We start from the raw sequence: 111,990 nt of genomic DNA on the forward strand, positions 1-111,990 counted from the left end.
GATGCTGCTGATCCGGCCGCTGATCCGCGCCAATGACAACCGCAAGCACAATGTGCATGTCATTGTGTTCTTCATCATCCTGGTCGCCAATGTCGGCGGCGCGCTGACGCCGCTTGGCGATCCGCCGCTCTTCCTTGGCTTCCTGCTCGGCATCAGCTTCTTCTGGACGACGCAAGCCATGCTGCTGCCGATGCTGCTGATCAGCGTGATGATGCTGGCCGTATTCTATTTCATCGACCGCCATTACTACCGCAGCGAAGGCGTGGTCCGGCGCGACCCGACGCCGGATAATCCGGTGAGCATCGAGGGCGGCATCAACATCGTGCTGCTTGGCGGCGTGGTGGCGGCGGTGCTGATGTCGGGCAGTTGGAAGCCGACGGCTTCGCTGAGCCTGTTCGGCATCAACGTGGCGCTGCAGAACCTGGCGCGTGACATCCTGCTGCTGGCGCTGGCCGGGATGTCGCTGTGGCTGACACGGTCCGAAACCCGCCGGGGCAACGGCTTCGACTGGGAACCGATCCGCGAGGTGGCGAAGCTGTTTGCCGGCATCTTCCTCACCATCGTGCCGGTGATCGCGATCCTGCGCGCCGGCGAGGCGGGCGCCTTGAAGGCAGTGATCGAACTCGCCAGCAATCCCGATGGCACGCCGCATAACGCGATGTATTTCTGGCTCACCGGCCTGCTTTCCGCCTTCCTCGACAACGCCCCGACCTACCTGGTGTTCTTCAACATGGCTGGCGGCGATGCCCAGGCGCTGATGGGGCCGATGGCCGGCACGCTGCTGGCGATCTCGGCCGGCGCGGTGTTCTTTGGCGCCGTCACCTATATCGGCAATGCGCCGAATTTCATGGTCAAGGCCATCGCCGAACAGGCCGGCATCCGCATGCCGAGCTTCTTCGGCTACATGGCCTGGTCGCTGCCGCTGTTGCTGCTGCCCTTCCTGTTGGTCACCTGGTTCTGGTTTCTCTGACCTGTCATTGTTCAAACACCCGAGTCGGGGTATTCTGTGCCCGATTCGGAGCGGCGCCGAATCGGCGCCGCACTGGGTCGGAATTGCACCCGGGCAGCCTCGCCCGGCCAGGAGGAGGGCCGCGCCATAGCCACAGCATCGAAGCCGAAAAGCACCCGTAAACCGGCAGCAACCGCTGCCAAGGGCAAGATTGCCGTCCCGAAGAAGGCCGCCGCCCCCAAGGCGAAGGCTGCGGCGAAACCGAAGGCCGCTGCAAAGCCCAAAGCCCCCGCGAAGCCGAAAGCAGCCAAGCCCGCCGCCAAGGCGGTGAAGGCCGCCGACCCGAACAAGCCTACCGCGGCGGTGGAAAAGCTGCACAAGCTGATCCTGAAATCGCTGGACGACGACAAGGCCGAGGAGATCGTTTCGATCCCGCTGGCCGGCAAATCGTCGGTGGCAGATTACATCGTGGTCGCCTCGGGCCGTTCCTCGCGCCAGGTCGGTGCCATTGCCGAGCATCTGGCGCAGCGCATCCATGAGGCCACCGGGCACAAGGCACGGGTGGAGGGCAAAGGCGTTGGCGACTGGGTGCTGATCGATGCCGGCGACATCGTGGTGCATATCTTCCGGCCCGAGGTGCGCGGCTTCTACCGGCTGGAAAAGATGTGGGGCGTGGATATCCCTGAGCCGGCGGCCGAAACCGCCGCGGCGTGAGTGCGCATCACCATAGCCTGCGTCGGCCGAGCCGGCCGCGCCAAGCATGACGCCGCCCAGGCGCTGATCGGCAGCTACCGCGAGCGGCTGCCCTGGGCGGTGGAGATCCGCGAAGTCGAGGACAAGAAAACCGCCGGCACGGTGCTGGAGCGCAAGCAGCGCGAGGCGGACTTGCTGCGGGCCGCCTGCCCCAAGGGCGCCGTGCTGGTGGCGCTGGACGAGCATGGCAGGAACCTGACCAGCCGCGATTTCGCCGCCCAGATCGGGCAATGGCGCGACAACGGCGAGGCTGAGCTGGCCTTCCTGATCGGCGGCGCGGATGGCCTGGATGCCGCCCTGCTGGCCCAGGCGAGGCTGAAAATCGCTTTTGGCGCCATGACTTGGCCGCATTTGCTGGCAAGAGTGCTGCTGCTGGAACAGCTTTACCGGGCCTGGAGCCTGCTGAACAATCACCCCTATCACCGAGATTGATCCGGGGATTGAGCCAGCAATCCGTGACTAAGTTTCCCGACTGCGCTAAGTAATTGCCGATTCTGCCGGATTTTCCTGAAACTGCGACCATGACCAACCCGAGCTCCCAGACCGTCCCGAAGCCCGTCGTCCTCTGCATCCTGGATGGCTGGGGGCTGCGCGACGACCCGACCGACAACGCCATTGCCCAGGCCAGCCTGCCGACCTGGCGCCGGCTGGTTTCGACCCGGCCCTTTGCCCGCGTCGGCACCTCGGGCCGCGATGTCGGCCTGCCGGATGGCCAGATGGGCAATTCGGAAGTCGGCCACATGAATATCGGCGCTGGCCGCATCGCCGTGCCGGACCTGGGACGCATCGACAATGCGGTGGCCGATGGCACGCTGGCCAATGTGCCGGCGATTGCGGAAACCATCGCCAAGCTGAAGCAGAGCGGCGGCGCGCTGCATCTGCTCGGCCTGCTCTCGCCGGGCGGCGTGCATTCGCACCAGGACCACATCGCCGCCGTGGCCAGGATCGCCGATGCCGCCGGCGTGAAGGTGTGGCTGCACGCCTTCAGCGATGGCCGCGACACACCGCCGCGCTCCGTACTGGAATTCCTCGCCGACTTCCGCAAACTTCTCGGTGATGTGAAACAGGTGCGTTTCGCTTCCCTCTCGGGCCGCTTCTACGCCATGGACCGCGACAAGCGCTGGGATCGCGTGGCGCAGGCCTATGCCGCGATTGCGCTGGCCAAAGGCAAGCATGCGGCGAGCGCGGAAGCTGCCGTCAACGATGCCTATGCCGCCGATTTAAGCGATGAATTCATCCTGCCGACGGTGATCGACGGCTATGCCGGCATGCGCGATGGCGATGGCCTGATGATGGCCAATTTCCGCGCCGACCGGGCGCGCGAAATCCTGCAAAGCCTGCTGGAGCCGCATTTCGATGCCTTCCCGCGCCCGCTGCGCCCGGCTTTTGCCGCCGCCACCGGCATGGCGGAGTATTCGACGCAGTTGAACGAATTCCTTGCCACCGCGTTCCCGCCGGTGCGCTATCCCAACACGCTTGGCGAATGGCTGGCGAAGTCGCAGCGTAAGCAGTTGCGCATTGCCGAGACCGAGAAATATGCCCACGTCACCTTCTTCATGAATGGTGGCGAGGAGCAGCCTTATGAGGGCGAGGACCGCATCCTGGTGCCGTCGCCGAAAGTGGCAACCTACGATCTGCAGCCGGAAATGTCGGCAGCCGAAGTCACCGACAAGCTGGTCGCCGCCATCGAGAGCGGGCAATACGACCAGATCACGGTGAACTACGCCAACCCGGACATGGTGGGCCATACCGGTTCGCTGCCGGCAGCGGTGAAGGCGGCGGAAACCATCGACACCTGCCTGGCGCGGCTGGAACAGGCGGTGCTGCAGGCCGGTGGCGTGCTGCTGATCACCGCCGACCATGGCAATCTGGAAGAGATGCGCGACCCGGCTTCGGGCCAGGCCCATACCCAGCACACCACCAATCTGGTGCCGCTGGTACTGGTCGGCCGCGACGGCTACAGCTTGAGCGATGGCCGCCTCTGCGACCTGGCGCCGACCCTGCTGCATTTCCTGCAGCTGGCGCCGCCGGCCGAAATGACCGGTCAGAACCTGGCCCTTCCCAAAGCCGCCACCGCCGCGGAGCCGCAGCAACGCCGTGCATAAACCGCTCCGCCCCGCGCTTGCCGCCGCGCTGATCGGAACGTTGGTCGGCACTGCTCCCGCGCTGGCGGAAAGCAATGCCGCCCGGCAGCAGCAGCAACAGCTTGAGGATGTGCAGCGACAGCTTAAAGAGAGCCGCGACCGCCAGCGCGAACTCGACCGCGAGGCCGGCAAACTGGCGCAGAAGGCGCAGGAGCTGCGCCGCCGCCTGGTGCAGGCCGCGCGCAAGCTGCAGGCCCAGGAAGACGCCGTTTCGCGCAGCGAGGAACAGCTTACCCGCCTGCTGGCCGATGAAACCAAGGCCCAGGCCGCCTTCGAGGGCCGCCGCGAGGAACTGGCGGCAACGCTTTCCAGCCTCGCCCGCCTCAGCCGCCAGCCGCCGGAAGCCATGGTGCTGGCGCCGGGTTCGGCGCTCGACATGGTGCGCGCCAGCCAGCTTATCGCCGCCCTGGTGCCGGAGATCGAAAGCCGCGCCGCCGCGCTGCGGGCCGAATTGGACCGCCTGGCCGCTTTGCGTGCCGGTATCGCCGCCGAGCAGAAGGCACTGGGCCAGGCCATCGCCAAGCTGGATAGCGAACGCCGCGACCTGGAGCAGTTGCAGACGGAAACCGCCGCGGAAGTAGCGCAGACCCAGGAAGAACGTGGCGCGGAGCGCGAGCGCAGCGTGCGCCTGGCCGAGCAGGCCAAGGACCTGCGCGCCCTGGTGGACCGCCTGCTGGAGCAGGAAAGGCGCGAGGCCGAAGCCCGCGCCCGGGCGGCGAAAGAGGCGGAAAACCGGGGTAAGCGGGCACCCGGCGGCAGTCAGCCGGCGGAGAATTACGCCGCCCTTGAAGGCAGCGCCGCGCTGCCGGCACGCGGCCGCATCGTCGGCCGCTACGGCGACACCGAGGCCAGCGGCGCGGTTTCGCGCGGTTTGCGCATTGAAACCCGGGGCGGCGGCCAGGTGGTGGCGCCTGCTGACGGCAAAGTGATGTTCGCCGGCCCCTTCCGTGGCTACGGACAGCTATTGATCATCGCACATGGCGGTGGATATCATTCGTTATTGGCCGGTTTTGGCCGGATTGACCGCGCGGTTGGCCAATTCGTCCTGGCTGGCGAACCTGTAGGTCGCATGGGCGGCGATGGCTCCGGAAACGCAGCCGGGGCTGGGCATGACGACAAGCCGGTTCTATATCTTGAACTGCGTCGCAAAGGCGAGCCGGTAAATCCCCTACCATGGCTGGCGGCGGGCGACAGAAAGGTGAGCGGCTGACATGCGCAATTTCCTCCTGGGTGGCGTCTGCGCCTTTGCCCTGATGGGCTCGGTGGGACTGTTCGCGGCCCCGAACAAGGTGGGCGCGCTGCAGAACAGCGACACCTACAAGCAGCTCAATCTCTTCGGTGAGATTTTCGAGCGCGTGCGCAACGACTACTACAAGGAAACCAAGGACGAGCAGCTGATGGAGACCGCCATCAACGGCATGCTCTCCTCGCTCGATCCCTACTCCATCTACATGCCGCCGCGCAGCTTCCAGGAAGCGCGGGTGCAGACCCGTGGCGAATTCGGCGGCCTCGGCCTCGAAGTCACCATGGAGAATGGCCTGGTGAAAGTGGTGTCGCCGATCGACGACACGCCGGCACAGCGTGCCGGCCTGCTGCCGGGCGACATGATCACCCATCTCGACGGCGACCCGGTGCTGGGCAAGACCCTGCAGGAAGCCATCGAGAAGATGCGCGGTGCGCCGAACAGCAAGATCGTGCTGACCATCCGGCGCGGCACCGATGCCACCACCAAGCCGATGGACGTGCCAGTGGTGCGCGCGGTGATCAAGACCCGCGTGGTGCGCAGCCGCCGCGAGGGCGATATCGCCTATCTGCGCGTCTCGTCGTTCAACGAGCACACCACGCAGGACATGAGCGCCGCGATCGAGAAGCTTAAGGTCGAGATCGGGCCGGAGCTGAAGGGCTATGTGATCGACCTGCGCGACAATCCGGGCGGCCTGCTGGATCAGGCGATCTCGGTGGCCGATGCCTTCCTGAACCAGGGCGAGATCGTTTCGACGCGCTCGCTGCGCTCGAATGCCGATGAAGGCCAGCGCTTCAACGCCAAGCGCGGCGACGTCACCGATGGCAAGCCGATTGCCGTGCTGATCAATGGCGGCTCGGCATCGGCATCGGAAATTGTTGCCGGCGCGCTGCAGGATCATCGCCGCGCCGTGCTGGTGGGCAACACCACGTTCGGCAAGGGCCTGGTGCAGACCATGATTCCGCTCGGCGAATTCGGCGGCATGAAGCTGACCACGGCGGGCTACTTCACGCCGTCGGGCCGCTCCATCGACAAGACCGGCATCACGCCCGATGTGGAAGTGTGGAGCGACCGCGACCGCCAGATCGCGGCGGCGCTGAAGGCGCGGCGCGAGCTGAACGGCCAGCGCGAGGCCGACGAGGAGCCGGCAGCGAAGCCGGGCGAGACTCCGACGTCAACACCAGCCCCGGCGCCGAATACCAGCGCCAAGCCGGGCGATGGTCCTGACGTGGTGCTGCAATCGGCGCTCGAGCTGCTGCGCAGCCCGCCGAAACCGACCGCGAAGAAGTGACGCTTCAGGCCGATCCCGACGATCGCGCCCTGCCGGCGGAGCCGAAGAAAGCCGGCCTGATGGGCCGGTTGCTGGCGCCTTTCGCCAGGCTGCGCAAGAAGCCAAAGCAACACGAAGACGAGCTGGATATCACCATGGCGGTGTCGCAACCGCCTGGTGAAGACGGCATGGCCCATGGCGACATGGAGATGATGGCAGAGGCGCCGATGATGGCGCCGCCGCCGCGCGAAGGCTTCAAGCATAAGCTGCTGCGCGTGCTCCACATCATCGGCCTGGTGCTGTGGCCGGGCTTCCTGCGTGGCGATGCCCGCACCGTCAGCCGCCGCCTGCTGGTGCTGAGCTGGGCGCTGTTCCTCGGCGGCTTCATCACCCTGATTGGCTGGCTCTCCGTCATCAACCAGAGCCTGGTGCAATTGCCCGGCTCGGAAGTGGTGATCGGCGTGGCACGCCTCACCCTGCCGCCGGAGGCCAAGCTTGCACCCGACCAGAAAGCTGGCGAGCAGAAGCCGAAGCAGATGGATACGGCGAACTACCTGCCGAGCGGCCTGCTGGTGGCGCCCGATCCGGCCCTGGTGGACAACACCAATGTCGGCCCTATGCCGAAAATCGGCAGCGATGGCCGCCAGCCCTGGCGTGCCTATGCCCGGCCCTATAACGAACCCGCCGACCGCCCGCGCATCGCCATCGTGCTGGCCAATGTGGGTTTGAGCGAAACCCTGACCACCAAGGCGGCTGACCTGCTGCCACCGGCCATCACCTTCGCCTTCAATCCCTATGCGCCGAATCTCGCGGTGCAGATCGAGTATGCGCGGCGCCAGGGCCACGAAGTGCTGCTGCAATTGCCGATGGAGCCGTTCGAGTATCCCTCCAGCGATCCAGGGCCGTATACGTTGCTCACGTCGCTGACCGAGCCGGAGAATCTGCGCCGGCTGGATTGGTCGCTGACCCGCGTGCCGGGCTATATCGGCTTCACCAATTTCATGGGCGCGAAATACACCTCCAGCCCTGAGCATATGCGCATCGTCGCCGAGACATTGAAGACGCGCGGCCTGATGTTTGTCGATGCGCGCACCGCGCCGCGTTCGGTGGCCGCCCGCGCCATGCGCGATGCCGGCGGCGTGTTCGCCATCTCGAACCGCCAGATCGACCAGCAGCCGACCGGGCCGGTGATCGAATCGCGGCTTGAGGAACTGGAGCGCCTGGCGCGCGGCACCGGTGTTGCCGTCGGCTTCGCGCAGCCCTATCCGGTCACGCTCGACCGCCTGCTGGCCTGGAGCAAGACCCTGGCCGGCAAGAGCTATGCCCTGGCGCCGGTTTCTGCCGTGGTGAATCGTCAAACCCCTGAATAATAGCGCTGGAGTTCGCAGCCATGTCCGATGAAGCCCGCCCCTACCGTCTTGGCGTCGGTGTCGCGTTGCTGAACGAGGCCGACATGGTGTTCGTCGGCCGCCGCATCGACCAGACCGCCGAAGCCTGGCAGATGCCGCAGGGCGGCATTGATCCTGGCGAGGATCCGCGCCAGACCGCCCTGCGCGAACTGGAGGAAGAGATCGGCGTGCCGCCGGCGCGCACCGCCATCATCGCCGAAAGCCGCGACTGGCTGAGTTATGACCTGCCGCCCGACATCGCCGATAAGGTTTGGAAGGGAAAATATCGCGGCCAGAAACAGAAATGGTATCTCTGCCGCCTGATCGGCGAGGAGGACGTGATCAACATCGCCACCGCGCATCCTGAATTCGATGCCTGGAAATGGGCCCGCTTCTCCGATTTGCCGGACCTGATCGTGCCGTTCAAGCGGCCGATCTACGAAACCATCGTGGCCGAATTCCGCGGCTACGTGAAAACCTGACATGGCGCATCGCGGCGAAATCCTGCTGCTGCACGGCGCCTTTGTCGGCGGCTGGGTGTTCGAGCGTTTCCGCAGTTTCCTCAGCCATCGCGGCTGGCGCACCCATGCGCCGGACCTGCCGCTGCATGGCCCGGAACAGGCCGGCCAGCGGCCCGATAGCGACCTGGCGCGGCTTGGCCTGGCCGATTACCGCGCCGCCATGGAAGCGGAAATCGCCCGCCTGCCGTCCAAGCCGGTGCTGATCGGCCATTCGCTCGGCGGCCTGCTGGCGCAGCAATTGGCAGCCCGCGATCTCTGCCGCGGTGCCATCCTGCTGGCGCCGGTGGCACCCTGGGGCATCATGCCGCGCAGTCTGGAGGAAGTCGGCGGCGCGCTGCATCTGCTGTGGCAGGGCGGTTCGATCTGGCAGAAGCCGCTGCCGCCGGATCCGGCCATGGCGGAGCAGTTCTCGCTCGACAAGCTGCCGCCCGCGCTGCAACGCGACACGCTGGCGCGCCTGGTGCCGGAATCCGGTCGCGCGATCTTTGAATCATTGCTGTGGTGGCTGGACTGGCATGCCGCCAGCCGCGTCAGCTTCCACCGCGTGCGCTGCCCGCTGCTGGTGCTGGCTGGCAGCGACGACAAGGTGACGCCGGCGGCTTCCTGCCGCGCCGTGGCCTCGCATTATCCCGGCCGCGCGGTGTTCCGCGAGATGCCGGAGATGAGCCACTTTCTGTTCGGCGAGCCGCGGGAGGAGGAGTTGTTCCAGCTTTGCGCCGACTGGCTGGCCGACTTACCGCCGGAGCATTAGCGCCAATCAGGCCGTTGCCTGGGTCGCCAGTTGCCGGCGGCGCCATTGCAGCAGGCGCCAGCCGACTTGCGCGAAAAGCCGGCTGAACCAGCCTTGAGGCTGGAAATCGCAGGCCTTCAGCGCCATGCCGAGGCCGCGCTGGACATGGCCGAAACGATAGAGGCCGGTGGCGCGCAGGGCATAGGCAGCGCTTTCGCGGCCACGGTCATAGACCGTCTGGCGTCCATTGCCGCACCAATAGGCCATGGCGAGTTCATCATCCGAGGTTTCGTTGATGCGGCCGAGCGCAATGCGCAGCCGCGCCAGCCGGCTCATCGGTGCGCTGGCCTGGTAGCGTTGCAGGTGATCGAGGAACAGCTTGTAATGGCGGAACTCGTCGCCGGCGATCTTGGCCGCCACCATCTTCAACACCGGCTCGTCGGTGGCATCGCGGATGGCGCTGTAGAAACTCGATGTGCCGCATTCCACCACGCAGCGTGCCACCAGCTCGCCATTGCGGCTGCCGCGCACCGAATCTGTCGCGTCCAGCGGCAGGCGGTAATGCGCCTGGAAGTCGGCCATGGCTTGGGCCGGATCGAAGCTGGGATCGGCAAGCTGGCACCAGCGCGCGAGCGCGCGGCCATGCTGTTCCTCCTCCACACCCCATTGCCGCGCCGCCGCCTGGAAGGCCGGGTCATCGGCAAAGACGTTGCAGAGATAGGTGACATAATCCTCGGCATTATGTTCCACCAGCGTCGCGGCCTTCACCGCGCGCAGCAGATCGGCATCGACCTTGCTGGGGTCGAAGCTGTGCCAGGGTATGTCATCAAGCGTCCAATGGCGCGTCATGGCTTGCTATTTAAACCGAGGTCATGAAAATGCAATCTTTCTGATCCGGCGATTTTTCGGGGGCAGGCAGCCATGCCGTCGCAATTCTACCATAATCCGCGTTGTTCCAAGTCACGCCAGGCCCTGGCGCTCTTGCACGGCCAGGGTGTAAAGCCCCAGGTAATCGAGTATCTCAAGACCCCGCCCTCGGCCAGCGAACTGGCGGGCATCGTGAAGAAACTGGGCCGCCCGGCACGCAGCATCCTGCGCACCAAGGAAGCCAGGGAAGCCGGCATCGACCCCGAGGCGTTGAGCGATGCCGCGCTGCTGAATGCGTTGGCCAAGCATCCGGAAGCGATCGAGCGGCCGCTTTTCGTGCATGGCGCCAAGGCAGCTTTGGGCCGCCCGCCCGAGGCGGTACTCGCCATCCTGTGAGTTTGGGATTAGGCTGGCGGCCAACTAGAAAAGACGAAACGCCGCTCGCCAGGATTTTTTTCAGAATGACCGATACTGCCGCCGCGCCGTTGCGGCCGACCCTGTCTGCTTTTTCGCTGCTGCTGCTGGCCCTGCTCACCCTGTTCTGGGGCGTGAACTGGCCGATCATGAAGCTGGCGCTGCTGGAAATGCCGGTTTTCACCTTCCGCGCCTTCTGCCTTGGCGGGGGCGCGCTGGGGCTGTTCGCGATTGCTGCCGCCTGGCGTATGCCGCTCGGTATTCCGCCCGGCTACCTGATCAAGCTGACCCTGATCTCGCTGTTCAACATCACCTTCTGGAACCTTCTGGTGCTGTATGGCCTGTCCATGCTGCCGGCCGGGCGCACCACCATCCTGGCTTTCACCATGCCGCTATGGCTAGTGATGATGTCGGCCCTGATGCTGCAGGAGCGCCTGACCGGCTGGAAACTGGCCGGCCTCGGCCTCGGGCTCAGCGGCCTGGCGGTGCTGGTTGGTGGCGAATGGCAGGCCATGGCAGCCTCGCCACTCGGCGTCCTGCTGGTGCTGGCCGCTGCGATGAGCTGGGCCTTTGGCACGGTACTGATCAAGCGTTACGCCGTGCCAATGCCCAGCGTCCCCTTCGTCGGCTGGCAGATGATCCTCGGTGGCCTGCCCATCGTGGTGATGGCGCCGCTGCTGGAAATGGATCGCTGGCACAGCTACAGCGCCGTGGCCTGGGGTGCCGCGCTCTACAACGCGGTGATCTGCTTCGTGTTCTGCTACTGGGCCTGGAACCGTCTGGTGCAGGTGCTGCCGGCGCAGGTGAGCGGGCTCTCCACCCTGATGATTCCGGTGGTCGGCGTGTTTTCCAGCATGGCGATGCTGGGCGAGCAGCCGGGCTGGCCGGAATTCGCGGCCCTCGGCCTGATCAGCGCCGCACTGGCGGCGGTGCTGAAACCTTCTCGCTGATTCAGGCTTTCGCGAAGAAACGCAGCGCCGCGCCCTCGGCGCCGGCTTCAAGGCCGAGCGCATAGCCGGCGGTGGCGGCGAGATCGGCGGCATGGCGGGCCAGCGCGCCGGCCGGTTCCTCCACCGCGCCATCGCCAAGCAGGCTCATCGCCACATCGTCGGGCAGCTTGCTCGGGCTGCCTTCGGCCTGCACCCGCCATTCGCCGTTCTGCATTTCCAGCCGCAGCGCACCGCCGCGCGGCAATGCCATCGCCATCACCGCCAAGCCCAGCATCAGCGCCTTGGCCAGCGGCTTGGGCAGGCTGTTGGGCAGCCCGACCAGTGGCAGCAGCCGCACCCGGCCGCCATTGAAATACTCCGCCGTGACGCGGCTGACATCGGCCATCGCCATCGGCTCTGACATGCCGCCGGAGGCACCCAGCGCCAGACGGAAAAAAGCCAGCCGCTTGGCGGCATCGCCGGCACTCTGGGCGATCAGGCGGATCGCCTCCTCGCGCATCGCCGCATCGGTTTCCTCGGCAAGCAATTCCGCGCCATTGCTCACCGCGCCGATACTGCCGGCAAGGTCGTGGCAGAGCTTGGAACAGATCAGGGCGACAAGGTCGATATCGCTGCGGGCGGCGGCCATGGCGTCTCCGGATCGTGGCATTGCGGCTGGAATCTCTTTAGAATGATTGCCGGTTCTGATCAATCGGGAGCGCCCGATGCCCGCCCCCTTCTCCCACAATCCGTCACATGCTTCCGGCAGCGTTGCGCCTTCGCCCTTCGCGCCGGGTGACTGGGTGGAGAATCCGGCGGCTCCGGATTGGGGCCCGGGCCAGGTGCAGTCGGCGGTGGGCCCGCGCGTGACGGTGAATTTCGAGCATGCCGGCAAGCAGATGGTGAATATCAACGAAGTGGCGCTGTCGCTGCTGCGCCAGCCGAAGGACTAGGCAATGGCCCCGAGTATGGTGCTGGGCGGTGATGCGGCACTGGCGCTGGGATTGCGCCGGCTGGCGGAGGATGCAGCGCGCGCCATCATGGCGGTCTATGCCACCCCGTTTGAGGCCCGCGCCAAGGATGATGCCAGCCCGGTAACCGATGCCGACGAGGCCGCCGAGGCGGTGATCCTGAAAGGTCTGGCCCACCTCACCCCCGGCCTGCCGGTGGTGGCCGAGGAATGTGCGGCGCGCGGCGAGATTCCGGCGGTGGGCGATGACCCTTTCTGGCTGGTCGATCCGCTGGACGGCACCCGCGAATTCATCAAGCGCAACGGCGAATTCACCGTCAACATCGCGCTGATCGAACACCGCCTGCCGACGCTTGGCATTGTGCTGACGCCGGTGGATGGCATCGCCTATCTCGGTACGCCGCAAGGCGCGCTGCGTTTCCACGGCCCAGCCGACATGACGGGCAGCGCAATCCGCGCCCGCAAGCAGCCGGCCGATGGCGCCGATGTGATGCTGAGCCGCAGCCATCCCGATCCGGAGATGGAGGATTGGCTCAGCCGTCAGCCGATCCGCGCCCGGCTGGAAGCCGGATCGTCGCTGAAATTCTGCCGCATCGCTGAAGGTGTGGCCGATCTCTATCCGCGTTTCGCCCGCATCAGCGAATGGGATACGGCGGCGGGCCAGGCGGTGCTGGCGGCGGCCGGCGGCAGCGTGCGCGACTGGCAGGGCCGCACACTCACCTATGGCAAGCCGGATTTCCGCAATCCCGGCTATCTGGCGCGCGGGCTCGATTGAGCATGGATGCGGCCACGCTGATCCATGATTTCGGCTATGCCGCGATTCTGCTTGGCACCTTCATCGAAGGCGAGACGATCCTGATCCTGGCCGGCTTCGCCGCGCATCAGGGCCTGCTGCGTCTCGATCTGGCGATCCTCGCCGCCTTCCTCGGCTCCGCGGCCGGCGACCAGGTATGGTTCGCGCTGGCGCGCTGGCGCGGCCGGCCCTATGTCGAGGCCCGGCCCAAGCTGGCTGAGAAGCTGGCGCCGGCGACGCGCTGGCTGGAACGCTATCCGACGCTGTTCATCCTCGGCTTCCGCTTCGTCTACGGCATCCGCAACGTGGCACCCGTCGCCATCGGCCTGAGCGCGATTCCGGCACGGAAATTCGTGCTGCTGAACCTGCTGGCGGCGGCGATCTGGGCCACCAGCTTCGGCCTTGCCGGCTACAGCTTCGGCCAGGCTGTCGAGCATTTCCTGGGTGATCTGCAGGATATGCAGCTCAAGATCCTCGGCGGCCTCGTCGCTTTGCTGCTTGCCTGGTTCCTGTTCCGCACATTTACCAAGCGCAATTAGGCAGCAAGCGTGGCTCGATTTTCTTAACGCTCGTCAAACAGCGGATCGGCCTCAAGCATCGAAGCCTGCGGCATGTCGCCGTCGTTGCGGTGCAGGCTGCCGAGCTGGGCAAGCTGTTCGGGCAGCAACAGCGCACGGGTATCCAGCCGCGCCATCAACCGCGTGGCCCGCAGCCGGCCCTCAAGCTGGCCAATACGGGTGGTGAGACCATCAATACGCACCGGGTCGATATGGTTCTCGGTGAAGCCGCGCTCCAGCCGCGCTTCCAGATTGGCAATCTCCTGCCGCAAAGCCTGCGCTTCCGCCTGCACGCGAGCGGACAGCGCACGCAATTGCTGGCGCTGGAAATCGCTCAAATGCAGGTCGTCGGCGCGGTCCAGCACCTTGGTGATGCTGGGATGCGGCGGCTCCGGCGCTATCCTGGGCGCATGGGCTGTGGCGGTTTCTGTCGCGACAATTGTGGCCGGCGGCTTCGGCTGAATGATGGTGGCGATGGCGGCACCGGCGGCGAATACCGCGCCCGCGGCCAGCAGGGCCAGGGTTTTGCGCATCATCTTGAGGTCTCCCTACTCGGTATCGGCGGGCCAGCAACGAATCGTTGCGGCCACGCACGCGAATCACGTGCCGGAGGAATGTCCGGGGTCGGGCGTTATACGCCCCACGCTGGGCAGGGAAACATCTTGCGCCGCCAATTAAGGCGTCACGGTGACGACCGTCACGCTTCCGTCATTCGACGGCGATCACATCGGCGTGCTGCGGTTCCGCGTAGAGCCGTTCCACCAGGGCATGGCGGCGTTCGAGAACCGCGCGCTGGTTGATATAGCCCTTGTCGGTAATCTCGTTGGCATCGATGGAGGCGGGATCATCCAGCAGCAACACACGGCGGATGCGCATGGACGAACCCGCGCCGTTATGAGCCGCGAGCTTGGCGGCAATCGCCTGGCGCAACTCAGCCAACGGCATCGCCTTGGCGGCGGGCGTAGGCCAGGCCAACAGGCCGACAAAGCCACGGTCATGGCCGGTGACCACCGCATCCTGCAGCAGCGGCGAGCAGGCCGCGAGCGCACCGACGCGCAGGCCGCCGACATGTACCCAGGTGCCGGTCATCAGCTTGAAATCCTCCGCCGTGCGGCCATCGAACACGATGCCGCCATTGGGATCATCGTCATCAGCCAGCCGGCCGGCATCGCCAATGCGGTAATAGCCTTCCGTATCGAAGGCCGCCGCCTGCTGCGCCACATCGCCAAGATAGCCCGGCGTCACGTTGGGTCCGGCGACACGCATCTCATGCTTAGCCCCCGACGGCACGAATTTGATCCGCGTGCCCGGAATCGGCACACCGATGACACCGGCGCGCTCGATCAGGAAATGTGCGGCGGTGGCCAGCGGCGCGGTTTCGGTCGAGCCCCAGCTCGACGTCATCACCACACGCTGGCCCAATGTGCGCACACTCAATGCTTCGAGCCTGGCCCAGAGATCGGGCGGCAGCGCGGCGCCGGCATAGAAAATCAGTTTCAGGTTGGCGAAAAAGCGGCGGCACAATGCCTCATCCTGTTCCAGAAAGGGAATCAGCATGGCGTAGCCGGCCGGCACGTTGAAATATATCGTTGGCGAGACGTCGCCGAGATTCGTTACCGTTTTGTCGATCAGGCCCGGCGCCGGCTTGCCGTCGTCGATATGCAGGCTGCCGCCCTGGCGCAGCACCAGATTGAAATTGTGGTTGCCGCCGAAGGTGTGGTTCCACGGCAGCCAATCCAGCAGATGCGGCGGTGTGTCATGCAGGAACGGCCAGATCTGCGCGATGGATTGCTGGTTCGACGACAGCATGCGATGCGTGTTGATGACGCCCTTGGGCAAGCCGGTGGAACCAGACGTGAAAAGATACTTCGCCACCCAGTCGGGCCGGATCGCCTTGAAGCGCGCTTCGGCGGCTGCATCGGGCTCAGCCTGCAACAAGGCCGAGAACGGCGTGGCGGCAATGCCTTCCGGCGGCGCCGCGCTGCACACCACTTCCACGCCCTGCAGGCCCAAGCCCTTCAGCACGGCGGCGAACATCGCGCCCTTCTCGGCGAAAACCAGTTTCGGCTTCACCAGGCCGAAGATGTGATGCACCTTGGCGTGATCCTGGCTCATCAGCGAATAGGCAACGCTGACCGGCGCCACCGGCGCACCTGCCAGCCAAGCGCCCAGCATCATCTGCGCATGGTCGATGCTGTTGCCGGAGAGAATCAGCACCGGTGTATCCTGGCCAAAGCCGCGCTGGAGCAGACTGGCGGCAATGCGCCGCGCATTGTTCCAGGCTTCCGCGTAGCTCAGCCGCCGCCAGCCGCCTTGCGGATTGCGCTCGGCGAGAAAGGTCGCATCAGGCTGCTGCCTGGCCTGGCGTTCGAGATCGAGGCCGAGATGATCGGGATAGGCCGCCAGCGGCTCGGCGCTTTCCAGCACAAAGCCGCCATCCGGATGCGCGATGCGGCGGATGCGTGGCTCAGCCAGTGCAAGCGGCAAGAAGGGCGGTTTGCTGCCCATCGTGGTTCCCTCCCGGTATTTTTATGAATTGTAGTATAGCATTACAATATTGGTAAAGGGAAAAGCGGCGTCTGCTGTCATGGCCCGCTTCAGGCGGGCCATCCACGAGTGGATATTTGCTGAAAACAAACGCGTGGATGCCCTGCCTACGCAGGGCATGACGGTTTTTAAGGGGTCAGGCGTTGACGTCGATAACCGTGCGGCCGCGGATCTTGCCGGCGAGAATCTGCGGCGCCAGCTCGAAAATGCTGGATAGCGGCCTGATCTCGGTCATGGCATCCAGCTTGTCCAGCGGCAGGCCCTTGGCGAGCTGCCACCAGGCGCGGCGGCGGCGATGGGCCGGCGCCATCACGCTGTCGATGCCGAGCAGGCTGACATTGCGCAGGATGAACGGAAAGACGCTGGACGGCACATCGTTGCCGCCGGCCATGCCGCAAGCGGCGACCCAGCCGCCATACTGAGTCTGGCTGATGGCGGTGGCGAGCGTCTGGCCGCCGACGCTGTCGATCACGGCGGCCCAGCGTTCCTTGGCCATCGGCGGGCCCTTGGCGGCGAGTTCGGCGCGGTCGATGAAATCGCTGGCACCGAGCGAGCGCAGATAATCATGGGTATCCGGCCGGCCGGTGGCGGCCACCACCTTGAAGCCGCGCGAAGCCAGCAGCGCGATGGCCACCGAACCGACGCCGCCGGCCGCGCCCGTCACCAGCACCGGCAAAGCCTCGGGCCGCGTATCCTTCACCAAGCCAGCATCTTCCAGCGCCATGACGCAGAGCATCGCGGTATAGCCCGCCGTGCCCACCGCCATAGCTTGCGACAGCGAGAAATTGTCCGGCACCTGCACCAGCCACTCGGATTTCAGCCGCTGGAAACGCGTATAGCCGCCAGACTGGGTTTCCGAGAGGCCATAGCCGTTGACCAGCACGCGGTCGCCCGGCTTCCAGTCCGGGCTTTGCGATTCCACCACCGTGCCGGCGAGATCGATGCCGGCCACCAGCGGCAGCTTGCGCGCGATGCGGCCACCGGTCAGCGCCAGGCCATCCTTGTAGTTCACCGTCGAATAGGCCACCTCCACCAGCACGTCATGCTGGGGCAGATCGGCGAGCGTCAATTGCTTGAAGCCCGCCTTCGGCTTGCCATCGACTTCCTCTATCAGGACGGCACGGAAGCTTTCCGGCATGGGTACCTCAGCGGATCGGTTCGAGGATCGAGACGTAATTGGCGACGGCGACGCCGCCCATGTTGAATACGCCGCCGATCTTGGCATCCTTTACCTGCAGCGCGCCAGCGGTACCGGAAAGCTGCATCGCCGCCATCACATGCATCGACACGCCGGTGGCGCCGATCGGATGGCCCTTGGCCTTGAGGCCGCCCGAAGGGTTGATCGGCAGCTTGCCGTCCTTCTGGGTCCAGCCTTCCATGATCGCCTTGGCGCCCTGGCCCGGGGCGGTGAGGCCCATGGCTTCGTATTCGATCAGCTCGGCGATGGTGAAGCAGTCATGGCTCTCGGCGAAGGAAAGATCCCACACATTGAGGCCGGCTTCGGCCAGCGCATCGGCCCAGGCCTTGGCCGGACCCTCGAAGGCGATCACGTCGCGCTTCGACATGGGCAGGAAATCCTGCACATGCTTGGCGGCGCGGAAGGCAATGGCCTTCTGCATGCCCAGCGCGGTCTGCACATCGGTGAGTATCAGGGCGGCGGCACCATCGGACACCATCGAGCAGTCGGTGCGCTTCAGGCCGCCGACGACATAGGGGTTCTTGTCGGAAACATTGCGGCAGAAGTCATAGCCGAAATCGCGCTGCATATGCGCCAGCGGATTGACCGAGCCGTTCTTGTGGTTTTTCGCCGCGATCATCGCGGTGGCATCCGACTGGTCGCCGTATTTCTGGAAATACTTGCTCTGGATGCTGTCGAACACAGCAGCGAAACCGCCCTGGCCGAAGCTCTCTTCCTTGCGGTAGCTGGCCTTGAGCAGGATGTTGCCGACGACATCATTCGGCGCCGAGGTCATCTTCTCCACGCCGACGCAGAGCACGAAGCGCGCCTTGCGCGCGGCAATCGCCTGCAGGCCCTGGAACACCGCGGCGGTGCCGGTGGCGCAGGCATTCTCAAGCCTTGTGGCCGGCTTGAAGCGCAGGCCGGGATCGGCCTGCAGCACCAGGGAGGCCGGGAAATCCTGGTCCACCAGGCCGCCGTTGAAGGTACCGAGATAGATCGCATCGACATCCTTCGGCTCGATGCCGGCATCCTTGATCGCCTGGGTCGCGACCTCGACGATGAGGTCTTCCTGGGTCTTGTCATCCAGCTTGCCGAACTTGGTATGGCTCCAGCCGACGATGCAGGCGGTCATGGCGAACTCCTCTCCGTAGATTTTTCCGATAACGCTGTCTGGTTGAGGCAAAAAGTGAGCGCCCGGAGAGGGGAAGTCAACAGACCCTGAGTGGAAATTCAAACGATTGTTAGGAAATTACTCGTCGTCGCTTTCCGATGCCCCGCCGACCGGCCCTAGCTGGGCCAGGCGCTGTTCCAGCCGCTTGGTCAGGGCAAACAGGCTGGCCGGGCTGCGGGCGGCGGAAACCGGCCCCAGCAGGGCCACCGGCACCTGGCCCTGGGCATAGGGGATTTCCGCCCGTGCCAGGTCGAGCGCGCGCTTGAGCGCCGCCGCTTCCGCCGGCTTGTCGTCGAGGCCCCGGGCGGCCAGGCCGATATCCTCGGCCAGATCCAGGTTGCTCGCCTTCCAGGCCGGTAGCCGCATGGCGGCGCGCAGGCGGGCCAGCGCGGTGCGGCCATCCTTCTGCTGCGCCAGGCGGAAGGCCTCGGCGCGCAAGGCCCATTGCGGCCACAGCACATTGGCCTGGGCCGGCGGCACCGGCTGCACCGTCACGCCTTGCGGCAGCAGCCGGGCGACCCAGGGGCGCGGATCGACCCGCCGGCCATCGAGATAGACTTCCAGGGTGATGTGGTTGGCGACGCCGGGCCAGAGCTGTGCGCCGTCCGCCACCAGGCCGATGGCCTGGTTGGCCGCCACGGTATCGCCGGGCCGCGCCTTGGCAGCCACGCCGACGAGACGAATGGTCAGCGGTTTTCCGCTATTTTCTACCGTCGCCACCAGGCTCGGCCAGCCCATCAGGCGCTGCGCCGGCAGGTCGGCGCGCTGGATCGTGGCTGGCCGGGTCAGCGCCAGCGGCAGGCCGGCGACGAAGCCCAGGTCCACCCCGGTGGGATAGGGAAGCGGGTCTGGCTTGGCCATGCGGGTATCAAAAGCCGGCCAGGAGCCGCGCAGTTCGGCGGCAGACTGGGCATGCAGCGGCGCGGCTAAAAGCAGCAAAAACAGGGCAAGGACGATTCGGCGCATGGCGCCAGACTCGCCCAAGCCGCCCATCACGGCAAGCTGGAACCCCGCTGGGTCCTGGCTTTAAGGCGTGCGCGAGGCCGCCGTGACCACGCCGGCCCCGACCAGCAGGGCGCCGCCGGTGCGGTTGACGGCGCGGATCACGCGCGGATTGCCCACCGCCTGGCGGGCCTTGCCCGCCACCAGGGCATAGCCGGCGGCATTGGCGGTGGCCAGCACCAGGAAGGTGGCCTCGAAAACCAGCATCTGCAGCCAGAAATCCGCCGCCGGATCGAGGAATTGCGGCAGGAAGGCAACGAAGAAGGTGATGCTCTTGGGGTTCAGCGCCGTCACCAGCCAGGCATGGCCCAGCATCTTCACCGCCGAGGCGGCATCGCGGCGCGGCTCTGCCTGCAGGGCATCGCCGGCCCGCCACAGCTTGATACCGAGATAGATCAGGTAGGCGGCACCGACCCATTTCAGGATGGTGAACACCGTCGCCGAGGCCGCCAGCAGGGCGCCAAGGCCGAGCATCGAAAGCGTCATCGCTGTGAAATCGCCGAGCGCCACGCCGGCCGCCATCGGCAAAGCCGCACGCCAGCCCTGGCCCAGGGCGTAAGAGACCACCAGCAGCACGGTTGGGCCTGGAATCAGCAGCATCACGGTGGAGGCGGCGGCAAAGGCCAGCCAAAGTTCAAAGCTCATCGCGGCAATCCTTCAGAATCGATTCGCCTCGTATTAAAGCGACGACCTCGGCAGGAAAACAAGCCGTTTCCCGGCCACGTAACCATCGGCGTCACCCTCGCGAAAGCCCTTCGGGCCCGTGCGCCCACAAACGCCTTCAGCGTTTGCGCGCTTACAGAGGGTCCCATTCAGTTGAAAATGGGATACCGGCTTTCGCCGGTATGACAAGGATAGCTGTTAGCAGCCGCACACCGCCTAAAGCCGGCCGCCTTCATGGGCGAGGGCGCGGAATTTGCGCGGTGACAGACCGAACCGCTGGTGAAACAGCCGGCTGAAATGCGACGAGCTGTTGAAGCCCCAGTCGAAGGCGATATCGGTGATGGTGCGGTGGCGCAGGCCGGCATCGCCCAGCGCACCGCGCACATGCTCCAGCCGGCGCTGCCAGATCAGTTCGCTGAGCGTGGTCGGCTCATTCTCGAACAGCTTGTGCAGATAGCGTTTGGAATAGCCGAAATCCGCCGCGATGGCCTCGATGGACAAACCGGGATCGCGCAGGTTTTCCGCCACGAATTGCAGCACCCGCTGCTTCAGCCGGCTGCCCTCCTCGGCATCCCCCTCCAGCACATGCGCCATGCGGGCGACGCCATCGGCCAGCCGCTCGCCGTAATCCGCGCCCGGCGCCTTCGTCCCCTGGCGCAGGCCGGCATAGGCTTGCACCAGCAGGTCATAGACCATGCGACCGGCTGGGCTGGAACGATCGAAACGACGCACCGCGACACGCTCGACCTCGAGGCCGAGCCGGGTAAGTTCATCGCGCGGCAGCAGGATCGCCGCCTGCAGGATGCGGTCTGAATTCGATACCACATAGGTCTGCGTGGTGTCGTAGATGCCCCATTCGCCGGGCGTGATCACCACCTGGCGGCCGCCCTGCTCGAACCGCGCCGCGCCCTCGATCTGCGCCACGATCTTGACGTAGCCGCGATCATCGCGACGGATCAGGCGCGGTGTGCGCACCACGCGGTGACGGCTGGCGGCGATACCGCAAATCTTGAGATTGCGGTGCTCGCCGAGATCAAGCCGACCATCGAATTGCGGATCGCCGAACGTATCCGCCTCCAGCCAGCCGATATGCTCGCGCACGAAGCCGCCCCATAGCTCCAGGCGGTCGGCAATGCCGGTGCCGGCTTCGAAGGCGATGCTATGGGCGCGCAGGGCCATGGCGGCTGGCGGCTCCTCCCGAGGTTCTTTTCTGTGTCGATCCTACCAGGGCAGGCTCTCGAATAATAGTTGGAGATCAAACTGAAGCAGCGGATTTTGCGCCGCAGCATGTATCGTCCGCGCCCGATTAGTTCGCCTACACACGAATTGAACAAGCGTAACGCTTGTTCACTCTCGGGCAAGAACGCGGGCTTGGCGATCTCTAACATCACCCGCGGCAGAACCGTTGGCACGCAACCGACCGACGGGCTTCAAGGAGGAAACATCATGCGATCCATGTTGAGGGGTGTGGCCGCGCTGGCATTGAGCGTGGCCCTGGGCCTCGCCGCACAGGCGGCTTTGGCACAGGACAAGATCAAGGTCGGCTGGGCGATTTCCAAAACCGGCCCCAATGCCGGCGGCGCCAACATCACCCAGATTCCGAATTACCTGCTCTGGGTGAAGGAAGTGAACGACAAGGGCGGCCTGCTGGTAGGCGGCAAGCGCATTCCGCTGGAGGTCATCGAATACGACGACCGCTCGAATTCGGAAGAAGCGGTGCGCGCGGTCGAGCGCCTGATCACCCAGGACAAGGTCGACCTGCTGTTCCCGCCCTGGGGCACCGGCCTGAACCTGGCGGTCGGCCCGGTCTTCAACAAATACGGCTATCCGCAGCTTGCCTTCTCCGCCGTGACCGACCGCGCGCCGGAACTGGTGAAGCGTTGGCCAAACAGCTTCTGGCTGCTCGGCACCAGCAAGCAGTATGTCGATGCCCTGGTCGAGTTGCTGACCAAGATGCGCGGCGAAGGCAAGATCAACGCCAACGTGGCGATGCTCTCGATTGCCGATGGTTTCGGCATCGACCTGTCGAAGGCGGCGCGCGAGGGCTTCGAGAAGGCCGGCTTCAAGCTGATCTACGACAAGAGCTATCCCATCGGCACCCAGGACATGGCGCCGCTGGTCGGCGAGGCGCAGCGTTCCGGCGCCGATACCTTCGTCGCCTTCTCCTATCCGCCGGATACCGTGGCGCTGAGCGACCAGTCGAAGATCGCCAATTACGCGCCCAAGGTGATGTTCCTCGGCGTCGGTGTCGGCTTCCCGCTCTATCCGCAGAAATACGGCACCAATACCGAAGGCATCCTGTCGCTCGGTGGCTGGTCGGCGGACAATGCCGCCACGGCGGAATACCGCAAGAAGCATGTGGCGATGCATGGCCGCGACCCGGATTACTGGGGCAGCCAGGTCGGCTATTCCTCGCTACAGATGCTGGAACAGTCTATCGAGCGCGTTGGCAAGATCGACCGCGCCGCGATCATCAAGGAACTGCAGACCGGCACGTTCGATACCGTGCTGGGCAAGATGAAGCTGGTGGATAACATGCCGAAGGATGCCTACTGGTTCATCGGCCAGTGGCAGAACGGCTTCTTCACTGGCGTCGCGCCGCAGCGGCCGGGCGTTGCTGCCGTGAAGCTGCCGAAGGCGCCCTGGCAGTAACCCCCAATCCCCGGGGCGGCGCCATGGCGTGGCCCCGGGGATTTTCTTTCAGTAGGTAGCCTTATCCATGCTTTTCGATGCGCTGATCACCGGCGTGACGCTGGGCGGCATGTATGCGCTGGTCGCACTCGGGCTGACGCTGCAATACGGCGTCGCGCGCATCATGAATCTTTCCTACGGCGAAACCCTGGTGGCGGCTTCCTTCGCCGCCATGGCGCTCTATACCGGCGCCGCCGTCAATCCACTGCTCGGCTTGGCTGTCGTTGTACCCGCCGCCGCCGGGATAAGCTGGCTGATCTATCGCTTCCTGCTCACCCCGCTGGTGCGGCGCGCCAAGAGCCGCGACGCGCTGGAAGTGGATAGCATCCTAGCCACCTTCGGCCTGCTATTCGTGATCCAGGGCGTGATGCTGGCGATCTTCGGCGGCGCCTATTTCTCCTATGCCTTCCTCGCCGTGCCGGTGCAGGTCTTCGGCACCGTAATCGCCGCCAACCGCCTGCTGGCACTCGGCTTCGCCCTGGTGATCGGCCTCGGCCTGTGGCTTGGCCTCACCCGCACCCGCACCGGCACCGCCTTGCGCGCCGTCGCCGTCGATCCCAACGCGGCACAGCTTGTCGCCATCGACGTGCGCGCCATGGCGGCGGCGGCCTTCGCACTCGGCGGCGGCCTGGTGGCGTCCGGCGGCGTGCTGACCTCGATGTTCCTCACCTTCAACGCCAATATCGGCGTGGTCTTCACCATGAAGGCGCTGATCGTGGTGATCATGGGCGGGGTAGGCAACCTGCTTGGCTGCCTGGTCGCCGGCCTGATCCTCGGCCTCACCGAAACCCTGGTCGCCACCCTGATCGATCCCGGCCTGACGCTGGCCGCCACCTACACGCTGTTCCTCGCCATCCTGCTGCTCAGGCCGCAGGGGCTGTTCGGCGGAGCGCGGCGATGACCATGCGTCTCGCGCTTGGCGGCCTCGCCGCGCTCATTGCCATCGCCGGCCTCGCCCTGCTGCCGCAATATTTGAGCGGCTACGGCCTGTCACTCGCCATCGGCATCTTGAACTACACCGTGCTGGCCACCGCCTGGGCGCTGTTCTCCGGCCCGACGCGCTATGTCTCGCTCGCCACTGTCGCCTTCTTCGGCATCGGCGCCTATACCGTGGCAGTGCTGGGCGAGGTGCTGGCCTGGCCGCTGGTGCTGCTGATCGCGCTTGGCATCGGTGTGGCCGTGGCCCTGCTGGTCGGGCTTTCGACCTTGCGGCTTTCCGGCGTCTATTTCGTCATCTTCACCTTCGGCCTCGCCGAACTTATCCGCCAGCTCGTCACCTGGTTCGAGGTCAACAAGACGCGCACGCTTGGCCGCTATGTCTTTGTCGATATCAGCCAGACCCAGATCTACTGGCAGCTCTTGGTACTTGCAGTGCTGGTCTTCCTCGCCGGCTTCCTGATCCAGCGCTCGCGCCTCGGCCTCGCCCTGCGGGTGATCGGCGACGACGAGATGGTGGCGCGCCATGTCGGCATCGACACCACGCGCGCCAAGGTGCTGCTGTTCGCCTTCTCCGCCAGTTTCATGACGCTGGCCGGCGCGGTGATGGCGCCGCGCTGGACCTATATCGACCCGGCCATCGCCTTCAATCCCGTGCTGTCCTTCCAGGTGCTGATCATGGCCCTGCTTGGCGGCGTGCACCGGCTCTATGGTCCGCTGCTTGGCGTGGTGCCGCTCACGCTGCTGTTCGAATACCTGCTGGCGCGGTTCCCGAACCATTTCTCCATCCTGATCGGGCTGGCCTTCATGGTCATCGTCTATGCCATCCCGCAGGGCGTGGTCGGGCTGATCGAAAAGCTGCGGGTGAAGCGGGAGGCGAAACAATGAGCCTGCTGCAAGTCTCCGGCCTGACGCGGCGCTTCGGCGGCCTGGTGGCTGTCGATGGCGTCGAGTTCAACGTCGCTGAAGGCGAGATCGTCGGCCTGCTGGGGCCGAACGGTTCGGGCAAGACCACGGTGCTGAATCTGCTCTCCGGAGCGCTCAGCCCCGATGGCGGCTCGATCCGCTTCGGCGCGCACGCCATCCACGGCCTGCCGGCGCATCGCATCGCCCGGCTTGGGCTGGCCCGTACCTTCCAGCTTGTGCGTCCGCTCGGCTCGATGGATTGCCGCGACAATGTGATTGCCGGCCTGGCCTTCGGCGCCGAGCGCCGCTGGGGCCGTGCGGCCAGCCGCGAAGCCGATGACCTACTGGCCCGTGTCGGCCTGGATGGGCGCGGCGGCGCGCTGCCCGGCGAACTCACCTATATCGACCAGAAGCGGCTGGAACTGGCCCGCGCCCTGGCGCTGCGGCCGCGCCTGCTGCTGCTGGATGAATGGCTGGCCGGCCTCAATCCCACCGAATTGCTCGAAGGCATCAAACTGGTACAGAGCCTGCGCCAGCAAGGCATCGCCATCCTGCTGGTGGAGCATGTGATGGATGCGATCCGCTCGCTCTGCGACCGCTGCCTGGTGATGAGCGCCGGCAAGCGCATTGCCATCGGCCTGCCCGGCGAGGTGCTGAGCGACCCCGAGGTCGTGCGTGCCTATCTCGGTGACGACCATGCTTGAGGCCAATCATGCTTGAAGTGAGCGGCCTGTCCATTGCCTATGGCCGCCACCAGGCGGTGCGCGACGTGGCACTCTCGGTGGCCCGCGCCGAGATCGTGGTGATCCTGGGCGCCAATGGCGGCGGCAAGACCTCTTTGCTGAAAGCCATTGCCGGGCTTTTGCCTGCCTCGGAGGGCGCCAAGCTGACGCTCGACGGCACTGACCTGACCAAACTGCCGGCACATAGAATAGTCGAAGCCGGCCTGGCGCTGGTGCCGGAGGGGCGCGGCATCTTCGGCGACCTGAGCGTGCGCGAGAACCTGCTGCTCGGCGCCTATCCGCGCCGCGCCCGGGGCAGCGAGACCGCCAATCTCGACCGCATCCTGAGCCTGTTCCCACGCTTGGCCGAACGCATGAGCCAAGCCGCCCGCACCATGAGCGGCGGCGAACAGCAGATGGTCGCCATCGGCCGCGCGCTGATGTCGGCGCCCGATATCCTGCTGCTGGACGAGCCCTCGCTCGGCCTCTCGCCGCTGATCTGTGGTGAATTGTTCAGTGCCTTGCAGCACATCCGCGCAACCGGCATCGGCGTGCTGCTGGTGGAGCAGAATGCGCGCCGCAGCCTGGCCATCGCCGACCGCGGCTACCTGATCGAGCAGGGCCGCATCGTCGGCAGCGGTAGTGCCGCTGCTTTGCGCGACGATCCCGCCGTGCAGCGCGCCTATCTTGGCAAGCAATAGATTTTCGTGGAAGGAGACAGAGAGATGTTCGAGACCCAGTTGCTGATCGGCGGCAAGGATGTGGCGGCCAGTGGCAGCAAGACTTTCGAGCGCCGCAATCCGTTGAGCGGCGACGTGGCAAGCCGCGCCGCCGCCGCTTCGGTGGCCGATGCCAATGCCGCCGCCGATGCCGCCGCTGCCGCCTATCCGGCCTGGTCCGCGCTCGGCCCCAATGCCCGCCGGGCCCTGCTGCTGAAAGCCGCCGACAACCTGGCCGCCCACGCACCGGATTTCATCGCCCGCATGCAGGCCGAAATCGGCGCCACCGCTGCCTGGGCCGGCTTCAATGTGCATCTGGCATCCGGCATGCTGCGCGAGGCGGCAGCGATGACGACGCAGATCGGCGGCGAGGTGATCCCGTCCGACAAGCCGGGCTGCCTCGCCATGGCGACACGTGAATCGGTTGGCGCGGTGCTCGGCATCGCGCCGTGGAATGCGCCGGTGATCCTCGGCACCCGCGCCGTGGCGATGCCGCTGGCCTGCGGCAATACCGTGGTGCTGAAGGCGTCCGAGACCTGTCCGGCGACCCATCGCCTGATCGCCGAGGCGATCCAGCAGGCCGGGTTGCCGGACGGCGTGATCAACGTGGTGAGCAATGCGCCGGCCGATGCCGCCGAAGTGGTGGCGGCGCTGATCGCGCATAAGGCGGTGCGGCGGATCAATTTCACCGGCTCGACCAAGATCGGCCGCGTAGTGGCGGAACTGGCCGCACGGCAATTGAAGCCGGTGCTGCTGGAACTCGGCGGCAAGGCGCCTTTGGTGGTGCTGGACGATGCCGACCTGGATGAAGCGGTGAAGGCCGCCGCCTTCGGCGCCTTCATGAACCAGGGCCAGATCTGCATGTCGACCGAGCGGATCGTGGTCGATAACGCGGTGGGCGACGCCTTCGTGGCGAAATTCGCCGCCAAGGCCAAGTCGCTGACCAGCGGCGATCCACGCCAGGGCAATGTGGCGCTGGGTGCACTGGTGAATGTGGAAGCCGTCGATCGCGTGCTGGCGCTGGTGGACGAGGCCGTGAGCCAAGGCGCCAAATTGGTGGCCGGCGGCAGCCGCGACGGCGCGGTGATGAGCGCCACGGTGCTGGACCATGTGACGCCGGACATGCGCATCTATCACGAGGAAAGCTTCGGACCTGTAGCCTGCGTGGTGCGGGCGGATGGCGAGGCGGCGGCGGTGCATGCCGCCAACGACACCGAATACGGCCTCTCGGCCGCCGTTTTCAGCCGCAACATTCCGCGTGCGCTGACTGTGGCCAAGCGTATCGACAGCGGCATCTGCCATATCAATGGCCCGACCGTGCATGACGAAGCACAGATGCCGTTTGGCGGCGTGAAGGCATCCGGCTATGGCCGCTTCGGCGGCAAGGCCGGCGTCGAGCAATTCACCGAGCTGCGCTGGATCACGTTGGAAACCCAGCCCGGCCATTTCCCAATCTGATGGCCATGCTGCTGGAAGGCAAAGTCTGCGTCATCACTGGCGCCGCCGGCAGCATCGGGCTGGCGGCGGCAAGACGCCTGCTGCGGGAAGGCGCCCGCGTGCTGCTGGTCGACCGAGAAGAGGCTGCCTTGATGGCGGCGGAAGCACAACTCGGCGCAACCTCGAGCCATGCCGTGTCGGTGGCCGCCGATGTCGCCACCGCGGAGGACACGCGGCGCTATCTCGAAGCGGCGCAGCGCCTCTGGGGCGGCATCGACGTATTGTTCCTCAACGCCGGGATCAGCGGCGCCATCAGCCCGGTGACGGAATACCCTGAGGAAACCTGGGACCGCGTCATCGCCGTGAACCTGCGCGCACCCTTCCTCGCCTGCAAATACGGCCTGCCGCTGCTGCGCGATGGCGGCAGCATCGTGATGACCGGCAGCGTCGTCGGCGTCACCAGCGATCCCGGCATTGCCGCCTATGCCGCCTCGAAACACGGCCTGATCGGCCTGATGCGCACGGTGGCGAAGGAAGCGGCGCGGCGCGACATCCGCGTCAATGTGCTGGCGCCGGGTCCGATCGACAACGGCTTCCAACGCCAGATCGAAGGCCATCTAAGCAATGTCATCGGCACCGAGGCCGGCGCCTTCCTGGATGGCCTAATCCCGCTCGGCCGCCACGGCCTAGCCGATGAAATCGCCGAAGCGGTGCTGTTCCTCGCCTCATCCGCCAGCAGCTTCACCACCGGCAGCGTGCTGATGGCCGATGGCGGCATGCATATCTGACCCGCAACCCATAGACGGAGCGCCCCATGCCCGAAGCCGCCACCACCGAATTCTGGCGTCACCTCACGCCGATCAACCCGGTGTTCAAGCCCGACGCGCTGCCCGAAGCCTATGTGCAGAACGCGCCGACCGACGACGAGAAACTCTATGTGCCGTTCACCGACACGGTGTCGTCGCGGCCGCTGTGGATCTCGCCAGCGCAGAACAAGTGGTGCGACATCCTGATGGCCAAGGCCGCCGGGCTGGTGAACCGGCATTACCATCCACATGAAGTCTTCGCCTACACGATCTCGGGCAAATGGGGCTATCTCGAACATGACTGGACCGCTACGGCCGGCGATTTCGTCTACGAGACGCCGGGCGAGGGCCACACGCTGGTCGCCTATGAGCATGAACAGCCGATGAAGGTGTTCTTCATCGTGACGGGGCCGCTGATCTGGCTCGACGAGCAGGGCAATTCCGCCGGCCATTTCGACGTGCATGACTATATCGCCATGTGCCGCGAGCATTACGACAAGATCGGCCTCGGCGCCGACTACATCACGAAGCTGTTTAGGTAATGGCATAGGCCGTCATGCCGGCGAAAGCCGGCATCCCATTTCCTGCCAAATGGGACCCTCTGTAAGCGCCCGAACGCCTTACGGCGTTCGTGGGCGCACAGGCCCGAAGGGCGCGGCGCGAGGGTGACACGTGATTTGGATACTACCCCGCACAGCCCAGGCGGCGGATCATTTCCGGCGGAATAGCCATGCCCTTGATCTTGCCCGGCTGCGCCGGATCGGGCTGTGCCAGCACGCGCTTCTCGCGGCCTTCCACCAGCAAAGTACCATCGGCGCGCTGGATACGATGGCCGACCTGGAAAGACGAGCGGCCCCATTCGATGATACGGCTATGCACCACGATATGGTCCTGCACCGCCGCCGGCGCAAAGAACTTGGCATCCACCGAGACGATGGGAAAACCAATCGAGCCGATGCGGCGCAGCTCTTTCAGCGTGAAGCCGGCTTCCGCCAGCAGCCGCCAGGTACCGGCATCGAACCAGGCAAAGTAATTCGGATAGAACACGATATCCGCCGGATCGCAATCGCCCCATTGCACCTGCAACGGATGCACCGAGACCAAGGCCTCAGCAGCAACAACATCACTCGGCGGCATGGCGCGCCTCCTGGGCCGCAGCGAAAGCGGCAAGCGTGCGGCTGAGCGCCTCGCCTTCCGGATCGCGCAAGGCGGCGACGCGCGTCTGCAGCACAGCGTCTGCGGCCTGGGCAACAGGCAGCTTGCCGTCCAGCGCAGGCAATATCAGATGCGCACGGATGCGCTGATAATTTTCCTCGCCACGCTTGTAGGTATCGCCATAGCCCTTGATCAGCCGCGCGCATTCGGCGATCTCGATGGCCAGCGCCAGGTCGAGCGAAGCCGCGCGCCGGATCAGGCCGAGCCAATCCTCGATCTGCGCCTGCTCCTGGGCATAGCGGTGGCTACGGCGGCGCCAGGGCTTCAAGGCCGCCAGCAGGCGGAAACGCAGATAGCCGCCGAGCCGGTTGCTCGGCAGGGTCATCGCCCAATGCCAGCGCCAGCCGCGCGCCTTGGCCAAGCGCAGCACCGGCTGCGCCAGGGAGGACGGCAGCAGGCCGGCCAGTTCCTCGATGCCGGGCTTGAGAAAATCCGCCACTTCATAAGGCTGCCCGGCCTGGATACGGGTTTCGCGCTCAATCGCCTGGAACCGCTCCGGCTTCAACTTCAACTGCGCGACACGGATCACATCCTCGACGCTCATGCGCAGGGCCAGATGCCGCGCCACCTCCGCCGCCAGCTTGCCTTCGGCATCAAGGCGAGCAACCGCCTCCAGGCGATCCAGGTACAAGCTGGCATAGGCGGCATCCTGGTAATCCAGCAGCCGCTTCACACCCGATGCGGCATGGGTATGTGCTGCCATGGGCAAAGCATCGACGCGCTGCGCCAGATCGAGCAACGGGATCGGCGATGGTGCGATTTCGGCACGCGCCGCCGCCGCCGCGATTTCGCCGCGCGCATGAGCGAGGCCAAAGCGGAAACCGGAAAGGTTGCTTTCCACGGCTTTACCTTCGGCGCGGATGCCGGCCTCGAACAGATCGGCGGCCAACGGCAGCGCCTCGCTGCCAGCCAGTGCGCCGAGCAGCACGGCATTGAGGATCGAGCCGGATTCTTTCGCCGCCGCATCCATATCGAACAGCACGGCACGGCGGGCGCATTCCTTGGCGGCGCGGAACAGCCGGCCGCTGTCGAAACGGCCATCGCCCATGCCGCTTTTCTCCGCCACGGCGAAGATGCGGTGCGTGGAAGCGATCAGCAGGGTGCGGTCGGGCGTGACATAGCCGTTCTGCATGGCGCGGCCGGCCTCGACGAATTCGGACGCGATCATCACATCGACCTGGCCCAAACCCGGATTGAGACACATCACCGGGCGCTGCTCTGTCACCGCCGGCCAGATCTCGATGTAATAGGTGGTGGCGCCGGTGCGCTGCGCCACGCCGGGAATCGAGGTCGCTTGCACCGGGAAGCCGGCGCGGCGCGCGGCCCCGGTGATCCAGTCGGTGAGTACGCCGCCGCCTTCACCGCCAAGCGCTGCAACAAGGAGCGTGATCGGGCGCTTGACGCTGCTCATGCCCCCACGCTCCTGAGCCAGCCGATCATGGCTTGATGCAGGCGGTGATTGAGGCGGTCCCACAGCGAGGGGTTATGCACGATCTCGGTCTTGTAGAAGGACGGGCAGAGCACGGCGGCATGGGCCACCTCGCCGCAATGGCCGCAGCCGACGCAGCCCTGGTTGACATGCGCCACCGGATCGCTGCGCAGCGGATCCGGATTGGGCTTGATGGTGAGCGACGGGCAGCCCGAGAGCCGGATGCAGGAATGGTCGCCGGTGCAGACCGCGTCATCGATTCCGAAACGGGTGCGCAGCACGCGCTCCCCCGCCGCCAGCGCCTTGGCCTCTTCGCCACGCAGGCGCCGCTGCCGGGCCAACTGGCATTCGCCATCGGCGATGATCACCTTGAGGCCCTTTTGCGCCGTGGAGAGTGCTTCCTTCAGGGCCGAAGTCATGCCGCCCAGGCCATAGGAGCGCAGCCGCTTCACCCATTGCACGCCCAGCGCCTTCAGGGTGGTTTCGATATCGGCACCGTTGATGCCATCCTCATGGCGGTTCTGCTTCGAGGACGGCAGATATTGCACGCCGGTCGCCGAGGTATAGCCGTTCTGCAACACCACCAGTACGCCGTCGCCGCGATTGAACAGGGCCGAGGACACGCCGGTTATCAAGCCATTATGCCAGAAGCCGCCATCGCCCATGATGGCGATGGGCCGACGCTGCGACAGCGGCCCGACGCCTGCCGCCGAGGCCAGGCTCATGCCATAGCCGAGGATCGAATGCCCCACCGAGAACGGCGCGAAAGTGGCGAGCGCATGGCAGCCGATATCGGCGGCCACATGCACCGGGCCGGTCTCGCGCTCCACCAGCTTGATCGCGGTGAAGACCGGACGCTCCGGGCAGCCGGTACAGAAGGTCGGCGGCCGCAGCGGCAGATCCGGGCCGATCAGCCCTTGCGCCTTGGCGCGCTGCGCCTGCGCTGCATCGAAGGCGGCGGCAGGTGCTGCAAGATCGAGATCGGGCCGCGCCTTGGGCAGCCAGGCGAGCAGGCCGCGCGTGAGGACTTCAATCGTGTATTCGCCGGCCATCGGCAGCATATCCTTGCCGGCCAGGCGGAGATTGCGGTCGGCACGGCGGAGGATCGTGCCGATAGCCTGTTCGAGATATTCCGGGCCGCCCTCCTCCACCACCAGCAGATGGTTCTTGCCGGCACAGAAATCGAGAATCTGCTGCGGCGCCAGCGGATGCGTCACGTTCAGCACCAGCATCGGCACGCGGCATTGCTCGAAAGCATCGGCAAGGCCCAGTGTCTGCAGCGAGCGGCTCAGTGCATTATAGATGCCGCCCTGCACAATGATGCCGATGTCATTGAGATCTCCGGGCATCACTTCGTTGAGGCCGTGTTCCAGGATGAAACGCTGCGCGGCGGGCAGCCGCTGCTCGAATTTCAGCTTTTCCTGCTTGAAGGTGGCGGGCGGATGCGCCAAGTGATCGTAGTTGAAGGCTGCCGGCCCCACCTTGGCGCGGCGCGATACGGTGGCGGCGCGGTTCTGCTTGGCTGCGAAACTTCCGGTGACATGGCAGGCGCGGATGCGCAATTCCAGCATCACCGGCGTGTTCGAGGCTTCCGACAGCTCGAAGCCTTTCTCGACACAGCGCACGATGGTTGACAACTCCGGGCGCGGATCAAGCAGCCACATCGAGGATTTCAGCGCGAAGGCATGGCTGCGCTCCTGGATCACGCTGGCGCCTTCGCCGTAATCCTCGCCGATCACGATCATGGCGCCGCCGATCACGCCGGGCGAGGCCAGGTTGCTCAGGGCATCGGAGGCGACATTGGTGCCGACGATGGATTTCCAGGTGACGGCGCCACGCGCCGGGTAGTTGATCGAGGCCCCGAGCAAGGCCGCCGCCGAGGCCTCATTGGTGCAGGTTTCGAGATGGATGCCGAGGTCGTCGAGGATATCCTGCGCCTGCACCAGCACGTCGATCAGATGCGACACCGGCGCGCCCTGGTAGCCGCCGACATAGGCGACGCCGGATTGCAGCAGCGCCTTGGTGACGGCAAGGATGCCCTCACCCTCGAACAGTTCTCCCTGCCCCAACCGTAAAGCCTGAATTTCCTTGCTGAAGGACCGTTCCATCGGCGCTTTTCTCCCTAGGCGGAAAAGTCGCATGGCGCGGCGTGCCGGTCAAGAAACAGTTTGATCTCAAACTATTATCGAGGCTAAGCTTGCCGCCATCACAACGACGGCGATGCCACCGCGCTTCGCCGCATAGCGGAGGAAACCAGCATCATGCTCACCAAGGGTATTACCTTATCTGCCGCCCTGCTCACCCTGGCCCTAGCGGCCCCCGGGGATGCCTTGGCGCAGGACAAGCCGGTCACGCTCCGGCTCGGCCATTGGCTGCCGGCGGCGCATAACCTGCATGGCGGCTTCACCGCCTGGGGCGCTGCGGTGGAAAAGGCGTCTGGCGGCACGATCAAAACGCAGATTTTCCCGGCGCAGCAGCTTGGCGCCGCCAAGGACCATTACGACATGGCGCGCGATGGCGTCGCCGACCTCACCTATGTCAATCCCGGCTACCAGCCTGGCCGCTTTCCGGTGATCGCCGGCAGCGAACTGCCCTTCCTGCTCGCCAATGCCAAGCAGGGCTCGGCGGCGCTGGATGCCTGGTACCGCAAATACGCGGCCAAGGAGATGGCCGATACCAAGGTCTGCCTGACCTGGGCACATGATGCCGCGACTTTCCACGGCAAGGTGCGCATTTCCAAGCCGGACGACCTCAAGGGCAAGAAGATCCGCCCGGGCAATGCCACCATGGCCCGCCTGGTGAGCATGGCTGGCGGCGTCAATGTGCAGGTGGCGGCGCCGGAAGCCCGCGAATCGCTGGAGCGCGGCACGGCGGATGCCATCACCTTCCCGTGGGACAGCCTGTTCGTGTTCGGCATCGACAAGGTGGCCAAGCTGCATATGGATGCGCCGCTCTATGTCAGCAATTTCGTGCTGGTGATGAACAAGGGCACCTACGACAAGATGTCGGCCAACCAGAAGAAAGCCATCGACGCCAATTGCAACACCGACGCGGCACTGGCACTGGCCGGCCCCTGGGCTGACCAGGAAGCGGCAGGCCGCGAAAAGCTGCGCGCCATGTCGGACCATGAATTCGTCAAGCCGAGCGAGGCCGACATGGTGGCCTGGCGCAAGATCGGCGACGAGTTGACCAAGGTCTGGTACGAGGATGTGAAGAAAGTCGGCGTCAATGGCGAGGAAGCCCTGGCCGAACTCAAGGCCGAACTGAAGAAGCGCAACGCCGCTGCTTTCTGATCGCTGTTTCTGACTGTAGCTTAAACCCGCCGGCCATGATGGCATATCGTGGCCGGCGGTATCGTTCCAGCGGGGGCTCATGAACCGTTTTGTCGACCGGGTGGAGCTGGTGGCCGGGCTGCTGCTGCTGGCGGTGGCCCTGCTCACCTTCGTCACCGTGATGCTGCGCTGGCTGTTCAGCTACGGCCTGCCGGATTCCTTCGATGCCTCGCGCCTGCTGCTCGGCACCGCGATGTTCTGGGGCATCGCGCTCGCCGGCTTCCACAACCGCCATATCCAGGTGGATGGCCTGTGGGAAATGGCGCCGAACTGGGGCAAACGCGCCATCGACATCTTCGCCACCGCCATCACGCTCGGCTTCATGCTGCTGTTTGCCTGGATGCTGAAAGACAAGGTGATCAGCGTCTATGCCAGCCACGAGCAGACCTTCGACCTGCGTCTGCCGGTCTGGCCGCTCTATGCCATCGCCGCGCTCGGTGTGGTGCTGGCGGCATTACTGCTGGCCCTGCGGCTTAGCCGGCTGATCCTCGGCCGGCGGGTGGATACCCGCAGCGAGACTCCGCTGGAGGAGGCCTCCTGATGCTTGAACAGGACGTGATCGCCATCGGCGGCTTCGTGCTGCTGTTCGTGCTGATGGTGCTGCGCGTGCCGGTCGGCATCGCCATGGGCATAGTCGGCGTTGCCGGTTTCGGTATTCTTGCGGCGCTGAAGCCGGCACTAAATCTGCTGGCGCAATCGCCGATTCGGGTCGCCACCGACTACGACCTGGCGGTGATTCCGATGTTCATTCTGATGGGCTGTTTCGCCTCCCATGCCGGCATGAGCCGCGAATTGTTCCGCGCCGGCGAAGCCTGGCTCGGCCATCGCCGCGGCGGCCTGGCCATGGCCACCGTCACCGCCTGCGCCGGCTTCGCCGCAATCAACGGCTCATCCGTCGCCACGGCAGCCACCATGACCAATGTGGCGTTGCCGGAAATGCGCCGCGCCGGCTACGATCCCGGTTTCTCCACCGGCGTCATCGCGGCGGGCGGCACACTCGGCATCATGATTCCGCCCTCGGTGATCTTCGCGCTCTATGGCCTGCTCACCGAGCAGGATATCGGCAAGCTGTTCATTTCCGGCATCCTGCCCGGCATCCTCGGCGTGCTGTGCTACATGGCAACGATCCAGCTTGTCGGCCTGTGGCGGCCCGCTTGGCTGCCGCGCGGCAGAAAGGCCGACTGGCGCGAGCGGTTCGACAGCTTGCGCGATATCTGGGCTACGGCCCTGCTGTTCATCGGCATCGTCGGCGGCATGTATGGCGGCATCTTCACCGCCACCGAGGCGGCGGGCTGCGGCGCCTGCGGCGCACTGATCATCGGCATGCTGCGCGGTCGGCTGCGCTGGCCGGAAATCAAGGCCAGCCTGATCGAGGCGGTGCGCACCGGCGGTTCGATCTTCACCATCGTGGTCGGCGCCTTCCTGTTCGGCTATTTCCTGGTCATCACCCAGACGCCGCAGAAGGTTTCCGGCTTCCTCACCGATCTGCCCATCGGCCCCTATGGCGTACTGACCCTGATCCTGGTGATGTATCTGGTGCTTGGCGCGCTGATGGATGAACTGGCGATCATCCTGGTGACGGTGCCGATCGTCTATCCGGTGATGATGCAGCTTGGCTTCGATCCGATCTGGTTCGGCGTCATCATCGTCATGGTCACCACGCTGGGCATGGTGCTGCCGCCGGTCGGCATCAATGTATTCGTGATCAACTCCATCGCCCGCGACGTCAGCCTCGGCACCATCTATAAAGGCGTCATGCCCTTCATCCTCATCGATCTGGTGCGGCTGGCGCTGATCGTGATCTTCCCGGCCATCGCGCTGTATCTGCCAAGCCACATGAATTGACCTCATGGCTCGACGTCCGCACAACAAGCCAGCCAACCCCACGCCCGTTGCCGCACCCGCCCTCGATTTCGGGCCGCTGCCGGGCTATTTCGGCTATCACCTGCGCATGGCGCAGTTGGCTGATTATGCCGATTTCGCCCGCGAAGTGGCGCCAGACGGCGTCTCGCCCGGTCGTTTCAGCCTGCTCACCCTGCTGGCGCATAATCCCGGCATCACGCAAAGCGCGCTGAGCCAGGCAGTGGGGCTGGACAAATCCACCCTCACCCCGGCGCTGGAGCAACTGGTGCGCAAGGGCGTGGTGCTGCGGCGCAAGGCGGCGAGCGACCGCCGTTCCTATGCCCTGTCGCTGAGCCCCAAGGGCCATGCCCTGCTGAAACGGCTCACCGCCGGCGTCGAGCGCCACGAGGCCAACATCATCGCGCTGCTGTCGCCGAAGGAACAGAAGCTCTTCCTCGCGCTGCTGAAACGCCTGACGCAAGGCATGAAGGCCCGGGCGGTATGAGGGGCCTCTAGTCGCTTTCCAGCCTGCCCTTGAGCCGAGCCAGCGCCAGCCGGATGCGCGACTTCACCGTGCCGAGCGGCAGATTCTCCGCCACCGCGATGTCGCGATGCGAAATATCCTGAAAGAAGGCCAGTTCCAGCAGCCGCTTCTGCTCGATGGGCAGATCGGCCAGGGCGGCGCGCAGCCGGTCCTCCTCCTGCTGGCGGTCCAGCGCGGCATCGGGCGGCGGCTCGGGGTCCGGCTGCAGGGCCGGATCATCGGGATCAAGTTCCGGCCGTTTCTCGCGGCGGATGCGGTCGATGCGCTTGTTGCGCGCGATGGTGAAAATCCAGGTGGCGACGGAAGCCTGTGCCGGATCAAAAGTGACGGCGCGATGCCACAGCGTGATCAGGCTTTCCTGCGCCAATTCGTCGGCGACATCCTCGGGCACGCCCTGGCGCAGCATGAAACCCTTCACGCGCGGCGCGAAGTGGCGGAACAATTCAGCGAAAGCGGCACGATCCTGCTTTTCCGCCACGCGGCGCAGCAAATCGGCCTGGCGCTGCCGGTCCATGCCCGCGCTCTCCGTCACGCCAGCCCCTCGTTCAACGCTCCTCGCATTGGCATATGGTGCTTCAGTGTTGCAGACTATGCAAGGCGGGCCAAAGGTTTAGCAGAGTTCCCTGGCCGCTGCGGCGAAAAGGGGGTGGAAAAGCCGCCCCCGCGCCGCTATGTTCCCCCCCGCTATGATCTCTCCCATCGCCCCCCTCTTCGCGACGCTGCTGCTGCTGGCGCCGGCTGCCGGCTTTTCCCAGGCCCAAGCCCAGACTCAGGCCCAGAAAACCGCGCCCAAGCCAGAGGCCGCCAAGCCGGAAGCGAAAAAGCCCGAGACCAAGCGGATCGGCAGCTTCCAAGGCTGGCAGGCCTATCAGCTTGACGGCAAGGATGGCCGTACCTGCTACCTGCATGGCCTGCCGGAGAAGAAAGAGCCGGCAAGCGTCAAGCGCGGCGAAATCTACCTGCTGGTGACACACAAGACCGCCACCAAGGTGCGCAACGAAGTCAGCATCGTGTTCGGCTATGGCCTGAAACCGCAGAGTCCGGCGCAAGCCAGCATCGGCAAGGACAGCTTCGAGATGTTCACCCATGGCGAGGCCGCCTGGGCCGCCGATGCCGCCACCGATGCCAAGCTGGTGGATGCCCTGAAGAAGGGCAAGCAGCTCACCGTGAAGGGCACTTCGGCGCGTGGCACTGCCACCACCGACACCTACAGCCTGGCCGGCTTCGGCGAGGCACTTAAGGCCATCGACAAGGCCTGTGGCCTGCCCGGAGCGACCTCATGAGCGCCGCCCTGGTTCCCGATATCGCAGCAAAGCCGGAACAGCCTGCTGCCGCCAATGCCGGCGCCATCGAACTGCTTGGGCTGACCCGGGCAGAGATCGCCGCCAGGCTGATCGAGGCCGGCGAGGCCGAGAAGGCCGCCAAGATGCGCGCCAACCAGCTCTGGCACTGGATCTATTATCGCGGCGCGCGCGACTTCAGCGTCATGACCACGCTGGCCAAGGATCTGCGCGAACGCCTGAGCCAGCATTTCCAGGTCGGCCGCCCCGGCGCCAGCAAGGACCTGAAAAGCACCGACGGCACCCGCAAATGGCTGCTGAAATTCGCCGATGGCGAGGAAGCCGAAGCCGTCCATATCCCGGAAGAGGATCGCGGCGCGCTCTGCGTTTCCTCCCAGGTCGGCTGCACGCTCACCTGCCGCTTCTGCCATACCGGCACCATGAAGCTGGTGCGCAACCTGAGCCCGGCGGAAATCGTCGGCCAGGTGATGCTGGCGCGCGACTGCCTGGAGGAATGGCCCTCGCCGAAGGATGGCCGCATGCTGTCCAACATCGTGATGATGGGCATGGGCGAGCCGCTGTACAATTTCGACAATGTGTCGAAGGCGCTGAAGATCGTGATGGACAACGAGGGCATCTCGATTTCCAAGCGCCGCATCACGCTCTCCACCGCCGGCGTGGTGCCGATGATCGAGCGCTGCGGCGCTGAGCTGGATGTCAATCTCGCCATCTCGCTGCATGCCGTGCGCGACGATATCCGCGATGTGCTGGTGCCACTGAACAAGAAATACCCGATTGCCGAACTGCTCGCTGCTTGCGCCAAATATCCCGGCCTGAGCAATGCCCGCCGCATCACCTTTGAATATGTGATGCTGAAGGGGATCAACGACACCCCGGCGGATGCGCGCGAACTGGTGCGCCTGCTGCAGGGTATCCCGGCCAAGGTGAACCTGATCCCGTTCAACCCCTGGCCCGGCGCGCCCTATGAATGCTCCAGCAACAACACGATCAATCAGTTCAGCGAGATCGTGTTCAATGCCGGCTATTCCTCGCCGGTGCGCACGCCGCGCGGCCGCGACATCATGGCGGCCTGCGGCCAGCTCAAATCCGCCAGCGTGAAGCGCTCCAAGGCCGATATCCTGCGCGAGCAGGCGGCCAAGCAGGCGGCCCTCAAAGCAGAGGTGCAAGCGTGATGCCCAGCACACTCGCCAATGCCCGCGCCGCCCTATTCCTGTTGCTGCTCGTTGCCATGCCGGCAGCGGCAAAAGAAAAAGCGACATCCGACCATATCGGCACCGGGCCCGCTGCCTATGATCCCAACCCGCTGGCGGTGACCGGCTTCGCCGGGCCCGACCAGTGGATCATCCCGCGCTATTTCGAACGCCTGCGCGAAGACCAGATCCGCGCCAAGGCCAGCCGCAAGAACATGGCGCGCGAATTGCCGCCCGGCCTTTCCAAGTTGCCCGCGAAGGGCGATGTACTGCCGCTGAATTTCGAGCGCCGGCCGCTGCCGAGCGCGCTGCGGCGCGACCTGCCGAAGCTGCCGGCCGGCCTTGAGCGCGTGGTGATCGCCCAGGACGTGGCGCTGGTGCGCAGCGACGGCCTGGTGCTCGACATCATTTCCGGCGTGGTACGTTAAGCCTTAATCGGCGAATTGCTGCGCGATGGCGCGGAAATCATGCTCGATGGACATGAACACCGCTACGATGCGCGGATCGAAATGGCTGCCGCTGCCTTCGCTGATCAGCCGCACCGCTTCCTCGTGGCTGAAAGCTGGCTTGTAAATGCGCTTGCTGATCAGCGCGTCATAGACATCGGCTAGCGCCATCAGCCGGCCCGATAGCGGAATCGCCTCGCCGGCCAAGCCGCGCGGATAGCCCTTGCCATTCCATTTCTCATGATGCGTCGCCGCGATATCGCAGGCATGCTGCAGGAAGGCGCGGTCGCCCTCCTCTAGATCCTGCAACGCCGTCTCGATGGCATCGCAGCCAAGCTGCGCATGGCGCTTCATGACCTCGAATTCATCCGCCGTCAGCCTGTCCGGCTTGAGCAGGATGGCATCGGGAATGCCGACCTTGCCGATATCGTGCAACGGTGCCGATTTGTAGAGCAGGCGGATGGTTTCATCATCGAGCTGGGCGGCGAAATCCGGATGCCGCTTCAATTCCTCGGCCAGGCGGCGGACATAATTCTGCGTGCGGCGGATATGGTTGCCGGTCTCGTTGTCGCGGGTTTCGGCCAGCGAAGCCAGCGCCATGATCACCGCATCCTGTATGGCCCGCAGACTGCGGGTGCGGCGCCCCACCTCGGCTTCCAGGTAGACGGTCTTGTCTTTCAGGAAATCCGCCGCATCCTTGAGCCGCAGATGATTGCGTACGCGCGACAGTACGATCGGCGGGCTGATCGGCTTGGTGATGTAATCGACAGCGCCGAGATCGAGGCCATAGCGCTCGTCCTCCACATCCGACTTTGCGGTGAGGAACACCACCGGGATGTCGCGCGTCGCCGGATCGGATTTAAGCCGGCGACAGACTTCGTAGCCATCCATCTCCGGCATCATCACATCGAGCAGGATCAGGTCCGGCGCCGGCTGCGCGGTGGCGATGCGCAAGGCCGCACTGCCGCCATTCGCCACCTTGACGCGGTAGCGGTCCTTCAGCAGGCCATGCAGCAGGGTAAGGTTGTCCGGCGTATCGTCCACCGCCAGGATTGTCGGGCGGGTGGCGCCGTCATGTTCGAACGGCAAGGTCATGACGGCTTATGCTCCGCCTGCATCGCTTCCTGCAGGACCTGCCGCGCCGCCGGCAGGTCATAGGCGCCAAGCGCGGCACCGATGGCAGTGCCGGCGGTCTGGCCGAAGCGGACCGCGAGGCCAGCGCTGATCTCGTCGTAATAATCGCGCGCCGCCGGATCATCCTCGGCCAGCAGGGCTTCCAGATGCTGCACGGCGGCATCATCGGCCGCACTGGTTGCAGCCGTGGCTTCGGGCTGCGGCACCAGTTGCGCCAGCAGCGCGCCGATGCCATCCAGCACATGACCGAGCGCGGCATCCAGATCGTCGAGTTCATCGCGCAGCACCGCGCCGGGGCAACCCTGCTTGATCGCCTGCTCCAGCCGCGCCGCCGCCGCCGCCACCGCCTCAGCACCGATATTGCCGGCCAGGCCGCGCGCGGTATGGGCCTCACGTTCCGCCGTTTCGCAATCCTCCGCCGCCAGCGCCGCCTGCAGACGCTGCATCAGTTGCGCCTGGCTGCTGGCATATTTGCCGAGCATGGCAAGATAGCGTTCGGGCTGGTTGAGCACCCGGCGCAAGCCGGCCGGCACATCCAGCAACGTCGCCACGCCGGCGAAGGCCGGCGGCACCACGATGGTCGTGGTGGTGACGGCTGGCGGCGGCGGCGCACCCAACCAGCGCGCCAGCATGTCGTAGAGCAGATCCGGATTGATCGGCTTGGCAAGATGGTCGTTCATGCCGGCGGCGAGGCAGATGGCGCGATCCTGCGCCATGGCATTGGCGGTCATGGCGATTACCGGCAGCCCGGCCAGTTCCGGCTGCGCGCGGATGGCGCGGGTGGCGGCGATGCCATCCATCACCGGCATCTGCATGTCCATCAGCACCAGTTCAAAACGCTCATGCTCCAGCATGTCCAGCGCCTGGCGGCCATCATGGGCAATCGCCACCACGACGCCGGCGGCATGCAACAGGTCGCGCGCCACATCGCGGTTGAGTTCATTATCTTCCACCAGCAGCACGCGGCGACCGCGCAGCACGGCCCATTGCTCGTTGCTGCCTTCGATGTCGCTGGCGAACAACTGCGGCCCGGCGCCGGAGATCAGCCGCACGGCGCAATCGAACAGCATCGAGCCATTCACCGGCTTGACCAGGATGTCGTCCAGCCCCGCCGCTTCGGCCTGGCGCAGCACATCCTCGCGGCCATAGGCCGTCACCAGCACATGGGCCGCGCCGGGCCGCGCCTTCTGGCGCAGCAGCGCCACGGTCTGCAGGCCATCAAGATCGGGCATGCGCCAATCGACGAAGGCGATGTCGTAGGTTTCGTTGGCGACAAGCTGCAAGGCTTCACTGCCGCTGGTGGCCTGGATCACGCGAAAGCGCATCGCTTCCAGCATGTCGGCGATGGTGGCGCGCGCGCTGGCATTGTCGTCCACCAGCAGGGCGGTGCGGCCGGCCAGAGCCGGCTCCATGGCGCGGCGGCTCGGCGCGGTATGGCCCTTGCCAAACCGGGCGGTGAACCAGAAATCGCTGCCCTTGCCGAGCACGCTGCTGACCCCGGCTTCGCCGCCCATCATTTCGGCCAGGCGGCGCGAAATCGCCAGGCCAAGCCCGGTGCCGCCGAAGCGCCGCGTGGTCGAGGTGTCGGCCTGCTGGAAGGACTGGAACAGGCGCGACACTTCTGCCGGCGCGATACCGATGCCGGTATCACGCACGGTGAAGCGCAGCCGCAGGCCATCGGCGGTTTCTTCTTCCTGGCGTACCTGCACCACCACTTCGCCGCTCTCGGTGAACTTCACGGCATTGTTGGTGTAGTTGATCAGCACCTGGCCAAGCCGCAGCGGATCACCGATCAGGTTGGTGCGTAAATCCGGCGGCAGATCGAAGATCAGTTCCAGGCCCTTGGCATTGGCGCGCTCGGCGACTACATCGGACACCCCGACCAGCACGCTTTCGAGATCGAATTCGACCCGCTCGAGGCTCAACTGGTCGGCCTCGATCTTGGAGAAATCCAGCACATCGTTGACGACGCCGAGCAGGTGGCGGCCGGATTGCTGAATCTTGCGCACGTAATCCCGCTGGCGCGCGCTGAGGTCGGTCTTGAGCATCAGATGCGCCATGCCGATCACCGCATTCAGCGGCGTGCGGATTTCATGGCTCATATTGGCCAGGAACATGGTCTTGGCCTGGTTGGCGGCCTCGGCGCCCTCGCGCGCCTTTTCCAGTTCCTGCTGTGTGCGGCGCCGCTCGGTGATATCGCGCACGATGCCGGTGAGCAGCATGTTGCCGTCGATATTGGCCTCGCTCACCGAAAGCTCCACCGGCACCAGGCTGCCATCCTTGCGCTTGGCCAGCAGCTCCTGCTGCCAGATGCCGAGTTGCTCGATCTCGCCACGGCGGCGGCGCCCCAGGTCGCGCCCGATATCACTGCTGCGCAAGCCAGGCACCAGGTCTTCCACATCCAGCGGCATGGCTTCGGCGGCGCTGTAGCCAAAAATACGTTCGGCGCCACGGCTCCAATGCTGCAGTTGCCCCTGGGCATTGGCGGTGATGATGCCGTCATTGGCGCTGTCGAAAATCGCCTGCAGGCGGGCACGGTCGGCGCGCAGTTCACGCTCCAAGCCGCCGCGCAGCTCCATTTCCGCCGCCAGCCGCGTCGCGGTCTCGAACTGGCGGCCGGCGAAACCGGCGGCCAGCGCCAGGGCGGCAATGCCCAGAGTGAAAATCGCGATCAGCACCGCCACCATGGTCGGGTCCATCGCTGCCACCACCTGCGACGGCGTGGCAATCGGATAGAAGCGCGCCGCCGCCATCGCGGTGTAATGCATGCCTGGCACGGCGCAGCCCATGATTACGGCGGCCAGCGGCATCGAGTAATCCGCCAGCCGGACATTGAGCTGCAGCAGGAAACGGATGCCGAGCGCGACGAAAGCGAGCAACACCGCCACGCCGACCGAGACCAGCACCATGATGATGTCGTAGCGAAGCAGCGCATCCATGCGCATCGCCGCCATGCCGGCGTAATGCATGGCGCCGATGCCAGCCCCCATCAGCACCGAGCCGAGCAGCAGCCGGGCCCAACTGAAGCCGCGCGGATCGGCAATCACCACCAGCGCCACGCTGCTGGCCAGCACGCCGGGGATCATCGACAGAATGGTGATCGTGGTGTCGTAGGTGACGGCGCAGGGTATGTCGAAGGCGAGCATGCCGATGAAATGCATCGCCCAGATACCGCCACCCATGCTGACGCCGCCGCCGGCAATCCAGGCCAGGCGCGCGCCGGCATTGCGCGCCGCCGCGACGCGGCTGGACAGAGACAGCGCAACGAAAGCGGCGAGCACGGCAATGAAGACGGAAAGCGCGACAAGGCCGGGCTCGTAGGAGCCTGAGAAGGGCACCGACTCGGCGCCGATATCGCGCGTCAGGCGGAAGTAACCATCTAGTTGCAGCATGATTGAGGGAAAGTTTTAGCGTCAGCTTCCGGCGCTATCAACGAGTTAATAGCGACTCGCAATAAAGGGAGTTTTGCTACAGAATACATCCTCCGCGTGCAGCCGCATCATGCGGAGGGATTGGCCCGAAGCTACTGATCGGGGAAGGCTTATTGTCAGCCCTGGCGCAGCTTTTTCACTTCCGCTTCGAGTTCCTCGATCCGCGCTTCATAGCGTGCCAGCACCGGAGCGATCTCATCCGCTGTTACACGCTGCCGGATATGCTGCGGGCAATTGATGGCCCACAAATCGAGGTGGAATAGAATGGCGCGCTCAGGCCGCGCCTGATAGCCCGGCGGCATCAGCTTCTGCAGCAGCACGGCATCACCTTCCACCACCTCGGCACGGCCCCACAGCTTGATCCGGCGCTGCAGCGCATAGTCGATCACAAACAGGAAAGCGCGAGGATTCTCACTTAAATTCCCGACGCTTATATACTGCTTGTTGCCGCTGAAATCGGCGAAGCCAAGAGTTTTGGCATCCAGCACTTTCAAAAACCCCGGCGGGCCGCCGCGATGCTGGATATAGGGCTGGCCATCGGCGCTGGCGGTACCGAGGAAGAAATGGTCGCGCTCGGCCAGGAAACGGGCCAGATCGTCATTCGCGGTATCGAACCAGCTTGTGCCAAGCCGGCCGCGCGCCATGGCATTGCGGCTGCCGCGTTCAAGCTGCGCCTGCTTCACGGCGTCGCTGTAGGCAAGGTCAAGCGGATCAGGTGTTGCGTTATCGGCTGTCATGCCAGCGATGGTAGGGTGTATCGCGACGAAAGAAAGAGCGGGCAGCAGTATCCGGGGGGGGTGAAATGGGCACTGCCGCCCGCTGGTCCCGGTTTTCCTTCCGGAAACGGGACATTAGCTAACTGCGTTGAGGGGGAGAGGACGCAGTAGTGCAATAGATACGCTGCCGCCGGGCGCCTGGATCACAGGCCACCAATCGGCTCAAATCTTGAAGAAGCGCACCAGGGCGGAAAGATCGCCGGCCTGCTGCGCCAGGGCCTGGGCAGCAGCGTTGGTTTCCTCCACCAGGGCAGCATTGCGCTGGGTGGTGGCATCCATGTCGGCGGTGGCCTTGCTCACCTGCTCCAGGCCGACTGCCTGCTCGCGACTGGCGGCGGCGATTTCCGCCACCAGGCTGCTCAAGCCCTGGATCGCGCTGCCGACATCGGTGAGCGCCTGGCCGGCGCGCTGCGCCATGCCGGCGCCTTCGCGCACCTGCTGGCCCGAGGTTTCGATCAAGCCGCGGATCTGCTTCGAGGCATTGGCCGAACGCTGCGCCAGGGCGCGGACTTCCTGCGCGACAACAGCGAAACCCTTGCCCGCCTCGCCGGCCCGCGCTGCTTCCACGGCGGCGTTGAGCGCCAGCAGGTTGGTCTGGAAGGCGATCTCGTTCATCAGCCCGACAATCTCGCCGATCTGCCCGGCGGAATCCTCCACCTTGCGCATGGCCTGAATCAGCGCCGCAGCCAGTTCACCGCCAGCCTGCGCCTGGGCGCGGGCATTGGCAGCCAGCCTATCGGCCTGTTCGGCATTGGCGGCATTCTGCTTCACCGTGGATGCCATCTGCTGCATGGTCGCAGCCGTCTCTTCCAGCGTCGCCGCCTGGGTTTCGCTGCGCGAGGCAAGATCGAGGCTGCCGCTGGAGATTTCCTCAGACGCACGCTGCACCTGCTCTGCGCTGTCGCCAAGCCGTTGCGAGAAATCACGCAGCAGGCCGGCCATGCGGTTGGTACCCAGCTTCAGCTCGGCGAAGATGCCACCATACTCGCCCTGCATGCTCTGGGTCAGGTCGCCCTGGCCCAACGCCTCGGTGACGCGCGCCAATTCTTCGGCCATGCCCTGCAGCATGGCGGTGAGGCGGTTCAGTTCCTCGCTCAAATGCAGGAAGAAGCCTTCCTTGCCATCGGGCGCGACGCGGCTGGAGAGATCGCCGGTGACGACGCGATGGACAAAATCCGCCACCTCGCCCGCCGCCACCTTCTCGCTGGCCTGGGCTTCGGCGCGGGCCTGGGCGGCTTGATCGGCCTTGGCCTGGGCCTCGCGTGCCTGGCGCAGCCGCGCGGCGGCACCTGCCCGCCAAGTCTCGTAACGACCACGCAAATCAGCCAACGCGCCGCCGCCGCCGGCCAGGGCCAGACCGATACGCATGGCGCGCGCAAACAGTGGCACCAAGCGCTTTTCATCCGGCGCAAGCACAACCTGTGCCTCAGCCTGCAAATCCGCCGCGACGCGGTCGCGCACCCGGTTGATCACGGCAATACGCCGGGTCGCCTGTTCGAACCAATGCGGCGCCGCCACGCCGCCGACATGGCCAAGCGCAAAGCCTTCATAGACCTTGGCGCGCAAATCCAACAGATCGGTCCAGGCCGCATCGCGGCGCGCTTCTTCCAGCAGCGCCGCCTGTTCTGGCGTGGCGCGCTCGGCGAACAGCGCGAAATCGGTTTCCTGCATATAGGCCAGCGCCATGAAGCGCTGATACACCGGCAAGGCAAAACGGCCGGCGGCGATAGCAGCAGAGCCGGTGGCGCGCTCCTGCGCCGATTTCTCCAGGCCTTCCAGCAGCGCAGTATAGGCATCCAGCATGCGGATCAGCTCTGGATGATCCAGCGCCAGGCCGATCTGCTGCAATGTGGCGAATTCGATCCGTACCGCCTGGGTCCAATTCTGGAAGGATTGCGGCGGGGTGAATTCCAGCCGGTCGATGGCCGCACGCGCGGCCCGCGCCTGGTCCAGGCTTTTCAACGCCGCATCCGCCGCCGCGACAAGATCGTGCAGCAGGGTGAAACCGCGACAACCATCCAGTGCCTGGCGCTTGGCTTCGATACGCTGATCCAGCGCTGCCCGCGCGGCGCCAAGCTCGGTGCGGAATTGCAGTCCCTTGCTGCCGATGAACACCGCGCTGGAGCCACGCTCGCCTTGCAGGCAATGCAGCACATTGCCCACCGCTATCGCATAGGCGATGGCGGCCGCCGCTTCCGGTGCTTCCGCCGCCAGGCGCTGGCGCAGGGCCAGGCGCTTGGCGGCATAGGCTATGTAATCCAATACGTCTACAGAACCCGGCAACAATCACTCCGTCTGGGGACGCCGATTTTTTAGTACCGCTTGTAATCGAGGAACTTGCCGGTCATGACGATCTTCACGCGGTCACCCTTTGGATCGGGCAGGCGTTCCATCGTCATGTTGAAATCGATGGCCGACATGATGCCATCGCCGAATTCTTCATGGATCAGTTCCTTCCAGGTGGTGCCATAGACCTGCACCAGCTCATAGAAGCGATAGATCGTCGGATCGGTCGGCGGGCCCGGCGGCAGCGAGCCGCGATAGGGAATCTCCACCAGCAAGGCCTCTTCCAGCTTGCTGAGACCGAACATCTTGGCGGCCTTCTTGGCCTGCTCCGGCTTCAGCTTCATCTGGCCGAGCAGGCCGCAGGTCAGGTAGATGGTCGATTCCTTGGGATCGATCTTCTTGGTGATGTCCTTCCAGGTCCAACCCTTCAGGCGCTTGGTATCCAGGATCTTCTCGGTAACGTCGCTGCGCTGCACTTTTTTTCTCCTTGGTCTTACTGAATCAATCGGCGGCATCGGTGAGGGTGTCGCCACCCCCGATAGGAAGCTTGGCAGAGGCGCGCACCTGCGGCGGCTTGCGCGGATCGTAATCGGCCGGCGGCACGAAGTTCTTCGAGCGACGCACCAGGAAATCCAGCAGGTGATTGCGGATCGGATAATATTCCGGCTGCTGGTGCAGCGTTTCGCGCTGGCGGTCCTTGGGCAGCGTGTTGATCAGGATCTCGGCAATGCGTGCATTCGGCCCGTTGGTCATCAGCACGATGCGGTCGGCGAGCAGGATGGCTTCGTCCACGTCATGGGTGATCATGAACACGGTAAGCCCGGTCGCGGCGCGGATGCGCAGCACTTCGTCCTGCAAGGTTCCGCGGGTCAATGCATCCAAAGCCGAGAACGGCTCATCCATCAGCAGCATCTTCGGCTCGATGGAGAGCGCCCGGGCGATGCCGACGCGCTGCTTCATGCCACCGGAAAGCTGCGATGGCTTTTTCGCTTCCGCGCCGGCCAGGCCAACCATGGCAATGAACTTGCGCGCCTGTTCGCGGACTTTTTCCTTGTCCCATTTCGGCCAGCGCGAGGCGACGGCGAAGGCAACATTCTGCTCCACCGTCATCCACGGCATCAGCGCATGGCTCTGGAACACCACGGCGCGGTCGAGGCTCGGGCCATCCACTTCCTTGTCTTCCAGCAGGATGGCGCCAGCGGATGGCTTGTCCAGCCCGGCCAGGATATTCAGCACCGTGGTCTTGCCGCAGCCGGAATGGCCGATGATGCAGACGAATTCGCCCTGGTCGATATTGAACCAGGCATTTTCGAAAACGGTAGTGGTGCCGCCATCGGGCGCGGCGAAGCGGCGCGCGAGTTCCTGCACCTGGATGAAAGGCTGGGTCATGGTACTTTACTCAGGATAGGTCGCGGCGCGCACGGCGAGGCCGAGCAACTGGTCAAGCAGCATGCCGACCACGCCGATGAACAGGATGGCGTTGATGACGTTGGCGATCGATAGGTTGTTCCACTCGTTCCAGACGAAGTAGCCGATGCCGGTGCCGCCCACGAGCATTTCGGCGGCGACGATCACCAGCCAGGCAATCGAGATCGAGATGCGCATGCCGGTGAGGATGGTGGGGGCGGCTGCCGGCAGGATGACGCGGAAAATGCGGCGGAAGGTGCCGACTTCGAGCGTCAGCGCTACGTTCAGCCATTCCTTGCGCACATTCGCCACGGCGAAGGCGGTATTGGTCAGCATCGGCCAGACCGAGCAGATGAAGATGACGAAGATCGAGGAAATGCCGCTATCCTTGATGGTGTAGAGCGCCAGCGGCATCCACGCCAACGGAGACACCGGCCGCATCACCTGAATGAACGGATCGAGCGCCTGGCGGAACAGCGGCGACAGGCCGATCAGGAAACCCAGTGGCACCGCGACGATCACCGCCAGGCCGAAGCCGAGCGCGACGCGGCCGATGGAGTAGATGAGCTGAATGCCGATGCCCTGATCGTTCGGGCCTTTGACGTAGAACGGATCGGCGAGATGCTTGCCGAGGATTTTCGCCACATCCCAGGGCCCCGGCATCGCCGACTTGCCCTGGGTGGCGGTGAGGCCCATCAGCTTGGCGTATTCCGGGTCCATCGCCTGCGTGGTGCCGGTGCCCATGGTGCCGATCTGCCAGGCGGCGAGCAGCGCAATGAGCAAGGCAAGCGATACAGCGGCAGCACGCAGGCGAAAGGACAGTTTCATCGCAATCAGACCCGCTTGATCTTGAACGAGTTGATGTATTCGGTCGGCTTGCTCGGATCGAACGGCTTGCCCATCACCGAGAAAGTCTTGTACGGGCTGGACGGCGGCGTGAGGCCGACATCCTGCATCAGCTTCTGGGTGTCGGTGGCGAGGAACACCTGCTCGGCCACCTTCTGATAATCGACATCGCCCTTGAGCTGGCCCCAGCGCTTCATCTGGGTGAGAATCCAGATGCCGAAGCTCTGCCACGGGAAGGGTGCGAAATCGATGCGGTCGGGCACGCGCTTCACATTGCCGAGGCCATCGGCGAAGGTGCCGGTCAACACCTGCTCCACCACCGTCACCGGCTGGTTGAGATAGGCCGCCGGCGCGATGGCTTCGGCGATCTGCTTGCGGTTCTCAGCCTTGGTTGCATAAGCCGTGGCTTCGATGATGGCACGCAGCAGGGCGCGGTAGGTATTCGGCGCCGTGGTGACGAATTCCTGGCTGGCGGCGAAGGCGCAGCAGGGATGGCCGTCCCAGATTTCCTTGGTCAGCAGATGGATGAAGCCGACGCCGTCATAGACCGCGCGCTGATTCACCGGATCCGGCGCCAGGAAGCCGTCGATATTGTCGGCACGCAGGTTGGCGACCATTTCCGGCGGCGGCACGGCGCGGATCTGCACATCGGTATCCGGGTCGATGCCATGTTCGGCTAGATAGTAGCGCAGCAGGTAATTGTGCATCGAATAGTCGAACGGCACGGCGAACTTCATGCCCTTCCACTGCTTCGGATCGCGCTTGTCCTTGTGCTTCATCGCCAGCGTGATGGCCTGGCCGTTGATATTCTCCACCGCCGGCATGGTGTAGGGGATCGGCGCAGAGCCGGTGCCGGTGGTGATCGCCAGCGGCATCGGCGACAGCATATGCGCGGCGTCGTATTCCTTGTTGATGGTCTTGTCGCGGATCACCGCCCAGCCGGCGGTCTTCACCACTTCCACATTCAGGCCATGCTTGGAATAGAAGCCCATCGGATGCGCCATGATGATCGGCGTGGCGCAGGTGATGGCGATGAAGCCGACCTTGAGGTCCTTCTTTTCCAGCGGCGCCTTGTCCTGGGCGAAAACTTCGCGCGCGGTGGCAAGCGGGAAGAACTGCTCGACCGCCGAGAGCAGCGTGCCGGCGCCGACCGCATGCAGCACGCGGCGGCGGGTAACATCGTTCGGAATCAGGGCGCGGATCACCGCCTGATCGACGGCGCTGGTCAGGCGCTTTTCCTCATCGGCGGCGGTGGCGAGGCGAAGCTGGGTCTGGCGCTGCCATTCCGCCACATCGGCGTTATGCGCCGCCAGGGTGTTATGCTTGCCACAGGGGCAGGCATCGAGGCGGGTATTGGCGTCGAAGGGATCCTGGAACAGCGACATGCGGCGGTCTCCGTCTCTGATGGTGCCTATTTTTCGAGCAGAAAATCCCCCGCCCGAAACAAATGCATTCTTTCCACCAGAGAGGAGCAAGCATCGTGCCACGTTTATGCCGTGGCTATGGATTCCCGGTAATCCGGGATTCGGATAACCGCCGATTTCTCTCGCCTGCGCTACGAAAATTCGTATAATACGAAAATACGTAATCCTAATTACGGAATATCGTTGTATATGAGAGGGTGTAGCCCGTGCTGAGCGAAACAGCGGAAGCGTTAGGCCCGGTTTTCGAGTGCAGCCCGGACGCCATGCTGGTAGTGGACCCCTATGCCGACCGGGTACTGGATGCCAATGCCGCAGCCTGCCGCCTGCTTGGCTATGACCGTGCCGCTTTGCGCGGCAGCGCCATGAGCGCCCTGCACCCGGACCAGGTCCCGGCCCTGGTGGTGTTCAGCGAGGCCGTGCTGAGCCAGGGCCAGTATTGGAGCGCCGAACTGCAGCCACGCCATGCCACCGGCGCGGCGCTGAAAGTGGAATATGCCGGCGCCGCCATTCCTGGCGAGAGGCCTCGGCTGCTGATCACCGTCAGCGACCTGGAAGCACGTCGCCGCCGCCAGGTGGATGAAGCCGCTGAAGGCTATGTGCGCGGCGGCCTCGCCGAATGGCAGCGGGTGGAGCGTTTCTTCCGCGATGTCGAACGCGAGAACCAGTTGATCCTGCGCGCCGCCGGCGAAGGCATCTACGGCGTGAACGCCGAAGGCAAGACCACCTTCGTCAATCCGGCCGCCGAACGCATGCTGGGCTGGGCCGCCGAGGAACTGGTGGGCAAGGACATGCACACCATCGTGCATCACACCCGCCATGACGGCAGCCATTACCCGCACCAGGATTGCCCGATCTATGCCGCCTTCCGCGATGGCGCGGTGCATCAGGTGGATAACGAAGTGTTCTGGCACCGCTCCGGTCAGCCGGTCTGGGTGGAGTATACCTCCACGCCGATCCGCGACCGTGGCGTGGTGGTGGGCGCGGTGATCGTGTTCCGCGATATCAGCCATCGCCGCGAGGCGGAAGAGAAGCTGCGCGCCGCCCTCGAGGAAGTGGACAGCCTGCGCCGCAAGCTGGAACTGGAAAACGCCTATCTGCAGGAGGAAATCCGCCTCGAGGGCAATCATCGCGGCATCATCGGGCAATCGGCGGCGGTGCAGAACCTGCTGCGCCAGATCGACCTGGTGGCGCCGACCGATGCCACCGTGCTGGTGACCGGCGAGAGCGGCACCGGCAAGGAACTGATTGCGCGCGCCATCCATGAGGTGAGCAAACGCTCCGACCGGCCGCTGATCCGCGTCAATTGCGCGGCGATTCCGCGCGAGCTGTTCGAAAGCGAATTCTTCGGCCATGTGAAGGGCGCCTTCACCGGCGCGCTGCGCGATCGCGTCGGGCGGTTTGAGCTCGCCGATGGCGGCACGCTGTTCCTCGATGAAGTGGGCGAGATTCCGCTGGAGTTGCAAGGCAAGCTGCTGCGCGTGCTGCAGGAAGGCCAGTTCGAGCGCGTGGGTGAGGAACGCACCCGGGCGGTGGATGTGCGCGTGATCGCCGCCACCAACCGCGACCTGCGCCAGGAAGTGCGCCAGGGCCGCTTCCGCGAGGATCTGTATTTCCGCTTGAATGTCGTGCCGATTGAATCCGTGCCCTTGCGCGAGCGACGCGAGGATATCGCGCTGCTGGCCTCGCATTTCCTGCGCGGCAATGCACGCAAGCTCAAGACCAGCGACCTGCGTTTGACCGAAGGCGATATCCGCCGCTTGGAACGCTATGGCTGGCCGGGCAATGTGCGCGAGCTGGAAAACGTGATCGAGCGCGCCGCGATTCTCGCCCGCCAGGGCCGCCTGCGGCTGGACCTGCCCGATACCGCCGCGCCAGCAATGCCAGCAGCCGCACCGCAGAAAAGCAACGCATTGCTCACCGAAGCCGACCGCCGCGAGCGCGACCGGCAGAATATCCTGGCCGCACTCGAGGCTTGCAATGGCCGCATTTTCGGCCCCGATGGCGCAGCGGTGCGGCTGGATGTGAAGCCGACCACGCTGGCCTCGCGCATCAAGGCGCTGGGGATTCGGTATCAGAGGGGCTAAGACAAAATAAACAGCGTCATGCCCTGCGGAGGCAGGGTATCTCAGACCAATTGGAGAAAGATGCGCGGATCAGGTCCGCGCATGACGAAGCAAAAAGAATTGCCTCAGCGCGTGCCCAGCTCTTCCGCCACCAGGTTGACCCAGTAGGCGACGCCGGTGACCAGTGCCTGGTCGTTGAAGTCGTAATGCGGCGTATGCACGTAATGGCAGGAGCCATCCTCCACGCTGCCGCCATTGCCCAAGAGAATATAGGCGCCGGGCTTCTTCTCCAGCATGAAGGCGAAGTCTTCAGCACCGGTCAGGCGCTCGACATCGCCATCCACCTTGTCAGCGCCCACGGTGGCCGCCGCCGCGCGCAGCGCGATCTCGGTCTGCGCCGAGGCATTCACCAGCGGCGGATAGCGCCGCAGATAATGATATTCCACCGTGCAGCCATGGGCGGCAGCGATACCCCGGGCTGCTTCGCCCAGGCGGCGTTCCAGCAGGTCGCGGTCGGCAGGCGTGTAGCTGCGCGCGGTGCCGCGCACGGTCACCTCCGCCGGGATCACATTCGGCGAACCATAGGAACCGGCAGCAATATGGCCGACGCTGAGCACGGCGGCATGCTGCGGCGACACATTGCGGCCGATGATATTCTGCGTCGCGGTGACGAAAGCCGCCGTCGGCTGGGTCGGATCGGTGCCCATATGCGGCATGGCGCCATGGCCGCCGGTGCCACGGAACACGACAGTCCATGTATCGGATGCCGCCATCATGGAACCGGGCCGGATGGCGAACTGACCCAGCGGCAGGCCCGGCATGTTGTGCATGCCATAGACCGCATCGCAGGGGAACTGATCGAACAGGCCTTCCTCGATCATGACGCGGGCGCCGCCCTCGCCTTCTTCCGCCGGCTGGAAGATGAAATGCAGCGTGCCGCTGAAATTGCGGTGTTCGGAGAGATAGCGCGCGGCGCCGAGCAGCATGGCGGTGTGGCCATCATGGCCGCAGGCATGCATCTTGCCCTTGTGCACCGAGGCATAATCGAAGGTGTTGCGCTCGAGCAGGTTCAGCGCATCCATGTCGGCGCGGAGCCCGATGCTGCGACCGCCTTCATTGCCGCTGCCATGCAGCGTGCCGACCACGCCTGTCTTGGCCAGGCCGCGATGCACCGGAATACCCCATTCGGTCAGCTTGGCGGCGACCAGGTCGGCGGTGCGCACTTCCTCGAAAGCGGTTTCGGGATGCTTGTGGATGTCGCGGCGGATGCGGATCAATTCCGCTTCGATACCCTTGAGGCTGTTCAGAATATCCTGGGTCATATGGGTCGTCCTGGGCGGGAAGGATTTTCCTTACCTCACCACCACCGGCGCGGCTTGGCAAGGGTGGTGGCCCCAGCCTCCTGGGCACAGAATTGTCAGAGTACAATCGACCACTGGACTTTCGTCCGGGTCAGTACCATCCTCCCGCCTGCCGGAGGAAATCGACAATCCGCCCCTAACCAGACCCCATCACCAGACAAAGAGCCGATAATGAGCCAGTCTGCCGCCCAGCCACCCCAGTCTGCCCTAAAGACAGCGTCGGGCCTGCCGTTCCATCACCCGAGTCTCACCCGCGCCCAGAGCATCTGGATCCTGGCCGGCGCCGCCGTGATGCTGTCGCTGGCCATGGGCATGCGCCAGAGCCAGGGCCTGTTCATGCGCCCGATCGGCCAGGACCTTGGCGTCTCGGCCAGCGACTATGCCTTCGCACTCGCGTTGCAGAATATCGTCTGGGGTGTGACGCAGCCTTTCGCCGGTGCCCTGGTCGATCGCTACGGCACGCGCTGGACCGCCATCATCGGCGTGCTGATTTATGCCGCAGGCTTCCTGCTCACCGCCTTTGCCACCGGACCACTGCAGATCATGCTCGGCGCCGGCGTGATGATCGGCCTGGCGCTGTCCTGCACCAGTTCGGGCATCGCTGCCAAGGTCGCCGCCCGCGTGGTGCGGCCCGAGCGCCGCAGCCTGGCTTTCGGCCTGGTTTCCGCCGCCGGCTCGATCGGCACCTTCTTCTGCGCCCCGCTGGCGCAGAATGTGATCGTCGACCATGGCTGGCAGATCGCCACCTTCGTCTTCGTCGGCCTCGCCGCCGTGATGCTGCCCGCCGCCTTCATCGGCAGCCGCGCCGATGCCGTGCCGCTGGCGGCAAGCACCGGCCCCAGCGAAACCCTGAGCCAGACCCTCGGCGAGGCCAGCCGCCATGGCGGCTATATCGTGATGGCCGCCGCCTTCTTCGTCTGCGGCCTGCAATTGGTGTTCATCACCACGCATCTGCCCACCTATCTCGCGGATTGCGGTGTCGATCCGATGGTGAGCGGCCAGGCACTGGCGGTGATCGGCGCCTTCAACGTGTTCGGCTCCTGGCTGTTCGGCTGGCTTGGCGACCGCTACCCGAAGCGCACCCTGCTCGGCCTGATCTATCTGCTGCGCTCCTTCGCGCTGGCGGCCTATTTCATCATCCCGGCGAGCCAGGCAACCACCTTGCTGTTCGCCGCCGTGATGGGCACGCTGTGGCTCGGCGTCATCCCGCTGGTCAACGGCCTGGTAGCGCAGATTTTCGGCATCCGCTTCCTCGCCACGCTGACCGGCATCGCTTTCTTCAGCCACCAGGTCGGCAGCTTCCTCGGCGCCTGGGGCGGCGGCGTGATCTACGACATGCTCGGCTCCTACCAGCTTGCCTGGCAGCTTGCCGCCGGCATCGGCGCCGGCGCCGGCCTGATGCAGTTGTTCATGAACGACCGCCCGACGCCGCGCATGCTGGCGGCAGCCCAAGCTGCGGAGTAAACTGGCGCCTCAGATTCGTTGCGGGGGAGAAACGCCATGCTGTTCCAGACCACCATCGCCGGCAGCCTGCCGAAGCCCGGCTGGCTTTCGGAAACGCATAAGCTGTGGCCGCAATGGCGGGCCGAGGGTGCGGATCTCGAAACCGCCAAGCGCGACGCCACGCTGATGTGGCTGAAGGAACAGGAAGACGCCGGCCTCGACATTGTTGGCGACGGCGAAATGAGCCGGCAGCATTTCGTGCATGGCTTTGTTGAGAACGTCGATGGCATCGACCGCCAGCACAAGGTGGAAATCGGCATCCGCGACAACCGCTACAAGGCGATGGTGCCGCGCGTTGTCGGCAAGCTGCAGATGAAGGGCCGCGCCCACCCGTGGGAAGCCAAGTTCCTGCGCCAGCACACCACGCGCAAGGTCAAGTTCACCCTGCCCGGCCCGATGACCATCATGGACACGGTGAAGGACGAGTTCTACGGCGACCGCGTGAAAACCGCGATGGCCTTCGCCGACCTGCTCAATGCCGAGGCCAAGGCGTTGCAGGCCGAGGGTGTGGATATCATCCAGTTCGATGAACCGGCCTTCAATGCCTATACCCGCCAGGCCGCCGAGTGGGGCATCGACGCGCTGCACCGCGCCATGGATGGCCTCACCTGCACCACGGCGGTGCATATCTGCTATGGCTATGGCATCCAGGCCAATATCGAATGGAAGCGCATGCTGGGCAGCGAATGGCGCCAGTATGAGGATTTCTTCCCGGCACTCGCCAAGAGCAAGCTCGACCAGGTGTCGCTGGAATGCGCCAACTCGAAGGTGCCGCCGGATTTGATGGCCCTGCTCGATGGCAAGCAGGTGATGGTTGGCGTCATTGATGTCGCTACCGACACGGTGGAGACGCCTGAGCAGATCCTCGCCACCATCGAGACGGCGCTGAAATTCGTGCCCAAGGACAAACTGCTGCCGGCAACCAATTGCGGCCTAGCCCCGCTCGACCGCAACGTCGCCGCCGCGAAGCTGAAAGCGCTCGGCGAAGGCGCCAAGCTGGCACGCGCCAAGTTCGGGTAAACACCCGATCCATCGTCACCCCCGGGCCAGCCCTTCGGGCCTCTGCGCCCACGCCGCCTTCAGCGGCGCGCGCTTAGAGCCCGGGGGTCTCATGCAGAGAGACGATGATGAGATACGCGGGTCACTGTAAGCGCGCGAACGCCATACGGCGTTCGTGGGCGCACAGGCCCGAAGGGCTTCGGCGCGTATGACAAGCCAGTAGGTGGTTACCTGTATTCCACCCAGATCAGCGCCAGCACCAGCAGCAGCAGGAACACGGTTTCGCCAACCAGCAGCGCGATGGCGCGCGGGCCGACGGAAGCCACCGATTTCAGCGTCGTCTTCATGCCGAGTGCTGCAATGGCGATAACCAGGCACCAGCGCGAGGTATGCTTCGCCGCTTCAATCACCGGCGCCGGGACGATGCCGGTGGAAGTAATCAGCACCAGCAATGCGAAGGCGATCAGGAACCAGGGCAAAGGCGGCTGGGCGCCGGCCTGTTTGCTGCCATCGCTGTTGCGGAAGATCAGCGTGAAGGCGAACACCACCGGCAGCAACAGCGCGACGCGCAGCAGCTTGGTGAAAGTGGCAATCGTGCCGGTTTCCTCCGAGATCGAGAAGCCGGCGCCAACCACCTGCGCGACATCGTGGATCGTTGCACCGATGAACACGCCGGCAGCAGCGTGATCGAGACCGATGAGTTGCACGATCATCGGATAGAGCACCATGGCGAAGGTGGACAGCGTGGTAACGCCGATGACGGTGAAGGCGGTGTCGCGTTCGGCATTCGCGCCGCGCGGCAGCACGGCGGAAATCGCCAGCGCCGCCGATGCACCACAGATCGCGGTGGCGCCGCCGGTGAGCAGGCCGATGCGCTTGTCCAGCCCCAACATGCGCGCCATCGCCCAGCCACAGAGAATCGTGGCGCCGACGCCGATCAGCACCGTGATGATCGGGCGCGGGCCTAAGCTGATGATTTCGCCAAAAGTGATCTGGGTGCCGAGCAGGGCGATGGCGAAGCGCAGCAGGCCGCGCGCGGCGAAGTCGATGCCGGGGCCACAGCGACCTTCCTGGCTGAGGAAATACAGCGCCATGCCGAGCAGCAGCGCGAACAGCATCACCGGGCCGCCGTAATGCTGGCTGAGGAAAGTGGCGGCGATGGCGACGACGCCCGCCGCCATCACGCCAGGAAACAGTAGCTGCAGCCGTTGCCGCCACGCGGCGATGTCGGCGCCCATGGGAAAACCCCTCGCACGAATCGGTCCTGGCCTTGTTGTAGCCAAGCAGCAGCGGCGACGCTATCGTCGGCGCCCTGGGCAAAGGCCCCGGGAGTACCGATGACGCGCACCGAATTCGACTGGGACAATCTGCGCTATTTCCTCGCCGTCGCCCGCAGCGGCCGGCTGACGGCGGCGGCGCGCAGCTTAGGCCAGGACCATACCACCGTGAGCCGCCGCATTGCCGCGCTGGAAACGGCTTTCGGCTCGCCGCTGTTCGAACGCCAGCCGCAGGGCTACCGGCTGACCAAGGCCGGCCAGCAATTGATGGCTTTCGCCGAGAGCATCGAACGCACCACGATCCGCGCCGCCAAGGAGCTTTCCGGCGCCGCCGCCACCATCGCCGGCTCGGTGCGGGTGGGGGCGCCGGATGGCTTCGGCGGCAGTTTCCTGGGGCCGCGTCTGGGCCGCATCGTCGAGCGGCACCCGGATCTGCAGGTCGAATTGATCGCCATGCCGCGCATCTTCAGCCTGTCGAAACGCGAAGCCGATATTGCCATCGGCCTGGCTTGTCCGAAGGAAGGCCGGCTCTATGCGCGCAAGCTGACCGATTACCGCCTGGAGCTTTTCGCCGCCCCCAGCTATCTCGCTGCCCATGGCACACCAGCCAGCGCCAACGATCTGCACCAGCATCGCCTGATCGGCTATGCCGATGAATACATCTTCAGCCCGGAACTGGATTATCTGCCGCTGATCTCCGCCGGCCTCAAGGCGCGTATCCGGTCATCGAACCTGATCGCGCAGTTGAATGCCACGGCAGCGGGCGCCGGCATCTGCGTGCTGCCCTGCTTCATGGCGGCGGGGAATCCGGAACTGGTGCGCGTGCTGCCCGAGCAGGTGTCGCTGACGCGGACCTTCTGGCTGATCACCCATGCCGACCTGCATGACGTGGCCTGGGTGAAAGCAGCCGGCGACATCATCGCCGAGATGGTGCAGGCCGAGCGCGGCCTGTTCATGCCGGGTTGACCTTGGCCGGGCTGATCCAAACCAACTAATAATCACTAGATAACTAGAGCAGCCCACCAGCCTTGGCGACGGAGAGGGCTTCGGCGCGGTTGGCAACGTTCAGCTTCTGGAACAGCGATTTGTTGTACCACTTCACGGTCTGCACCGAGAGCGCCAGACGTTCGGCGATCTCGCGGTTGCCTAGGCCATGGCCGATCAGGCGCACGATCTGGATTTCCCGGATATGCAGCCGCGCCGCGAGCGGATTGATGTTGGGCCGGGCCTGAACCGCATCCATCATCGTCGCGGTCGCCGCGAGTGTTGCCGCTGCCTGCACCCTGCCCTCCCTGATTTCATTTTCCCTGGGATTGTGCCTGCGGTTTAGCCCCGGGTATATGGGATTTTTCGCACAGTCACGGTGAGGAAACCCGCAGAGGCATACGGATAAAGCTCTGGAAAACCAACCGGTTACTTATATGTTCAGGGCAGATTTCCGCCTTTACGGGCCAAGGCGCGGTCGAGGAAATCCAACCGGTCCTGACCCCAGAAGATTTCGCCATCGAAGACATAGGAGGGGGCGCCGAAAACCTGGGCGGCAATCGCCTGCTCGGTGCCGGCCGTCAGCGCCGCTTTCGCCGCCGGCTGGTCCGCCAGCGCCAGTAGCGCGGCGCCATCCAGGCCGACCCCATCGGCGATCTGCTTCAGGGTCTCGGCATCGGCGATGTTGCGTTCCTCGGCCCAGGCGCCGCGCATGATGGCATGAGCCAGCTTGATGGCATCCTGGCCGCCATCGCGGGCCGCGATCACCAGCCGCGCCGCCAGTCCATCGGGGGTGGGGAAATGCTTCGGCTGGAAATGCATCGGGATGCCGAGATAGTCGCTCCAGCGCGCCAGTTCCACCAGGCGATAGGCCTGGCGCTGCTTGGCGCGTTGCGCCAGCGGCAGGCCGCCGCTGACCGGGAACACGCCGGCGGCTTCCATCGGGATGATGCGCAGTTCCGCCTTGTGCTTCGCGGCGATGGCCTCGAGCCGCGCCGAGCCGAGATAGGCCCAGGGCGAGATCATGAAGGTGTAGTAGTCGATGCGGGCGGTCATCGGGTGTCTCTCCTCATTATCGTTATCGGTTATTGCAGGCCGCGCAGGCGCTGGAATTGCTTCAGGGCATAAGAGTCCGTCATGCCGCTGACAAAGTCGGTGACGCTGAGCAGCCAGTGATAGCGCGGCGCAGCGGCATCGGGGCGCAGCGGCATCAGGCGCAGCAGGGCACGGTGGCGCGGCGCCAGGCCGGCCTCGCTGCCCTGCTGTTCCAGCGCGAAATGCGCGGCAGCAAAGGCGGAAAGCAGCGTGATCAGGATTTCGCCGCCCATCACCTCGGTCTGGAACCGCTCGCGCGTCTCGAAGATGCGGGTGCGGCTGAAGGCGGCGATCTCGGCGAGATGCGGCGCGGCAGCGGTATGCTGCAACAGATCGCCACGGAAACGGCCGGCGAGGATATCCTGCTCGCGCTCCAGGAAAACCATCACCGCCTGGTCGATCAGCGCGCCAATCGCCTTGGCGCGCAAATAGGCGATGCGCCAGGGCTGGTCGGCGATTTCGCTGTAACGTGGCGGCAGCATGGGCAGCAAAGCCTTCAGCCGCGCTTCCGCTTCCTCGAAGGTGATGCGGCCAAGCTTGTAGCCATCCTCGATATCCACCACCGAATAGCAGATGTCGTCGGCGGCCTCGACCAGATGGGTCAGCGGATGGCGGGCATAGACGCCAGGGCGCAATTCGGCCAGGCCAACCGCACCGACGATCTCGCGGAATTGCTCGGCCTCGGCCTGGAAGTAGCCGAATTTGCGCCGCGCCGGATCGGCAGCGCTGGAGCCGAAGGGATATTTCATGAAGGTGGCGAGCGTGGCGCAGGTCAGCCGCAGGCCGCCGGCATCGCGCCAGTTCTGCAACCTTGTGAGCACGCGGAAACCCTGCGCATTGCCCTCGAAATTGCAGAGGTCGTCGGCCTCCGCCGCGCCTAAGCCCTCAAGATAGCGTGCGCCCTCGCCATCGCGGAACCAGTGCTGCACCGTGGCTTCGCCGAAATGGCCAAAGGGCGGATTGCCAATATCATGGCCAAGACAGGCAGCAGCGACGATATGGCCGAACTCTGCCGCCGAGATACCACTCCAGGCTTCGCCCAGCGCCGCACCCTCGCGCGCCACCACCACCTCGCCCACCTGCGCGCCCAGCGAGCGGCCAACCGACGATACCTCCAGAGAGTGTGTCAGGCGGTTACGCACATAATCGCTCTCGGGCAGCGAATGTACCTGGGTTTTGTCCTGCAGCCGGCGGAAGGCAGAGCAGAACACCACCCGGTCCCAGTCTTTCTGGAATGGATTCCGCGCCGGCGTCACCGGCTCCGCGCCACGATGGCCAAGCCGCTGCGCCGAGAGCAAATTGCGCCACTGCATCATGGCGTTACTCTGCCCTCGCAACCTTTGAGAGGCAAGGCCTGCCGGGCCCGCTCGCGCTCCGATGCACCGGTGTGGGCAAATGCTTGCTTGTCGCCGTCCGGAGGCGAAGCCATAATCAAACCATAAAGCTGCGGGGGAAAGAAATTCATGGGCCAGTATGGCGCATTGGCCGCCGCGTTAGTGACATTGCTGATCGCGGCTTTGTGCCTTCTGGTGCAGCTGCGGTTGCGAGAGAAACGGCCGCATCTTGCCTATTGGGCAGCGGCCCATGTCGCTTTGTCGATCAACTTCCTGCTATTCGGTTATGCCGACTGGCGCGGCAATCTGCTCTACGCCTTCCTGGTGGTGCTGATGCAGCAGGGCTTCGGCGTGCTGCTGGCTTTCGGCATCCGCCACCATCTCAACCTGCCCTCCAATCTCACCGCCGCCCTGGCGCTCACCGGCGCCATCACCTTGGCGGTGATTGGGCTCATGACGATCTATCCCGCCGCCTATTTTGCCGCGCCAGGCATCGCCCTGCTGCTGGTGCAGCTCTATGGCGGCGCGCTGCTGCTGACCCATCGCCGCAGCGTGCTCTATATCGGCCTTGGCCTGCTGCTGATCCTGCGCTCGCTGAATACGCTGATCTATGTGGCGGTGGCGCAACAGCAGGGCGGTCCGCCCACGGCGGAATGGCCGTTCATCATCTCGCTGCTGGTCAACCTGGCCACCGGCATCGGCCTGGTGCTGCTGGAATTCGACGATGCCCACCGCGCCATGACCCAGAGCGCGCGGGCCAAGGATGATGCGCTGGCACTGGTGCAGGCGGTGATCGACACGGTGCAGGCAGTGGTGCATTACAAGGACCGCGATCTGCAGTACCAGCTCATCAATCGCCGCAGCCGTCAGGTACTGGGCTATGGCGATGCGCCGATCATCGGCAAGAAGCTTTCGGAAATCGCGCCGCCCGACCTGGCGCTGCCGATCGAGCGCGGCGACCGCGCCGTGCTGTTCAACAAGGATGTGGTGATCGACCAGGAATGGCACTGGCGCGATGCCGATAGCGGCAAGCAGAAAATCTACTGGCTGAGCAAATCGGTGGTGCGCGATTCCGCTGGCGAGCCGATGGGCGTGGTGACGGCAGCCATCGACATCACGGCGCTGAAGGAGACCGAGCGCCGCCTGATCCAGGAGCGCGAAGCGGCTGAGCGCGCCAACAAGGCCAAAAGCCAGTTCCTGGCTAATATGAGCCACGAATTGCGTACGCCGCTGAACGCCATCCTGGGCTTTTCCGAAATGCTGGAAGCCGGCTATCTCGGGCCGATGACGCCGCGCCAGCAGGAATACATCACCAATATCCACCGCTCCGGCCAGCATCTGCTCAAACTGGTGAACGACATTCTCGATCTCTCCAAGATCGATGCCGGCAAGATGATCTTCGCCCCGGAACGGCTGGAGATCGACGCGCTGATGACGGAAGCGGTGGCGATGGTAGCACCGACGGCGCAGAGCGAAGGCGTGACCCTTACCTTGCTGCCCGGCAAGCATTTGGTCTATGCCGACCGCCGCGCGCTGACCCAGGTATTGCTGAACCTCTTGAGCAATGCTGTGAAGTTCAATCGCCCCGGCGGCAATGTCACGCTGCGCTGCGACCTGCAGGACGGACAAGTGACGGTGACGGTGGCCGATACCGGCTTCGGCATGAGTGAACAGGAAATCGCCCATGCCTTCGAGCCCTTCCAGCGTGGCGATGCGCACAAGGCGCGCTTCAAGGGCGGCACCGGCCTTGGCTTGGCGATCAGCCGCAATCTGGTCGAACTGCAAGGTGGCCGCTTCGCTCTCGAAAGCCGTCAGGGCAGTGGTACCACGGTGCGCTTCAGCTTTCCGGCATTGGAAACCAGCGCCTCGCTTGCATCCGGCCTGGGCGCGGATTAGGCTCCGCTCATCAGCGCCAAAAGCCCATAAATATTGGATAAACGGGCGCTTCAGGGAGAAACAGAATCATGCCGCTCGCCATTTCGCGCCGTCAGTTCGTCACCACCTCGATGGCGCTCGGCGCCGGTTCCGCGCTCGGCACGCTGCCTGCCCTGCCCGCCCGCGCCCAGGCGATCGATAACCTCAAGCTGTTCGTGCCGGCCAATCCTGGCGGCGGCTGGGACCAGACCGCGCGCAGCATCGAGCAGGCGCTGAAGACCGGCGGCCTGATCAAGGGCGCGCAGGTGACCAATGTCGGCGGCGCCGGCGGCGCGGTCGGCCTGCCGCAATTCGTCAATCAGTGGAAAGGCCAGAGCAACGCGCTGATGGTTGCCGGCATGGTGATGGTCGGTGCACTGATCACCAACAAGTCTCCGGTGAGCATGACGCAGACCGTGCCGGTGGCCCGCCTTACTGGCGAATTCGAAGTGGTGGTGGTGCCGGCGACCTCGCCGCTCAAGTCGATGGCCGACCTGGCCGCCGCCTTCAAGGCCGATCCGGCCAAGGTTTCCTGGGCCGGCGGCTCGGCCGGCGGCACCGACCATATCCTCGCCGGCATGATCGCCAAGGCGGTCGGCGGCGATCCGAAAAAGGTGGCTTATGTCGCCTATGCTGGCGGCGGCCCGGCCCAGGCGGCTTTGCTCGGCGCGCAGGTCACCTGCGGCATTTCCGGCTATGGCGAATTCGCCGAGCAGATCAAGGCCGGCAAGCTGCGCGCGCTCGGCATCTCGGCCGACAAGCGCCAGGCCGGCATCGATATCCCGACCATCAAGGAACAGGGCATCGATGTGGAACTGTTCAACTGGCGCGGCGTGTTCGCCCCGCCGGGCGTGAAGGATGCCGACCGCGCGGCAATGATCGACCTGATGCGCAAGATGAACCAGTCGGCGGCCTGGAAGGAACAGCTTACCGCGCGCGACTGGACCGACATCTTCCTCGCCGGTGACGATTACGCCAAGTACATCACCAGCGAGATCGCCCGCATCGGCGATATCCTGAAGGAACTGGGCCTCGGCTAAGCGGCCCGGCATGTCGAGTACCATGCAGCGGTTGCTGAGAGCGGAAAGCCTGGTCGCCATCGGCGTCCTGGTTTTGAGTGCCGTGTCCTTTGATCAGACGCGGCGCATCCCGGTATCTCCGGCCTATGCCCAGGTCGGCCCCACCGTGATGGCCTTTGCCGCCAGCACCATGCTGCTGCTGTTGGGGCTGGCGCTGCTGGTGGAAGCCTGGCGCGGCAACTGGGTAACGCCGGAAGAAGAGAATGTGCCGCTGCAATGGCGCGCCGTGCTCTGGCTCGGGCTCGGCCTGGTGGCGAATGCGGCGCTGATCGACTGGCTCGGCTTCATCGTCGCCTCCACCCTGCTGTTTTTCTGCACCGCGCGCGCTTTCGGCAGCCGCCGCCCGCTGATGGATTGCGCCATCGGCGCGGCTTTCGCGGCGATTGCCTATTTCGGTTTCGCCCGCGCCCTCGGCATCAATATCGGCATCGGCAGTCTTTGGGAGAATTTCCTCTGATGGATACGCTCCAGCTACTGATGCATGGCTTCGGCGTTGCCTTACAGCCGATGAACCTGCTCTGGGCGCTGGTTGGCGTCACGCTCGGCACTGCCGTCGGCGTGCTACCGGGCTTAGGTCCGGCGCTGACCATCGCACTGTTGCTGCCGATCACGTTTCACGTGCCGGCCACTGCCGCGTTCATACTCTTTGCCGGCATCTATTATGGCGCCATGTATGGCGGCTCGACCACCTCGATCCTGCTCAACACGCCGGGCGAAAGCGCCACCATCATCACGGCATTGGAAGGCCACAAGATGGCCAAGCGCGGCCGCGCGGCGGCAGCCCTGGCAACGGCCGCCATCGGCAGCTTCGTCGCCGGCACCATCGGCACATTGGGCCTGACATTTCTTGCCCCGCCGCTGGTGGAATTCGCACTGAAATTTGGACCGGCGGATTATTTCTCGCTGATGATCGTGGCCTTCATCGCGGTCTCGGCGGTGCTGGGTGCTTCGGTGCTGCGCGGCCTCACGTCTTTGGCGCTTGGCATTCTGCTTGGCCTGATCGGCATCGACCTGCAGACCGGCCAGGCGCGTTTCACCTTCGGCATCCTCGAGCTGCTCGATGGCATCAATGTCATCGTCGTCGCGGTCGGCCTGTTCGCGGTCGGCGAGACGCTGTATCTCGCGGCGCGGCCATTGCAGAAAGACGAAGAGGCGCTGCAGCTTAAAGGTCGCGCCTGGATGACCAAGGAAGACTGGAAGCGGTCGTGGAAACCGTGGCTGCGCGGTTCCTTCATTGGCTTTCCGTTTGGCGCCTTGCCGGCCGGTGGCGCCGAGGTGCCGACCTTCCTGAGCTATTACACTGAGAAGAAACTCTCCAAGCATCCGGAGGAATTCGGCCAGGGCGCCATCGAGGGCGTGGCCGGGCCGGAAGCGGCGAACAACGCCTCGGCCGCCGGCGTGCTGGTGCCGATGCTGGCGCTTGGTTTGCCGACTTCGGCCACCGCCGCGATCATGCTTTCCGCCTTCACCAGCTACGGCATCAATCCAGGGCCGCTGCTGCTGCAAAGCCAGCCCGAACTGGTATGGGGCCTGATCGCCTCGCTCTATGTCGGCAATGTCATCCTGCTGGTGCTGAACCTGCCGCTGGTCGGGCTGTGGGCCAAGATCCTCACCATCCCGACGCCGTGGCTCTATGGCGGCATCCTGGTCTTCGCCACCATCGGCACCTATGGCATCAGCCAGTCGGCGGTGGACCTGATCCTGCTCTATATCATTGGCTTCATCGGCTACTTGATGCGGCGCTTCGACTTCCCCGCCGCGCCGACCATCATTGGCATGATCCTCGGCCCCTTCGCCGAGCAGGAATTCCGCCGCGCCATGACCATTTCCGGCGGCGACATGAGCGTTTTTCTGACCCGACCGCTCTCGGCCAGCCTGCTCTGCATCGCCGCCGCCCTGCTGCTGCTGCCCCCGCTGCTGCGCCTGTTCCGGAAATAAACGTTAGATTTCCGGCGTTTCAGACTCTGTTTCCGGGCGCACAGAGCGCGAATACAGCCGCCGCTTCGCCCAGACCCTGTCTTGTTACGATTCGTGATCACCATCACGGCGCCAGAGACAGGCAGCCCCTATATTCACATCATCAAGCGATTGGCGGGTGCGCAGCGTTCCCCCCCACTTCAGCCCCGTCCCCCCCGGTCCGCTGAAGCCAGCGCCCCGCCAATCGTCTTGATCGAGTTTATTCCTCCCCCACTTGAAAGGGCGGCGCATTGCAGAGGCGCCGCCCTTTTTCTTTTGCCGCCGCCCGATGCTTTACAAGCGCGGTTCCGGAGGCAAAAAAAGCATATGCCTCGCCACCACCCGCTGCCCGATCCGATTCCGCCCGGCTTCAAACGCGCCATGCCGGTTTCGGAATTCTTCGCCCGCCTCGGCAAATTCTATATCCGCGAGGAAGCCGGCAAGCCGCCGGTCTGGGGCATCCATCTGCGCCACAAGCATGGCAACCGCCACGGCACCGGCCATGGCGGCTTCCTGGCGACTCTGGCCGACACGCATATGGCCGGCTTCATCCATCATGCCTTCCCCGGCATGCGGGTGATCACCACCGACCTGAAGCTGAAATACCTGCGGCCTGCCGTGATGGGCGCCTGGATCGAGGGCCACCAGATCGAGGTAACGCGGGACGGCGATTACGGCACCGTGGTCAGCGACCTGGTGGCGCGCGGCCAGACGCTCGCGCGCTGCACCGCCAGCTTCAAGCTGCTCCCGCCTAAAGTGTGACGCCACGCGCCTCGGCGCGGGCGGTGAGGCTGCTTTCAGTAGAGGCCTTGGCTTCGCGGTGGCGGATGCTGTCGAACAGATGCCAGGTGGCGCGTGCGGTTTCACGGGAAACCGTGAGGCTCATATAGCCGCGATGCGCGGTATCGCACCACACCATATCCGGATTGGCGCCGCGCATAGCAGCAGCGACAGTGGCCGGTGCGATGGGAATGCTGGTTTCCAGCCCCGGTGAGCAGACCCCGGGTGTGCCGAATTCCGCCACATGGCGGCCCTGTATTTTGTGATCATAGGCCCAGGCATTATGGGTGTCGCCGGCGAGCAACACGGCATGCTGGCCGGGCCGCGCCAGGCTTGCGAGAAAACGCGTGCGCGCCGCCATGTAGCCGGGCCAGGAATCGGGCTGCGTGGTGAGGCCCTGGGCAGCGATCAACGGCCGGCGCTCAAGACCCAGGCGCAAGGCAGCGGAAGCCTCACTGGGAAGCATGCCGGCGAGCTGCGGCGGCGTCGGGCGGTCGCCCACCAGCACCTGCTGCGCCACGATCTGCCAGCGCGCGCCACGTTGCGCTGATTGCGCCAAGGCCTGATCGAGCCAGGCTTCCTGCGCCGCCCCCAGCATCTGACGCGAGGGATCGTGCAATTGCTGGCGATAGCGCGCCATGGCGCGGGCATATTCGGCCGAGTCCGGGGCGGCAGTGAACAATTCGCGCGGCACTGACGCCTGGCGGTCGCGGCCAATCAGCCTGGTATCGAGCAGAATCAGATCAGCCAGCGCCCCGAGCTTGACCTGGCGATAAAGCACATCCGCATCGCGGATCGGCAGCCATTCATAATAAGCCTGGCACGCGGCATCGCGGCGTGCTTCCCATGGCCCTTCATTGGCCTGGTGATTCTGCGCGCCCTGCCGCCAGGTATCGTTGGCAAATTCATGATCATCCCAGATCGCCATCATGCTGTGGCGCGCATGCAGCGCCTGCAGATCGGCATCGGCGCGATAGAAGGCATAGCGGCGGCGGTAATCCCCAAGCGCAATGATTTCATGCGGCGGATCGAGCGTGTCGCGTCCCGGTGCGCGCTGCGCAGCATTGGGATAGGCGCCGAATTGCAGTTCGTAGATATAGTCGCCGAGATGCAGCAGCAGGTCGATGTCGTCGCGCGCCGCCGCATGGGCATAGGCACTGAAATAGCCGAAGCCGATATTGGCGCAGGCGAATACTGCAAGCGTCATGGCGCGTTCACCGCTGGCCGGCAGCGTGCGGCCACGGCCCGTTGCCGAGATTTGGCCGTCAGGTGCGCGAAAGCGGTAATGCACGATGCTGTCGGATGGCAGGCTGCTGGCAATCGCCTTGGCGCAATGATCGCGCGTCGGCGATGCTTCCACCTTGCCGCTGGCGAGCAGTTGCGTGAAACCGGCATCGCGCGCCACCTGCCACTCCAGCACGACGCTGCCGCCATCATCGGGCAGATAGCGCGTCCACAGCAGCAGGCTTTCCGCATCAGGATCGCCGCTGGCAACACCATGACTGAAACGGCCGCGCGCATTGGACGTGGCGGCACAGGCCGTCGCCAATGGCGCGAGCAATGCCGTGCGGAAGAATTGCCGCCGAGTTGCCTGTATTGGGGTCGCCTGTATGGGGGGCGCCTGTATGTGTGGTGTCTGTTTAGGCGTCACTTGCATGGCGCGATGATGCGCCACGCGCGCCGTAACGCGCAACGGGGTTTACCGCGCGGTTATATACGCGCTAGCGGCACGGGCCGGGGATGCTGCCACCGCGTCGCATCAGCGACGCGGGCCGGGGATGCTGATCGTCGGCAGCGGCATGTCGCTGTTGGTATTGGTCGGTGCCAGCGACGTGGCCGCGCCGTTGCTGCGGCTGCGCAGGATATCCCTGTCGTTGCCCGGGCGGTCATTGCTCGAGCGCAGATCGGAAGCCGGGGCGCTGGGATTGCCCACCGGCACATCGGAAGCCGGCGGCACTGCTATCACGACATGGCAGGTCCAGGCCTGGCCACCAGCGCTTTCAAGCTGGATGGTGTCGCCGAAGCGCGTTGCTGCCCAGCCACGGCCAAGGAATTCATAGCGGCCATCGGGCGGCTGGCGCAGCAGCGGCGCCGGCGGGCGGCCTTCCTGTTCCACGACAAGGCTATCGGCCTGGCGGTTACCAACCAGGGTCGGTGCGCCGAGCACGACGCGCAGGCCCTCGGCACAGCGGAAAGCGACTTCGCCTGGCCGCGTGCGCTCCTGCGGCGGCGCGGGCGGCGGCGGCACTGTCGGGCGCGTTGCCTGGCGGCTGAAGCTGGTCATGCTGCCGCGCTCGGACCAGCCGCTCTTGGTAGCGGCAAGGCGCTCCAGCGCGGCGCGGGCCTGCGCCATGGCAGCCTGGATCTCCGGCTCGTCCGGCTCGGTGTCGATGCCATCGACCTGCTTGCGGCCACCGACATAGCGGCCTTCGGAATTGAATTTCAGATTCAGCGTGATCTTGCGATAGCCATCGGCGACACCGGCCTGGCCGGCAACGCGGCGGCTCTGTTCGCCGTAATGCATCAGATTGCCACGATGAAAATCGAACACCACATTGGCATCGCCATGCTGGCCATAATGGCGCCACTCGACGATGCGTGCCGGACGGCCATCTTCCACCATGGCTTCCCACTCGGCGTTGAGTTCACCAGCTGCGTATTTGCCGCGCACGGTCAGCGGCGCATTGTCGCCCGCCTCGGCCTCGTCCTGGCTGTCACCGCTCAGCAGCTGCGCGCGCGCCGGGGCAGCCCCCGCCAGCAGGCCAGCCAGCAGCGCTGGCGCCAGCAGGGTCGCCAACGCGCCATGGGTAAAATGGGTCCGCTCGATCCGCATGTACGGCCTCCTTGGTCCGCTGCGTCCTGGCCCTTAATAAAGGGCACGATCTGGGCAGGAATAGGGCAATCGGACTTTCGCCGGATATATCAAGCAGACCAGCGGTTTATTCATGGTTAACAAAAGCCTTTCCATGGGTTCCGGGGCCTTGGCCGGCCACGCGCACCACGCTTAAAGTAGATAACCCCGTTCCATCAATCCGTCCAAGGGTCACCCATGACACAAGCCAACAGCCGCACGGCCGATCACCCGATCGACCCGATCTTCCTCAAGCGCTTCTCGCCCCGCGCCTTCACCGGCGAGGCGATCCCGGTGCCGGAGCTGATGACCCTGTTCGAGGCGGCGCGCTGGGCACCCTCGGCCTATAATTCCCAGCCCTGGCGCCTGTTCTATGCCCGCCGCGACACCGCGCCGTGGCCGCTTTTCCTCAGCCTGCTCAACGAGCATAACCAGACCTGGGCGAAGAACGCCGCCGCCATCGTGGTGGTGGCTTCCAAGCCGACCTTCACGCCGCCGGGCGGCCAGGAGATGACCTCCAAGACCCAGAGCTACGACAGCGGCGCCGCCTGGGCCAACCTGGCCCTGCAGGCGACGATGCTGAACTGGATCGCGCATGGCATCGTCGGCTTCGACCTCGCCCGCGCCGCCAAGGAATTGAAACTGCCCGAGGATTGGCGCGTGGAAGCCGGCATCGTGATCGGCCGCCTCGGCGACAAGTCGATCCTGCCGGAAGCGCTGGCCGCCCGCGAAGGGCCGAACGGCCGCCGCCCGCTGAACGAGACCGCCTTCGAGGGTGGCTGGCCGGGGTGAATACCTAAAAAATGGGGTACCGGCTTTCGCCGGTATGACTCCAGACTTTTGTCACCCTCGCGGAAGCGAGGGTCCCATTTCGTCTTTCATCGCAGCCAAACAAAAAAAGGGCCGGGATTGCTCCCGGCCCTTCGTCATTCCACAGAGGTGGAAACTTACTCGCCGTCGGCGGCGTCGCCTTCAGCGCGCGGCTTGTTGGTGAGGTCTTCGCCAGTGGCCTGATCGACCACCTTCATCGACAGGCGGACCTTGCCGCGCTCGTCGATGCCGAGCACCTTGACGCGCACTTCCTGGCCTTCCTGGACCACATCGCTCGGCTTGTTGACGCGGCGCGGCGCCATTTCCGACACATGCACCAGGCCATCGCGGGCGCCGAAGAAGTTCACGAAGGCGCCGAAATCGACGATCTTCACGACCTTGCCCTTGTAGATCACGCCGACTTCCGGCTCGGAGGCAATCGACTTGATCCAGTTGATCGCGGCTTCCGACGCGGTCTCGTCGGTGGACGCGACCTTGATCGTGCCATCATCCTCGATGTCGATCTTGCAGCCGGTCTTCTCCACGATCTCGCGGATCACCTTGCCGCCGGAACCGATCACTTCGCGGATCTTGTCCTTCGGGATGGTGAAGGTGGTGATGCGCGGCGCGGTGGCCTTCACGCCAGTGCGGTTCTCGGTGATGGCCTTGGCCATCTCGCCGAGGATATGCAGGCGGCCGGCCTGGGCCTGATTGAGGGCCACCTTCATGATCTCTTCGGTGATGCCGGCGATCTTGATGTCCATCTGCAGCGAGGTCACGCCCTCGGCAGTACCGGCCACCTTGAAGTCCATGTCGCCGAGATGATCTTCATCACCCAGGATGTCGGACAACACGGCGAAACGCTCGCCTTCCAGGATCAGGCCCATGGCGATGCCAGCAACCGGCGCCTTCATCGGCACACCAGCATCCATCAGCGCCAGCGAGGTGCCGCAGACGGTGGCCATCGAGGAGGAGCCGTTCGACTCGGTGATTTCCGACACCACGCGGATGGTGTAGGGGAAATCGGTCTTGCTGGGCAGCAGCGGACGCACGGCGCGCCAGGCCAGCTTGCCGTGGCCGATTTCGCGGCGGCCCGGCGAGCCCATGCGGCCGGCTTCACCCACCGAGTAGGGGGGGAAGTTGTAATGCAGCATGAAGCTTTCGCGATATTCGCCGTCCAGCGCGTCGATGATCTGCTCATCCGAACCGGTGCCCAGCGTGGTAACGACCAGCGCCTGGGTTTCGCCGCGGGTGAACAGGGCAGCGCCATGAGCGCGCGGCAGGATGCCGATTTCGGCAACGATCGGGCGCACGGTCTTGGTGTCGCGGCCATCGATGCGCAGGCCGGTATCCAGGATGTTGAAGCGCACCACCTTGGCTTCCAGATCCTTGAAGGCGTCGGAGACGTCGACCGGATTGGCTTCGCCCTCGGCGAACAGCGCCTTGGCCTTCTTCTTCACTTCGCCGACCTTGGCGTAGCGGGCCTGCTTCACCTTCTCTTCGTAGGCGACGCGCAGCTCGGCCTCGATGCCGGAGTCTTCCAGCTTCTTCAGCGCGGCTTCGTAACCGGTGCGCTCGGACAGCGGCATCGGCTCCTTGGCGGCGCGCTCGGCCAGGCCGATGATCGCCTGAATCACCGGCTGGAAATGCTGGTGGCCGAACATCACGGCGCCGAGCATCACGTCTTCCGGCAACTGCTGCGCTTCCGATTCCACCATCAGCACGGCCTTGTCGGTACCGGCGACGACGAGATCGAGCTTGCTCTCGGCGACCTGCTTGGTGGTCGGGTTGAGCACGAACTGGCCATCGATATAGCCGACGCGGGCGGCGCCGACCGGGCCCATGAACGGGATGCCCGAAATGGTCAGCGCGGCAGAGGCGCCAACCATGGCGACGACATCGGGATCGTTCTCCAGGTCATGCGCCAGCACGGTGCAGACCACCTGGGTCTCATTGCGGAAGCCTTCGGCGAAGAGCGGGCGGATCGGACGGTCGATCAGGCGGGAGACCAGCGTCTCCTTCTCGCTCGGACGGCCTTCACGCTTGAAGAAGCCACCCGGGATCTTGCCGGCGGCGAAGGTCTTTTCCTGGTAGTTCACGGTGAGCGGGAAGAAGTCGACGCCCGGCTTGGGGGACTTCGCCGCAACGGCGGTGCAGAGCACGGTGGTTTCGCCATAGGTCACCAGCACGGCGCCATCGGCCTGGCGGGCGATCTTGCCCGTTTCGATGGTGAGCTTGCGCCCACCCCACATCAGTTCGGTCTTGTGGATATTGAACATGGTTGTTCTTCCTTACCTATAAGGGCTGGCCTGTCCCTGACAGGTGCCCTCAGCACGGCGGCGCCCATCGCCCCGTGCTTCGTTGAACCCCGGGCAGGGCCCATCCCCGCCCGTTGTTCTCCCCGGCCGGTTAAACGGACAACGCCCGATGCTGCTTCACGCAGCACCGGGCGTCACCGAACCAATCCGAGGGCTGACCGCCGGAGCGCAACAATGCGATGCCAGCGGCCATCATCCTGATTACTTGCGCAGACCCAGACGCTGGATCAGCTTGTCGTAGCGCGGCGCGTCGACCTTCTTCAGGTAGTCGAGCAGGCTGCGGCGCTTGGAAACCATCATCAGCAGGCCGCGGCGGGAATGCACATCCTTGCCATGGGCCTTGAAGTGGTCGGAAAGATTGTTGATGCGCTCGGTGAGCAGGGCCACCTGGACTTCCGGCGAACCGGTGTCGCCCGACTTGGTGGCGTATTCAGCGACGAGAGCCTTCTTGCGCTCTGCGGTAATGGTCATGTTTTCAACTCCGCGACATCATGGTGGTTAAAAAGCCGCACGGGCCTGACTTCATCGGCGATGCGCTGGCCGATGCCGACGGGCTTGCCATCGGCTTTGACCAGCAGCTCACCTTCTGGGGGAAGCGGTAAGCCCGTGCAGATAACCCGTATGCTCTGGCCATGTCTGAGACGTTCGGCCTGAGGTCCGGTCACGACCAGGGCCGGGATGTCGTCCAGCGCGGTCTCAATCGGTAACAGGTATTCTGACGCGGCGCCCTTTTGGCATAGATCGCTTAGCGAATCCAGCGAAAAAGCCCGCTCTGCGCGGAATTTGCCGACCTGTTCGCGGCGCAGCATGGCGACATGGCCATGGCAGCCGAGCCGTTCCCCGAAATCCCGGGCGAGCGAGCGAATATAGGCTCCCTTGCCGCAGGCGACCTCGAAAAGCGCCTGGTTTTCATCAATTATTTCAACGAGTTCCAGGCGGTCTATGCGGATTGGGCGGGGTTCCAGCACCACATCCTCGCCCTTGCGTGCCAGGTCATAGGCGCGGCGGCCATGAATCTTGAGGGCCGAATAGGCCGGCGGCCGCTGCATGATCTCGCCGGTGAAACCGGGCAGCAGGGCGCGGATCGCGGCTTCGGTCGGCCGGGTATCGGAAGTGGCGACTATCTCGCCTTCCTTGTCGTCGGTGCTGGTGGCGCTGCCCCATTGCACGATGAACCGGTAGACCTTGGCCGCGCCCATGGCATAGGCGACGGTCTTGGTCGCCTCGCCCAAGGCAATCGGCAGCACGCCGGAAGCCAGCGGATCGAGCGTGCCGCCATGGCCGGCCTTGGCCGCCTGGGTCAGGCGCCGCACTGCCGCCACCGCCTGGGTGGAAGTCATGCCGAGCGGCTTGTCGAGAATAATCCAGCCGCTGATCGGGCGGCCTTTACGCACGCGGCTCACGACTGTTCGTCGTCAGCAGACGCTTTATCGATATCGGCCCGCACTTCGGGCCGGTGCAGCACGGTATCGATGCGGCCGGCATTGTCGAAGCTGGTATCAAGCTTGAAGGACAGCGTCGGCGCGAAACGCAGGTTGATCTCCTGCGCCACCAGCGTACGGATATAGACTTGCGCGCGGGTGAGCGCCTTGACCACTTTCGGGCCATCGTCGCCTGCCAGCGGCAGCACGAAGGCCGTGGCATTCTTGAGATCGGGGCTGACCCGCACTTCCGTCACGGTGACGATCAGGCCATCGAGATCGGGATCGCGGAAATGCGCCTGGCGCAGCACATCCGACAGCACGTGGCGGATTTCCTCGCCGACACGCAATTGCCGCTGGCTGCGCCCGCCGGAGATCGCATCCCCGCCCGCAGCGCCACCGCCTTTACCGCGTCGTGTCATGTCACGCTCCCGCAGAGTAACGCGCCGGCTTTAGAGCTGGCGCGCCACCGTCTCGAGTTCGAAACACTCGATCATGTCGCCCTGCTTGATGTCGTCGTAATTCTCGAACGACATACCGCAATCCATGCCCTGCTTCACTTCGCGGACATCGTCCTTGAAGCGCTTCAGCGTGGAAAGCTGGCCTTCGTGGATCACCACGTTGTCGCGCAGCAGGCGCACCTTGGCGCCGCGCTTGACCAGGCCTTCAGTGACCATGCAGCCCGCGACCTTGCCAACCTTGGTGATGTTGAACACTTCGCGGATCTGGGCGTAGCCGAGGAAGTTCTCGCGCACCGTCGGCGCGAGCATGCCGGAGAGCAGCGCCTTCAGGTCATCGAGCACATTGTAGATGATCGAGTAGTAGCGGATATCGACGCCATCGCGCTCGGCCAGGTCGCGCGCCTGCTTCGAGGCACGGACGTTGAAGCCGATGATGATGCCACCCGAGGCCTGCGCCAGGGCGATATCGCTTTCGCTGATCGCACCCACGGCACCATGCAGGATGCGCACGGAGACTTCCTCGGTGGCCAGCTTCTGCGCCGAGCCGATAATCGCTTCCAGCGAGCCCTGCACGTCGGTCTTGACCACCACGGGCAGTTCCTTGACCTCGCCGGCCTTGATCTTGGAGAACATCTGCTCCAGCGTGCCGCGCGCGCCGAGGGCGGCACGGGCATCGCGCTGCTTGCGCTGACGGAATTCGGCGACCTCGCGGGCGCGGGCCTCGTTTTCCACCACCTGGAACTCATCGCCAGCTTCCGGCGTACCCTGCAGGCCGAGCACTTCGACCGGCACGGCCGGGCCGGCTTCGACCACGTTCTTGCCCTTGTCGTCGATCAGGGCACGCACGCGGCCCGAAGCATTGCCGGCCACGAACACATCGCCGACATGCAGGGTGCCGCGCTGCACCAGCACGGTGGCGACCGAACCACGGCCGCGCTCCAGCTTGGCTTCGATCACCACGCCATCGGCGCGGCGGGCCGGATTGGCCTTGAGATCGAGGATTTCCGCCTGCAGCAGGATCTGCTCTTCGAGCTGATCGAGGTTGGTCTTGGCCTTGGCCGAGACTTCCACCGACTGCACTTCGCCGCCGAGCTGTTCGACCACGATGCCATGCTGCAGCAGTTCGCGGCGCACCTTGTCCGGATTGGCCTGCGGCTTGTCGCACTTGTTGATCGCCACCACGATCGGCACGTTGGCCGCCTTGGCATGGTGGATGGCTTCCACGGTCTGCGGCATCACGCTGTCGTCAGCCGCAACCACCAGCACCACGATATCCGTGGCCTTGGCGCCGCGGGCGCGCATCTGCGTGAAGGCTTCGTGGCCCGGCGTGTCGAGGAAGGTGATCGCCTTGCCCGACTTCAGGTGCACCTGGTAAGCGCCGATATGCTGTGTGATGCCACCGGCTTCGCCGCCGGCCACATCGGTTTCGCGCAAGGCATCGAGCAGCGAGGTCTTGCCGTGGTCGACGTGGCCCATGATGGTAACCACCGGCGGACGCGGCAGCAGCACTGCCTCATCATCCTGCTCGGCGACGAGGCCGATTTCGACGTCGGATTCCGCCACACGCTGCACGCGGTGGCCGAACTCGGCGACCAGCAATTCGGCGGTATCGGCATCGATAACCTGGTTGATTGTCGCCATCACGCCCATCTTCATCAGCGAGCGGATCACGTCCACAGCGCGTTCGGCCATACGGTTGGCCAGTTCCTGCACCGTGATATTTTCCGGCACCACGACATCGCGCAGCACCTTCTGCGGCGCATCGGATGCCTGCTGCATCATGCGCTTCTCGCGCTCGACGCGGCGGCGGAAGGACGCCACCGAGCGCACGCGCTCGTTGTCGTCCAACGCGGCGGTGATGGTCAGCTTGCCGCGGCGGCGGTCATCGCCGGTGCGGGCCTTGCTCGGCGCCGGCCGTGCCGGTGCGGCCTTGGCGCCAGCACCAGGCTTGCGGCGCGCGCCGCTTTCATCCTCGTCATCGCGATCAGCCGCCGGGCGGCCCGTGCCGGGCAGCGCGGCTGCGGGCGCGGCGGAATCGGCGGTGGTGGCAGAGGCGGGCTTGTTCTGCTCGCTGAGCCGGCGCGCAGCCTCGGCCTCGGCCCGCTTGCGGGCTTCTTCCTCGGCCTTCTTGCGCGCTTCCTCTTCGGCGGCGCGGCGGGCGGCGGCTTCGCGTTCAGCGACAGCGCGCGACAGGTGGTCCTGCCGCTTCTTCATGTCCTCTTCGGCCGCGCGGCGCATTTCGCCAACGCGGTTACGCAGCGCATCATCGCGCACGCGCTGCTGCTTTTCCTCTTCGGTCAGCGACTTCAGCACCATGCCGGTGGGACGCTGCGGCGAGGCCGGGCGCTGCGGCGCGGCGCTGCGCTGCGGACCGCGCGTGCCACGCACCTCACCCGTGGCGGGTGCCGACATGCGCGGACCAGCCGTATTCGGCTGCGCCGGGGCGCTCATGCGCGGGCCAGCCGAAGGCTGCGCGGGACGCGGCGGCTCGGCAGGGGCCTGGATTGCAGAAGCCGGCGCGGCGGCCTTGACCTCGGGCTGCGGCGCGGCGGCTGCCGGGGCGGCATCCGCCTCGATCACCTCGGGCGCAGCATCCGGCTCGGCAGCGGCCTTGGCGGCCTCGGCGGCGGCAATGGTGGCGGCCAGCGACGGCCGCGTCTGCAAAGCCGGGCCGGGCTGCGCCGGACGCGGGGCGGCAGCCTGCGGCGCAGGCGCGGCAGCCGTTTCCGGCTTGGCATCGGCAGGCTTGGCGCCTCCCGGTGGCGTAATGGTGCGCTTCTTGCGCACCTCCACCGTCACGGCCTTGGTGCGGCCGTGGCTGAAGCTCTGGCGCACCTGACCCGTCTCGACCGTCTTCTTCAACTCAAGACGCTTCGGGCGGCCCGCCAGCTTGTCCTTATCCTGCTCGTTAATATCGCTCATTCCTGATCCGCTTCCGCCACCACGGAATCCAATCCGTGGCCTTTCCTGTTGGCGCGACGGCCGCCATGGTCGCCGCGCTTACTCCCAAATCACTCAACGCAACTCAAACCTCACGCCTGCCCGCGCAACCGCGCCAGACAGGCCAAATCCCGTTGCAGCCGCCGGCATAACGGTGCCTCGGGCCGCCTTTGCAATCCCGCCCGCGCCACCCGCCGCGCCAGTTCGGCGCAATGGGCTTCATGGGCGGCCAGCGTCACCGCCGGCAGATCCGCCGGCAGCTTCACTCCCCGGCGTGCCGCGCGGGCAAAAGCCTTGCGCAGCACCGCCGCATCGGCGGGCCATCCCGCCTGCGGCGCCAGCCACAATCCGCGCCCGCCCAACAGCCGGCCCGGATCGGGTACCACATCGCCCGATGCCGTCACCGCAAAGCGGATCAGTTCATCAGGTTGCCGGCGCTCGCCGCTCAAGATGCAGCGGCGGGCCGGCCCCAACACATCAGCCTTGCTCGTCGGCATACCAATGCTGACGCGCCGCCATGATGATGGCGTTGGCATCGTCGTTCGAGAGCACGCCCTCGCCGACAATTTCCTGCAACTCGTCGCCGGCCAGATCGGCCAGGTCATCCAGCGTCTTCACGCCCTTCTCGCCCAACGCGGCGAGCATCGGCGGGGTCAGGCCCTGGATCTCGGCAACCTCGTCGGCAACGCCCAGTTCCTTGCGCTTGTCCTCGAACTCGGCATTGCGCTTCTCGATGAATTCCAGCGCGCGGTCGTGCAGTTCCTGCGCCAGATCGCCGTCGAAGCCTTCGATTTCCATCAGTTCTTCGAGCGGCAGATAGGCCAGTTCCTCGACCTTGGTGAAACCTTCGGTGACCAGCAGCTGCGCGATCACTTCGTCCACGTCCAGGGCATCGATGAAGAGCTGGCTGCGCTCGCGGAATTCCTTCTGGCGGCGCTCGGACTCTTCTTCCTCGGTCAGGATGTCGATGTCGTAGCCGGTAAGCTGGGACGCCAGACGCACATTCTGGCCACGGCGGCCAATCGCCAGCGAAAGCTGGTCGGTCGGCACCACGACCTCGACGCGGTTGGTTTCTTCATCAAGCACCACCTTGGCGACTTCCGCCGGGGCCAGCGCGTTGACGATGAAGGTGGCCGGATCGGGCGACCACTTGATGATGTCGATCTTCTCGCCCTGCAGTTCGTTCACCACCGCCTGCACGCGGCTGCCGCGCATACCGACGCAGGCGCCGACCGGATCGATCGAATTGTCATTCGACAGCACCGCGATCTTGGCACGGCTGCCCGGATCGCGCGCCACAGCGCGGATCTCGATGATGCCGTCATAGACTTCCGGCACTTCCTGGGCGAACAGCTTGGCCATGAATTGCGGATGCGAGCGCGACAGGAAGATCTGCGGGCCGCGCGGCTCCTTGCGCACATCGAAGATATAGGCGCGCACGCGGTCGCCCTGGCGGAAGGTCTCGCGCGGCAGCAGCTCGTCGCGGCGGATGATGGCTTCGGCGCGGCCCAGATCGACCGTGACATTGCCGTATTCGACGCGCTTGACCAGGCCGTTGACGATCTCGCCGATGCGGTCCTTGTATTCCTCGTATTGCCGCTCGCGCTCGGCTTCGCGCACCTTCTGCACGATCACCTGCTTCGCGGTCTGCGCCTGGATGCGGCCGAAATCGATCGGCGGCAGCGGCTCGGCGATCACGTCGCCGATCTGCGCATCGGGATTGCGGCGCTGCGCTTCGACCAAGCCGATCTCGATGGCGTCGTTCTCGATCTGCTCAACCACCTGCAGATAACGCGCCAGGCGGATCTCGCCGGTCTTGCGGTCGATATCGGCGTGGATGTCGTTCTCCAGGCCGTAGCGCGCGCGCGCTGCCTTCTGGATCGCATCCTCCATCGCCATCAGCACCACATCGCGGTCGATGGTCTTTTCGCGGGCGACGGCATCGGCCACCTGCAGCAACTCGATGCGGTTGTAACTGGTCACGGGTTCCATGGTCAGGTCCTCGTACGCATGCTTGAACTGGTCAAATCACTCTGCCGCCTGCTCGGCGGCCGCCTTCTGGGCGGCTCCGAGACGCAGCAACTCATCGGTCAGCACCAACTTGGCGCTGGTGATATCGGCGTGCGGCAGGTTCCACACAGTGGCATCCTTGCCTTCGTCATCCTGCAGCTTCACGGTCTCGCCTTCGATGCCGAGCAGACGACCGCGGAAACGCTTGCGGCCCTCATGGGCATGGCCCAGTTCGACACGGGCGACGAAGCCCTTGAAACGCCCGAAATCCTTCAGCTTCACCAACGGCCGGTCGAGGCCGGGCGAAGACACTTCGAGATTGTAGGCCTCCGGAATCGGATCCTCGACATCGAGGATCGCCGACACCGCACGGCTGATCTCGGTGCAATCGTCGATGTTGAAACCGCCGTCATGCGGTTCCTCGGTCTGGCGCTCGGCCATGATCTGCAACACCGGGCGCTGGCCACCATGCAGCTTCACGCGCACGACGGCATAGCCCATCGCCTCAAGCGTCGGCGCGATCATCTGCTCAATCTTGGCAGCCGTGGACATGCCTCGGTTTACAGCTCCGTATTGCGGATCAAGCGGCCCGGTTTCCCGCAGCGCAGCCCTGGCGAAAATGGCGTGGGCGCAGAAACGAAAAATGGGCCGTCTGGCCCATCCTCATCCAATCTTCTGATCCAACCAGGACCAGGCCAGCAATGTGGCGCCTTTATAGCGCCAAATAGCCGCGATGCAAGGCTTTTCTGGCCAGGAATCGGCCCGCTGTGTCAGGCATTCATGCGCCGCAGCACCCAGGCCGTGACCAGGCCCAGGATCAGCCAGAAACCCAGATCCAGCGCCAGGTCTATATAAAGGAACCCTTCCGGGGCCTCGGCGGTGGCGGATTCCGGCGCCAAAAGCGCCGGCCCCAGCAAAGGCAGCAGCCCCAGCCAGCGCCCGCGCCGGCCGAAAGCGAGCTGCGCCAGACCGATAATCGCACCCAGCGCGGCGACCAGCCACCAGACCGGGGCATCCTCATGCATCAGGCCATCGATGGTCGGCGGCAGGGTCAGGGCGGGCGCCAGGGCCAGGGCAATGAACCCGGCCAGGCCCCAGAGCAAAGCCTCAACCCGGCTGACTTCGCCCCTGGGCGGCATCCGGTGCGTGAAAATGGCCGCGAGCAATGTGGAAAAGACAAATCCGAACAATATGTTACGGATGATGATGGCATCCATCTGGCGGCTCGGCGGTGGTAATTCCAGGCCGGCCATCAGCATCGCCTGCTGGCGCAAGGGCAGTTCCAGGATGTGCTGACCGAGGGTAAGCGCCAGGGCGGCGATCAGGCCACCGCTGAAACCCGCCAGGATCAGCCGCAAGGTCAAGACCAAGCCTCCGCTTGCTCAGATGCGCTGGAAACGAAGATACAGGCAGGCGCGACCGGCGGCGACGGCCTTTCGCTCATATTTGCTGCTCGGCCAGTCGGCCGGGCGCTGGCGCCAATCGGCGGCGCATTCGGCCAGCCAGCGGAAAGCCGGCTGGTTCAGCGTATGCAGCAGCATGCCGCGACCGTAATCCGGCACATCGGTGGCAAGCCGCAATTCACCGCCCGGCTTTATCACGCGGGCAAGGTCGGCCAGCGTGTCCGGGTTGACGATACGGCGCCATTGATGCCGCTTCTTCGGCCAGGGATCGGGGAACAGCACGAAAGCGCGCTCGATGCTGGCCTCGGGCAGGGCCTTGAGCAGCAGGCGGGCATCGTCGGTGAACAGCCGGATGCGCTCAGCCAGGCTGTCATCGCCGGCCTCGGCGCGTTCGGCGACATGGCCGACCAGCCGCGCCACGCCATTGAGAAACGGTTCGACGCCGATGATGCCGACATCGGGATGGGCTTCAGCCTGGGCCTGGAGATGATCGCCGACGCCGAAGCCGATTTCGAGCCAGGTGGCGCGCAAAGGCCTGCCGAACGCGATGGGTGAATCGGCGCGCGGCACTTCCAGCCGCGGCAGCCAGGTGTCCATGCGCGTGTTGCCGAGCGGCGTCAGCTTGCGGCCACGGCGGCGACCGAAAATGAGACGGCGCGGCATTGCTGCCGCGCCGTCGGTATCGTCTTCGGTAGAGGGCGTCACTTCACGTTGAAGGCCGACTTCAGGTCCTTGACCAGATCGGTCTTCTCCCAGGAGAAGCCGCCGTCCTTCTCGGGCTTGCGGCCGAAATGGCCGTAGGCGGCGGTGCGGGCATAGATCGGGCGGTTGAGCTTGAGATGCTCGCGGATGCCGCGCGGGCTCAAGCTCACCAGTTCCTGCAGCACCTTGGCGATCTTGGCTTCATCGGCCTTGCCAGTGCCGTAGGTAGAGACATAGACCGACAGCGGATGGGCGACGCCGATGGCATAGGAAAGCTGGATCAGGCACTTGTCGGCCAGGCCGGCAGCAACCACGTTCTTCGCCAGGTAGCGCGCGGCATAGGCGGCCGAGCGGTCGACCTTGGTCGGGTCCTTGCCCGAGAAGGCGCCGCCGCCATGGGGCGCCGCGCCGCCGTAGGTGTCGACGATGATCTTGCGGCCGGTGAGGCCGGCATCGCCATCCGGACCGCCGATGACGAAACGGCCGGTCGGGTTGACGTAGAAATGCTCTTCATCGCACATCCAGCCCTTCGGCAGCGCCTTGAGCACATAGGGACGCACGATCTTCTTGATATCGCCGGACTCGAGCTCGCGGCCCTTCTTGTCCTTGGCGGCATGCTGGGTCGAGACGACGACGGCGGTGGCGCCGGTCGGCTTGCCGTTCTTGTACAGCAGGGTCACCTGGCTCTTGGCATCGGGGCCAAGCAGCGGCTCCTTGCCGCTGTGGCGCGCAGCGGCCATCAACGACAGGATATTGTGCGAGAGCTGGATCGGCGCCGGCATCAATTCCGGCGTTTCGTTGCAGGCATAGCCGAACATGATGCCCTGGTCGCCGGCGCCTTCATCCTTGTTGCCGGCGGCATCGACGCCGACCGCGATATCGGCCGACTGGCCGTGCAGCAGCACATCAACCTTGGCATGCTTCCAGTGGAAGCCATCCTGCTCGTAGCCGATCTTCTTGACCGTGGCGCGGGCCACTTCCTCGATCTTCTTCTTGTTCACCGCACCCGACTTCGACACCAGGCTCGCCGGGCCGCGCACTTCGCCGGCCAGCACAATGCGATTGGTGGTGGTCAGGGTTTCGCAGGCAACGCGCGCATAGGGATCTTCCTTGAGGAAGAGATCGAGCACGGCATCGGAAATCTGGTCGCAGACCTTGTCCGGATGGCCTTCGGAAACCGATTCGCTGGTGAAGAGATAGGAAGAGTTACGCGCCACGTCGTTTATCTCCGTGCGACCACGCCAAACGGTCGATGTCAGATAGGCACCGGCAGCGCATGGCGCGCGCCCCGGATCCGGCGATTCGCGGCTGCCGGACAAGCGAAAAAGCCCCGTTATGTCGCAGAGGCGGGGCAGCCGGTCAAGTTACATCGGCTATGGTCAGCGATGAAGGTGGGCCAGGGCTGGCGGCAAAGCCGGCTTCAGTCCCCGCCGGCACCGGTATCCGGGCCCTGCTCCAGCGCCATGGAGCGCACCAGATCCAGCACCCGGCGGCGCAGCGAACTGTTGCGGATCGCCTCGAAGGCGCGCAGCAATTCCAGATTTTCCCGCGTCATCTGCGGCTCCGGCGGCAGCGGCTGGCCCTCGATCTCGGGCGCCGGGGCCTCGGCCAGGCCGGGCACATTTTCCATCCCTGGCTGTGCGTCCAGGCCCTCGAAGAAATAGGCCGGGGCCACGTTCAGCAGCCGGGCGAACTGGTAGAGCCGGCTGGCGCCGATGCGGTTGGCGCCTTTTTCGTATTTCTGGATCTGCTGGAAGGTGAGACCGACATACTGGCCCAGGCGTTCCTGGCTCATGCCGACATATGTGCGGCGAATCTTGAGACGGCCGCCGACATACACATCCACCGGATTCTTCGCCACGCCACCGTCCCCTATTGCGGTCGCCAAGTCAGGGCGGCCCCCAATACCTGCCGCTCTTTCCCCACTCGACCGTCGGATATGCTCGCGGCCGTCCAGACGTCCGCATACACTTTTATGGGTTACGTTTGTATGCTCGGTAGGCGCGTAGGGTCAACCGTCGCAATCACGGTATCAGAGAAACTTGGGGCGAAATCGGCGGTAAATCCAGCCGACAAGTAGAAAAACGCCGGCCAGAGAGTGCACGGGCAGATCACCCACTCGACTATAGAGGGTGCGCTGCGGGATCGGCGCTGGCAGCGGCCCTTCGACAAAGCCGACGTCATCGAGTCCCAGACTGGCAATAATCCGGCCCCAGGGATCGACAATGGCCGAAACGCCGTTATTGGCGGCACGGACCAAAGGAACCCCCTGCTCCACCGCGCGCATGCGGGCGGAGGCGAAATGCTGGTAGGGACCGGAGGAACGGCCGAACCAGGCATCGTTGGTGATATTGAGCAGCATGGCGGCCGGCGGCGGCTCGTGATCCATCACCTCGGCGGGAAAAATCGCCTCGTAGCAGATCAGCGGCCGGATCAGCGGCAAGTCACCAGGCAGGATCAGCGGCTCGGCATCATGGCCGGGCGAGAAATCGATGCTGCCGACCGCCAGCTTGTCGAGCCCGATGGCGCCGAGCACGGCGCGGAACGGCAGGTATTCGCCAAACGGCACCAGGTGCAGCTTGTCGTAGCGCGCATCCAGGCCGCCCTTGTCGTTGATCACGAACAGCGAATTATACAGCCGCAGGGTCTGGCCGTTCTGGAATTCGCGGCGCGGCGCACCGGCCAGCAACTGTCCACCCGGCGGCAGCAGCGTAGCCAGGGCCTGCAGCAGATCCGGATTCTCATCCACCAGATAGGGGATCGCGGTTTCCGGCCAGATCACATGGGTGAACGGCTTCTGGCCCGGCTTGCGCGTCAGCTCGGCATGCAGGCGCAAATGATTCTGACGCAGGTCGTCGCGCCATTTCAGCGTCTGCGCCACGCTCGGCTGCACCAGGCGCAGCCAGATATCGGGCATGTCCTCGCCTTCGGCCTGGGCCAGGCGCAGCGCGCCGCCGCCAATACTCAAGCCCAGCAGCAGCGGCAGGGCCAGTGCCACAACCCGCAGCGGCTTAGCCGCCTGCAACAGCAGCGGCAAGGCCAGGGCACAAGCGGCCAGCAGGGTGAGCAGGCCAAGGCCATGGCTGCCGATGAAAGCCGTGAGCTGCATCGCCGCCGGGGTATCGGCCCAGACATAGCCGATCAGGTTCCAGGGAAAGCCGGTGAGAATGACGCCGCGCAGGGCTTCGCCGAGCGTAACGCCGAAGGGCAGCAGCAACACGCGCCAGGGCACGGCACCGCCGCCGAGGCGCTGTGCCGCCCAGGCGCCCAGCGCCGGAAACACCGCCAGCAAGGCGGGCAGGCCGAGCACCGGCAACGGCAGCAGGATGGCGAAACGCGCCGCATCGACGAAGAAGGCAATGCCAATCCAATACAGGCCGGCGACGAAATAGCCGTAGAAGAAGGCAGCGTGAATGAAGAAATAGCGCCGGCCATATTTATCATCCGCGCCACCGGCGGATTGCCCGAGCAGCAGCAGCACCGGTATGCAGACGAACACCAGCGGCCAGGCATAGATCGGTGCCTGCGCGGCGGCGAGCAGCGCGCCGGCAAGCCAGGCGGCAACCAGCCGCTTCCAGCCGGCGAGGCCGAGCAACGCATCACGCAGCTTGATCATGTAGTCAGGTGCCTTCGACGGCAGCCGGCGGCTCGGCCACCGGCACGCGGATACGCACGCGCTTGACCCGGCGCGGATCGGCATCCACGACCTCGAAAGCGAGGCCGGATTCATGTTCCACCAGTTCGCCGCGCTGCGGCACGCGGCCAAGCTTGGCGACGATCAGGCCGCCCAGCGTATCCACCGGCTCGTCCTCCTCGGGATCGATCAGGCGGCGGCCGAAGCGTTCTTCCAGTTCCTCGATCGGGCAACGGCCCTGGGCATCATAGAGGCCCGGCGCGCGCTCGGTGAGCAGCGGGCCTTCCACCTCATCATGCTCGTCGTCGATTTCGCCAACGATCTGCTCGACCAGGTCCTCGATGGTGACGAGGCCGTCGATGCCGCCATATTCATCCACCACCACGGCCATATGGGTGCGGGTATTGCGCATCTCGCGCAGCAGGTCCAGCACCACCTTGCTCGGCGGCACCACCAGCACGCGGCGCAGCACCTTGTTCATCGCGAAGCCTTTGCGGCCGGCGAGATAGGGCATCACGTCCTTGATGTGAATCATGCCGATCACATCATCCAGCGTCTCGCGGTAGACCGGCAGGCGCGAATGTTCGGCCTCGACGAACACCTTCACCAGATCTTCGAAACCGATATCTTCTGCCACCGCATTGATATCGGCGCGCGGCACGCGGATTTCGCCGACGCGCAGATCGCCCACTTCCAGCACGTTGCGCAGCAGCGCGCGCTCGGCGGAGGCGGCGGTGGTTTCCGTTTCCGGATTCTCCTGCAGCAATTCCTCGATGCTCTCGCGCAGGCTTTCCTCGTTGCCGCGACCGCGCAATGCCTGCAGCAGGCGGCTCCAGAAACCCAGGCCGCCGGACTCCGGGCGGTTCTCACTCATGACTTCTTCTTCCTTCCGGCCGGCGCTGGCTGCTTGCCGCGCGGCGCTGTTTTGGCCCGGCTCCGGGGCTTGGCCTGGGGCCGGGCATAGGGATCGGGAATCTTCAGGCCCCCGAGGATTTCAACTTCGCGCGGCTCCATCGCCTGCGCCTGTTCGTCGGTTTCGTGATCATAACCGAGCAGATGCAGCGTGCCATGCACCACCAGATGCGCCACATGATCAGCCAACGGCTTGTGCTGCGCGCGCGCTTCCTTCTCGCAAATTTCCAGGCCCAGCGCGATATCGCCGAGATAGGGCGGCGGCTTGGCCGGGTCGACGGCAGCCTCGGTGGGAAACGACAGCACGTTGGTCGGCTTCGGCTTGCCGCGCCAATCGGTGTTGAGCTGCATCATCTCGGCATCGCTGGTCAGCAGCAGCGATAAAGCCGTGCGGCCCTTGGGCAGTTCATCCTTCAGCGCGGCGCGGCAGGCGCGGCGCACCAGGGCGGCGGCATTGGGCAGCGCGCGGCGCCAGGCCGGATCGGCCAGCCTGAGATCAATAGCGAAGCGCGCCGCGCTACTATGGCCCTCTCCTGACGGCATCAGCGGCGCCGGTTACCGGCGGCATCGGGCCGTGCCAGGCCAAGATCCTGTTCGCGCTGGGCATAGGCCCGCACCACCTTGGTGACGAGCGGATGGCGCACCACGTCCTGATCGGAAAAGCGCACGAAGGAAATACCCTCGATGCCTTCCAGGATGTCGAGCGCATCGCGCAAGCCCGACGGCACACCGAGCGGCAGGTCGATCTGCGACAGATCGCCGGTCACCGCCAGGCGCGAATTCTCGCCCAGGCGGGTGAGCAGCATCTTCATCTGCACCGGCGAGGTATTCTGCGCTTCGTCCAGAATCACATAGGCATTGGCGAGCGTGCGGCCGCGCATGAAGGCGAGCGGCGCCACTTCGATCTCGCCCGAGGCCAGGCCCTTCTCGACGCGGTCCGGCGGCAGCATGTCGTAAAGCGCATCGTAAAGCGGGCGCAGATAGGGATCGATCTTCTCGCGCATGTCGCCGGGCAGAAAGCCCAAGCGTTCGCCGGCCTCCACGGCGGGACGCGACAGGATGATGCGGTCGACGCGGCCTTCCAGCAGCATCTGCACCGCCACCGCCACCGCCATGTAGGTCTTGCCGGTGCCGGCGGGGCCGAGGCCGAAGACCAGTTCATGACGCAGCAATTCGGCGATGTAGCGCGCCTGGGTCTGCGAACGCGGCACGATCACGCGTTTCTTGGTGCGGATGGCGCCATCGGGCAGCCGGCTTTCCGTGTTGGCGGCGGCACGCTCTGCAGCGCGCGCTTCTGCTTCGCGTGACGCCCTGGTGGAGGGCATCGCCTGAGTAACCACGGATTTGCCGAATGCCTGCATTTCGCCTCCCCGACTGGTTGCTGATTGCTGATTGGTTGCCGACTGCTGACTGGTTGCTTCCTGCTGGCGGCCGAGCGCCATGCGCACGGCCCCTTCCACATCACCCATTTCAATCTGCGCGCCGCCTTCGAGGCGGCCATAGAGTTCGGTGAGCACGGCACGCGCCGATTGCTGCGATGCCTCCGGCCCGCTGATCACCACGCGATTGCCGCGCGGCGATACCGAAACGCCAAGCTGCTGCTCGATACGCGAAAGATGCCGGTCATGCTCGCCAAACAGCATCGACAGCAGGCGATTATCGGCGAAATCGAGCACCACGGGCTGACGCGCCGGTGCATTGCCTGGGGGAGGATTGCCTGGAGTATTGGCCGGAGCACTCATGGGCATGATCCTCTTGCCGAGGTGGGGCAGGCGAGTGTGCGCCAGCGGCCCAGGATCATGCGGCCTCCTGATCCGAGAGGCTGCCGCCAAGGCTGCCACCGGGGCCACCGACAGGCACCGCTGCAAGACTGTTCAGGTAGCCCGCGGTGATTTCGACCTCGAGCATCTGGCCGATACCAGCACTGGGCGCTTCGATCACCACGGATTGCATATAGGGGCTGCGGCCCAAAAGCTGGCCCGGCTTCTTGCCGACGCGGTCCAGCAGCACCTGCACCCGGCGCCCGGCCATCGCGGCATTGAAGCCGGCCTGCTGCTCGCGCAGCAATTCCTGCAGGGCCTGGAGGCGTTCGTCCTTGACGCTTTCCGCCACCTGGTTCGGCAGCAAGGCGGCCGGCGTGCCGGGCCGCGCGGAATACTTGAAGCTATAGGCCTGGGCGAAATTGGCATCGCGCACCAACTGCATGGTGGCGGCGAAATCCTTGTCGCTCTCGCCCGGGAAGCCGACGATGAAATCGCTCGACAGCGCGATATCGGGCCGCGCGGCGCGCAGCCGGCGCACGATGTCGCGGTAGAGATCGGCCGCATGGCCACGGTTCATCGCCTTCAGGATCGCATCCGAACCCGCCTGCACCGGCAGATGCAGGAACGGCATCAGGTGTTCCAGTTCGCCATGGGCGCGGATCAGCGCCTCATCCATCTCACGCGGATGCGAGGTGGTGTAGCGCCAGCGTGGGGCATCGCTGCTAGCGCTGTGGCGACGGTGCAGTTCGCCGAGCAGATCGGCCAGCGACCAGACGCGGCCATTCGCTGCCTCGCCGTGATAAGCATTCACATTCTGGCCCAGCAGCGCGATTTCACGCGCGCCAGCGGCCACCAGGCGCTCGGCCTCGGCGAGAATGGCTTCCGGCGGGCGGGAATATTCCGCGCCGCGGGTATAGGGCACGACACAGAAGGTGCAGAACTTGTCGCAGCCTTCCTGGATCGCCAGGAAGGCAACCGGGCCCGGCGGTGTGGCCAGGGCTTCCGGCAGATGGTCGAATTTCGAGTCCGCCGGAAAATCGGTATCCAGCACGCCAAGCCGCGGCGCGGTGGCGCCGGCCTTCAGCCGCTTGCGGCCCTTGTGGCGCTCGGCCTGGGCGAGCAATTCGGGTAAGCGATGATAAGCCTGCGGCCCCACCACCATGTCGACGAAGGGCGCGCGGTTGAGGATTTCCTCGCCCTCGGCCTGGGCGACACAGCCAGCCACCGCGATGGTGAGATCGGCGCCGGCTTCCTTGCGCCTGCGCCAATGGCCCAGTTCCGAGAATACCTTCTCGGCGGCCTTTTCGCGGATATGGCAGGTGTTGAGGATCACCATGTCGGCATCCTCGGGCGAATCGGTCTTGGCGTATCCGAGCGGTGCCAGCACGTCCGCCATGCGGGCGGAATCGTACACATTCATCTGGCAACCGTATGTTTTAATATAGAGTTTTCTAGCCAAGAGCGTTGTGTAGCCGGGCGGAAGCCGCCGGGCCGGGACTCCTCGTCACGTTGCGACTGCGAACCACACTACCACCCACCCCGCCGCCGTCAAGCGATGATCCGGGGAAGGTAAAAATGTCATAGATTTTTCAAGTGGTTATTTTTCCGGCGGGAGCGTGTCGCCGCTCTCCTCGGTGGCCGGTTCCTCGGGCGGGCCGAGACGCGATTTCGGCAGGCTGCGCGGCCCCGGTTCGCGGCCGGCATTGATATCCGACAGGCCCTCGATCACCACCTGGTGGCAATAGGCCGCCATCTCCTTGCGCGACTTGAAATCCTGGATCGTCACCGGCTGGTGAAATTCGATCACCGCCTCGGCCGGGCCGGATTTCAGGTAGCGCCACAGATGCGGCACCAGATCCTCGTCGCCGACCCAGGCGAACAGATGCATCCAGCGCCTTCCCACCGGCATGTGGTTGAGCTTGGCATAGCCGAGGCTGACCGGCTGCACGGTGAGCGGATTGCCGTTTACCGGCTGCTCGGCAAGGGCGAAGAAGGCAGTCTTGAACGGCAGGATGCGCAGGCCGTCCGACGAGGTGCCTTCCGGGAACAGGATCAGGTTGTCGCCGGCGCTGAGCCGCTCCTGCATCTCGTCGCGATGCTCGGCGGTCTTCTGCCGCACATGGCGCTGCACGAACACGGTGCGCTGCAGGCGCGACAGCAGGCCGAAGAACGGCCAGGATTCGATCTCGCTCTTGGCCACGAAGCTGACCGGCACCACGGTGGAGAGCACCACGATATCGAGCCAGGAAATATGGTTGATGATGAACAGCACCGGCGCCTGGTTGGCGGGCCGGCCCTCGACGCGGATCTTCACCCGCATCAGCCAGGCGACAACGCGATGATAATACAGCGGCAGCCATTTGCGCCCGGGATGCTGCAGCTTGACCAGCAGCAATTGCAGCGGGATCAGCGGCAGCGTCCAGCACAGGAACAGCAGCAGGATCAGCGTAGGGCGCAGGGCCATGGAGCGATACCGATAGGCCCAGCGGCCGGGATGAGAGGTTACGTCTCTTAAAAGGTTACTTGCGCGCCTTCGGATCCGCCGGATCGGCAAGCGGCACGCCATAAAGCTCAAGACGGTGATCGACTAGGCGATACCCGAGCTTGGCCGCGATCTTTTCCTGCAGGGCTTCGAGTTCGGGATCGTTGAACTCGATGATATTGCCGGTGCGGGTATCGATCAGGTGGTCGTGATGCGCTTCCGGCATTTCCTCGTAGCGCGCACGGCCATCGCCGAAATCGAGCCGGCTGAGAATGCCGGCTTCCTCGAACAGGCGCACAGTGCGGTACACGGTGGCAATCGAAATGCGCGGGTCCACCGCATGGCTGCGCCGGTGCAATTCCTCCACGTCCGGATGGTCGGAGGATTGGCTGAGCACGCGCGCAATCACCCGGCGCTGCTCGGTCATGCGCATGCCCTTGGTCATGCACAATTGCTCAAGGCGGCTGGTCATGCCGTCACCTGCTCCCTGCTATGCCCGCAAACCGGGCTATTCATCACCCCGGGGAATCAGCGGCCGCCCTTGCGGCGTGCCGTACCGAGCCCGATTTTCTTCGCCAGCGCCTGACGATGCAAGGCGTAGTTCGGGGCCACCATGGGATAATCCGCCGGCAGGCCCCATTTCTCGCGATACTGCTCCGGCGTCATGTCGTAATGGCTCATCAGGTGACGCTTGAGCATCTTCAATTTCTTGCCGTCTTCCAGACAGATGATGTAATCGGCGGCCACCGATTTCTTGATCGGCACCGCCGGTTGCGGCCTGTCATTGGCCTGGGGGCCAGCCGAAACCTGTGACGCTGTGCCATCCAGCCCGGCGAGCGTGCCGAAAACCTGGCGGATCAGTGCCGGCAATTCGGAAGTCTCGACCTTGTTATTCGAGACATGCGCCGCGACAATATCCGCCGTCAGCGACAGCAATTCCGATTTATTCGTGCCCTCGGCCATTTCCCGATCCCCGGCAGCAAATATTTGCTGCTCTGCAATATAGTATTGCCGGCCCGGAATCGCCAGTGATCAGGTTGCGAATAAGTCTAACTTTTACGAATTTCTGCCCGCATCACCAGGCCATCCTCGAAACGCAGCGGTGCATCCGGGGATATTCTTTCCAGTTGATAGTAATCCTTGCGCCTGCCAACTTTCTGGAACCCGCCGGCACGGTAGAGCGCCTGGGCCGCAAGGTTGCTCACCGCCACTTCCAGGAACAGGCTCTTAGCCCCCCGCAAGCCGGCCTCGGCTGCCAGCGCCTTGAGCAGGGCGGCGCCGATGCCGAGCTGGCGCAGGCGTGGTCGCACCGTGATGGTGATGACCTCGGCCTCATCAGCCGCGACACGGCCCATACCGAAGCCCGCCGGCTGCCCGGCCGGATCAATCGCCAGCAGCACGAAGGTACCAGGCATGCCGAGCAGGTCGCGCAACGCCGCCTCGCTCCAGCCGTCATGGAAGCCCTCGCGGTGCATGGCGCTCAACACCGCCGCATGGCTGGCATCGGCGGGCTGGATGGTCACGGCCAAGCTCGCCGCCGGCTGCACCACGCGCGGCAGGGCGGCATCGGGCGGACGGATATAGAGCGGCTTCGGCGGCGGCGGCAAGGCATCATTCGGCTGCCAGGGGCCGGCGGCCTGCTGCGCGGCACGCAGCAACGACGCGGCCGTCGGCTGCGCTGGACAAGCGGCGATGACACGATCAACGCCTTGCCGCAGCAGGGCGGCGCCAGAGCCGACCAAGGTGAGCGGTCCGGGCGGCAGGATTTCTTCTGCCTGCTCCAGCGGCAGGATGCAGGCCGGCCAAAGTTCTTTACCGAGGCCCGCCTCGCTGGCGGCAAAGGCCTGAAGATAGACCTCGCCGCGTCGCGCATCGATAGCCGCCACGGTGGCACGGCCGGGCTGCGCCGCCTGCAGGCCAAGCGCCTGCGTGGTGGTGACGCCCCAGAGCGGCTTGCGCAGGGCGAGGCTCAGGCCGCGCGCCACGCTTAAAGCGGTACGGATGCCGGTGAAGGAGCCCGGCCCGATGGTGACGGCAATAGCGCCCAGTGCCTTGAGCTCGATGCCGGCAGCCAGGCGTGCCGCCTCGATGGTCGGCAGCAGGCGTTCGGCGTGCCCCTTCCCTCCTGTACCGCGCTGTTCCACCATGACCGCATCGGCTTGAGCGATGGCGGCGAGGCAATCATCGAGCGCGGTATCGAGCAGCAGCCACTTCATTGCCGCCGCGCGCCTGTGTAGGAATAAGAAGAAGAGTAGAGTGAGCGAAACATGGAGACGCGCCGATGCCGCTGGTGGCGATTGCCCCGCCTGACTATCCCGTGCTGATCGACCTGCGCTATGCCACGGAGGACAACATCACCGGCAAGCCGGTCTATGGCCGCCAGGCGGCGTTCCTCAACGAAGAGGCTGCCGAAGCGCTGGGCCGCGCCATCGCGCTGGCGGCGCAGCTTGGCTATCGCTTCCGCATCTTCGATGCCTTCCGCCCGAGCGAGGCGCAATGGGTGCTGTGGAACCACAATCCCGATCCGAATTTCCTGGCCGATCCGCGGCGCGGCTCGCCGCATTCGCGCGGCGCCGCCGTGGACCTGACGCTGGTGGATGCCGATGGCCGCGACCTGGAGATGGGCACCGGCTTCGATGCCTTCACGCCGCTGTCGCATCACGGCCGGCTGGACATAACGCCCGAGGCGCAACGCAACCGCGCGCTGCTGCTGGGCATCATGACCGCCGCCGGCTGGGACTTTTACCGCAATGAATGGTGGCACTACCAGCTTTTCGATGCCAAGCGTCATCCGGTGCTCTCGGACGCGGAAGCCGGTTCGGGCTTGATGCCGTAATCATACGGGACGGACTGCAAGCCACCAGCAATCCAGCCGGCCACCGCCTGATACTCGGCACGCTCAAGCACAGCCGCCGCCATCTGCTCACCGAGGCAGGCGCCGAACTTGAAGCCATGGCCGGACGAACCGCAGAAGGCAAAGCCGCGCGCACCGATCTGGCGGAACTGGAATTGCTCGCTGGCCTCGACATCGTAGAAACAGGTCTTGGCACTCGCCACGCGGTATTCCTCGCCGCGCACTAGGCGCTTGCGCACAGGCTCCAGGATCGCTTCGATTTCTTCCTGGCGCGGCTCGCGATCGCTGCCCGGATCCGCCGTGGGACCGAAGCGGTGATCGCTGACCTTGAGGCCGAGCCGCATGCCATCGCCGCAGACGCGCGGCGGCACGGCGTAGAAGCCAGCAGACGCGCCAATATCCAGCAGCATCGGCGCGCGATACCAATGCGCCGCCAGATCGGCCGGGGCGTTGAGATACACCGCCACCTGCCGGCTCGGCCGCGCCACCTCGGCCAGATCCGGCAGCAGCGTGTTGGTCCATGGTCCTGCCGTCACCAGCACGCGGTCGGCGTTCAGCATACGGCCATCGGCCAGGGTGACGGTAGCCGCCTCGCCATCCACCGCCTGCACGCGGGTACGCGTCAGCAGGCGCAGGCCGCGATCCAGCAGATGATGCTTCAAGCTGCCGATGATCGCTTCGGCGCGCAGCAGGCCACCATGTTCGCAATGGAAGGCTTCTTCCAGTCCCTCCGCCTGCACCAATGGAAAGCGTTCGGCGAGCGTGTCCAGCGCCAGCGGCTCATGCTGGATGCCTTCCGCCTGCAACACCGCGCGGCTCTCAGCAGCCCAATTGTCGCCAGGGCCGCAGAGTACCAGCGTGCCGGTTTCGATCTGCAAGCGCACGCCGAGATCGCGCCACAGTCTTTCCCAGGCATCGTAGGCAGCGTGGTTCATGCGCGCATAGCCGCGCGCACTGCCATAGGGATAACGGATCAGGCGATGCTGATCGACGGAGCTGCCCAGCGGATTGGGCAAGGCATGTTGTTCGATCAGCGTCACCCTGGCGCCGCCACGGATCAGTGCCCAGGCGCTGCTGAGGCCCATGATGCCGCCGCCGACGACGATGATATTCAAGGCGCGCTCTCGGCGACCAGTTCGGCTGCCGCCAGATCCTCCAGCGCGAAGCCGACCGACTTGAACAAGGTGATCGCTTCCGGCCCGGAGCGCAGCGGACATTGGTCGCGCACCAGGGCGAAGAGATCGCCGCGCACCCGCTCCGGCGTCAGGATGCCGCGCTCCAGCGGCTGCACGATATCGCCGGCCTCCTTCATGGCGCCGGCCCTGGTATCGACATAGATTTCGGCGCGCGCCACGGCGGTATCATCGGCCTCGCGCATCTTCGGCGTGAAGCCGCCGACCAGATCGAGATGCGCGCCCTTCTTGAGCCAGGCGCCCTGCACCAGTGGCTCATGGCTAAGCGTGGCACAGGAAATCGTGTCGGCCACTTTCGCTGCCGCTTCCAGATCCTCGATCACCTTCACCGCCGCGCCCTGGGCGTTGAGATCGGCGCGCAACGCTGCCGCCAGTTCCTCGGCGCGGTCCGGATTGCGGTTCCACAGGCTGACCTTGGTGTAGCGCCGCACAGCGCAATGGGCGCGCACCAGATGCGGCGCCAGCGCACCGGCGCCAACCATCAGCAGATGCGAGGCCTCGCGCCGCGCCAGGTAGCCGGCAGCCAAAGCCGAGGCGCAGGCGGTGCGCCGCAAGGTGAGCGCCACGCCATCGATCACCGCCTTCGGCGCGCCGCTGCGGGCATCGAACAGCAGGTAAGCGCCGATCACCGAGGGCAGGCCCTGCTTTGGATTGTCGGGGTAGACGCTCACCGCCTTGATGCCCATATGGCGGCCCGCCTGCCAGGCCGGCATCACCAGCAGCATGCCATCGGCGCCGCTGGGATTGGGGATGGTGTAATGCTGGCGCAGCGGCACATCGCCACCGGTGCGGAACGCCTCGCGCAATGCCTCGATCAGTTCCGGATAAGGCAGGGCGGCATGTACCGAGGCGGCATCGATCACGCGCATGCGGTCAGCTTACCAGCGGAAGCGGGGGCTTGGCCCCCGGTGCGGCAGCAGGCGGCGGCTTGCGCCCCAGGCGGCCAAGCCAATGGGCGAAGGCGCCGAGCAGCAGCCCGATGATGAAGGTGATGAACACCAGCAGGTAGAGCGGCAATTCAACAGCGAAGGGCAGCGGATCAAGCGAGACGGCGACGCCCTGACGGTTGGCGACGGCGAAAATCACCAGGACGAGCAATAGCAAGGCGCCGAGGATGACTCGCAGGAAACGCATGGCCGCACTCCTTGAACCTGCCCGGAATCTCTCCGGGACGCCCGCTCAAGCCGGAATCACGCCGACCTCCGGCACCAGGAGACGCCGGATGCAACAGTGGCTTAGGCTTCGTTCGCCTTCGCCGCGGCGGCCTGGGCCTTGGCAGCGAGATTGAGCTTCTGGCGCAATTCCTTGCCGGTCTTGAAGAACGGCACATACTTTTCTGCCACGTCCACGGCAGTGCCAGTGCGCGGGTTGCGACCGGTGCGTGCCGGCCGGCATTTCACCGAAAAGGCGCCAAAACCGCGCAATTCCACTCTGTCACCCCGCGCCAGGGCATTCGCAATCTCATCGAAAATCGTACCGACGATGCGCTCGATATCACGCTGCGTCAGATGCTGATTGCCCTCGGCCAAACGATTGATCAATTCAGATTTTATCATCGGCTATTCCCTGCGCTTTCGCCGGGGTGCCCCCCTCTTGCCTAGTCAGGGTGCCAAACCGAAACCAGTCCGTCAAGCCTAAGCCGTTCGGTTAAAAGGGTTTTTCCAAAGAGCGCGTGGGCCGTGCCGCCGAGCAGCTCGGCCATCATGGAGACTGGCGGCTCGGATGAGACTTCCCGCACCGGCAGGCCAAGCGGGATTCCGTGGGTGCGGGCCAGCCATTGCCGCGCCTCTGGCTCGGCACCGAGCGCGTCGATCAATTTAAGGTTGAAGGCAGACCGCCCGGAATAGACCCGGCCATCGGCCAGCCGCGCCACCTCGGCGCGGTCGAGCTTGCGCCGCGCCGCCACCAGGTCGACGAACCATTCATGGGTTTCCATCACCATGCGGCGCATCTGCTCGCGGCCCGCCGGCGACATCGGCTTGATCGGCGAGGGTTCGTCCTTCATCGCCCCCGAGGCGATGCTCTCGGCGCCGACGCCGATCTTTTCCAGCAGCTTGGAGAATTCCGCACTCTGGAACAGCACGCCGATGGACCCGGTGAGCGAGGTTTCGCGCGCCACCACATGATCGGCGGCAATCGCCGCCATGTAGCCCGCCGAGGCGCCAAGCGTGCCGATCACCGCCACCACCGGCTTCTGCGCCGCCACATTGCGCAAGGCAGCATAGAGCGCCTCGCCACCATAGGTGGAGCCGCCGGGCGAATTGATCTGCACGATCAGCGCCTGGGCATTGTCGTTCTTCGCCACCTTGTCGAGCTGCTCGGCCCAATAGGCATTCTGCGCGATGACGCCGTTGATCTCGATGCGCGCGACATGGGCGCGGTTGCGCTCGAACAGATTGCCGGGATCAAGGCGGTAGAACACGCCAAGCCCTAAGGCCAGCACGGCCATGACAGCAACCAGTCGCCACCAGAAAACCTTGCGGCTCAGGCGGCGGCGCTCCAGCAGGGCATCGATATCCAGCGACATGCCCCGACTTTACGCGAGCCGGCGGCCGGAGGCTAGGCGTGGCGAATGACCCAAAACGTCATGCCACATCTGTATTATCTCGTCATGCCCGGGCTTGACCCGGGCATCTTCCGCCGCGCGGCATGAGATGCCCGCATCAAGTGCGGGCATGACGAAAATTAAAGTGAGTTACCGGCCCATTGCGGCGCGCTTCGGCGCGCCGGGGGAGTTGGCGGCCTGGGGCACGGCGGCGGCATCGGGATCGCGCAGCACATAGCCGCGGCCCCATACCGTCTCGATGTAATTGTCGCCCGAGGTGGCCGAGGCGATCTTCTTGCGCAGTTTGCAGATGAACACGTCGATGATCTTGAGTTCCGGCTCGTCCATGCCGCCATAGAGATGATTGAGGAACATCTCCTTGGTCAGCGTGGTGCCCTTGCGCAAGCTGAGCAGTTCCAGCATGGCGTATTCCTTGCCGGTGAGGTGCAGGCGCTGGCCGCCCACTTCCACCGACTTGGAATCGAGATTGACCAGCAGCTTGCCGGTCTGGATCGAGCTTTGCGCATGGCCCTTGGCGCGGCGCACGATGGCGTTGATGCGCGCCACCAGCTCATCCTTGTTGAACGGCTTGGTGAGGTAGTCGTCGGCGCCGAAGCCGAGGCCCTTCACCTTCTTGTCCGGCTCGCCCATGCCTGAGAGGATCAGGATCGGCGTCGAGACCTTGGCCGCCCGCAACTTCTTCAGCACGTCATAGCCGTGCATGTCGGGCAGGTTGAGATCCAGGATGATGATGTCGTAGTCGTAGAGCTTGCCGAGATCGAGGCCTTCCTCGCCATACTCGGTCTTGTAGACGTTGAAGCCCTCATGGCCGAGCATCAGTTCGATGCTCTTGGCGGTAGCGGCGTCGTCTTCGATCAGCAATACGCGCATGGCAGCCCCCTTTGGCAGGTACCGCGAGATTTGGCCCGGTTTTTGGCTGGAACCTTGGCGATTCGCGGTAGTTTACCATTCTTAATAAATAAAGTTAACGAATTCTTACCCCGGCGGAAGTTCCGTTAACTATTTACCGCCGCTTAAAGATTTCCCTGTTACGCTGGACCTCTCTCCCAGGAGTTATGGTGCCGATGCAAAGCCTGCTGATGGAACTCGACCGCATCAAGGACATGACCTTCACCGGCCGTGTGGTCTCGATTCAGGGGCTGCTGGTCGAGGTGGCCGGCGTCGAGCGCTATCTCTCCATCGGCTCGCGCGTCCGCCTGCTGGCGCGCGACAACCGCATGGTCGAGGGCGAGGTGGTCGGCTTCCGCCAGAACCGCGCCCTGCTGATGCCCTATGGCTCGCTGGAAGGCGTTGGCCTCGGCACCCGCGCCGTGGTGGCCGAGGAACAGCCGGTGGTCTATCCGGATGTGAGCTGGCTTGGCCGCGTCATCGACGGCCAGGGCCGGCCACTGGATGGCGGCCCGCCGCTGGTCAACGGCCTGCGGCCCTATCCTTTGCGCAACAATCCACCGCCGGCCAATTCGCGCCGCCGCGTCGGCCCCAAGATCGATCTCGGCATCCGCTCGATCAACACCTTCATCTCCTGCTGCCGTGGCCAGCGCATGGGCATCTTCGCCGGCTCCGGCGTCGGTAAATCCGTGCTGCTTTCGATGATGGCGCGCTACACCGAAGCCGATGTCAACGTCGTCGGCCTGATCGGCGAACGCGGCCGCGAAGTGCAGGAATTCATCGAGGACGATCTCGGCCCTGCCGGCCTTGCCCGCACCGTGGTGGTGGTGGCGACCTCGGATGAAAGCGCCCTGGTGCGCCGCCAGGCCGCCTACATGACGCTGACGCTGGCCGAATTCTTCCGCGACCTCGGCCTGCAGGTGCTGTGCCTGATGGATTCCGTCACCCGCTTCGCCATGGCACAGCGCGAGATCGGCCTTTCGGGCGGCGAGCCGCCAACCACCAAGGGCTATCCGCCGACGGCTTTCGCTGAATTGCCGCGCCTGCTGGAACGCGCCGGCCCCGGCACCGGCGAGGGCAGCATCACCGGATTGTTCACCGTGCTGGTGGATGGCGACGACCACAACGAACCCATCGCCGACGCGGTGCGCGGTATTCTCGATGGCCATATCGTGATGGAGCGCCGCATCGCAGAACGCGGCCGCTATCCCGCGATCAACATCCTGCGCTCGATTTCGCGCACCATGCCGGGCTGCAACTCGGCCGCCGAGAATGAACTGGTGAACCGCGCGCGGCAGATGATGGCGGCCTACGAGGACATGGCGGAACTGATCCGGCTCGGCGCCTACCGCATGGGTTCCGATCCGCGCGTCGATGAAGCAATCCGCTACCAGCCGGCGCTGGAGGCCTTCCTCAAGCAGCTCAAGACCGAGCGTGCCGATCTGGCCTCCTGCTATATGGGTCTGGCCGATATCTTTGCCGCCGGCGATGCCCAGGCGATGCAGTAGGAGACGCTAGCGTATGCGCGGGCTTGATGGACTGATCCGGCTGTGGAAATGGCGCCTCGACGAGAAGCGCCGCGTCGTCGTCGACCTGGAAGTGCTGCGCGCCGAACTGGAACGCCAGATGACGGCGCTGGATGACGAACTGGAACATGAGCGCCGCGTTGCCGCGCAATCGCTGGAAGGCGGCATGGCCTTCACGCCGTATCGCCGCGTCAACCGCGAGAAGATGGACCGCCTGCTGGCCTCGCGCGAGGAAGTGCAGGACAAGATCGCCGCCGCCCAGGAAGAAGTGAACGACGCCTTCCGTGAGCTTAAGAAATACGAGTTGGTGAAGGAAAACCGCCTGGCGCAGAAGGCCCGCGAACAGGCCGCCGCCGAGCAGGCGGAGCTTGACGAAGCCGGCCTGCAGGGCTTCCTGCGCCAGAACCAGCCCGAGCCCGGGCTTTAATCGTCATCCGATACCTGCCAGTTGCAGCATGGCCTTGCACAGGATTGGCTGACGCGCTATTGTACCGATAGGTACAACAAGCCCTGGACCTCATCATGACCGCCCCGCAAAGCCGCCCGCCGCTGCCGCCCTTCACCGCCGAAACCGCGGCCCAGAAGGCGCGCATGGCAGAAGATGCCTGGAACAGCCGCGATGCCGCCCGCGTGGCGCTGGCCTATACGGAAGATAGCTGGTGGCGCAACCGCGCCGAATTTATTCAAGGCCGCGACGCGATCCGCGCCTTCCTGGAGCGCAAATGGCAGCGCGAACTGGATTACCGCCTGATCAAACAGGTCTGGGCCTTCACCGGCAACCGCATAGCGGCGCGCTTCGCCTATGAATGGCATGACGATAGCGGCCAGTGGTATCGCAGCCATGGCAACGAGCAATGGGAATTCGATGAGCATGGCCTGATGCGCCGCCGCGAGGCCAGCATCAACGACACCCGCATCACGGCGGCCGAGCGCAAATTCCTATGGCCGCGCGGCAGCAACAACGACCGCCGCCCGGACGACTATCCGATCTTGAGTGACCTCGGCCTGTAATCAGAGAGATGCCCGGGTCTGCGCCCGGGCATGACGATTCTACTATATTTGTCGTCACCCCCGGGCTTGACCCGGGGGTCTCTATGGGAGGTATCTAATGCCCGCCGCCATCATCACCCGCGAGGCAGCTCTGGCCCGCCTTGCCGAATGTTTCCGCATGCTTGGCTATGACGGCGCCTCTTTGAGCGCGCTGACGGATGCCAGCGGCCTAGGCAAGGGCAGCCTGTATAACTACTTTCCCGGCGGCAAGGAGCAGATGGCGGCGGAAGTGCTGGCGCATATTGATGCCTGGTTCGAGGCTGAAGTTTACACGCCACTGCGCCAGACCAAGAATCCCCGCGCTGCCATCGCGGCGATGTTCCAGGCGACGGAAGACTATTTCCATGGCGGCGGCCGCGTCTGCCTGGTTGGCGCCTTTGCGCTGGATGCGACTCGCGACCGCTTTGCCGCTGCCGTGCATGACTATTTCGCCCGCTGGATAACGGCTTTGGCCAAGGCGCTGAAACGCGGCGGCGCGGCTGAGCCACGCCAACGGGCGGAAGGCATCGTCGCCGGCATCCAGGGGGCGCTGACACTCGCCCGCGCGCTGGATGAGCCGGCGCTGTTCCGGCGCCAGCTTCACGAAATGCGGAAGCAGATCGATCAAGCCTTGCCTGACGCCGGGTAAGCCGGCCTAGACTCCCGGCAACAATCACGGGAGGACATCATGGCGGACCTGATCCTGCATCATTACGGCACCTCGCCGTTTTCGGAGAAAGTGCGCATCGCCTTCGGCATCAAGCGCCTGGCCTGGCGCTCGGTGACCATTCCAGTGATCATGCCGAAGCCGGAGCTGATGCCGCTGACCGGCGGCTACCGCAAGACGCCGGTGCTGCAGATCGGCGCCGATATCTACTGCGACACCCAGGTGATCCTGCGCGAACTTGATCGCCGCCAGCCCGAACCGCCGCTTGGCACCGGCAGCATCGCCGAGGGCTTCGCCTTCTGGGCCGATCACCCGTTGTTCTCTGCTGCCGTAGCCACCGCGTTTGGCACCATGGGCGAGCACCTGCCCGATGCCTTTTTCGCCGACCGCGCCGCTTTCTCTGGCCGCGCCATGGACCGCACCAAGCTCAAAATGCAGTCTGCCGTGATGCAGGGGCCGCTGCGCGCCCATCTCGGCTGGGCCGAGCAATCTTTAAGCGATGGCCGCCGCTTCCTGCTTGGCGATGCCCCGAGCCTCGCTGACCTGGCGATATATCATCCGGTGTGGTTCGTGCGCGACCGCGCCAAAAGCCAGGCCCTGTCTGATTACACTGCCTTGAATGCCTGGGCCGACCGCATGGCGGCCTTCGGCCATGGCGAGAAGAGCGAGATGACCGCCACAGAAGCCTTGAGCGTTGCGCGCGAAGCGGAACCGGCGGCGGAAACCCGCGGCGTGGCCGCCAACAGCCTGGGCCTGCAAGCCGGGCAGCCGGTCAGCGTCACGCCAGATGACACTGGCCGCGACCCGACCATCGGCGCATTGGTGGCGCTGGACGCGCAGACCATCGTGATCCGCCGCGAAGCGCCGGAATGCGGCGCCGTGCATGTACATTTCCCCCGCGCCGGCTTTATTCTCGTGCCGGCAAAATAGAAAAACCGGAGAGGAAACATGGCCCGCCTGGAAGTGTTCTACGACGTCTCGAGTCCCTGGACCTATCTCTGCTTCCACAATATCCAGCCGATGGCCGAGCGCCTGGGCGAACAGATCGAGTGGAAGCCGATCCTGGTCGGCGGCGTGTTCAACGCGGTGAACCCTTCGGTTTATGCCAGCCGCGAGAATCCGGTGCCGGCGAAAGCGAATTACACCCAGAAGGACCTGCAGGACTGGGCCCGCCATAGCGGCATCAAAATAAAGTTTCCGCCCAGCGTGTTTCCGGTGAACAGCGTGAAGGCGATGCGCGGCTGCATCTGGGCCAATGAACAAGGCAAGCAGACAGCATTGGCGCGGGCCTGTTTCGAACTCTACTGGGGCGAGGACAAGGATATCAGCCAGGACGCGGTGCTGGCCGAGGCCTGCAAGCGCGCCGGCGTTGATCCGGCTGGTTTCGCGCAAGCGGTGAACGACCCCGAGATCAAATCGGAACTCAAGGCCAATACCGACGAGGTAATCTCGCGCGGCGGCTTCGGCTCGCCGACCATCTTCGTCGATGGCCACGACATGTATTTCGGCAATGACCGCCTGGCGCTGATCGAGGCGGCGCTGACAAGACCCTGAAAGCCTATGTCGCGAACAATGCACGGTGGACGAGGATCACTACGGCTAGTGCCGCTGTCAAAGAAAAATGCAGTATTATCGAGAAAACAGCGCGGCGCTGCCACGGTCGACAATCCTCGTTGATTGGTGGCAAGAATATCGCAAATCCACTAGCTGCGTCTTCTCGCAGATACTCAAAAAGCGTAACCGCTTTTGACCTGTATGCCGCCCGATATTTCTGCATAAAGACGAGATGAATCACAAAGAGATAGATAATATTGGCAAAAGCAACGGCGCATACTATCCAACCCAGGCCGTATATCGCTCCATTCGCAATGGAGGACAGGCCGTCCATATTACGCCCGCCGCAGCAGCAAGCCGCCACCGGCCTGCCATAAGGCTTGCAGGCTGAAGCCTATGAACATGACGCCGGTGGCGCGGGTGATCAGCAAAGCGTGGCGGGCATAGAGCCGCCGCACCGGGCCTAAGCCGATCACGGCAATCAGGATCAGGTCGGCAGCGATGAAGCCGAAAAAGGCGGCGCCGAGCAGCAAAGGCAGGTTGCTCCAGGTGAGCTGTGCCGCCTGGCCCGAAAGCAGGGCCGTGAACATGGCGACGCTGACCGGGTAACCTTTCGGGTTGGTGAGGCCGAAGGCGACGCCACGCAGCAGGGGGCGCTCGACCTTGAGATCGACTTCGCCGCTCTCGGAGGCCTTGGCCCGCACCGCCTTCCAGCCGAGCCAGAACAGGTAGATGCCGCAGACCAGGCCGAGCAGATCGAAGGCCAGCCGCCCGAGCGAGGCGGAACCGACAATGGCGGTGAGCGCCAGGCTGGCCCAGACGATATCGCCGGCAAGATGCCCGGTGACGAAATTCAGGCCGGGCCGCCTGCCCTGCGACGCGACGATGCCGAGCAGGGCGAGGAAAGCGGGGCCCGGCATCAGCACATAGGCGGCTCCGGCGAGGAAGGTGGCAAGCAGCAGCATGATATCCATGACCCAAACCTAGCGGATGGCATCCCGCGGACGGAAGGCCTAGATTGTCGCCATGCAATCGCCTCGATTCTTCACCCTGTCCTTGATCATCGCCCTGGGCCTGGGCAGCGGTGCCAGGGCGCAGGAAACGGTGCAGTTTTCCTCCGCCAATGGCCGCACGCAGTTGACCGGCTATTTCTTCCTGCCGGCGAAGCTTTCCTCGGCACGGCCGGCCATCGTGCTGATGCATGGCCGTGCCGGTGCCTATTCCTCAGCAGCCAAGGGCAGCTACACGGCGGCAACGCTGTCGCAGCGCCACCGTGCCTGGGCCAGCTATTGGGCAGCCAATGGTTTCGCCGCCCTGCTGGTGGATGGCTTCGGGCCGCGCGGCTATCCCGCCGGCTTCGGCCGCAACAGCTATCACGAGCGGCCCGAGGAATTGGATGAGACCGTGGCACGACCGCAGGATGCCTATGGCGCGCTGGCCTATCTGCGTGGCCGGCCAGAGGTGGATGCCACCCGGGTCGGCCTGATGGGCTGGTCGAATGGCGGCAGCGCGACCCTGGCGGCCTTGATGCTGAAGGCGCCAGGCAGCGATTACGCGCCGCTCGGCGGGCTGCATTTCCAGGCCGGGCTGGCGCTCTATCCCGGCTGTGCGCTGAAGGACAAGGCTAAGGCCGGCCTGAAAAGCAGCGTGCCGATCCGCGTGCTGGCGGCATCGGACGACGATGAAGTGTCGCCGAAAATCTGCGAGACGCTGACGCGCCGCAGCCGCGAGATCGGCAGCGATATCACGCTGACCATCTATCCGGGCGCGGTGCACAGCTTCGACGATCCCGGCAAGGAACGGCAAAGCCACGCGCCGAACCGCGCCGCCACCGAGGATGCCTATCGCCAGGCTCTCGCTTTCTTTGCGGAGAAGCTGAAGCCATGAGCGTGGCGCTGATCGCCATACCCGAGTGGGAGGACGGCGCCGCAAGCTGGATCGACACCATCCGGCGCATGCACGATCCGCAGCATGGCGCCGTGGCGGCGCATGTCACGCTGGTGTTTCCCAGCCAGGAGATCAGCGAAGGCACGCTGAATGCCGCCGCCTCGATTCTCGCCGCCAGTTTCCAGCCCTTCGATATCGCCTGCGACCGCCTGAGCTGGTTCAGCGATCCGCGCGGCGGCAAATATCCCAACCTGGTCTACCTGCATCCCGATGCGGCGAGCGCCTGGACCTTGAGCGAGATGCGCCAGCAATTGCCGCAGCAGGGCGAATTCGAGCCGCATGTGACGCTGTCGCGTTTTGGTGCGGTATATTCCGCCAAGGCCTTCCTGCGCCAGATGGGCGAAGATGTGAACCCGCCGGCCATGGGCCGTATCGCATCGCTGGACATGCTGCGCATCGAGCATGGCAATGTGCGCATGCTGCGGCGCTATGACTTGAAGGGGTAGGCTGCCCCCGTACACACCACCGTCACGCCGACGAAAGCCGGCATCCCATTTACTACAGATAAAAATGGGATTCCCGCTTTCGCGGGAATGACACGTGATAGATTGATTCAGTGTTACGGCGTTTCCAGCGGGTGCGCCTTGAACGCCGGCAGCGCCTCGCAGGCAGTCGCCAGCGCTTCCAGATTTGGATAGACGCCGGGCGGCAGCAATTCCGGCAGCATGACGCGCAGGAAGCTGACGGTGACGCCGGCGGTGACATCGGCCATGGAGAAATGCTCGCCCATCAGCCAGGGATGCGGCTGCACGGCTTCCAGCGCCTTGAGGCCGCCAGTGGCCTGGGAAAGCAGCAACTGCCGCCACGGCTCATGCACTTTCTCGGCCGGGCGGCGGCGCACTTCGTAGATCGCGCTGACCGCCTTATCCAGCACGCCGCTGCCCCAGGCCATCAGGCGCAGGCAGTCGCGGCGCGGCTTGCCATGCGGCGGCACCAGGGTTTTCGGCCCCGCCAACTCCATCAGGTAATCCAGGATCGCGGCGGATTCGATCAGCGTCTCACTGGCCGAGATCTGCAAGGCCGGCACGCGGCCGACCGGATTGATGCTGAGGCCGCGCTGCGGGTCGGCGGTGACCGAGAGATATTCGCGTTCGTGCGGGATATCGAGCAGGGTGAGCGCGATGGCTACCCGTCGGGTATAGGGGGAGAGATTGCGGCCGATCAGTTTCATGGTCGTCATTGCAATCCCTCCCCTGTATTTTGTGGGAAGAGTGTAGCCGGAAGCGGCTTACGCCGCCAGCTTGTCGAGTTCCTTCAACAGCGCATCGCCCATGCCGGTGGTACCGACCTTGGTCGTACCGCCGCCGAGATCGGCGGTGCGCACGCCGGCCTTGAGCACGGCTTCCGCCGCCTGGTCGATCAGGTCGGCATCCTCGCCGAGATCGTAGGCATAGCGCAAAGCCATCGAGAAGCTCTGGATGGTGGCGAGCGGGTTGGCGATGCCCTTGCCCATGATGTCGGGGGCCGAGCCATGCACCGGCTCGAACAGGGCCATGCGGCGGCCCGTTGCAGGGTCGGCCGCGCCAATGGACGCCGACGGCAGCATGCCGAGCGAACCGGTGAGCATGGCGGCGGCATCCGACAGGATATCGCCGAACAGGTTGTCGGTGACCATGACATCGAACTGCTTCGGCGCGCGCACCAGCTGCATGGCGCCGTTATCGGCATACATATGCTCGAGCTGCACGTCCTTATACTGCTCCTGGTGCAGCTTGGTGACTTCCTCGCGCCACAGCACGCCGGATTCCATCACATTGGCCTTTTCCAGCGAGGTGACCTTGTTGCCGCGCTTCTGCGCCAGTTCGAAGGCAACGGCCGCGACGCGGCGGATTTCGCTGGTGGTGTAGACCTGGGTGTTGATGCCGCGGCGCTCGCCATTGGGCAGGGTCTCAATGCCACGCGGCTGGCCGAAATAGACGCCGCCGGTGAGTTCGCGCACGATCATGATATCCAGGCCCTGCACGATTTCCGGCTTCAGCGTGCTGGCTTCCACCAGGGCATCGAAGCACTTGGCCGGGCGCAGGTTGGCGAACAGGTCCATTTCCTTGCGCAGCCGCAGCAGGCCACGTTCCGGCTTCTTGTCGAAGGGCAGGTTGTCCCACTTGGGGCCGCCGACGGCACCGAGCAGCACCACGCCGCAATCCAGCGCGGTCTGCATGGTCTTGTCGGCCAGCGGCGTGCCATGCTTGTCGTAGGCCGAACCACCGACCAGGTCTTCCTTCACGTCGAAGGAAACGTGGCGGCGCTTGTCCATCCATTCGATGACGCGGCGCACTTCACCCATCACCTCGGGCCCGATCCCGTCGCCGGGCAGCATCAGCATGGTACGATTCGACATGGTGTTTCCTTTTTCGGTAGATCCTCACCTCGTCATGCGCGGACTTGATCCGCGCATCTCCCACCGGCTTCGATGAGACCCCCGGGTCAAGCCCGGGGGTGACGAGGGCAAAGAAGGGTCAGGCGGTGCGGCCGGCCTTGGCGTAGCGCCAGGGCTGGGAGGCGCGCTGGCGGGTTTCGAAATCGTCGATATTGGCCTTCTTCTCCAGCGTCAGGCCGATATTGTCGAGGCCGTTGAGCAGGCAATGCTTCTTGAAGGCATCAATCTCGAACTTGATCACATCGCCATCGGGACGGGTGATCTCCTGCTTCTCCAGATCGACCGTGAAGCGGGCATTCTGGCCGCGCTTGGCATCATCCATCAGCTTGTCCACATCGGCCTGCGGCAGCTTGATCGGCAGGATGCCGTTCTGGAAGCAGTTGTTGTGGAAGATATCGGCGAAGCTGGTGGAGATGACGCAGCGGATACCCTGATCGAGCAGGGCCCAGGGGGCATGTTCGCGCGAGGAGCCGCAGCCGAAATTATCGCCGGCGACCAGGATCTGGGCGCCCTTGTATTGCGGCTGGTTCATGAAGAAATCGGGATTCGGCTTGCCGTTCTCGTCCTCGCGGAGTTCGAAGAACAGGCCGCGCGCCAAGCCGGTGCGCTCCACGGTTTTCAGGAACTGCTTCGGGATGATCATGTCGGTATCGACATTGATCATCGGCAGCGGCGCGGCGACAGCGGTCAGAGTCGTGAACTTGTCCATGGTGTTCTCTCCCCCTTACAGGCTGCGCACGTCGGCGAGGCGGCCGGTGACGGCAGCCGCCGCGGCCATCGCCGGGCTCATCAGATGGGTGCGGCCACGCGGACCCTGGCGGCCCTCGAAATTGCGGTTCGAGGTCGAGGCACAGCGTTCGCCCGGCGCCAGACGGTCGGCATTCATCGCCAGGCACATCGAGCAGCCCGGTTCGCGCCATTCAAAGCCGGCTTCGGTAAAGATCTTGTCGAGACCTTCCTCCTCCGCCTGGTGCTTCACCAGGCCAGAGCCCGGCACCACCATGGCCTGCACGCCGGCGGCCACCTTGCGGCCCTTGGCGATGGCGGCGGCGGCGCGCAAATCCTCGATGCGGCCATTGGTGCACGAGCCGATGAAGACGCGCTGCACCGGCACCGCATCCAGCTTCTCGCCGGCCTTCAGGCCCATGTAATCCAGCGCGCGCAGCAGGGCGGCGCGCTTGGCCTCATCGGCCACTTCGGCCGGGTTCGGCACGAAGCCGGTGATCGGCGCCACGTCCTGCGGGCTGGTGCCCCAGGTGACATGCGGCACGATATCCTCGGCCTTGAGGAACACCTCGGTATCGTATTTGGCGCCCGGATCGGAGGGCAGCGTCTTCCACCAGGCCAGCGCCTGTTCCCAGGCGGCACCCTTGGGCGCATGCGGCCGGCCCTTGAGATACTCGAACGTGATCTCGTCCGGCGCGATCAGGCCGGCGCGGGCACCCGCCTCGATCGACATGTTGCACACCGTCATGCGGCCTTCCATAGAAAGGCCACGGATGGCGCTGCCGGTATATTCCATCACATAGCCGGTGCCGCCGGCGGTGCCGATCTTGCCGATCACCGCCAGGATGATGTCCTTCGCCGTCACGCCCGGGCCAAGCTGGCCATCGATATCGATGCGCATGTTCTTGGCGTGCTTCTGCTGCAGCGTCTGGGTCGCCAGCACATGCTCGACTTCCGAGGTGCCGATGCCGAAGGCCAGGCTGCCGAAAGCGCCATGGGTGGCGGTGTGGCTGTCGCCGCAAACGATGGTCATGCCCGGCTGGGTGAAGCCCTGCTCCGGCCCGACGATATGCACGATGCCCTGGTTGACGTCGTTCATCGGATAGTAGATGACGCCGAATTCCCGCGCATTCTTGTCCAGGGTTTCAACCTGGATGCGGGATTCCTCATCGGCGATGATGCCCTTCAGGCGGTCCGGCGTGGTCGGCACGTTATGGTCCGGCACCGCCACGGTGGCGTCAGGGCGGCGCACCTTGCGGCCCGAGGCGCGCAGGCCGGCAAAAGCCTGCGGGCTGGTCACTTCATGCACCAAATGCAGGTCGATATAGATCAGATCCTCGGCAACGAGGTGAGAATCCCAGATTTTGTCGTACAGCGTGCGGGGCGCGGTCATGGCTTTGTCCGTCGGTTCCGTGGGGCGTTTCCGTAATGGCCGGCGATTGAACTGGAGGAACGCCCTGGCCGCAAGAGGCTTTCAGGGATTTCGGGGTCGAATTAAGATCAAGCCGGAAACGAGGAAATCTCATGCCTGCCCCCGAGCAAGCCCCCAAGCAAGCCGCCGAGCCAGCCGCTATCAGCCCCAAGGAGACCCCGGCCCCGCCGTCGGCCGGCGTCGCCAGCCGCCGCCTGCTGCCGCTGAACGCGCTGAAAGCCTTCGAGGCCGCCGGCCGGCACCTGAATTTCACTGCCGCCGCCGAGGAACTCTCGGTGACGCTCTCCGCCATCAGCCACCAGATCCGCCAGCTCGAGGAACTGCTCGGCGTGCCGCTGTTCAATCGCACCCGCAAGGGCCTGGTGCTGTCGCCGGAAGGCCAGCTCATCCTGCCGGACGTGCAGCAGGGCTTCGACCACCTGGCCCATGCCCTGGCCCGGCTGGAAGCGCGGCGCGGCGAAGGCCCGCTCACCATCAGCATGTTCTCCACCGTGGCGATGCGCTGGTTCATCCCGCGCCTGCCGCGCTTCCAGGCCCGGCACCCGGATATCGATGTGCGCATCACCACCTCGATGAAACCGGTGGACCTGGAACGCGAGGGGCTGGATTGCGCCATCCGCTATGGCAATGGCGACTGGCCCGGCCTGCATGCCACGCGCCTCTTCGCCGAGGAACTGATCGTGGTGGCGCATCCCGATCTGGCGCGTAGCATCAAGAAGCCGGTCGACCTGGTGGGCCACAAGCTGCTGCATTCGCAGAACCGCTTCGAGCATTGGCGCATCTGGCTGATCGCCATGGGCGTGACCGAGGTGGACCCCACTGTCGGCACGGTGTTCGAGACCCGCAGCTTCACCATCCAGGCTGCCGTGCAGGGCATGGGCGTGGCGGTGATGGACCCGGCCTTTGTCGCCGATGAGATCAAGGCTGGCAGGCTGGTGCAGGTCTTCGACAAGACCCTGCCGGTGCGCGGCGCCTATTGGCTGGTCTGCCTGGAACACATGGCGGAAGCGGCACGCATCAAGCTGCTGCGTGAGTGGCTGATCGAGGAAGTAACGACATCATGAAGTTGCCGCGCGCCATCCTGTTCGACATGGACGACACGATCCTCGCTGCCTATGGCGAGCCGGAGAAAGCCTGGCAGGCGGTGGCCGGCGAATTCGCTGAGCAGATGGATGGCCTCTCCATGCAGCAGCTCGCCGATGCGGTCAGCGATTTCGGCCGCCGCTTCTGGAGCGACCGCTCGATGCACAAGCATTGGCGGTTGAATCTCGAGGAAGCGCGGCACAAGATCGTTGCCGGCGCGCTGACCGAACTGGCGGCACGCGGCCACAGCGTGCCCGATGCCGGCCTCGCCTTCCGTATCGCCGAACGCTACACCAGCTATCGCCAGGAGAAGATGCACCTGTTTCCCGGCGTGGAAGAAACCCTGGCGCATTTCAAGACCGCCGGCGTGAAGCTGGCGCTGATCACCAACGGCGCCGCCCATACTCAGCGCGCCAAGGTGGAACGCTTCGCGCTGGAGCAGCATTTCCAGCATATTCAGATCGAGGGCGAACACGGCTTCGGCAAGCCCGAGGAACAGGCCTATCGCCATGCGCTCGATACTTTGGGCGTGGCAGCATCGGAAACATGGATGGTGGGCGATAATCTGGAATGGGAAGTGGAAGTGCCCCAGGGCTTCGGCATGCGCGGCATCTGGTGCGATGCCTATGCCCAAGGGCTGCCGGCCAATACCCATGTGAAACCGGACAAGATCATCCACCGCCTGCCGGAACTGCTGAGCGAGGAAGCGGCATGACACACGACCATGACCACCATCATCATCATGGGCATGATCATGATCACAGCGATGTGCCGTCCGATCCGGCCCTCAGGGTGAAGGCGCTGGAAACCCTGCTGACCCGCAAGGGCCTGGTGGACCAAGCCGCGCTGGATGTCTATATCGACACCTACGAAACCAAGATCGGCCCGCGCAACGGCGCCCATGTGGTGGCGAAAGCCTGGAGCGATCCTGCCTATCTCAAGGCCCTGCGCGAGGATGCCACCGCAGCGATTGCCAGCCTTGGTTACACAGGGCGCCAGGGCGAGCATATGGTAATCGTGGAGAACACGCCCGAGACCCATAACCTCGTGGTCTGCACGCTCTGCTCCTGCTACCCCTGGAGCGTGCTGGGCCTGCCGCCGGTCTGGTACAAGTCGGATTCCTATCGTGCCCGCGCCGTGCTCGATCCTCGTGGCGTGCTGGCGGAATTCGATCTCACCCTGCCC

The 111,990-nt window shown here is 64.9% G+C and carries 111 protein-coding genes (2 of these 111 only partly in view); 51 read left to right on the top strand and 60 right to left on the bottom strand.

Going from position 1 to position 111,990, the window contains the following annotated elements:
• The 9 genes from V6B08_RS02055 to V6B08_RS02095 all read left to right on the top strand — a co-directional run.
• On the top strand, positions 1 to 970 hold the 3' portion of the coding sequence (locus V6B08_RS02055) for a sodium:proton antiporter (RefSeq protein WP_341977594.1). Its footprint begins 443 nt before the window's first position; only the last 970 of its 1,413 coding nucleotides appear in the window; its start codon lies off the left edge, out of view; the stop codon is at positions 968 to 970.
• Between the two features lie 36 nt (positions 971 to 1,006).
• Positions 1,007 to 1,663 carry a ribosome silencing factor gene (gene rsfS / locus V6B08_RS02060; RefSeq protein ID WP_341977597.1) on the top strand — a complete coding sequence of 219 codons (657 nt, stop codon included), beginning with the start codon at positions 1,007 to 1,009 and terminating at the stop codon, positions 1,661 to 1,663.
• Entirely contained in the window at positions 1,664 to 2,134 is a 471-nt protein-coding gene (locus V6B08_RS02065) for a 23S rRNA (pseudouridine(1915)-N(3))-methyltransferase RlmH (protein WP_341977599.1), read from the top strand.
• Between the two features lie 89 nt (positions 2,135 to 2,223).
• Positions 2,224 to 3,807 (top strand): 2,3-bisphosphoglycerate-independent phosphoglycerate mutase, encoded by a 1,584-nt coding sequence (gpmI, locus tag V6B08_RS02070; protein ID WP_341977601.1) that lies wholly within the window; start codon positions 2,224 to 2,226, stop codon positions 3,805 to 3,807.
• On the top strand, positions 3,800 to 5,056 hold the full coding sequence (locus V6B08_RS02075) for a murein hydrolase activator EnvC family protein (protein WP_341977603.1): 1,257 nt from the start codon (positions 3,800 to 3,802) through the stop codon (positions 5,054 to 5,056). Before gpmI ends, V6B08_RS02075 begins: the two co-directional genes overlap by 8 nt.
• 1 nt (position 5,057) lies before the next feature.
• On the top strand, positions 5,058 to 6,380 hold the full coding sequence (locus V6B08_RS02080; protein WP_341977605.1) for a S41 family peptidase: 1,323 nt from the start codon (positions 5,058 to 5,060) through the stop codon (positions 6,378 to 6,380).
• A complete protein-coding gene (locus V6B08_RS02085) occupies positions 6,377 to 7,729 on the top strand; it encodes a divergent polysaccharide deacetylase family protein (protein WP_341977607.1) in 1,353 nt (450 codons plus the stop codon). The genes V6B08_RS02080 and V6B08_RS02085 overlap by 4 nt, the downstream gene beginning before the upstream one ends.
• 20 nt (positions 7,730 to 7,749) lie before the next feature.
• Positions 7,750 to 8,229 (top strand): RNA pyrophosphohydrolase, encoded by a 480-nt coding sequence (locus tag V6B08_RS02090; protein ID WP_341977609.1) that lies wholly within the window; start codon positions 7,750 to 7,752, stop codon positions 8,227 to 8,229.
• A 1-nt stretch (position 8,230) separates the two neighbouring features.
• Positions 8,231 to 9,019: an alpha/beta hydrolase gene (locus tag V6B08_RS02095; RefSeq protein ID WP_341977611.1), complete on the top strand. Its 789-nt coding sequence runs from the start codon at positions 8,231 to 8,233 to the stop codon at positions 9,017 to 9,019.
• 6 nt (positions 9,020 to 9,025) lie between these two features.
• Here V6B08_RS02095 and V6B08_RS02100 read toward each other — a convergent pair whose 3' ends face one another.
• Complete coding sequence (locus V6B08_RS02100) at positions 9,026 to 9,847, bottom strand: ferritin-like domain-containing protein (RefSeq protein ID WP_341977613.1); 822 nt, start codon at positions 9,845 to 9,847, stop codon at positions 9,026 to 9,028.
• A gap of 72 nt (positions 9,848 to 9,919) precedes the next feature.
• Between V6B08_RS02100 and arsC the strand changes: the two genes are divergently transcribed.
• Together arsC and V6B08_RS02110 are read left to right on the top strand one after the other, a co-directional pair.
• A complete protein-coding gene (gene arsC / locus V6B08_RS02105) occupies positions 9,920 to 10,261 on the top strand; it encodes an arsenate reductase (glutaredoxin) (RefSeq protein ID WP_341977615.1) in 342 nt (113 codons plus the stop codon).
• Between the two features lie 65 nt (positions 10,262 to 10,326).
• Positions 10,327 to 11,229, top strand: a complete 903-nt coding sequence (locus tag V6B08_RS02110) for a DMT family transporter (protein ID WP_341977617.1) — start codon at positions 10,327 to 10,329, stop codon at positions 11,227 to 11,229.
• 1 nt (position 11,230) lies between these two features.
• Here the strand turns inward: V6B08_RS02110 and V6B08_RS02115 are convergent, their stop codons facing one another.
• Positions 11,231 to 11,857: a histidine phosphotransferase family protein gene (locus tag V6B08_RS02115; RefSeq protein WP_341977619.1), complete on the bottom strand. Its 627-nt coding sequence runs from the start codon at positions 11,855 to 11,857 to the stop codon at positions 11,231 to 11,233.
• 76 nt (positions 11,858 to 11,933) lie between these two features.
• Between V6B08_RS02115 and V6B08_RS02120 the strand changes: the two genes are divergently transcribed.
• The 3 genes from V6B08_RS02120 to V6B08_RS02130 are packed head-to-tail and all read left to right on the top strand — an operon-like array spanning position 11,934 to position 13,510.
• Positions 11,934 to 12,161, top strand: a complete 228-nt coding sequence (locus tag V6B08_RS02120) for a DUF3553 domain-containing protein (RefSeq protein ID WP_341977622.1) — start codon at positions 11,934 to 11,936, stop codon at positions 12,159 to 12,161.
• 3 nt (positions 12,162 to 12,164) lie between these two features.
• Entirely contained in the window at positions 12,165 to 12,953 is a 789-nt protein-coding gene (cysQ, locus tag V6B08_RS02125; protein ID WP_341977624.1) for a 3'(2'),5'-bisphosphate nucleotidase CysQ, read from the top strand.
• 2 nt (positions 12,954 to 12,955) lie between these two features.
• The gene (locus V6B08_RS02130) at positions 12,956 to 13,510 is read left to right on the top strand and encodes a DedA family protein (RefSeq protein ID WP_341977626.1); all 555 of its coding nucleotides are present in this window, start codon (positions 12,956 to 12,958) and stop codon (positions 13,508 to 13,510) included.
• Positions 13,511 to 13,533: 23 nt separating this feature from the next.
• Here V6B08_RS02130 and V6B08_RS02135 read toward each other — a convergent pair whose 3' ends face one another.
• The 7 genes from V6B08_RS02135 to V6B08_RS02165 all read right to left on the bottom strand — a co-directional run bounded on the left by V6B08_RS02135 (position 13,534) and on the right by V6B08_RS02165 (position 21,270).
• A complete protein-coding gene (locus tag V6B08_RS02135; protein ID WP_341977628.1) occupies positions 13,534 to 14,064 on the bottom strand; it encodes a Spy/CpxP family protein refolding chaperone in 531 nt (176 codons plus the stop codon).
• Between the two features lie 172 nt (positions 14,065 to 14,236).
• Entirely contained in the window at positions 14,237 to 16,036 is a 1,800-nt protein-coding gene (locus V6B08_RS02140; protein ID WP_341977630.1) for a feruloyl-CoA synthase, read from the bottom strand.
• A gap of 175 nt (positions 16,037 to 16,211) precedes the next feature.
• Positions 16,212 to 17,213, bottom strand: coding sequence for an MDR family oxidoreductase (locus V6B08_RS02145; protein ID WP_341977632.1), 1,002 nt, complete (start codon positions 17,211 to 17,213; stop codon positions 16,212 to 16,214).
• A gap of 7 nt (positions 17,214 to 17,220) precedes the next feature.
• Positions 17,221 to 18,387, bottom strand: a complete 1,167-nt coding sequence (locus V6B08_RS02150) for an acetyl-CoA acetyltransferase (RefSeq protein ID WP_341977634.1) — start codon at positions 18,385 to 18,387, stop codon at positions 17,221 to 17,223.
• Between the two features lie 117 nt (positions 18,388 to 18,504).
• Positions 18,505 to 19,392, bottom strand: coding sequence for a hypothetical protein (locus V6B08_RS02155; protein ID WP_341977636.1), 888 nt, complete (start codon positions 19,390 to 19,392; stop codon positions 18,505 to 18,507).
• A gap of 60 nt (positions 19,393 to 19,452) precedes the next feature.
• Positions 19,453 to 20,073 carry a LysE family translocator gene (locus tag V6B08_RS02160; protein WP_341977638.1) on the bottom strand — a complete coding sequence of 207 codons (621 nt, stop codon included), beginning with the start codon at positions 20,071 to 20,073 and terminating at the stop codon, positions 19,453 to 19,455.
• A gap of 234 nt (positions 20,074 to 20,307) precedes the next feature.
• Entirely contained in the window at positions 20,308 to 21,270 is a 963-nt protein-coding gene (locus tag V6B08_RS02165) for a helix-turn-helix domain-containing protein (RefSeq protein WP_341977640.1), read from the bottom strand.
• Between the two features lie 267 nt (positions 21,271 to 21,537).
• On the opposite strand from V6B08_RS02165, the gene V6B08_RS02170 reads away from it, so the two are divergent.
• The 8 genes from V6B08_RS02170 (at position 21,538) to V6B08_RS02205 (ending at position 28,850) form a co-directional block, all read left to right on the top strand.
• Positions 21,538 to 22,743: an amino acid ABC transporter substrate-binding protein gene (locus V6B08_RS02170; RefSeq protein ID WP_341977642.1), complete on the top strand. Its 1,206-nt coding sequence runs from the start codon at positions 21,538 to 21,540 to the stop codon at positions 22,741 to 22,743.
• Between the two features lie 67 nt (positions 22,744 to 22,810).
• Positions 22,811 to 23,683 carry a branched-chain amino acid ABC transporter permease gene (locus tag V6B08_RS02175; RefSeq protein WP_341977644.1) on the top strand — a complete coding sequence of 291 codons (873 nt, stop codon included), beginning with the start codon at positions 22,811 to 22,813 and terminating at the stop codon, positions 23,681 to 23,683.
• Positions 23,680 to 24,606, top strand: a complete 927-nt coding sequence (locus tag V6B08_RS02180) for a branched-chain amino acid ABC transporter permease (RefSeq protein ID WP_341977646.1) — start codon at positions 23,680 to 23,682, stop codon at positions 24,604 to 24,606. The genes V6B08_RS02175 and V6B08_RS02180 overlap by 4 nt, the downstream gene beginning before the upstream one ends.
• On the top strand, positions 24,603 to 25,328 hold the full coding sequence (locus V6B08_RS02185) for an ABC transporter ATP-binding protein (RefSeq protein ID WP_341977648.1): 726 nt from the start codon (positions 24,603 to 24,605) through the stop codon (positions 25,326 to 25,328). Before V6B08_RS02180 ends, V6B08_RS02185 begins: the two co-directional genes overlap by 4 nt.
• 8 nt (positions 25,329 to 25,336) lie before the next feature.
• Positions 25,337 to 26,047 carry an ABC transporter ATP-binding protein gene (locus V6B08_RS02190; protein WP_341977650.1) on the top strand — a complete coding sequence of 237 codons (711 nt, stop codon included), beginning with the start codon at positions 25,337 to 25,339 and terminating at the stop codon, positions 26,045 to 26,047.
• Positions 26,048 to 26,071: 24 nt separating this feature from the next.
• Complete coding sequence (locus V6B08_RS02195) at positions 26,072 to 27,523, top strand: aldehyde dehydrogenase (protein WP_341977652.1); 1,452 nt, start codon at positions 26,072 to 26,074, stop codon at positions 27,521 to 27,523.
• A complete protein-coding gene (locus V6B08_RS02200) occupies positions 27,523 to 28,290 on the top strand; it encodes an SDR family NAD(P)-dependent oxidoreductase (protein ID WP_341977654.1) in 768 nt (255 codons plus the stop codon). The genes V6B08_RS02195 and V6B08_RS02200 overlap by 1 nt, the downstream gene beginning before the upstream one ends.
• 26 nt (positions 28,291 to 28,316) lie before the next feature.
• Positions 28,317 to 28,850 (top strand): 2,4'-dihydroxyacetophenone dioxygenase family protein, encoded by a 534-nt coding sequence (locus V6B08_RS02205; RefSeq protein ID WP_341977656.1) that lies wholly within the window; start codon positions 28,317 to 28,319, stop codon positions 28,848 to 28,850.
• A gap of 142 nt (positions 28,851 to 28,992) precedes the next feature.
• On the opposite strand, the gene V6B08_RS02210 is transcribed toward V6B08_RS02205, so the two are convergent.
• Genes V6B08_RS02210 through V6B08_RS02220 form a run of 3 tightly spaced genes read right to left on the bottom strand, consistent with a single transcriptional unit; the run spans position 28,993 to position 33,060 of the window.
• A complete protein-coding gene (locus V6B08_RS02210; protein ID WP_341977658.1) occupies positions 28,993 to 29,445 on the bottom strand; it encodes an acyl-CoA thioesterase in 453 nt (150 codons plus the stop codon).
• Positions 29,432 to 30,934 (bottom strand): indolepyruvate oxidoreductase subunit beta family protein, encoded by a 1,503-nt coding sequence (locus tag V6B08_RS02215; protein ID WP_341977660.1) that lies wholly within the window; start codon positions 30,932 to 30,934, stop codon positions 29,432 to 29,434. Before V6B08_RS02215 ends, V6B08_RS02210 begins: the two co-directional genes overlap by 14 nt.
• Entirely contained in the window at positions 30,931 to 33,060 is a 2,130-nt protein-coding gene (locus V6B08_RS02220; RefSeq protein WP_341977662.1) for a thiamine pyrophosphate-dependent enzyme, read from the bottom strand. Before V6B08_RS02220 ends, V6B08_RS02215 begins: the two co-directional genes overlap by 4 nt.
• Before the next feature lie 153 nt (positions 33,061 to 33,213).
• Here V6B08_RS02220 and V6B08_RS02225 point away from each other — a divergent pair, with 153 nt between their 5' ends.
• The 4 genes from V6B08_RS02225 to V6B08_RS02240 all read left to right on the top strand — a co-directional run bounded on the left by V6B08_RS02225 (position 33,214) and on the right by V6B08_RS02240 (position 36,631).
• Positions 33,214 to 34,245, top strand: coding sequence for a TRAP transporter substrate-binding protein (locus V6B08_RS02225; protein WP_341977664.1), 1,032 nt, complete (start codon positions 33,214 to 33,216; stop codon positions 34,243 to 34,245).
• Between the two features lie 79 nt (positions 34,246 to 34,324).
• Positions 34,325 to 34,825, top strand: a complete 501-nt coding sequence (locus V6B08_RS02230; RefSeq protein WP_341977666.1) for a TRAP transporter small permease — start codon at positions 34,325 to 34,327, stop codon at positions 34,823 to 34,825.
• A complete protein-coding gene (locus V6B08_RS02235) occupies positions 34,825 to 36,129 on the top strand; it encodes a TRAP transporter large permease (protein ID WP_341977668.1) in 1,305 nt (434 codons plus the stop codon). Before V6B08_RS02230 ends, V6B08_RS02235 begins: the two co-directional genes overlap by 1 nt.
• Before the next feature lie 4 nt (positions 36,130 to 36,133).
• Positions 36,134 to 36,631, top strand: coding sequence for a MarR family winged helix-turn-helix transcriptional regulator (locus V6B08_RS02240; RefSeq protein ID WP_341977670.1), 498 nt, complete (start codon positions 36,134 to 36,136; stop codon positions 36,629 to 36,631).
• A 7-nt stretch (positions 36,632 to 36,638) separates the two neighbouring features.
• Here the strand turns inward: V6B08_RS02240 and V6B08_RS02245 are convergent, their stop codons facing one another.
• On the bottom strand, positions 36,639 to 37,202 hold the full coding sequence (locus tag V6B08_RS02245) for a sigma-70 family RNA polymerase sigma factor (protein WP_341977673.1): 564 nt from the start codon (positions 37,200 to 37,202) through the stop codon (positions 36,639 to 36,641).
• A 154-nt stretch (positions 37,203 to 37,356) separates the two neighbouring features.
• Here V6B08_RS02245 and V6B08_RS02250 point away from each other — a divergent pair, with 154 nt between their 5' ends.
• Genes V6B08_RS02250 through V6B08_RS02260 form a run of 3 tightly spaced genes read left to right on the top strand, consistent with a single transcriptional unit; the run spans position 37,357 to position 39,589 of the window.
• Positions 37,357 to 37,953 (top strand): invasion associated locus B family protein, encoded by a 597-nt coding sequence (locus tag V6B08_RS02250; RefSeq protein ID WP_341977674.1) that lies wholly within the window; start codon positions 37,357 to 37,359, stop codon positions 37,951 to 37,953.
• Complete coding sequence (gene rlmN / locus V6B08_RS02255; protein ID WP_341977676.1) at positions 37,950 to 39,143, top strand: dual-specificity RNA methyltransferase RlmN; 1,194 nt, start codon at positions 37,950 to 37,952, stop codon at positions 39,141 to 39,143. Before V6B08_RS02250 ends, rlmN begins: the two co-directional genes overlap by 4 nt.
• Positions 39,143 to 39,589 carry a hypothetical protein gene (locus V6B08_RS02260; RefSeq protein ID WP_341977678.1) on the top strand — a complete coding sequence of 149 codons (447 nt, stop codon included), beginning with the start codon at positions 39,143 to 39,145 and terminating at the stop codon, positions 39,587 to 39,589. The genes rlmN and V6B08_RS02260 overlap by 1 nt, the downstream gene beginning before the upstream one ends.
• Positions 39,590 to 39,592: 3 nt before the next feature.
• Here the strand turns inward: V6B08_RS02260 and V6B08_RS02265 are convergent, their stop codons facing one another.
• The 8 genes from V6B08_RS02265 to V6B08_RS02300 all read right to left on the bottom strand — a co-directional run bounded on the left by V6B08_RS02265 (position 39,593) and on the right by V6B08_RS02300 (position 50,872).
• Positions 39,593 to 40,702 carry a response regulator gene (locus tag V6B08_RS02265; RefSeq protein WP_341977680.1) on the bottom strand — a complete coding sequence of 370 codons (1,110 nt, stop codon included), beginning with the start codon at positions 40,700 to 40,702 and terminating at the stop codon, positions 39,593 to 39,595.
• Complete coding sequence (locus V6B08_RS02270) at positions 40,699 to 44,133, bottom strand: response regulator (RefSeq protein ID WP_341977682.1); 3,435 nt, start codon at positions 44,131 to 44,133, stop codon at positions 40,699 to 40,701. The genes V6B08_RS02265 and V6B08_RS02270 overlap by 4 nt, the downstream gene beginning before the upstream one ends.
• 155 nt (positions 44,134 to 44,288) lie before the next feature.
• Positions 44,289 to 44,909 carry a pyridoxamine 5'-phosphate oxidase family protein gene (locus V6B08_RS02275; protein ID WP_341977684.1) on the bottom strand — a complete coding sequence of 207 codons (621 nt, stop codon included), beginning with the start codon at positions 44,907 to 44,909 and terminating at the stop codon, positions 44,289 to 44,291.
• 201 nt (positions 44,910 to 45,110) lie between these two features.
• On the bottom strand, positions 45,111 to 47,231 hold the full coding sequence (locus V6B08_RS02280; protein WP_341977686.1) for a methyl-accepting chemotaxis protein: 2,121 nt from the start codon (positions 47,229 to 47,231) through the stop codon (positions 45,111 to 45,113).
• 29 nt (positions 47,232 to 47,260) lie between these two features.
• On the bottom strand, positions 47,261 to 47,710 hold the full coding sequence (cynS, locus tag V6B08_RS02285; RefSeq protein WP_341977688.1) for a cyanase: 450 nt from the start codon (positions 47,708 to 47,710) through the stop codon (positions 47,261 to 47,263).
• 25 nt (positions 47,711 to 47,735) lie between these two features.
• Positions 47,736 to 48,623 (bottom strand): ABC transporter ATP-binding protein, encoded by an 888-nt coding sequence (locus V6B08_RS02290; protein ID WP_341977691.1) that lies wholly within the window; start codon positions 48,621 to 48,623, stop codon positions 47,736 to 47,738.
• Between the two features lie 6 nt (positions 48,624 to 48,629).
• Entirely contained in the window at positions 48,630 to 49,469 is an 840-nt protein-coding gene (gene ntrB / locus V6B08_RS02295) for a nitrate ABC transporter permease (RefSeq protein WP_341977693.1), read from the bottom strand.
• Between the two features lie 5 nt (positions 49,470 to 49,474).
• Positions 49,475 to 50,872, bottom strand: coding sequence for a CmpA/NrtA family ABC transporter substrate-binding protein (locus V6B08_RS02300; RefSeq protein ID WP_341977695.1), 1,398 nt, complete (start codon positions 50,870 to 50,872; stop codon positions 49,475 to 49,477).
• 245 nt (positions 50,873 to 51,117) lie between these two features.
• Between V6B08_RS02300 and V6B08_RS02305 the strand changes: the two genes are divergently transcribed.
• Entirely contained in the window at positions 51,118 to 52,995 is a 1,878-nt protein-coding gene (locus V6B08_RS02305; RefSeq protein WP_341977697.1) for a sigma 54-interacting transcriptional regulator, read from the top strand.
• 104 nt (positions 52,996 to 53,099) lie between these two features.
• Here V6B08_RS02305 and V6B08_RS02310 read toward each other — a convergent pair whose 3' ends face one another.
• Entirely contained in the window at positions 53,100 to 54,296 is a 1,197-nt protein-coding gene (locus tag V6B08_RS02310) for a M20 aminoacylase family protein (RefSeq protein WP_341977699.1), read from the bottom strand.
• 210 nt (positions 54,297 to 54,506) lie between these two features.
• Between V6B08_RS02310 and V6B08_RS02315 the strand changes: the two genes are divergently transcribed.
• Both V6B08_RS02315 and V6B08_RS02320 read left to right on the top strand, forming a co-directional pair.
• Positions 54,507 to 55,799 carry an MFS transporter gene (locus tag V6B08_RS02315; RefSeq protein ID WP_341977701.1) on the top strand — a complete coding sequence of 431 codons (1,293 nt, stop codon included), beginning with the start codon at positions 54,507 to 54,509 and terminating at the stop codon, positions 55,797 to 55,799.
• A gap of 36 nt (positions 55,800 to 55,835) precedes the next feature.
• The gene (locus tag V6B08_RS02320) at positions 55,836 to 56,858 is read left to right on the top strand and encodes a methionine synthase (RefSeq protein WP_341977704.1); all 1,023 of its coding nucleotides are present in this window, start codon (positions 55,836 to 55,838) and stop codon (positions 56,856 to 56,858) included.
• A gap of 206 nt (positions 56,859 to 57,064) precedes the next feature.
• On the opposite strand, the gene V6B08_RS02325 is transcribed toward V6B08_RS02320, so the two are convergent.
• Positions 57,065 to 58,075 carry a YeiH family protein gene (locus V6B08_RS02325; protein WP_341977706.1) on the bottom strand — a complete coding sequence of 337 codons (1,011 nt, stop codon included), beginning with the start codon at positions 58,073 to 58,075 and terminating at the stop codon, positions 57,065 to 57,067.
• A 99-nt stretch (positions 58,076 to 58,174) separates the two neighbouring features.
• On the opposite strand from V6B08_RS02325, the gene V6B08_RS02330 reads away from it, so the two are divergent.
• Positions 58,175 to 59,080, top strand: coding sequence for a LysR family transcriptional regulator (locus V6B08_RS02330; RefSeq protein WP_341977708.1), 906 nt, complete (start codon positions 58,175 to 58,177; stop codon positions 59,078 to 59,080).
• Positions 59,081 to 59,123: 43 nt separating this feature from the next.
• Here the strand turns inward: V6B08_RS02330 and V6B08_RS02335 are convergent, their stop codons facing one another.
• The 3 genes from V6B08_RS02335 to V6B08_RS02345 form a co-directional block, all read right to left on the bottom strand.
• The gene (locus V6B08_RS02335; RefSeq protein WP_341977710.1) at positions 59,124 to 59,396 is read right to left on the bottom strand and encodes a response regulator transcription factor; all 273 of its coding nucleotides are present in this window, start codon (positions 59,394 to 59,396) and stop codon (positions 59,124 to 59,126) included.
• Positions 59,397 to 59,539: 143 nt separating this feature from the next.
• Entirely contained in the window at positions 59,540 to 60,154 is a 615-nt protein-coding gene (locus V6B08_RS02340) for a 2-hydroxychromene-2-carboxylate isomerase (RefSeq protein WP_341977712.1), read from the bottom strand.
• Between the two features lie 29 nt (positions 60,155 to 60,183).
• Positions 60,184 to 61,509, bottom strand: coding sequence for a deoxyguanosinetriphosphate triphosphohydrolase (locus V6B08_RS02345; protein WP_341977714.1), 1,326 nt, complete (start codon positions 61,507 to 61,509; stop codon positions 60,184 to 60,186).
• A gap of 147 nt (positions 61,510 to 61,656) precedes the next feature.
• Here V6B08_RS02345 and V6B08_RS02350 point away from each other — a divergent pair, with 147 nt between their 5' ends.
• From V6B08_RS02350 to V6B08_RS02370, 5 genes are all read left to right on the top strand, one after another.
• Entirely contained in the window at positions 61,657 to 63,423 is a 1,767-nt protein-coding gene (locus tag V6B08_RS02350) for a sensor histidine kinase (RefSeq protein ID WP_341977716.1), read from the top strand.
• Positions 63,424 to 63,491: 68 nt separating this feature from the next.
• On the top strand, positions 63,492 to 64,481 hold the full coding sequence (locus V6B08_RS02355; protein ID WP_341977718.1) for a Bug family tripartite tricarboxylate transporter substrate binding protein: 990 nt from the start codon (positions 63,492 to 63,494) through the stop codon (positions 64,479 to 64,481).
• A gap of 10 nt (positions 64,482 to 64,491) precedes the next feature.
• On the top strand, positions 64,492 to 64,977 hold the full coding sequence (locus V6B08_RS02360; protein ID WP_341977720.1) for a tripartite tricarboxylate transporter TctB family protein: 486 nt from the start codon (positions 64,492 to 64,494) through the stop codon (positions 64,975 to 64,977).
• Entirely contained in the window at positions 64,977 to 66,458 is a 1,482-nt protein-coding gene (locus tag V6B08_RS02365) for a tripartite tricarboxylate transporter permease (protein ID WP_341977722.1), read from the top strand. Before V6B08_RS02360 ends, V6B08_RS02365 begins: the two co-directional genes overlap by 1 nt.
• A gap of 345 nt (positions 66,459 to 66,803) precedes the next feature.
• Entirely contained in the window at positions 66,804 to 67,238 is a 435-nt protein-coding gene (locus V6B08_RS02370) for a PaaI family thioesterase (protein WP_341977724.1), read from the top strand.
• On the opposite strand, the gene V6B08_RS02375 is transcribed toward V6B08_RS02370, so the two are convergent.
• On the bottom strand, positions 67,228 to 68,805 hold the full coding sequence (locus tag V6B08_RS02375; RefSeq protein ID WP_341977726.1) for an alkaline phosphatase D family protein: 1,578 nt from the start codon (positions 68,803 to 68,805) through the stop codon (positions 67,228 to 67,230). The two genes, V6B08_RS02370 and V6B08_RS02375, sit on opposite strands and share 11 nt — an antisense overlap.
• A gap of 210 nt (positions 68,806 to 69,015) precedes the next feature.
• Positions 69,016 to 70,089, bottom strand: coding sequence for a hypothetical protein (locus V6B08_RS02380; protein ID WP_341977728.1), 1,074 nt, complete (start codon positions 70,087 to 70,089; stop codon positions 69,016 to 69,018).
• 216 nt (positions 70,090 to 70,305) lie between these two features.
• Here V6B08_RS02380 and V6B08_RS02385 point away from each other — a divergent pair, with 216 nt between their 5' ends.
• Positions 70,306 to 70,899 carry a nitroreductase family protein gene (locus tag V6B08_RS02385; protein WP_341977731.1) on the top strand — a complete coding sequence of 198 codons (594 nt, stop codon included), beginning with the start codon at positions 70,306 to 70,308 and terminating at the stop codon, positions 70,897 to 70,899.
• Between the two features lie 155 nt (positions 70,900 to 71,054).
• On the opposite strand, the gene pnp is transcribed toward V6B08_RS02385, so the two are convergent.
• The 21 genes from pnp to tsaB all read right to left on the bottom strand — a co-directional run bounded on the left by pnp (position 71,055) and on the right by tsaB (position 93,179).
• Entirely contained in the window at positions 71,055 to 73,196 is a 2,142-nt protein-coding gene (gene pnp, locus V6B08_RS02390; RefSeq protein WP_341977733.1) for a polyribonucleotide nucleotidyltransferase, read from the bottom strand.
• A gap of 240 nt (positions 73,197 to 73,436) precedes the next feature.
• Positions 73,437 to 73,706 carry a 30S ribosomal protein S15 gene (gene rpsO / locus V6B08_RS02395; protein ID WP_341977735.1) on the bottom strand — a complete coding sequence of 90 codons (270 nt, stop codon included), beginning with the start codon at positions 73,704 to 73,706 and terminating at the stop codon, positions 73,437 to 73,439.
• Positions 73,703 to 74,638 (bottom strand): tRNA pseudouridine(55) synthase TruB, encoded by a 936-nt coding sequence (gene truB, locus V6B08_RS02400; protein ID WP_341977737.1) that lies wholly within the window; start codon positions 74,636 to 74,638, stop codon positions 73,703 to 73,705. Before truB ends, rpsO begins: the two co-directional genes overlap by 4 nt.
• Positions 74,635 to 75,078 (bottom strand): 30S ribosome-binding factor RbfA, encoded by a 444-nt coding sequence (rbfA, locus tag V6B08_RS02405; protein WP_341977739.1) that lies wholly within the window; start codon positions 75,076 to 75,078, stop codon positions 74,635 to 74,637. The genes truB and rbfA overlap by 4 nt, the downstream gene beginning before the upstream one ends.
• 30 nt (positions 75,079 to 75,108) lie before the next feature.
• Positions 75,109 to 78,039 carry a translation initiation factor IF-2 gene (gene infB / locus V6B08_RS02410; RefSeq protein ID WP_341977741.1) on the bottom strand — a complete coding sequence of 977 codons (2,931 nt, stop codon included), beginning with the start codon at positions 78,037 to 78,039 and terminating at the stop codon, positions 75,109 to 75,111.
• A gap of 110 nt (positions 78,040 to 78,149) precedes the next feature.
• On the bottom strand, positions 78,150 to 78,554 hold the full coding sequence (locus V6B08_RS02415) for a YlxR family protein (RefSeq protein ID WP_341977743.1): 405 nt from the start codon (positions 78,552 to 78,554) through the stop codon (positions 78,150 to 78,152).
• Positions 78,535 to 80,049 (bottom strand): transcription termination factor NusA, encoded by a 1,515-nt coding sequence (gene nusA / locus V6B08_RS02420; protein ID WP_341977745.1) that lies wholly within the window; start codon positions 80,047 to 80,049, stop codon positions 78,535 to 78,537. The genes V6B08_RS02415 and nusA overlap by 20 nt, the downstream gene beginning before the upstream one ends.
• A gap of 36 nt (positions 80,050 to 80,085) precedes the next feature.
• Entirely contained in the window at positions 80,086 to 80,619 is a 534-nt protein-coding gene (gene rimP, locus V6B08_RS02425) for a ribosome maturation factor RimP (protein ID WP_341977747.1), read from the bottom strand.
• Positions 80,620 to 80,837: 218 nt separating this feature from the next.
• Entirely contained in the window at positions 80,838 to 81,431 is a 594-nt protein-coding gene (locus V6B08_RS02430) for a CbtA family protein (RefSeq protein ID WP_341977749.1), read from the bottom strand.
• 18 nt (positions 81,432 to 81,449) lie between these two features.
• Positions 81,450 to 82,133 (bottom strand): tRNA (guanine(46)-N(7))-methyltransferase TrmB, encoded by a 684-nt coding sequence (gene trmB, locus V6B08_RS02435; RefSeq protein WP_341977750.1) that lies wholly within the window; start codon positions 82,131 to 82,133, stop codon positions 81,450 to 81,452.
• 38 nt (positions 82,134 to 82,171) lie between these two features.
• Complete coding sequence (gene metK / locus V6B08_RS02440; RefSeq protein ID WP_341977752.1) at positions 82,172 to 83,389, bottom strand: methionine adenosyltransferase; 1,218 nt, start codon at positions 83,387 to 83,389, stop codon at positions 82,172 to 82,174.
• Positions 83,390 to 83,592: 203 nt separating this feature from the next.
• A complete protein-coding gene (locus tag V6B08_RS02445; RefSeq protein ID WP_341977754.1) occupies positions 83,593 to 84,033 on the bottom strand; it encodes a helix-turn-helix domain-containing protein in 441 nt (146 codons plus the stop codon).
• A gap of 171 nt (positions 84,034 to 84,204) precedes the next feature.
• A complete protein-coding gene (gene lnt, locus V6B08_RS02450) occupies positions 84,205 to 85,788 on the bottom strand; it encodes an apolipoprotein N-acyltransferase (protein WP_341977756.1) in 1,584 nt (527 codons plus the stop codon).
• 4 nt (positions 85,789 to 85,792) lie between these two features.
• Entirely contained in the window at positions 85,793 to 86,680 is an 888-nt protein-coding gene (locus tag V6B08_RS02455; RefSeq protein WP_341977758.1) for a hemolysin family protein, read from the bottom strand.
• Positions 86,677 to 87,261 carry an rRNA maturation RNase YbeY gene (ybeY, locus tag V6B08_RS02460; RefSeq protein WP_341977760.1) on the bottom strand — a complete coding sequence of 195 codons (585 nt, stop codon included), beginning with the start codon at positions 87,259 to 87,261 and terminating at the stop codon, positions 86,677 to 86,679. The genes V6B08_RS02455 and ybeY overlap by 4 nt, the downstream gene beginning before the upstream one ends.
• Positions 87,261 to 88,460, bottom strand: a complete 1,200-nt coding sequence (locus tag V6B08_RS02465; RefSeq protein WP_341977762.1) for a PhoH family protein — start codon at positions 88,458 to 88,460, stop codon at positions 87,261 to 87,263. Before V6B08_RS02465 ends, ybeY begins: the two co-directional genes overlap by 1 nt.
• Positions 88,461 to 88,515: 55 nt before the next feature.
• Entirely contained in the window at positions 88,516 to 89,940 is a 1,425-nt protein-coding gene (miaB, locus tag V6B08_RS02470) for a tRNA (N6-isopentenyl adenosine(37)-C2)-methylthiotransferase MiaB (protein ID WP_341977764.1), read from the bottom strand.
• A gap of 138 nt (positions 89,941 to 90,078) precedes the next feature.
• Positions 90,079 to 90,945 carry a lysophospholipid acyltransferase family protein gene (locus tag V6B08_RS02475; protein WP_341977766.1) on the bottom strand — a complete coding sequence of 289 codons (867 nt, stop codon included), beginning with the start codon at positions 90,943 to 90,945 and terminating at the stop codon, positions 90,079 to 90,081.
• 55 nt (positions 90,946 to 91,000) lie between these two features.
• Positions 91,001 to 91,435, bottom strand: a complete 435-nt coding sequence (locus V6B08_RS02480) for a Fur family transcriptional regulator (RefSeq protein ID WP_341977768.1) — start codon at positions 91,433 to 91,435, stop codon at positions 91,001 to 91,003.
• Positions 91,436 to 91,491: 56 nt separating this feature from the next.
• Positions 91,492 to 91,926, bottom strand: a complete 435-nt coding sequence (locus tag V6B08_RS02485; RefSeq protein WP_341977770.1) for a Ros/MucR family transcriptional regulator — start codon at positions 91,924 to 91,926, stop codon at positions 91,492 to 91,494.
• An 86-nt stretch (positions 91,927 to 92,012) separates the two neighbouring features.
• Positions 92,013 to 93,179 (bottom strand): tRNA (adenosine(37)-N6)-threonylcarbamoyltransferase complex dimerization subunit type 1 TsaB, encoded by a 1,167-nt coding sequence (gene tsaB / locus V6B08_RS02490; RefSeq protein ID WP_341977772.1) that lies wholly within the window; start codon positions 93,177 to 93,179, stop codon positions 92,013 to 92,015.
• 65 nt (positions 93,180 to 93,244) lie between these two features.
• On the opposite strand from tsaB, the gene ddpX reads away from it, so the two are divergent.
• A complete protein-coding gene (gene ddpX / locus V6B08_RS02495; protein WP_341977775.1) occupies positions 93,245 to 93,799 on the top strand; it encodes a D-alanyl-D-alanine dipeptidase in 555 nt (184 codons plus the stop codon).
• Here the strand turns inward: ddpX and V6B08_RS02500 are convergent.
• The 6 genes from V6B08_RS02500 to ctrA all read right to left on the bottom strand — a co-directional run bounded on the left by V6B08_RS02500 (position 93,751) and on the right by ctrA (position 98,446).
• On the bottom strand, positions 93,751 to 94,932 hold the full coding sequence (locus tag V6B08_RS02500; protein WP_341977777.1) for an NAD(P)/FAD-dependent oxidoreductase: 1,182 nt from the start codon (positions 94,930 to 94,932) through the stop codon (positions 93,751 to 93,753). The genes ddpX and V6B08_RS02500 overlap by 49 nt on opposite strands.
• Entirely contained in the window at positions 94,929 to 95,879 is a 951-nt protein-coding gene (lhpI, locus tag V6B08_RS02505; RefSeq protein WP_341977779.1) for a bifunctional Delta(1)-pyrroline-2-carboxylate/Delta(1)-piperideine-2-carboxylate reductase, read from the bottom strand. Before lhpI ends, V6B08_RS02500 begins: the two co-directional genes overlap by 4 nt.
• Before the next feature lie 4 nt (positions 95,880 to 95,883).
• Entirely contained in the window at positions 95,884 to 96,144 is a 261-nt protein-coding gene (locus tag V6B08_RS02510; protein ID WP_341977781.1) for a LapA family protein, read from the bottom strand.
• Between the two features lie 101 nt (positions 96,145 to 96,245).
• Positions 96,246 to 96,566, bottom strand: a complete 321-nt coding sequence (gene ihfB / locus V6B08_RS02515) for an integration host factor subunit beta (protein WP_341977783.1) — start codon at positions 96,564 to 96,566, stop codon at positions 96,246 to 96,248.
• 41 nt (positions 96,567 to 96,607) lie between these two features.
• Positions 96,608 to 97,537, bottom strand: coding sequence for a signal peptide peptidase SppA (gene sppA, locus V6B08_RS02520; protein WP_341977785.1), 930 nt, complete (start codon positions 97,535 to 97,537; stop codon positions 96,608 to 96,610).
• A 168-nt stretch (positions 97,538 to 97,705) separates the two neighbouring features.
• Positions 97,706 to 98,446, bottom strand: coding sequence for a response regulator transcription factor CtrA (gene ctrA / locus V6B08_RS02525; RefSeq protein WP_341977787.1), 741 nt, complete (start codon positions 98,444 to 98,446; stop codon positions 97,706 to 97,708).
• Between the two features lie 194 nt (positions 98,447 to 98,640).
• On the opposite strand from ctrA, the gene fliI reads away from it, so the two are divergent.
• From fliI to V6B08_RS02555, 6 genes are all read left to right on the top strand, one after another.
• On the top strand, positions 98,641 to 99,972 hold the full coding sequence (fliI, locus tag V6B08_RS02530; protein WP_341977789.1) for a flagellar protein export ATPase FliI: 1,332 nt from the start codon (positions 98,641 to 98,643) through the stop codon (positions 99,970 to 99,972).
• A gap of 13 nt (positions 99,973 to 99,985) precedes the next feature.
• On the top strand, positions 99,986 to 100,417 hold the full coding sequence (locus V6B08_RS02535; RefSeq protein WP_341977791.1) for a flagellar FliJ family protein: 432 nt from the start codon (positions 99,986 to 99,988) through the stop codon (positions 100,415 to 100,417).
• 95 nt (positions 100,418 to 100,512) lie between these two features.
• The gene (locus V6B08_RS02540) at positions 100,513 to 101,001 is read left to right on the top strand and encodes a nuclear transport factor 2 family protein (protein ID WP_341977793.1); all 489 of its coding nucleotides are present in this window, start codon (positions 100,513 to 100,515) and stop codon (positions 100,999 to 101,001) included.
• Positions 101,002 to 101,098: 97 nt separating this feature from the next.
• Positions 101,099 to 101,668 carry a TetR/AcrR family transcriptional regulator gene (locus tag V6B08_RS02545; protein ID WP_341977795.1) on the top strand — a complete coding sequence of 190 codons (570 nt, stop codon included), beginning with the start codon at positions 101,099 to 101,101 and terminating at the stop codon, positions 101,666 to 101,668.
• Positions 101,669 to 101,707: 39 nt separating this feature from the next.
• On the top strand, positions 101,708 to 102,616 hold the full coding sequence (locus V6B08_RS02550) for a glutathione S-transferase family protein (protein ID WP_341977796.1): 909 nt from the start codon (positions 101,708 to 101,710) through the stop codon (positions 102,614 to 102,616).
• 18 nt (positions 102,617 to 102,634) lie between these two features.
• On the top strand, positions 102,635 to 103,240 hold the full coding sequence (locus V6B08_RS02555) for a 2-hydroxychromene-2-carboxylate isomerase (RefSeq protein ID WP_341977798.1): 606 nt from the start codon (positions 102,635 to 102,637) through the stop codon (positions 103,238 to 103,240).
• A gap of 335 nt (positions 103,241 to 103,575) precedes the next feature.
• On the opposite strand, the gene V6B08_RS02560 is transcribed toward V6B08_RS02555, so the two are convergent.
• Positions 103,576 to 104,214, bottom strand: coding sequence for a LysE family translocator (locus V6B08_RS02560; RefSeq protein WP_341977800.1), 639 nt, complete (start codon positions 104,212 to 104,214; stop codon positions 103,576 to 103,578).
• Between the two features lie 52 nt (positions 104,215 to 104,266).
• On the opposite strand from V6B08_RS02560, the gene V6B08_RS02565 reads away from it, so the two are divergent.
• Together V6B08_RS02565 and V6B08_RS02570 are read left to right on the top strand one after the other, a co-directional pair.
• A complete protein-coding gene (locus V6B08_RS02565) occupies positions 104,267 to 105,127 on the top strand; it encodes a dienelactone hydrolase family protein (protein WP_341977802.1) in 861 nt (286 codons plus the stop codon).
• Positions 105,124 to 105,633: a 2'-5' RNA ligase family protein gene (locus V6B08_RS02570; RefSeq protein ID WP_341977804.1), complete on the top strand. Its 510-nt coding sequence runs from the start codon at positions 105,124 to 105,126 to the stop codon at positions 105,631 to 105,633. The genes V6B08_RS02565 and V6B08_RS02570 overlap by 4 nt, the downstream gene beginning before the upstream one ends.
• A 113-nt stretch (positions 105,634 to 105,746) precedes the next feature.
• Here V6B08_RS02570 and V6B08_RS02575 read toward each other — a convergent pair whose 3' ends face one another.
• The 4 genes from V6B08_RS02575 to leuC form a co-directional block, all read right to left on the bottom strand.
• Positions 105,747 to 106,367, bottom strand: a complete 621-nt coding sequence (locus V6B08_RS02575) for a glutathione S-transferase family protein (protein ID WP_341977805.1) — start codon at positions 106,365 to 106,367, stop codon at positions 105,747 to 105,749.
• Positions 106,368 to 106,415: 48 nt separating this feature from the next.
• Positions 106,416 to 107,525: a 3-isopropylmalate dehydrogenase gene (gene leuB / locus V6B08_RS02580; RefSeq protein ID WP_341977807.1), complete on the bottom strand. Its 1,110-nt coding sequence runs from the start codon at positions 107,523 to 107,525 to the stop codon at positions 106,416 to 106,418.
• Positions 107,526 to 107,643: 118 nt separating this feature from the next.
• Positions 107,644 to 108,273 carry a 3-isopropylmalate dehydratase small subunit gene (gene leuD, locus V6B08_RS02585; RefSeq protein WP_341977809.1) on the bottom strand — a complete coding sequence of 210 codons (630 nt, stop codon included), beginning with the start codon at positions 108,271 to 108,273 and terminating at the stop codon, positions 107,644 to 107,646.
• Between the two features lie 15 nt (positions 108,274 to 108,288).
• A complete protein-coding gene (leuC, locus tag V6B08_RS02590; protein ID WP_341977811.1) occupies positions 108,289 to 109,683 on the bottom strand; it encodes a 3-isopropylmalate dehydratase large subunit in 1,395 nt (464 codons plus the stop codon).
• 131 nt (positions 109,684 to 109,814) lie between these two features.
• On the opposite strand from leuC, the gene gcvA reads away from it, so the two are divergent.
• The 3 genes in view from gcvA to nthA are tightly spaced (each overlapping or abutting the next) and all read left to right on the top strand, a layout consistent with a single transcriptional unit that may run on beyond the window.
• Positions 109,815 to 110,786, top strand: coding sequence for a transcriptional regulator GcvA (gene gcvA, locus V6B08_RS02595; protein ID WP_341977813.1), 972 nt, complete (start codon positions 109,815 to 109,817; stop codon positions 110,784 to 110,786).
• Positions 110,783 to 111,520, top strand: a complete 738-nt coding sequence (locus V6B08_RS02600) for an HAD family hydrolase (RefSeq protein ID WP_341977815.1) — start codon at positions 110,783 to 110,785, stop codon at positions 111,518 to 111,520. The genes gcvA and V6B08_RS02600 overlap by 4 nt, the downstream gene beginning before the upstream one ends.
• Positions 111,517 to 111,990, top strand: the 5' portion of a protein-coding gene (nthA, locus tag V6B08_RS02605) for a nitrile hydratase subunit alpha (protein ID WP_341977817.1). The gene runs 177 nt beyond the window's last position; 474 of the gene's 651 nt are visible here — the first part of the coding sequence; the start codon lies at positions 111,517 to 111,519; the stop codon falls past the right edge of the window. The genes V6B08_RS02600 and nthA overlap by 4 nt, the downstream gene beginning before the upstream one ends.

The sequence above is a fragment of the Ferrovibrio sp. MS7 genome (assembly GCF_038404985.1).
Lineage (GTDB): Bacteria > Pseudomonadota > Alphaproteobacteria > Ferrovibrionales > Ferrovibrionaceae > Ferrovibrio > Ferrovibrio plantarum.

Bases quoted from the DNA above. Each gene is read 5' to 3' on its own strand.
- gpmI (WP_341977601.1), top strand. From the start codon at position 2,224: ATGACCAACCCGAGCTCCCAGACCGTCCCGAAGCCCGTCGTCCTCTGC.
- V6B08_RS02080 (WP_341977605.1), top strand. From the start codon at position 5,058: ATGCGCAATTTCCTCCTGGGTGGCGTCTGCGCCTTTGCCCTGATGGGC.
- V6B08_RS02090 (WP_341977609.1), top strand. From the start codon at position 7,750: ATGTCCGATGAAGCCCGCCCCTACCGTCTTGGCGTCGGTGTCGCGTTG.
- V6B08_RS02095 (WP_341977611.1), top strand. From the start codon at position 8,231: ATGGCGCATCGCGGCGAAATCCTGCTGCTGCACGGCGCCTTTGTCGGC.
- V6B08_RS02100 (WP_341977613.1), bottom strand. From the start codon at position 9,847: ATGACGCGCCATTGGACGCTTGATGACATACCCTGGCACAGCTTCGAC.
- arsC (WP_341977615.1), top strand. From the start codon at position 9,920: ATGCCGTCGCAATTCTACCATAATCCGCGTTGTTCCAAGTCACGCCAG.
- V6B08_RS02110 (WP_341977617.1), top strand. From the start codon at position 10,327: ATGACCGATACTGCCGCCGCGCCGTTGCGGCCGACCCTGTCTGCTTTT.
- V6B08_RS02115 (WP_341977619.1), bottom strand. From the start codon at position 11,857: ATGGCCGCCGCCCGCAGCGATATCGACCTTGTCGCCCTGATCTGTTCC.
- V6B08_RS02120 (WP_341977622.1), top strand. From the start codon at position 11,934: ATGCCCGCCCCCTTCTCCCACAATCCGTCACATGCTTCCGGCAGCGTT.
- cysQ (WP_341977624.1), top strand. From the start codon at position 12,165: ATGGCCCCGAGTATGGTGCTGGGCGGTGATGCGGCACTGGCGCTGGGA.
- V6B08_RS02130 (WP_341977626.1), top strand. From the start codon at position 12,956: ATGGATGCGGCCACGCTGATCCATGATTTCGGCTATGCCGCGATTCTG.
- V6B08_RS02135 (WP_341977628.1), bottom strand. From the start codon at position 14,064: ATGATGCGCAAAACCCTGGCCCTGCTGGCCGCGGGCGCGGTATTCGCC.
- V6B08_RS02140 (WP_341977630.1), bottom strand. From the start codon at position 16,036: ATGGGCAGCAAACCGCCCTTCTTGCCGCTTGCACTGGCTGAGCCACGC.
- V6B08_RS02145 (WP_341977632.1), bottom strand. From the start codon at position 17,213: ATGCCGGAAAGCTTCCGTGCCGTCCTGATAGAGGAAGTCGATGGCAAG.
- V6B08_RS02150 (WP_341977634.1), bottom strand. From the start codon at position 18,387: ATGACCGCCTGCATCGTCGGCTGGAGCCATACCAAGTTCGGCAAGCTG.
- V6B08_RS02155 (WP_341977636.1), bottom strand. From the start codon at position 19,392: ATGCGCCGAATCGTCCTTGCCCTGTTTTTGCTGCTTTTAGCCGCGCCG.
- V6B08_RS02160 (WP_341977638.1), bottom strand. From the start codon at position 20,073: ATGAGCTTTGAACTTTGGCTGGCCTTTGCCGCCGCCTCCACCGTGATG.
- V6B08_RS02165 (WP_341977640.1), bottom strand. From the start codon at position 21,270: ATGGCCCTGCGCGCCCATAGCATCGCCTTCGAAGCCGGCACCGGCATT.
- V6B08_RS02170 (WP_341977642.1), top strand. From the start codon at position 21,538: ATGCGATCCATGTTGAGGGGTGTGGCCGCGCTGGCATTGAGCGTGGCC.
- V6B08_RS02175 (WP_341977644.1), top strand. From the start codon at position 22,811: ATGCTTTTCGATGCGCTGATCACCGGCGTGACGCTGGGCGGCATGTAT.
- V6B08_RS02180 (WP_341977646.1), top strand. From the start codon at position 23,680: ATGACCATGCGTCTCGCGCTTGGCGGCCTCGCCGCGCTCATTGCCATC.
- V6B08_RS02185 (WP_341977648.1), top strand. From the start codon at position 24,603: ATGAGCCTGCTGCAAGTCTCCGGCCTGACGCGGCGCTTCGGCGGCCTG.
- V6B08_RS02190 (WP_341977650.1), top strand. From the start codon at position 25,337: ATGCTTGAAGTGAGCGGCCTGTCCATTGCCTATGGCCGCCACCAGGCG.
- V6B08_RS02195 (WP_341977652.1), top strand. From the start codon at position 26,072: ATGTTCGAGACCCAGTTGCTGATCGGCGGCAAGGATGTGGCGGCCAGT.
- V6B08_RS02200 (WP_341977654.1), top strand. From the start codon at position 27,523: ATGGCCATGCTGCTGGAAGGCAAAGTCTGCGTCATCACTGGCGCCGCC.
- V6B08_RS02205 (WP_341977656.1), top strand. From the start codon at position 28,317: ATGCCCGAAGCCGCCACCACCGAATTCTGGCGTCACCTCACGCCGATC.
- V6B08_RS02210 (WP_341977658.1), bottom strand. From the start codon at position 29,445: ATGCCGCCGAGTGATGTTGTTGCTGCTGAGGCCTTGGTCTCGGTGCAT.
- V6B08_RS02215 (WP_341977660.1), bottom strand. From the start codon at position 30,934: ATGAGCAGCGTCAAGCGCCCGATCACGCTCCTTGTTGCAGCGCTTGGC.
- V6B08_RS02220 (WP_341977662.1), bottom strand. From the start codon at position 33,060: ATGGAACGGTCCTTCAGCAAGGAAATTCAGGCTTTACGGTTGGGGCAG.
- V6B08_RS02225 (WP_341977664.1), top strand. From the start codon at position 33,214: ATGCTCACCAAGGGTATTACCTTATCTGCCGCCCTGCTCACCCTGGCC.
- V6B08_RS02230 (WP_341977666.1), top strand. From the start codon at position 34,325: ATGAACCGTTTTGTCGACCGGGTGGAGCTGGTGGCCGGGCTGCTGCTG.
- V6B08_RS02235 (WP_341977668.1), top strand. From the start codon at position 34,825: ATGCTTGAACAGGACGTGATCGCCATCGGCGGCTTCGTGCTGCTGTTC.
- V6B08_RS02240 (WP_341977670.1), top strand. From the start codon at position 36,134: ATGGCTCGACGTCCGCACAACAAGCCAGCCAACCCCACGCCCGTTGCC.
- V6B08_RS02250 (WP_341977674.1), top strand. From the start codon at position 37,357: ATGATCTCTCCCATCGCCCCCCTCTTCGCGACGCTGCTGCTGCTGGCG.
- rlmN (WP_341977676.1), top strand. From the start codon at position 37,950: ATGAGCGCCGCCCTGGTTCCCGATATCGCAGCAAAGCCGGAACAGCCT.
- V6B08_RS02260 (WP_341977678.1), top strand. From the start codon at position 39,143: ATGCCCAGCACACTCGCCAATGCCCGCGCCGCCCTATTCCTGTTGCTG.
- V6B08_RS02265 (WP_341977680.1), bottom strand. From the start codon at position 40,702: ATGACCTTGCCGTTCGAACATGACGGCGCCACCCGCCCGACAATCCTG.
- V6B08_RS02270 (WP_341977682.1), bottom strand. From the start codon at position 44,133: ATGCTGCAACTAGATGGTTACTTCCGCCTGACGCGCGATATCGGCGCC.
- V6B08_RS02275 (WP_341977684.1), bottom strand. From the start codon at position 44,909: ATGACAGCCGATAACGCAACACCTGATCCGCTTGACCTTGCCTACAGC.
- V6B08_RS02290 (WP_341977691.1), bottom strand. From the start codon at position 48,623: ATGACCCAGCCTTTCATCCAGGTGCAGGAACTCGCGCGCCGCTTCGCC.
- ntrB (WP_341977693.1), bottom strand. From the start codon at position 49,469: ATGAAACTGTCCTTTCGCCTGCGTGCTGCCGCTGTATCGCTTGCCTTG.
- V6B08_RS02300 (WP_341977695.1), bottom strand. From the start codon at position 50,872: ATGTCGCTGTTCCAGGATCCCTTCGACGCCAATACCCGCCTCGATGCC.
- V6B08_RS02310 (WP_341977699.1), bottom strand. From the start codon at position 54,296: ATGACCCAGGATATTCTGAACAGCCTCAAGGGTATCGAAGCGGAATTG.
- V6B08_RS02315 (WP_341977701.1), top strand. From the start codon at position 54,507: ATGAGCCAGTCTGCCGCCCAGCCACCCCAGTCTGCCCTAAAGACAGCG.
- V6B08_RS02320 (WP_341977704.1), top strand. From the start codon at position 55,836: ATGCTGTTCCAGACCACCATCGCCGGCAGCCTGCCGAAGCCCGGCTGG.
- V6B08_RS02325 (WP_341977706.1), bottom strand. From the start codon at position 58,075: ATGGGCGCCGACATCGCCGCGTGGCGGCAACGGCTGCAGCTACTGTTT.
- V6B08_RS02330 (WP_341977708.1), top strand. From the start codon at position 58,175: ATGACGCGCACCGAATTCGACTGGGACAATCTGCGCTATTTCCTCGCC.
- V6B08_RS02340 (WP_341977712.1), bottom strand. From the start codon at position 60,154: ATGACCGCCCGCATCGACTACTACACCTTCATGATCTCGCCCTGGGCC.
- V6B08_RS02345 (WP_341977714.1), bottom strand. From the start codon at position 61,509: ATGATGCAGTGGCGCAATTTGCTCTCGGCGCAGCGGCTTGGCCATCGT.
- V6B08_RS02350 (WP_341977716.1), top strand. From the start codon at position 61,657: ATGGGCCAGTATGGCGCATTGGCCGCCGCGTTAGTGACATTGCTGATC.
- V6B08_RS02355 (WP_341977718.1), top strand. From the start codon at position 63,492: ATGCCGCTCGCCATTTCGCGCCGTCAGTTCGTCACCACCTCGATGGCG.
- V6B08_RS02360 (WP_341977720.1), top strand. From the start codon at position 64,492: ATGTCGAGTACCATGCAGCGGTTGCTGAGAGCGGAAAGCCTGGTCGCC.
- V6B08_RS02365 (WP_341977722.1), top strand. From the start codon at position 64,977: ATGGATACGCTCCAGCTACTGATGCATGGCTTCGGCGTTGCCTTACAG.
- V6B08_RS02370 (WP_341977724.1), top strand. From the start codon at position 66,804: ATGCCTCGCCACCACCCGCTGCCCGATCCGATTCCGCCCGGCTTCAAA.
- V6B08_RS02380 (WP_341977728.1), bottom strand. From the start codon at position 70,089: ATGCGGATCGAGCGGACCCATTTTACCCATGGCGCGTTGGCGACCCTG.
- V6B08_RS02385 (WP_341977731.1), top strand. From the start codon at position 70,306: ATGACACAAGCCAACAGCCGCACGGCCGATCACCCGATCGACCCGATC.
- pnp (WP_341977733.1), bottom strand. From the start codon at position 73,196: ATGTTCAATATCCACAAGACCGAACTGATGTGGGGTGGGCGCAAGCTC.
- rpsO (WP_341977735.1), bottom strand. From the start codon at position 73,706: ATGACCATTACCGCAGAGCGCAAGAAGGCTCTCGTCGCTGAATACGCC.
- rbfA (WP_341977739.1), bottom strand. From the start codon at position 75,078: ATGACACGACGCGGTAAAGGCGGTGGCGCTGCGGGCGGGGATGCGATC.
- infB (WP_341977741.1), bottom strand. From the start codon at position 78,039: ATGAGCGATATTAACGAGCAGGATAAGGACAAGCTGGCGGGCCGCCCG.
- V6B08_RS02415 (WP_341977743.1), bottom strand. From the start codon at position 78,554: ATGCCGACGAGCAAGGCTGATGTGTTGGGGCCGGCCCGCCGCTGCATC.
- nusA (WP_341977745.1), bottom strand. From the start codon at position 80,049: ATGGAACCCGTGACCAGTTACAACCGCATCGAGTTGCTGCAGGTGGCC.
- rimP (WP_341977747.1), bottom strand. From the start codon at position 80,619: ATGTCCACGGCTGCCAAGATTGAGCAGATGATCGCGCCGACGCTTGAG.
- trmB (WP_341977750.1), bottom strand. From the start codon at position 82,133: ATGCCGCGCCGTCTCATTTTCGGTCGCCGCCGTGGCCGCAAGCTGACG.
- lnt (WP_341977756.1), bottom strand. From the start codon at position 85,788: ATGATCAAGCTGCGTGATGCGTTGCTCGGCCTCGCCGGCTGGAAGCGG.
- V6B08_RS02455 (WP_341977758.1), bottom strand. From the start codon at position 86,680: ATGAGTGAGAACCGCCCGGAGTCCGGCGGCCTGGGTTTCTGGAGCCGC.
- ybeY (WP_341977760.1), bottom strand. From the start codon at position 87,261: ATGCCGTCAGGAGAGGGCCATAGTAGCGCGGCGCGCTTCGCTATTGAT.
- V6B08_RS02465 (WP_341977762.1), bottom strand. From the start codon at position 88,460: ATGAGTGCTCCGGCCAATACTCCAGGCAATCCTCCCCCAGGCAATGCA.
- V6B08_RS02475 (WP_341977766.1), bottom strand. From the start codon at position 90,945: ATGGCCCTGCGCCCTACGCTGATCCTGCTGCTGTTCCTGTGCTGGACG.
- V6B08_RS02480 (WP_341977768.1), bottom strand. From the start codon at position 91,435: ATGACCAGCCGCCTTGAGCAATTGTGCATGACCAAGGGCATGCGCATG.
- V6B08_RS02485 (WP_341977770.1), bottom strand. From the start codon at position 91,926: ATGGCCGAGGGCACGAATAAATCGGAATTGCTGTCGCTGACGGCGGAT.
- tsaB (WP_341977772.1), bottom strand. From the start codon at position 93,179: ATGAAGTGGCTGCTGCTCGATACCGCGCTCGATGATTGCCTCGCCGCC.
- ddpX (WP_341977775.1), top strand. From the start codon at position 93,245: ATGCCGCTGGTGGCGATTGCCCCGCCTGACTATCCCGTGCTGATCGAC.
- lhpI (WP_341977779.1), bottom strand. From the start codon at position 95,879: ATGCGCGTGATCGATGCCGCCTCGGTACATGCCGCCCTGCCTTATCCG.
- V6B08_RS02510 (WP_341977781.1), bottom strand. From the start codon at position 96,144: ATGCGTTTCCTGCGAGTCATCCTCGGCGCCTTGCTATTGCTCGTCCTG.
- ihfB (WP_341977783.1), bottom strand. From the start codon at position 96,566: ATGATAAAATCTGAATTGATCAATCGTTTGGCCGAGGGCAATCAGCAT.
- sppA (WP_341977785.1), bottom strand. From the start codon at position 97,537: ATGTCGCTGGATATCGATGCCCTGCTGGAGCGCCGCCGCCTGAGCCGC.
- ctrA (WP_341977787.1), bottom strand. From the start codon at position 98,446: ATGCGCGTATTGCTGATCGAAGACGACGCCGCTACCGCCAAGAGCATC.
- fliI (WP_341977789.1), top strand. From the start codon at position 98,641: ATGCAAAGCCTGCTGATGGAACTCGACCGCATCAAGGACATGACCTTC.
- V6B08_RS02535 (WP_341977791.1), top strand. From the start codon at position 99,986: ATGCGCGGGCTTGATGGACTGATCCGGCTGTGGAAATGGCGCCTCGAC.
- V6B08_RS02540 (WP_341977793.1), top strand. From the start codon at position 100,513: ATGACCGCCCCGCAAAGCCGCCCGCCGCTGCCGCCCTTCACCGCCGAA.
- V6B08_RS02545 (WP_341977795.1), top strand. From the start codon at position 101,099: ATGCCCGCCGCCATCATCACCCGCGAGGCAGCTCTGGCCCGCCTTGCC.
- V6B08_RS02550 (WP_341977796.1), top strand. From the start codon at position 101,708: ATGGCGGACCTGATCCTGCATCATTACGGCACCTCGCCGTTTTCGGAG.
- V6B08_RS02555 (WP_341977798.1), top strand. From the start codon at position 102,635: ATGGCCCGCCTGGAAGTGTTCTACGACGTCTCGAGTCCCTGGACCTAT.
- V6B08_RS02560 (WP_341977800.1), bottom strand. From the start codon at position 104,214: ATGGATATCATGCTGCTGCTTGCCACCTTCCTCGCCGGAGCCGCCTAT.
- V6B08_RS02565 (WP_341977802.1), top strand. From the start codon at position 104,267: ATGCAATCGCCTCGATTCTTCACCCTGTCCTTGATCATCGCCCTGGGC.
- V6B08_RS02570 (WP_341977804.1), top strand. From the start codon at position 105,124: ATGAGCGTGGCGCTGATCGCCATACCCGAGTGGGAGGACGGCGCCGCA.
- V6B08_RS02575 (WP_341977805.1), bottom strand. From the start codon at position 106,367: ATGACGACCATGAAACTGATCGGCCGCAATCTCTCCCCCTATACCCGA.
- leuB (WP_341977807.1), bottom strand. From the start codon at position 107,525: ATGTCGAATCGTACCATGCTGATGCTGCCCGGCGACGGGATCGGGCCC.
- leuD (WP_341977809.1), bottom strand. From the start codon at position 108,273: ATGGACAAGTTCACGACTCTGACCGCTGTCGCCGCGCCGCTGCCGATG.
- leuC (WP_341977811.1), bottom strand. From the start codon at position 109,683: ATGACCGCGCCCCGCACGCTGTACGACAAAATCTGGGATTCTCACCTC.
- gcvA (WP_341977813.1), top strand. From the start codon at position 109,815: ATGCCTGCCCCCGAGCAAGCCCCCAAGCAAGCCGCCGAGCCAGCCGCT.
- V6B08_RS02600 (WP_341977815.1), top strand. From the start codon at position 110,783: ATGAAGTTGCCGCGCGCCATCCTGTTCGACATGGACGACACGATCCTC.